We start from the raw sequence: 115,343 nt of genomic DNA, 5'->3' as shown, positions 1-115,343 counted from the left end.
TACGGCGTATTGAACAACCTGAACAGCCTTATCGGCAGTGATCACATTGGGTACCGACGATGTAAATTCAGTATACATCCCGTTAATCAGCGTGGCTTTACCGTTGATGTTTACCATTGTACCGGGCAAGGCCGGCACCACCCTGATGATATCATAAATGCGGCTTTTTAACGGAACGGTCATGTAATTTTTACCCCATACCGCGAGCGGATAAACCTGCTGAAAAAGGTTATCGGAAGAACCTTTTGTTCCCTGGCAACCGATACTTATTTTTGAACTGCCCGAAAAAACCGCTATCTTTTTACAGCTTCCGGACGCTGTAACTATAGAGCGCACCCTTGTACCTGTCAAATCTGTTTCAGAAAGCGCCTGGTAAACCTCCCCTTTTTTTAAATTGAGGTTAAAAGCTACACCGGCCTGTTTACCATCAAGCAAAGTTTGGGATGGGGTAACCTCCACTGTGGTATTATCTTCGGTAGCAATAACCGCGAACGTAGAATAGGAAGGTTTGCCCTCATTATTGCCGCCGCCTCCGTTTCCGCCGCCGGTATTGTTGGAGTTTGATATTTGTTTGTAATTAATAGAAAGGTAATCTTTACCCAGCGTATTAACTGGCAGCAGCAAGGTAGCGCCAGAAACACTCTCGGCGAAAATATGGGCGTAAACAGCGACAGGCTTTAGGGATTTGATGTGGATGGCTTTTAAAAACGTGCCCTGCGAGCCCAGGAAAGCACTTGCCGGAATACTTACAGCGGTAACATCTTTAGCGGTTACCTGAAAAGTACCACTAAAAGAACCATCCGCAACCTCAACTATAGCCGTGGTGTTTACATCTGATGTGATGTAAAGCTGCATCTGGCTGCCTCCGTTTATAGCGCCCGGCGCACCTGCCGCGCCGTTGATATGCGCCATATAAGCGGTATAAAACTCGGTACCCTGGTTGGTTGAACCCTGCGCGCCTGCATAAAAACTAAAACATAACAGCAAGGCGACCGAAAATAACGCCCGCCAAAAAAGAGTTTTGCTCAAAGGTATTTATTGAATATGGTTTTGATAGCCAAACTACCGTGTATAAAAATACAAAAAACCTTTATTGCTGGCACAAAAGCTTTATTAAAATAACCATGTTATTTATTGGCCTGATGTAATTTTAAAACAGGGAAACCAAACCGTATAATCTGGCAATCAGCCCTAAAAAAACTTATCAGGGTTTGGCACCAGGTTCAGGAATTTTTCAAAATTTTCTTCGTAGTGCGATTGATCAAGTTTGTAGTAAAAAGCTCCTTTTTTTGATGAAAGCTTATCTTTTTCGGGCAGTTTCACCAGCAAACCTGTCGAGAGCAACTTGCGGCTAAAGTTGCGGTCGTCAAATTTGGTTTGGTAAACGCCCTCGTACAGGGCCTGTAATTGAGGAATGGTGAACTTTTCGGGCAGCAACTGAAACAGTATGGGGTGCAGTGCAGCCTTATACCTGAGTTGCCGCTTGGCAAGGCGCACCATCTCGTTATGGTCAAAAATCAGGTCGGGCATTTCATCCAGCAAAAACCATTCGGGATGGTATTCTTCGCTTAACTGCGCTTCGTACTGGTGGATGTCAATTAACGCGAAGTAAGCGATGGATAAGGTACGCTCCACAGGATCGCGCCCGGGTTTACCAAATACCTGGAATTGCTCCATGTAAACATTCTTAAGCCCTGTACGCAGTTCAAGTACACGGTTGGCGGCATCTTCAGGCGATTCGGTTGGTTTAATGAAACCACCTATCAGGCTCCATTTATTTTTTTCGGGTTCGAGGCCACGCTGAACCAGCAATAATTTAATGTTAGCCCCGTCAAAGCCGAAGATGATACAATCTGTCGCAACCAAAATGCGCGTTTCGCCGCTGTACTTATGCATAACTTAGGTTAAGTTTATATGCAATGGTAAAAATAATTTAGCAATTATTTAGTGTACTTTGGACAACTATTTTACATGGATACGAATTTTGAAGAATTAAACCGAAATACACTAATCATATCATCTTCTGAAAATTACAACAATTTTAATAGTGCATTGTAAATAATTTCTACACGTTAATTAACGAATTACACCAATTTTTAAAAGAGATTGGTGTAATTCGTTAAAATCCTGTTCAATCAGAAAAGTATTCGTGTTTAATCAGCTCACCCTTTTCCCTTGCAACAGCAAATCCATCGCATCATTAAACGAGCCCGCCCTGATCACCTCGCCCGAGTTTACGAAGAAAATCTCATCCGCATTTTCAATGGTATTCAACCTGTGAGCTATGATTACCCGGGTGGTTGTTTCGGGCAGTTTATCTAAAATATCGCTCAGCAATCGCTCGGTAATGGTATCGATATTGGCGGTGGCTTCATCCAGAATCAGAATCTCGGGGTTACGTAATACAGCGCGCATAAAGGCAATAAGCTGCTTTTGCCCCAGGCTGATACTATCCCCGCCCGATAGTACCTTTGTTTCCAGTCCTTCTTCAAAAATAGCCAGCAAAGTACCGAGGTTGGCATCGCGGATCACCTGTTCCATCTGCTCGTTGGTGTGATCTTTATAAAGCTCGTTCCCATACAAAATATTATCGCGCACGGTGCCTGTAAAAAGGAAGGGTTCCTGCAAAATGAAACCTATTTTCCGGGTACGCTCTTCGGCGGTAAACGTACGGATGTCTTTACCGCCAAGCAATACCATGCCTTTTGTAGGGTCGTACAGGCGGGCTATTAAGGATGCCGTGGTAGTTTTACCGCCACCTGTAGGGCCAACCAGGGCATAAGTTTTACCCTGTTCCAGTTTAAAGCATATATCGTGTAAAATTTCCCTTTTTTCGTCGTAACTAAAATGCACATGCCTGAATTCGAGCAAACCTGCATTGTTTTCGGCAGTGCCTGCAGGCAACACAGCTAAATTGCTCTCGAGCGATAAAATCTGCGAGATCCTGTCCCACCCGGCCATGGCGGTTTGAAAGTTTGCCCATAGCGCGGCCAGTTGCCTTAACGGGTTGTAAAAGTTGGTAACGTAAATAAGGTAAGCCATCAACGCGCCGATGGTAAACGCGTTGGTCCCGGTAGTCACCCTGATGAGATGAATGCCGAAACACAACACTATTAACTGTGCAAAACTGGCAAGTAAGCCATAAACGGGCACAAACACATTGTTGGCCAAACCCGAACCGATAGCCGTTTTGTAGTTATCATTATTGGCTTCCTGGAAACGTTTCCTAAAATAATCACGGCGGTTAAAGGCTATGATCACCTTAAAATTGCCCAGGCTTTCCTGGATCTCCGCGCTCAAACCACCTGTACTTTTCAAATTGGCCGCATTTTTACGCTTTATCCACGGCGACAGTACCAGTGTAAGAAAAAGGATAACCAGTGATGGCGATAAAGCTGCGGCCCCCAATTCAAAATTGATCACCAACAGGAAAATCCCCGCGCCAATCATGGTTGATATATTGCCTATAAACTGCATCAACGATTGGGAGAAAAACTGGTTGAGTTTATCCGTATCGTTATTTACCCTCGATATCAGATCGCCCGCCTTGTTTTGATTAAAAAAGGCTACCGGCAATTGCTGCAACTTGTTGAAGATAGCGTTACGCAGGGTAAACAGCATACGCTGCCCCACCCCTCCCATTAAGGTAGTTTGCTTATAGCTGGTAAACAGCGCGGCGGTGTACATGGCCAGCAAAATAGCGGCGTTGCGCAGTAACCCGTGAAAATCCTTATGCTGTACGTAATTGTCAATTGTATGGCCAATAATAAGCGGCCCAAGTAAATTAAGCGCCGAATTGGTTATGATAATAAAAAACGCGATGATCAGCGTAGGCTTTTCGTGCGCTATGAGTTGCAGCAGTTTTTTAAGGCCCGTCAGCGTTGATGTTTTTTGCTGGGTTTTACTTAGCTGGTTAAGATCGTAATTCATTGTTTCCGTTAGATATCTTTTTTAACTGCGCTTAACTTCAAAAATTAGTGGGTAATACCCTGCTCGTAGTTACTGGTGCTTTGCTGCGAATTAAAAATCTGTACATAATCCGGACTGGTTTTCATCAACTCATCATGCACGCCGCGGGCAACTATTTCGCCCTGCATCAGCAAAACAATCTGGTCGTAATGTTCAACCGAGGCTATCTTTTGCGTTACCGAGATTAACGTAAGGCCCGGATAGTTTTTCTGGATATTGGCCAGGATCTTTTGCTCAGTACTGTTATCAACCCTTGCGGTAAAATCATCCAGCAATAAAACCTTCGGGTTAACAGCAAGCGCCCTTGCCAGCATAATTCGCTGTTTTTGGCCGCCCGAAAGGCTCGAGCCGCGCTCTGAAACAATGGTATTAAGCTTATCGGGCAAACCGTCGATAAAGCTACTTAACTCGGCCGTTTCGATAGCTTTTCGTAATGATTCGTCGGTTACGGTATCACTGAAGGCAATGTTTTCGCGGATGCTCATATTGAAGATGATACTGTCCTGAAAAACAAAACCAACCTGGCGGTGAAAAGCTTCGCTATCATATTCGGCAATGGGTTTTCCATCAAACATAATTTTGCCCGATGTACTGTTGATGAGCCCCGTAAGTAAATAAAGTAACTGTGTTTTACCGGCCGATGTAGGGCCGATGATGGCGATTTTTGATCCCGCAGCCACCTTGAATGATATATTTTTCAGCGCCGATTTTTGACCATAGGTGATGGTTACATCTTCCATTTCCACATCGCCGTGCAAGGTATCTTTAATACTGCCGCCTTCTTTAACATCAGGCGCATCAAGCACCACGCTGATGCGGGTAAACGAAGCGCTGGCCTGCGCTATCAGGTTGCTCATAAAGCCCAGAATAAATATCGGGAATATCAGCAGCGATAAATAGCTGTTAAATGCCGCGAAGCTGCCAAGGCTCATGCTGCCGCTAATTACAAAGTGCCCACCCATTACCAAAATAGTAAGCATGGCCAGGTTTGCGGTAAAAGTAACAATTGGTATAAGCCCCGAAAAAAAACCGAGGATCCGTAAACCATAGTCCCTGGCTTCGGTATTGGCGAGCAGAAATTTATTGTACTCCAGTTGCTGCGAGTTAATCACCCTAATAAGCGCCGAACCGAGGATGCTCTCGTTAATTACTTTATTTAACTGATCAATAACACCGCGGCTTGCTATAAACAATGCGCGAACTTTTTTTAATACATAAGCAAAGGTACCGCCGATAATAGGTATGATAGCAATAACCGCCAGCGCCAGCTTCCAGTTAATGAGCATCAGCATTACACTGCAGCCAATAATAATAAACAAGGAAGATACGATGGATACCAAAGCCTGCGATACGAAAAGCTTGATAGAATCAACATCGGCTGTTAAATTGGTTAACAGCTTGGATGGATTTGCCTGCTCAATAAAAGTGGAACTTTGGCGCGATATTTTTTCTGATAAGCGCCGGCGAAGGTCGCGGGCCACGCGCTCTGACGCGAAGACCTGGATAACGGTTTGCAAACCCGAAAATAAAAAAACCAGCACCGCCGCTATCAAAAACCTCGTCACAATATCGCCCAACACAAAATGATGTGCCGTATAAGCATCAATACCGCCGGCGATAACTTTGGGCAGCCAAAGGTTAATAGCGTTGCCAAAAAGCGCGAATAATAGCAATAGCGCCACAAGCCCCTTATAGGGTACCAGTAAGCTAAATACGCCCGGTGGTTTAGGGCCTGCTTTTTTTGTATGATCGGGTTGCATAATTCTTGTTTTTGGGCTGAGGTTTATATCAACCGACAGCTACATGTTGTGACGACTGGCCAGGCAAAACATTTTTAATGCCGGTTAAAATTATCGAAATTAATTGGATTGATGTTTTTAGAGCGCGCCAAATTAATCAAGATCACCGACAAAAGCTGAAAGTAAATTTAAAAGATAATACCGGCGACATGCCGGTTATTGTTTAACAAACTTCAGCCGTAGCAAACAGGAGCCAGTCGGGGCAACTTGTTACTTGTCTACCTAAATTCATAACCCTATATTGCGTTAAATCCCTAAAAACTATGAGCGCCAACTTTAACCCCGAAGCAAATTACATTTTAGAAGATAACCGCGTAAAACTGCAACCCTTAACAACCGGCGACCTTGCAAACCTCCTCCCCTTCGCCCTTGCCGAACCCGACACCTGGAACTATTCGTTAATCAGCGCCGCGGGCGAAGACGGTATGAAAGCTTATGTTCAGGCGGCGTTGAACGGGCGCGCCGAAGGCAAAGAATATCCTTTTATCATCACTGATAAAAATACAGGCGAGTATGCAGGCTGCACCCGTTTTTACGATATCAACCCTGCTTACCAAAGTTTACAGCTGGGCTACACCTGGTATGGCAAAAAATTCAGGGGTACGGGGCTCAATAAACATTGCAAGTTTTTAATGCTGCAATTTGCTTTTGAACAATTGAATATGCTCCGTGTAGAATTCAGGGCCGATGCGCGGAACCAACGCAGTATTGCGGCGATGAAAAGTATAGGCTGCACGGTTGAAGGGATTTTGAGAAGCAATATGCCGCTTGCCGATGGCACCCGGCGCGACTCGATAGTGTTGAGTATATTAAAAAGCGAATGGGAACAGGACGTTAAAGAAAAATTGAAAAACAGGCTTTAGCCACAATGTCAACCCAAAGTAAAGATGGCATAATACTTGAATAATCTGTAGCCCGTGCTGGTAACAAGCCGGGCTTTTTTGTATCTATACCCTAAAAAACACCCTGTGGACAATATCCTCAACATCACCAACCTCAGTAAAACATACCAAAGCGCCGGGCGAACGCTCACGGTGCTTAACGATATTAATTTTTCGGTTGCGCCCGGTTCAACCAACGCCATTGTTGGCCCCTCGGGCAGCGGCAAAACTACTTTGCTTGGCCTGTGCGCCGGGCTTGACCGCTCAACATCAGGTTCGGTAGAACTAAACGGCATCAACATGAGCAATCTTACCGAAGATCAGCGCGCGCAGGTGCGGAACCAGTACGTCGGTTTCATATTTCAAAACTTCCAGCTGCTGCCAACTTTAACAGCTTTAGAGAACGTAATGGTTCCCCTTGAACTTCGCGGCGAAAAAAACATTAAAGCGAGGGCGCTGGATTTGTTAGACAAGGTGGGTCTTTCAGAACGCGGCCACCACTACCCCCTGCAGCTATCAGGCGGCGAGCAGCAACGCGTATCATTAGCGCGTGCTTTTTCAAACGCGCCTAAAATTTTATTTGCCGATGAGCCAACCGGCAACCTCGATGCGGAAACAAGCGATAAGGTGATCAAACTTATCTTCGACTTGAATAAAGAAGCAGGCACCACACTGATTGTAGTAACGCACGACCTGGAACTGGCGGCAAAAACCCAACGCATCATCCGCATAAAAGGCGGCAAACTGATCTCGGACGATAAAACCGTTAATGCCTAAGCTAATGGATAACAATTTGATCGCCCCCAAACGAAAAACAAACATCCCCTGGCTGTTCCGCATGGCCTGGCGCGATAGCCGCCGTAACAGATCAAGGCTCTTCCTGTTTATATCGGCCATTGTATTTGGTATAGCCGCTCTGGTGGCTATCTATTCGTTTAAGTACAACGTACAAAATGATGTGAACAACCAGGCGGCTACGCTGATTGGCGCCGACCTGGCTATCTCCGGCAATAAACCGGTTGATCATTCACTGATGCGCATGCTCGATTCGCTGGGTAACGACCGCTCCACCGAGCGCAGTTTCGCGTCCATGTTATATTTTCCGCGCACCAAAGGTACCAGGCTGGTTCAGATCCGTGCTTTACAGGGCGGTTTTCCTTACTACGGTACTTTAGAAACCACCCCGGAGGCAGCCGGAACAGCATTTAAGCAAGGCCGCATGGCATTGGTTGATAAAACACTGATGCTGCAATTTAATGCCCGCGTTGGCGATTCGGTGAAAGTAGGTAGCCTTAACTTTAAAATAGCAGGTATTTTAAATAAAGCTCCCGGGCAAAGCGGGGTTATGGCGGGGATAGCCCCGGTGGTTTACATCCCCATGCAGTACCTTGAGCAAACGGGCCTGGTTAAAATAGGCAGCCGCGTAACCTACAGCTTTTACTACAAACTTGATAAAAGCACCAATATGGATAAGCTCACCAAAAAGCTGGACCCCATGCTGGATAAAGCAGGGATGCGCTTTGAAACTATCGAAAGCAAAAAAGAAAACACCGGTCGCGCTTTTGGCGATCTGAGCCGCTTTTTATCGTTGGTGGGCTTTGTGGCTTTATTACTGGGTTGCGTTGGTGTTGCCAGCGCTATTCATATCTACATTAAAGAAAAAATTGCTTCTATTGCTGTTATGCGTTGTTTGGGCGTAAAAGCGTCCGAAGCGTTTTTGATTTACCTGATCCAGATTATTGGTATCGGTATTATCGGCGCGGTTACCGGCGCGGTTTTGGGCACGGCTATCCAGCATTTGCTGCCCGCCGTTTTTGCCGATTGGCTGCCGTTTACCATATCGGTGCAGATTTCGTGGATGGCTATAGGGCAGGGCATTTTACTGGGTGTTATCATTTCAATTTTATTCGCCCTTTTGCCGCTGATCTCGGTGCGTAATATATCGCCGCTCAACACCCTGAGGATGTCGGTTGATGAAAGCGCCCGCAGGCGCGACCCGCTGCGCTGGCTGGTTTACCTGCTGATATTGGGCTTTGTTATCCTGTTCACTTACCTGCAACTGGATAGCTGGGCAGGCAGTTTGTTTTTCACCCTGGGTATCCTCATCGCATTTATGGTCCTCACGGCTACCGCCTGGTTGCTGATGCGCATCACCAAAGCCATTATCAAAGGGTCATGGAGTTACCTGTGGCGGCAGGGGTTTGCCAATTTATACCGGCCCAATAACCAAACTATCATCCTTATGGTATCTATCGGCTTAAGCACCATGTTTATCTGCACCTTGTACTTTGTGCAAACGCTGCTCATTCAGCAGGTAAACCTTTCAACCGGCGGCAACCAGTCAAACATGATCTTGTTTGATATTCAAAGCAGCCAGGAAAAAGGCGTAGTGCGCCTAACCAAACAGCAGGGGCTGCCGGTATTGCAACAGGTGCCGATAGTAACCATGCGCATTGAAGAAATTAACGGAAAAACTGCCGCCGACCTCAATAAGGATAGTACCATCAAAATTCAGCACGGCGTATTTGCATGGGAATACCGGGTAACCTTCCGCGATTCGCTCACCGCATCCGAAAAGCTAATTGATGGCAAATGGATAGGGAAAGCCGATCCGGCTAAAGAGGTGCCCGTTTCGGTAGAAGAAAACCTTTCGCAGCGCGGCAACCTCAAAATTGGGGATAAACTGGTATTTAATGTTCAGGGGGTACGAATGCCCGCCTATGTTGCCAGCATCCGCAAAGTGAACTGGGGCAAGGTGCAAACCAATTTCCAGGTGGTTTTCCCTACCGGGATTTTGGAAGATGCGCCGCAGTTTCATGTTTTGATGACGCACGTACCATCAAACAAAGTATCGGCCGCGTTTCAGCAACTGGTAGTAAAGGCCTACCCCAACGTTTCCATTATCGATTTAGGTTTGATTTTGAGCGTGGTTGACGAGTTGTTGAGCAAAATAAGCTATGTGATACGCTTTATGAGCGCTTTCAGTATTATTACAGGAATTGTTGTTTTGATAGCATCGGTACGCATCAGCAAATACCAGCGCATACAGGAAAGCGTTTTACTGCGCACACTCGGGGCAAGCCGCAAACAAATTTTCACCATAACGGCGTTAGAATATTGGTTTTTAGGAAGCCTTTCGGCCTTAACAGGTATTTTGATAGCCTTTGCGGGCACCTGGTTCCTGGCTAAGTACAGCTTCGGCGTTGCCTATGCGGTTGGCATATTGCCGGCGCTTGTTTTATTTTTGGTGGTAAGCCTGCTTACTGTGGCAATAGGCTTGTTAAACAGCCGCGCGGCGCTGAACAAACCACCGCTCGAGATTTTGAGAACAAACGCATGAGCGCGTTGTATTTATTGAATATGAACAAAATTACACTAACCGGCATCCTGCTTACCACGCTTACCATTGCAGGTTGCGGCAATAGTGGCAAAACCACGAACGAACATACCCAGGCAGCGGCCACCGAAACGGCCCAAACCGATTCGGCCCCGAAAAAAATAGTTTTATTTTTTGGCGATAGCTTAACCGCGGGCTATGGCCTGGACGATCCGGCAAACGACGCCTTTCCGGCAGTGATAAGCCATAAAATTGATTCGTTAAAACTGCCTTACAAAGTAGTGAATGCCGGCCTGAGCGGCGAAACAACAGCCGGAGGCAACGGACGAATTAACTGGCTGCTGAAACAAAAAACAGATGTTTTTATACTGGAGCTTGGCGCTAACGACGGCCTGCGCGGCATACCGGTAAGTGAAACCGCTAAAAACCTACAGGCAATTGTAGATAAGGTAAAGGCGAAATACCCCGATGCCAAACTGGTGTTACTGGGCATGCAGGTGCCACCTAACATGGGGGCCGATTATGCCGGTAAATTTAAAAACGTATTCCCCGAGTTGGCTAAAAAGAATAATATGGCTTTAGTTCCATTCCTGCTGCAGGGTGTTGGCGGTGTGCCGTCACTTAACCAGGGCGATGGCATCCACCCTACCGCACAGGGCGCTAAAATTGTAGCCGACAATGTTTGGGGCGTATTGAAGGATGTTTTGAAATAAGATCAACCGTTCAGGGCCTGGTAAACCATGGCCCTGAATCCGGCTTGTGCCTGGTTGTGCAAAAAAAGGCAGGATGCAGCCGCCCTACCTGGACGAATCCCTGACAATCAACTCGGTAGCTAAAGTAACATGTTGTTTTTTCTGCTCGTCTGCACTATTATTCAACCGCTCCATTAATAGCTTAATTACGTTATCGGCAATCTCGCTGATAGGTTGCGATATGGCGGTTACGGCCGGTGTGTACAATTCAAAAAGCTCGTGGTCATCAAAGGCTATCAGCGCTATATCTTCGGGCACTCGCTTGCCTGCTTTACGGGTAGCTTTCAACCCGCATTTACATAAATGATTGTTACCGAATAAAATGGCATCAACCTCAGGATGCTTTTGAAAAAAACCGAGCATTAATTCAACAATGCTGTCGGCGCTCGCGTAAAAATCAATTTCAGTTACATTGGCTTTAAGCTTGCTTTGGCGCATGGCTTTTTCGTAACCCTCCAACCTTTCAATCATTTGGGTTTGGATAGAGCTGTACGTAATAAAGGCTATATTTTTATGCCCCTTATCAATAAGATATTGTGTGGCGTTATAGGTACTGAATAAGTTATCGACCACCACATAATCGGTAGGTACGTTGGGCAGGTACCTGTCAAAAAGCACAACCGGGAAACCATCCCTGATCAGGTCGTTGATGTCCTCTTCAATGCCGTCGGGCGGGGTGATAATATAACCGTCAACATGCCTGTCGCGAAACATGGCTATCAGTTCCTTCGTTTTTTGGGTGTCGTTATCAGTACTGCTGTAAATAATTTTATACCCGTTTTTGTAAGCCAGGTCCTCTATCTGCCGGGCAATAGCAGCAAAAAAAGGATTGGAGATATCCTGCACCAGCAAACCGATAATATTTGACTTGCCAGTACGTAAACTTTTGGCCAGCGAATTGGGTTTATAACCAACTTCCTTTACATATTCAAGTACGCGTTTCACCAGTTCTTCACTGATGCGCTTTTCCTGGGCGCGACCGTTTAGTATAAATGATACTGTTGTTTTAGAAATGTTTAAACTATTGGCAATGTCAACTATAGATAGCTTTTTCTTCACGAGACGTTTGGTATTTAAACCAAATATATAATATAAATATCAATGCTAAACGGGTTTAGTAGATAAAACACAAGGAAAATGATTTTGAAAAACACCGAAATCAAAAAAAATAAACCTTAACCAGGTTTACATTATCGTTAAAATAAACTGAAAATACACTAACACAAAACGTAATAACGGTACACTTGCCGATAGATGAAGACCGGATAAAAACAAAAAGACCGCCCCTAACAGGCGATCTTTTCAGTTATATATATTCAGGAAGTTAGCCTATTAAAACCTGCTGCCACCCCGGCCGCCCATGTTTTGGGCGAAGCGGTCTCCGCTGTTACCGCGGTCGCGCCCGCCGTTATTTGATGGTTGTCCATTGCCCCAGCCGCCGCGGTTGTCACGGTCGCCGCTATTGGCGGGCGGGTTGTTGCCGGGCTGCTGCCTGTTACCCCAGCCGCCGCCATGGTTATCAGGGCTTACATTACCTGGCTGCGGACCGTTACCCCAGCCACGGTTGTTATGATCGTTGTTATCCCAACCGCCGCGTCTGTTATAATCATACGGGTTTGGCCTGCGGCCCCAATCGCCGCGGTTCCTGTTGTCGCCCCAGCCGCGGTTATCATAATTGCGGTACGCGTACCGGTCGGTGTTCATCCGGTCAAAGCGGTGGCCCCAGTTATTACGGTCGCCGTTCCAGCCACCCCATCTTGAGCGATAAATATCGTGGTGCAGGTAAGGGCGTGGCGCGCGTACTTCATATCTTACAGCGGTACGCCAGTTGTAATAGCGGTATGCCCCTGGCAGGTATGAACAGCTAACCCAGCGGCTGCCGTCGTTATAATAGTAGCATCCGGCACCTACGTTATAGTAAGCTTCAACTTCGGGTAAGTAGTAGTAGTCGTCATTGCAGTTAACCGGAGCATCATACTCGTCATCGTCATAAACCGGCTCCTGAACAACCGGCGGTGGTGGCGGAGGAGGAGTTGGAACGTATACCCTGCGTACAGGGATATTAATACCGAAATGAATAGATACCTGTGCGCTGGCCCGGGTAACAAATAAGCTTCCGGCTGCTATTGCTGATAATATGACTAACTTTTTCATAATTGTAACATTTATGTAGTTAGGACGATTTCTATCGGCAATGGTTTAACGCACGTTTACTTTATATGTTTAAACACCCTAAACACCATGTTTAATTAAGCAAAACGTCTGTTTATTGAAACTTTGTTTGGATTGTCTTCATGCTTTATAACGATAATCGGTAGCTGCCTAACATGTCCTGAACCTTTCCCAAAGGAAAGCAGATCAGGATAAGAAATCAAGTTAACAACAAGTATCGATCAGCTTAAAGGATAATCGACGTAAAAATGCTTCACGCTTATACAGAGGGAACTCAATTTAATTAGCCTAAAAAACATTTTATCACACCGGTACTGCAAACAGATTTTAGTAATACCTGTATATTTACTTAATTTGATAACCATTAATCAGTTACCATGAACAACCGCAACTTATTTCGCTCCGTGCTGCCTTTGGCAGTTGCCGGCAGCATGATGTTATTTAATGCCTGCAAAAGCAACAGCGATTCGAAAAAAGCCGACAGCACAGGCACCGCTTCGGCTCCGGTAACCGAAAATGCCGGTTTAAAAACCCCTGAAGGCTTCAGCGCAAGCATCATTGCCGAAAACCTTGGTGGCACCAGGCATATCGCCGTTACGCCTCAAGGCGATCTGTACGTTAAACTTACCAACGTGAAAGATAACAAAGGCATCCTGATGCTGCATGAAGAAGGCGGTAAGGCAACCGTAAAAAGCAGCTTCGGCGCTTTTAGCGGTACCGGTATAGCAGTTAAAGACGGTTACCTGTATGCATCATCTGATGAAGAGGTTTTCCGCTATAAGCTGAATGATAAAAGCGAGGTGATCAATTCTGAACAACCCGAAAAAATTGTAACAGGTCTGATCAGCCGCCACGAACATGAGGCCAAAGCCATTACATTGGATAATGATGGTAACCTGTATGTAAACATTGGCGCATACTCAAACGCATGCCAGGTTGAAGACCGCAAAAAAGGTTCGCCAGGACAGAAAGGCTGCCCTATTTTAGATTCGGCAGGCGGGATCTGGCAGTTTAAGGCCGCCAAATTAAACCAGCATTACAGCGATGGCGTGCGTTATGCAACCGGCCTGCGCAATGTGGTGGGCATTACCTGGAACCAGCAAAACAACCAGCTCTTTGTAATGCAGCATGGCCGCGACCAGCTGCATGAATTCTATCCGCAGTATTTTACGGCCAAACAATCGGCTATTTTACCTGCCGAGTGTATGTATGCCCTTAAAAAAGGCGACAACTGCGGCTGGCCTTACATGTATTATGACCAGGAGCAACACAAAAAAATGTTAATGCCCGAATATGGGGGCGATGGTAAAAAAGAAGGAGGACAGGGCGCTATTGACCCGGTTGCAGCCTATCCTGGCCACCTTGCACCTAACGGCCTGTTATTTTACACCGGCGATCAGTTCCCGGCCAAATACAAAAACGGCGCGTTTATTGCCTTCCACGGTTCGTGGAACCGTGCACCTGAACCGCAGGCAGGATATTTCGTGGTGTTTCAGCCATTTAAAGATGGCAAGCCTGACGGACAATGGGAGGTTTTTGCCGAAGGCTTTTCCGGCTCGGCTGCCAACACAGCTTCCGGCGCGGCAGAACACCGCCCGTGTGGTTTAGCGCAGGGCACCGATGGCTCCCTTTATGTAACAGATGATGTTAAAGGCTTCATTTACAAAATCAGCTATAAAAAATAGCGGCCTTAAAAAATACTGTCCGTAGCTTGGTCTTTTGCTTCAGCAGGAAGGATTACAGCGGTTTGGATAAGCTGCATGAGCCAACAGCGAAGAGCAATCCCTTATCAGATCAAAATCAGAAAGGGCAGTAAGGAGGTTTACACACTCTCTTACTGCCCTTTCATAGTATTAGGTAAGCAAAGCGTCACTACATAAATATCTCAACATAAAATCAAGCCGAGATAGCATTGATGATATCATACTGGGTGATAATCTCAATCCTGCCCTGCTCATCCTCAACCAGCACAGCGATATTGTCTTTATTGATCATGGCCGAGATCCTGTCTATCGATGTATTCAGATCAACAAACGGAAATGGCGCGGTGGTAATATTTTTTATCGGCTGCGATTTGATGGAAGGGTTTTCGATCAGCGAATCGAGGATATCACTCTCGGTGATCTTGCCTATTACCATGCCTTTTTGCGTAACCGGGATTTGTGAAATATTGAGCGATTTAATGGTGTTAATAGCTTCCAGCACGCTCTTTTCGCAATCAATGGTAATAATCTCCTGAACATCTTTTTTGGCAATGATATCCCGGGCGGTTAGTTTTCCATCTTTCAGGAAACCTCGGTCGCGCAGCCAGTCGTCGTTATACATTTTGCCGAGGTAGCGGGTGCCGTGATCCGGGAAAATAATGACCACTACGTCGCCTTCTTTAAACTTGTCCTTCATTTGCAGCAAGCCGGCCACGGCCGAACCTGTTGAGTTGCCTGAGAAGATCCCTTCCTTGCGGGCAATTTCGCGGGTCATGAGGGCGGCATCTTTGTCGCTTACTTTTTCAAAATGATCTATCAGATTAAAGTCGACATTGGCCGGCAAAAAGTCTTCGCCGATGCCTTCTGTAATGTACGGATAGATCTCGTTTTTATCGAAAATGCCTGTTTCCTTGTACTTTTTAAAAACCGAGCCATAGGTATCAATACCCAAAACCTGGATGGCCGGGTTCTTTTCTTTCAGGTAACGGGCAATGCCTGATATGGTACCACCGGTGCCTACACCGGCAATAAGGTGGGTAATCTTACCTTCGGTTTGCTCCCAAATTTCCGGACCGGTTGATTCGTAATGCGCCTGCGAATTGCTCAGATTATCGTACTGGTTGGGTTTCCATGAATTCGGCACCTCTCTTTCCAGGCGCGATGATACCGAATAATACGAACGCGGATCTTCCGGCTCAACGTTGGTAGGGCAAACAATTACCTCGGCACCAAAGGCACGCAAAGCATCAAATTTCTCTTTAGATTGCTTATCAGTACTGGTGAATATACATTTATAGCCTTTAATCACGGCGGCAATGGCAAGGCCCATCCCCGTATTGCCCGATGTACCTTCAATAATGGTTCCGCCGGGTTTTAGCTTACCGCTTTTTTCGGCATCCTCGATCATTTTAAGGGCCATACGATCTTTAATCGAGTTGCCTGGATTGGTTGTTTCTATTTTGGCTAAAACCGTTGCCGGGATATCTTTAGCTATTTTGTTAAGCTTTACCAACGGCGTGTTGCCTATGGTTTGGAGTATGTTATCGTACCACATAATTCAAATCTCTACTAACCCGGTATATAAAGCAGGGTTACGGCTCAAAAATAAGTTTCTTAAATGATATTTCTTTTATGGAATAGTAAATACATCTGCATCTTATTGAAGTTAGAAGTATTAAGTCAGGAGTTGGGGGTAGCATTTCAACTTAGAACTTGAGACTTAAAGCAAAAAGATTATATTACCATATAAGACAATACCTATGCTATTAAAAATCACAAAAAAACTGCTACCTGTACTGTTTTTATTTTTCGCGTGCGTCGCTTACGCCCAAAAACCTTTAACGCCAGGCAGGCAAAGCAGTTATTATACCTACATATATAAAATAACCAACAATGACGTTTTAAAGTTTTACAGGTATCCCAACAAAAAACCCGACGAAAAAATACTGCAAAACCCTATCGATTCATTTAAAACCGATGACTCTTGGAAAAACACGCTTCCGGCAGGAAACTACATGAAGATTGTGGCAAAGCGAAATAAACTGGAGTATTCGCTTATCGAAAACCGGTCGGCCAATTTGAAAATCCTTGCCAATAATTATGATCTCAGGTTTGTATTGGCAGATAAACAAGGGAACGCAATCAACAACGCCATCGCCCAATTTAATAACGTCCTGATCCCCTATAATGCACAAAACGGGTTGTACATCAGCCATCCTTCAAAAAAAGATTCCATACTTAAAATTGATTACGCGGGCGTTAGCAATTACTACCTCATTAAACAACAGCAGCCTTACCAGCGCTACAACCCATACTATAAAATGAGCTTTGTTAAAGCTACCTGGCGGCGTTTTAAAAATCTGTTCAAAAAGCATAGCAACTATTACCAGCCATCCAAATACGAAGGCTTTATTGTATTTAATAAAGCTATTTACAAACCGCATGATACCGTAAAATTCAAGGCATTTATACTTAACAAATCTCGGCAGCCCATAAAAGCAAAGCAGCTCCTGGTGCGGCTTAAAGAGCGACACGATGATGACGGCAAGATCATCGGCAAGGTAAACAGCTATCGCGACGGGGCTTTTGAATATAGTATCCCGCTGGCTGACAGCCTCGACCTATCGCTGGATGAAGATTATACCATCACGCTCGAAGATCTCTATGCCGAAAAATACAAGCTTGATGATTACAAAGGCGATGACGACCGCGCTTTTTTGAGCAAACGTAAAGTTTACCTGAGCGGCGAATTTAAGTACGAAGAGTATGAACTGAAATCAATAAACTTCACCACCCGGGTTGATAGAAAAGAACATTGGCCCGGCGCCCCTGCAACGCTGTATTTAAAAGCAGTTGACGAAAATAACCTCCCGGTTACCGACGGACGGGTCAGCATCACGCTCAACACAACGCGTACCGGCAACCGCCAGCAAAAATACACCTTTGTGCCTGATTTGCTCTGGAAACATGAGCTGCAGCTTGACCCAGTAGGCGAAACAAAACTGACTATCCCCGATTCAATTTTTCCGAAAGCTGATATTAACTACGCTATCAACGCCGAATTTTTAAACAGTAATAATGAAAGCCGCTCGTCAAGCCAGGATGATATGAATTTCACATACAGACCCTTCCATATTACCGCAAAATTAAACGCGGATACGCTGATTGCTGCCTATTACGTAAACGGAAAGGAAGCTAAAGCGCCAGCTGTTATAAGCGCCCTTGATGCCGGCAATGACACGCTATCCAAAACCAAAATGATGCTGCCCGCCAAAATTATGATCAACCCTTACGCGGTTAGTTACAATATAGAGGCCGACAGCGCCTATGCTGGTCTTGATCTTAAAGAAAACACACCTGATATATCGCTTTCCGGCTACCGCACGGCAGATTCATTGTTTGTTACCGTTAACAATCCACGGCACCTTCATTTCTGGTACTCGGTATTTGGCGGCGATAAACTTATAGATGCCGGTAACGCCGACAGCCTGGTTTATCGCAAGGCTTACCGCGAGCAAAAAATTGTTAACTTCCAGGTACACTACATATGGGCGGGCGAAAGTAAAACCGAAGCCACCGACGTTATTTACAGGGATAAGCTGCTTACCATTAATGTGCGGCAACCTGTAAGTGTTTATCCCGGCCAGCAGGCCAAAACAGATATTGTAGTTACCGACAACAAAGGCAAACCCGTGCCCGGTACAGATTTAACCGCCTGGAGCATGACCAGCAAGTTTGCAGATTATAAAATTCCTTATGTGCCTTACCTGGGCGAAGGGTTTCGCTACCGTAAACAAAAGCAACCTTACAAAACAGAAGAAATACGGAGCAGCGGGTTACTTGAACTTAACTGGAAACGGTGGAGCACCGAGATTGGCCTGGATAGTATCAGCTACTACCGTTTTACCCATCCAGACAAAATATATCAGGTAGAAGAAGCCCCTAAACAGGATACCACCACGCAGGTTGCCCCATTCATTGTAAAAAACGGCGATGTAATACCTGTTCATATCCTTTATATTGATAACCGCCCGGTTTATTTTGACCAAACCCAGCAATTAAAACGCTACAGCTTTGCTGTAACCCCGGGCAAACACGCGTTCAGGTTTCGTACCAGTCACCAGAATATTTGGGTAGACAGCATAATGGTTGAAAAATCGAAAAAGTTGATTTTCAGCCTCAATGCCGATAACGCGCAGTTTACACGTGTTTCGGACACGTTGACCGATTATGAAAGCAGCCTGATTAATCGTTACCTGATTACCGTAGTAAACAATTTTGGGTGGAAAATGGCGCTTTTAAACCAGGGAAATACACTGTACATGATTAATCCCAATCCCAATTACAACTATGCAAATAACGATGTGCTTGTTGGTCCGTTTGCAGACAGCTTTGCCGCACTAAATGTGCAGGGCGAGAAACCAAGATACTTTGAAACAGAATCAGGATACTCATACCTGTTTGCGCCCGGCTTGTTGAAACAAAAAAGCATCCCAACCGCGTTCAACCGGGTTCTGTCATCCTATAAAGGCATTTATGATGATTATACCCAACAGGTACTCACCCAACCCGAAGCCGAAAACATATGGCAGCAGTATCTTGATTTACGGAGATATAGCCAGCAGCTTTTTAACAACCCACAAATTGCAGGTGAAACAGGCAGGTTACAAATAAGTATCAGCCAACCAAAAGGAAAAGCGCTGCTGGTTAAAAACGTGATTGTTTACAAATATGACGATCCTGATTTTATGCTGATTTACCCCGGCAGTACGGTCTATATCGACCGGCTGCAGGCGGGCAAATACAGATTTTTGTTTTTATTAAAGGGCGATACCTATGACATCAAAGAAAATGTAGCCGTAAAAACCGGAGGTATCAATTATTATAATTTTGACGTATCGCCAACGCATGCCAAAGATTCGGTGAGTATTAAAATTGGCGATATTATAGACAACCGCCAATCAGCATACAACAACAACGACGGGGAAATTGTAAACGACGCCCTCAAAATTAAAGAAGCCTTTAACGAAAAATACCTCGACACCGAAATATTTATGGATGGGATGAGCGGCACTGTAACCGCCGTTGGCGACAAACAGCCTTTACCGGGAGTATCTGTAAAGGTAAAAGGATCACCTATTGGTACCACCACAGATATGCGGGGGCATTTTAGCCTGAAAGTACCTAAAAGCGGCAAATTGGTTATCAGCTTTATAGGCTTTGATACACAAGAGTTTAATATTAATCCGGGATCAAACATCAAAGTAGCTTTAAAAGAGAGTTCAAAATCCTTACAGGAGGTTGTGGTTGTAGGATACGGCGGACAACGTAAGTCAGCCATGACGGGATCTGTTAGTAATATCTTAGCAGGCAGAGTTACCGGGCTCCAGGTATCGGATGGTAACGTGGGCGCAGCGGCCCAAATTATGATCAGGGGTTCCAATTCATTGGGTGGCGCTCAGCCGCTAATTGTGGTTGACGGCGAGATTCTAGATAAACTCGGGGATGTAAACAAAGATGATATTGCCGAAATGAGCATTTTGAAGGATGCCGCAGCGACCGCCATCTACGGCTCGCGGGGGGCAAACGGCGTTATCGTGATCCGCACCAAAGGCAAACCGGGATTAACAGGGGCTAAAGCCGACAGCACACAAAGTACTGGCAACCAAACACTACGCAAAAACTTTTCGGATTATGCCTACTGGCAACCTAAGCTTACCACCGATGAACAGGGCAAGGCGAGTTTTACGGTTACCTACCCGGATGACATCACCAACTGGCGTACTTTTATTATCGGCATAAACGGCAACAAACAAACTGGTTTTAACGAAAGCAATATTAAAGCCTATAAACCATTAAGCGCCAACTTCATCGCGCCGCAATTTGCCATAGCCGGCGATGAAATGAACCTGATAGGCAAGGTAATGAACTACAATAACACCCCGGCAAAACTTACCCGCACTTTTAAATATAACGGGCAGCAACTTAAACAGGACGAGATGGAGGTTAAAAATTCCAAAATAGACACGCTTAAAATAACTGCAACTACCCAGCCAGCTGCAACTGCTTCTGCCACTAATTCCTCTGCCGACAGCCTAACCTTTGAATACACCATTAAGCGCGATAACAGCTATTTTGATGGCGAACAACGCAAGATCCCGTTGATGCCGCAAGGTACGATGGAAACTAAAGGCTCATTTGAAGCCCTTGACCGGGATACCACCGTTACTTTAAAATTTGATCCTGGTTTAGGCCCGGTTACCTTTAGGGCCGAAGCCTCGGCGCTACCCGTACTGGCCGAAGAAACCCGTAAACTGCGCGAATACAAATACCTGTGCAACGAACAATTAGCGTCGAAACTTAAAGGCTTAATTATGGAAAGGCACATTAAAAAGTTTTTAGGTGAGGATTTTAAATATGGTAAAAATGTACAGGAAGTAATTAAGAAGCTGAAAGAAAACCGCAAGGCCAACGGCCTGTGGGGCTGGTGGAAAGAGAGTAACGACGAGCTTTGGATAAGCCTGCATGTGGTTGAGGCTCTTTTAGATGCCGGGCAGGAGGGTTACCAGATTGACCTGGACAAGCAAAAACTGGCAGACTATCTTATTTTTGAAATGGAAAGGTACAAAGGGCAGGATAAAATAATGTGCGCCCGCTTGCTGCAAAAACTTGGCGCAAAGGCCGACTACCGGCGTTATATAGGTATCATTGAAACGGAGCAGGCCAAAGCCAAACGTAATCCTGACTATAAACCATCAGGATATGATCAACTACGGACGATGCTGCTGCGCCAGGAAGCTGGTTTAAAGATTAACATGGATAGTTTGCTCGCGGCAGCCAAACACACCATGTTCGGCAATGTGTACTGGGGCGAAAACGCTTACAGATTTTTTGATAACTCCATACAACTTAGTGTGCTTGCGTATCGCATCATCAAAAATGATGGCCATCGTCCGGATTTATTGGCTAAAATCCGCAGCTACTTTCTTGAACAGCGCCGCCTCGGAGAATGGCGCAACACTTACGAATCGGCTTTGATACTCGAAACCATCCTGCCAGACATGCTGATCAACAACAAACAGGTAAAACCGTCGCAAATTACTATTGCCGGGGCGGAAACAAAAACCGTCAGTCAATTCCCTTACTCGGCTACGTTAACTGATAAACAGATCAGCGTTAGCAAAACGGGTGGTTTGCCCGTTTACATAACCGGATACCAGCAGTACAGGAACAGTAAACCCGAAAAGGTAAGTAAAGATTTTACCGTAAATACCTGGTTTGAGCGTGAGGGCAAAACAATAACCACCCTTAAAGGCGGAGAAAAAATACAACTCAAAGCCGAAGTAACAGCCCGCGGTGATGCCGATTTTGTAATGGTAGAAATCCCTATCCCTGCAGGCTGCTCTTACGAGGGCAAAGAGCAAACGTGGACCAACAACGAGGTTCACCGGGAGTATTTTAAAGAGAAGGTGAGTATATTTTGCCGCAAACTAACACAGGGCAAATATACTTTCACCATAAACCTCATCCCCCGTTACAACGGCAAATACACCCTTAACCCGGCTAAAGCCGAAATGATGTATTTCCCGGTATTTTACGGCAGGGAGGGGATGAAGAGTGTGGTCATTGGGTCAGTGGGTCATTAAGTCATTGTTTGGGTGAGTGGTGAGTAGTTGATTGAGTGAGTGGTTTTGCTAACCATTCACCTAATCAACCTAATGAACCATTCACTAAACATCAACCATCCACTAAAATTTAAGATGCTTAACCGTTAACCCGTTATTGATCAATTGCTTTAACGATTCGATACCGATATGCAGGTGGGTTTCAACAAACTGTTCGGTAACTGATGAATCGCTTTCGGCCGTTTTTACACCTTCGGGAATCATTGGCTGATCTGATACCAGCAACAGCGCACCTGTAGGGATCTTATTAGCGAACCCTGTGGTGAAGATCGTAGCGGTTTCCATATCCACTGCCATGGCACGCAGATCTTTGAGGTATTTCTTAAAGTTTTTATCGTGCTCCCAAACACGGCGGTTGGTAGTGTAACAGGTACCTGTCCAATAATCGCGCGAGTAATCGCGGATAGTGGTTGATATAGCCTTTTGCAACGCGAACGCAGGCAGGGCGGGCACCTCGGGCGGTAAGTAATCGTTTGATGTACCTTCACCACGAATGGCGGCAATTGGCAGGATCAGGTCGCCTACATTATTTTTCTTCTTGAGGCCACCGCATTTACCTAAAAATATTACGGCTTTGGGGTGGATAGCGGTAAGCAGATCCATTACCGTAGCAGCTACAGAGCTGCCCATGCCAAAGTTAATGATGGTAATGCCATTAGCCGTTACGCTTTGCATCGGCTTATCAACACCCATAATAGGCGCGTCATCATTCCACTGCGAAAACAGCTGGATGTACTTTGAAAAATTGGTAAGGATAATGTACTCGCCAAAAGCCTCCAACGGCCTGCCGGTGTAACGCGGCAACCAGTTGGCCACAATAGCTTCCTTGGTTTTCAGTCCCGATTTTACGGGAGATTGTACTTCTTTTACTTTAGGGATGTTGTCTCCATCTTTCTTTACATCTAATTCTTCGTTCATAATATAATTCCTTTTTATACAGCAAACCCCGGTATCATAACCAGGGCCGCGTTATTCTTCAATAAAGATAAGTGTTTACTTATATACTTGCTGTTAAGCTACTTTTAACTTTTTCAGGTCAGATTTTTCAAACTTCTCGTGCGCGTACTCCAGGGTTACATGCAGGCGCTTCACATCTTTTTTAGATGGGAACTCGAACATCGCATCAATCATGATAGCCTCGCATATCGAACGTAAGCCCCTTGCGCCAAGTTTAAACTCCATTGCTTTATCAACAATAAAATCAAGCACCTCGGTTTCAAAATCAAGCTTCACACCTTCGTATTCAAACAGTTTTTTGTACTGTTTCAGCAGTGAATTTTTGGGTTCGGTAAGGATGTTGTGCAGCGCGTCGCGATCCAGGGGGTTAAGGTAAGTTAACACCGGCAAACGGCCAATCAACTCCGGGATTAAACCGAACGATTTCAAATCCTGTGGAGTAATGTACTTGTACATGTTTTTAACATCTACCTCGTGGTCATTACCTTTCAGTTTGTAGCCTACGGTTTGTGTACGCAAACGGCTCGCTATCTTTCGCTCAATACCATCAAAGGCCCCACCGCAAATAAACAGGATATTGCTGGTATTTACCGTGATCATTTTTTGATCGGGGTGTTTACGGCCGCCTTGTGGCGGTACGTTAACCATGGTACCCTCCAATATTTTTAATAAGGCCTGCTGTACGCCCTCGCCTGATACGTCGCGGGTAATAGAGGCATTATCACTTTTACGGGCTATCTTATCAACCTCATCAATGTAAACTATGCCTTTTTCGGCAAGGGTTACATCATAATCGGCAGACTGCAGTAAACGGGTAAGGATACTTTCAACGTCCTCCCCTACATAACCGGCTTCGGTCAAAACCGTAGCATCGCAAATGCAAAACGGAACATTCAATACCTTGGCAAGGGTTTTGGCAAGCAAAGTTTTACCGGTACCGGTTTCGCCTACCATAATGATATTCGATTTTTCGATCTCTACCTCGTCCTTATCCACACGCTGGTTTAAGCGCTTGTAGTGATTATAAACCGCTACCGAAAGGATCTTTTTAGCATCATCCTGCCCGATCACATACTGATCAAGGTGGGCCTTCATTTCTGATGGCTTAAGTAAGGCAGGTGCCAAAGGCGACGATTTTACCTTACGCACCTTTAACTCTTCAGCCAATATTTCATTAGCCTGATTCACACACTTATCACAAATATGTGCGTCAAGCCCCGCAATTAACATCAGGGAATCTTGTTTCCCGGCGCCGCAGAACGAACACCTGATCTCCTTGCTGTTTTTATTCATCTGATTCGTTTTCTTACTCAAAGTTAATTAATTGCTATGAAAAAAAAAAGTCTGTATTGTGAGTCCTTAAGTCGGGAAGTCAGAAAGTCCGTAAGTAAAACTTAAATTGCTTTCGGATTTCCAGACTTCCTGACTAAACTCATTCTCTCTTTCGGACTTCCCGACTTGCGGACTTCCGGACTATTTATTTCCCTTTATTACCCCTTAAAATCTCGTCAACCATACCAAACTCTTTGGCTTCTTCGGCAATCATCCAGTAATCGCGATCCGAAGCATCCCAAACTTTTTGGAAAGGCGCACCGCTATGATCAGCAATGATCTGGTACAGCTCTTTTTTAAGTTTAGTGATCTCATGATACGAGATCTCGATATCCGATTGCTGGCCTTGCGCACCACCCGATGGCTGGTGAATCATTACCCTTGCATGCGGTAAAGCAGCCCTTTTTCCTTCGGTACCGGCAACTAACAATACTGCTGCCATTGATGCTGCCATACCTGTACAAATTGTAGCCACATCGTTCGAGATAAACTGCATGGTATCATAAATACCTAAACCTGCATATACCGAACCACCCGGCGAGTTGATATAGATCTGTATATCGCGTTTGGCATCAGCCGACTGTAAGAAAAGCAACTGAGCCTGGATAATGTTTGCGATGCTATCATAAATAGCGTCACCCAAAAAAATGATGCGGTCCATCATTAGCCGCGAAAACACGTCCATCTGGGCTACGTTCAGCTGGCGTTCTTCGATGATGTAAGGAGTCATGGCACTTGGTACAGTTGTGATGCCTGTTGGCAAACTGCTCCGTTCAACGCCAGCAATATATTTATCTACATATAAACTGTTAATACGGTGATGTTTAACAGCGTATTTCCTGAATTCGTTTTTATCGATGTTACTGTTCATGGTTTTTGTTAATTATTCTTGTTAGGAGTGCAGGTATTTAACCCGCGTTAAATATAGTTTTTAGTTGAATACTATTTTTAAAAGATAGTTTTAAATAAGTAATTTTTTTGGTGAGGCGTTGCTGAGTCGGGAAGCCTGTAAGTCGGAAAAGTCCGAAAGTTACATGGCGGTTACATTACGGATTTATTTCTGCTAATTCAGTCGTTCGGAAATATCCTCCTTATCCTCCTTGTGCTCATTTGCAATGAGCGCTTAATATGGTTTCGCATTTGTAATGCGAATTAAGGGCGTTACAAACGCCAACCCAGTTTCGCATTCGTTGCAAACGAGCGCGAGATGTCAATGAGCGCTTAATATGGTTTCGCATTTGCAATACGAGTTAATTGCGTTACAAACGCCAACCCAGTTTCGCACTCGTTGCAAACGAGCGCGAGATGTACAACAACTTCTGTAAAACACCAAAAGCAACCCGATGAGTTGCTTTTGATGAATATACAAACCTCCCGAGGGAGAGAAAAATTACTGCGCTGCAGAAACCATTGCACTGAAATCAGTGTAAAGGATCTCCTGTTTATCTAAAGTGATTACGCTTTTAACGTAATCAAATACTTTAAGGGCTTTTACCTCTTCAAATATTTTGTTAGCGTTGTCTTTGTTTTGCAGGTACTGAACGGTGTACTGGCCCAACTGATCTTCAGGGATAGCAGTTGGGCTATACATCCTGAATTGCTGATCTAAACGGATTTTAGCCAGTTCAAACACATCTTCATATTTAATTTCGATGGTATTATCAACAATGATTTTGTTTTCAATCAACGTCCATTTCAGGTTTTGTGCAAAATCGTTGTAACCACCTTCTAACTCTTCGTCGCTCAATTTTTCGTTAGTAGCTTTTAACCAACGTTTCAGGAACTCATCAGGCAACGCGAAATCAACTTTAGCAATGGCCAGTTTATAAATATCGTCCTGTAATTTACGGTCCGAATCCTGTACCATCATGCTTTCAAGCTCTTCGGTAATTTTAGCCCTGAACTCCTCTTCGGTAGTTACTGTACCTTCACCAAATAATTTGTCAAAGAACTCCTGGTTTAAGTCGCTTTCTTCTAAACGGTTAACGTTTTTTACCGTTAACTGGAACTCGCCTCTCAAATCAGCCGCGTCATCTTCTTCAATTTTCAACAAACCGGCAATTTTAGCTGCATCGCCATCATATGCCTTACGGATATCGAAATTCAAAACATCGCCTTTTTTCAAACCGATCAGCGAAGCTTTGATAGCCTCATCTTTGATCTGATCCAAACGAACCGACGCGGTATTGGTAATCCCACCCTCAAAAACACTACCATCGGCCGAAAGTTGAACCAATTCGGCGTAAAGCACGTCATCATCTGCCGATACGTCAGGATTTGTCATTTTGCCATAGCTGCGGCGAATGTTTTTGATGCGTGAAGCCAGGGTTTCGTCGTCAATTTTGATAACGTATTGGGTTAATTTATCCTGCGATGAAAAGTTGATAACAAACTCAGGTGCTAAGCCTAACTCGTAGCTAAACTCAAAATTATCGGCAAAATCCCAGTTGTATTCTTTGTTATCGTCAACAGCAGGCAATGGCTGACCTAATACGGCCAGTTTTTGCTCGTCGATGTAGTTGTTTAAAGTATCTTGCAACAGGTTATTGATCTCATCAACCAAAATGCTTTTACCGTACATTTTTTTGATGTGCGATGCCGGCACCATACCCGGACGAAAACCAGGAAGTTTCGCTTTTTTAGCGTTTTCTTTTATCGCCTTTTCAACACGTGGCTGATAATCTTCAGGGTTGATGTTAATTTTAACAATCGCATTCAGGTCACTAATTTTTTCCTGTGTAATATTCATCTTTTACCGGGTATTTAATTTAATCGTTTGAAATATAGCCTAAAGCCTAATGCAGGCTATACAAAATTCGAGGCGCAAAAGTATAAATTTATTTTTAATTGTGGTTTGATTTTATATTGTTTTAAAGGAAAACACATCAAAATGATTAGCAGAGCAACTTTAACTAAGCATTTAATAATGAGACAATTACTTTTTTTTCGATGGTTTTTTTGTGTATTTATCTGACTATCAGATGAATAATAAATAAAAAACAGTGCCACTTTCGGACAGACAGGTAACGCTCGACCAAACAAATGGTAAGGTTGGCGAAGAAGACTATTACCCTTTTGGACTGAACGTACACCGCCAGCTAAATGTTGGAAATAAATATCTTTACAATGGCAAAGAGGTACAAAAAGAAATGAACGTATACGATTGTGAATAGTTTTTATCACTAATGAAGAATAAAATAGCAGCAATATTACTTTTAGTGTGTTTGGGGTGTAATTATTCAAATAAGAATGTTACGGCGTCATCAGCAAGTCAAAATGATTCGTCTCAAAGAGTTTATAATAAAGATACTCTCCAAACCAATGTAAAACTAACCCCGACTGCTAAGAAAAATGAGTTGGTCAATGCTGATTATGGAAAATTGACATGCGATAGTTTAATGATTTTATTAATCAAGTCGAGTTCGATAGATAAAAGAACATTAAAATATAGAGTTGGCATTGATAGTATAAAAAGTAAGGTTATCTACTTATCATTCTCGTTCATTGACCCCGAGAATGGTTCAAGCCGCAATGGATATTTTCTAGAGGTAGACTTAAACAAGAAACAAATGATAGGAAGCCCAGATGCAGTATCCTCATTAACATTTGATAATAGAATAATGAATTACCTGATTGATAAAAAATGCTATGATACTGATGCTGATTATGTTACAGCACCGCAGTAAAATATTTCAACTGGCTGGCGCACGCCGTTACGTTTGCTTCGATGATGAGCAAATACCATGCAATGTGATAAACAAAAACTGCCGAATGATTAATTTCATCAGGCAGTCTTTGTTTACTCGTAATCTATATCAAGGATTGTAATATGCCCAATTGGTAGATAGACCACCGCGCAGAATCGTGTCGCCAAAGGCCGTGGCGCTGATGGGTGGTACACTGAACCTTTCTGCAGCCGGGGTTAACAAGCTGATTTATTAGTATGTGTATGATGACCTTGTCCGACTTATAGAAAAAACAATACCGGCAACGGGCGGACTGTTTATTGTTTATGACCCATTGAACCAGCCGGTGCTGATGCAGGCAGGACAACGAAATGGTTTTGTCGCCAATGCAGAATACAGGGCAATTCAGCTTCTTTCAGGTCATCCAGGCTAAGCCTGGCTCCAAGTGAGCGCAAACCCAGCTTTTCTGCCGCATCACTGATACCCAGCAACGAAACGCTTTCACGGTTAATATCGCAAAGCTGCCTCAGTGTTTGTATTTTGATATTACGGCCAAAATATTTGGCAATCATGCGCAAACACGTGGGGCCGCAATCCATTTGATCGGGCTGTTTATAAAAAGGGAATCGCTTCAAAATAAAAAATAGTTTAGGTCACTTGGATACAGTCTTCTTCAGCACTTCATCCAGATAATTAGCTAATGCAGGATTCGACGGGGTCGGGCCATCCATCATTAAAACTTTGAAATCACGATCAATGATTATCGACCGGGGAACAGTCGATATTTTATAGGGTTTCAATGCCGGCAATCCGGAAAAGAGCTGTATGCCCTGAAGTTTGTGTTTCTGTACGCTCTTCTTCCATTCTTCTTTGTTTTGGTCTATGGAAAGTGAAATAAAAACAATATTTGGATTGCCCTTGTACCGGGCCCTCAAACTATCCAATGCAGGGATTTCCTGCAGGCAAGGTACGCACCAGGATGCCCAGAGGTCGATGTAGATTGTTTTACCTTTAAAACCGCTTAACGAAATGTTTTTATCGGTCAGGTCCTTCACCATAAAATCAATGGCGGTATCGCCGTCCCAAAAACCGCTTTTTGAATTGAACGATTCTTTGATCGCGTCCCGGAATTCCGGGTTTTGAACGGAATCAATTTTTACTTTCAATGGTGGAAGTTCACTTTTTTCTTTTGCGGCCTGGATATAGTAAAACAGCTCATAAGCGTACTTCCAGTCAGCAAATTCAGGTACCTTGATACCGGCATCGTTCTGATAACCAAAAATGGTATAGAAGTTGGCTCTGAAAACGTCTAATTTCAACAGGTCAGGATCTGTTAACTGCACTGCATATTTTTGGACATAGGGTTTGGTTAATTCAAAGCAGGCTTTCTGAACTTCCGGTTGATCTGATTTTGGGATTTTGTTTTTGCGGATATAAAATCCGGAGAAATACTTGAGGCTATTGATGATGTCCGCATCGATCCTGGCATCTTCAAGACTTTTAAATTCAGCACTAAGGCCCTGAACTGAATTTAAAAGTTCCCGCCTTTTAACGGCGGAGCGAAGGACGAAATCCAGTGTTCCCTGAATGGTAGCTTTTATACTGTCCCTTTGCATCAGGTAGGAAGCGGCATTCATAAACGGAGCCGATCTCAAATAATTATCGGCGGCGGCACCATCGCCTGAGAATGCTGATTTTTCTGGAGCATTATTATCAATCGTCACTTGAAGTCTATCTCCCGGACTAACGTATAATATATTTCTTCCCAACCTGAAATAACCGGTTTTACCCAGTTTAAAATGCACGGCAAAGTTTCCTAATGTGTCAGGTATAACCTGTGCCCCGAAATCGCCAAGCCGGAGTGTACCAACGTCGGAAAGATCAAAGACCGTGGTCATATTATTGAGATGGAGAAGCTTGCCTGATATAAAGACATCTTTTGGCTTTTGCGCACTGCCTTGCAAGGCCCAAAGCAGCAGCAAAAAAAGCAAACTATTTAGTTTCATGTTCAGTTTTCAAGGTAGCGCCTAAACCAAAGTTTAGGCGCATAGGTAAAAATTCAATTAAAATTCTTGAGTAGGGCTACACGATTTGATCTGTACCGATTTTCCCTCTCTATTGGTACAGCTCGAACTCAGGCAATAAGGGGAATTGGTCGGACATGACTTTAACGGACCGCAAGCATCTTCGCAATCGCCCGGAGGGACAGCATTGGAGAATACGGGCCCATTGACCACCCTATTCAGTGCCTCATAGAACATATGTTTGTGTAAATAAAACTTAATTAGCTTCTTACAATCAATCAATTGAGATGGTCAAAGTGTTACGGAACAATTGATCACTAATTTGCGGAATCAAGTGGTCAAGGCGTCCGAATTCTCCATATATACATGATTAACAATAAGTTCGCCAATAAAAAAAGCCGTATCAGAACGAAAATTCGTACTGACTACGGCTTTGTACCCAGAGCCGGAGTCGAACCGGCACGGTTTCCCACAGGTGTTTGAGACCAGCGCGTCTACCAATTCCGCCATCTGGGCATTTTGTAAGTGTATTCCCTTACAAGCGGGCTGCAAATGTAGATAAACTTTCTTTAATTCGCAACAAATATTTTTGTTTATAGTAAATATCTGCAATCTCTATGCGGCGGCTTTCTTTCGCCGTATCATCCAGTTGTTCGTAGCCATCGGTAAGCTTTGCTAATTCTTCATTCATATCTCCCTCAATGGCAAGGGTTTCGGAAGTGATAGTAGCCAGTTGCTCCGCGTCGTCGGCTTCCATCAGGCGCTCGTTGATATCCATCATCTCCATTAAAAAATCTGCAGGTAATTGTGGTTTTGCACCTTCGGCTACCAAATCATGAAGCTGTAAAATGTATTCGAGGCGCTTTTCCGGGTCGCTAAGGGCAAGGTAAGCTTTGTTATTCAGGGTTGATAATTCCAGTATCTCCCGCTGTTTTTCCTCGCCCTCGTTAGCATAAAAATCCGGATGGTAAAGTTTGCTCAACTTGTAAAACTCTTTTTTAAGTGCAGCCTGGTCAATGTTAAATGATTCCGGAATGCCATAAAATTCAAAATAGTTCATAAGGCAAAGATAGGCATTTAGCTACTCACAATAATCGGCGGGAATTATGGTAATTATAAGATGACCGGAAAACAAGAAAGCCCCTGCCAAAAATCGCAGGAGCCGATTAAAACACCTGAAAAATTTTACTTCATATAATCCTGATCTAAAAACAGGTACCGGGCCCGGTCTGTCTCGGTCTGTTCCTGGCTTTTTACATCGATATTCATAAACTTCACCTTATTGTTATCTGTAATGGCCGACCATTTTGGCAACCCCGGTCCATTAGGATTAGCGTTTTTAATAAAGTTGGCAAAATAGTTCTCCATGGTTTCAGATACTTTGAAATCATCCGGTGTCCAGGCGTAGGTTTTATTACCGGCCAGGTTACCCATGGCGTATTCAATTTCTGATGCGTGGGCTGCGCCAACCGGTGGCGGCATTTTCGGAGCTGTTTTGGCTGCGTCACCCTTTACAACACCACCAGCCAAACCTGGCGTGGCATTCCCCATCGAGGCTACCATTGCAGGACGCACGCGCGAAAACAGGTAACGGTAAACCGGCTTCCCTCCTGTTTGCACCTGTAAATCGGCCCATTTCCAGGTGCTGTATACAATAAACCGGTCGCTGGCCAGGGCAGTTGCCGATTTGATCACATCCTCATCCCCTGCCGCAGGATATAGCTTCAATGCTTCTTCAGCTTTATCGCCGTATAGCGCGGTTAACGTTTTTTTGTAATTGTCGAGTGTGGGCGCATCGGCCCGCATCAGGAACTGAAAAGGAACCTCGGCCGAGTTCCAGCCCACCAATAATGGTATTTTAGCCTGTTCGCCCGACATAAATATCTCAGGCAGTGATTTTGGCAACAAATAATTATCAATAGTTGCCGACATTGGGGGGGTACCAGGCTTGAAAGCGTCATCCAACAACTGTTGAGCAGGTATGGCCCGCAATTCAGCTATAGTTTTAGCATTTTCTTTGGAGGCGAACTTAACGCCGTTTTGTTCACCTTCCGCCAGCGGAATCGGAAAAAGCGTTGGTTTGATAGCCGCGCCGCTCTCACCGATAGCCCCCGCTATCAGGTTTTTAGATAAAGGCGAAGCCATTTGCACCGATACGGAAATTGATCCGGCCGATTCGCCGGCAATGGTAACCCGCTTAGGATCGCCGCCAAAAGCAGCGATATTTTTTTGCACCCAAAGCAAGGCAAGGTGCTGATCAAGGTAACCGTAATTACCCGATGAATGGTTTGGCGACTCTTTAGTTAACTCCGGATGTGAAAAGAACCCAAAAACACCTAAACGGTAATTAACAGTTAAAGCAACAATACCCTTTTTGGCCATGCTTTCGCCGTCATAACGTGATTCGGAGCCATCGCCGGCCATTAAACCGCCGCCATAAAAATAAACCAGCACCGGCAGCTTTTCTTTAGCTGATTTGGCAGGTGTCCAAACGTTCAGGTACAGACAATCCTCGCTCATGCCCGCCGAGCGGAAGCCCATATCTCCAAAAACAGGCTTTTGCATCGGGTTATTTCCAAAATGGTCGGCCTTTAAAGTGCCTTCCCAGTTTTTAGCGGGTTGCGGTTCTTTCCAGCGTAAATCACCAACCGGCGGTTGTGCAAAAGGGATTCCTTTAAAACTGGTTACGTTTGATGCTTCACGGGTGCCCTGCAGCGCGCCATTCTCAACAGTGGTTTTGCCTTCAGATAGCTGGGCCATAACCCTTACCGAGGCAACCTGCGCAAGCAGCAGCATTACTAAAATTGGTTTCTTCATTATCTGATTTAGTTAACTGGTTAATTGATAGATACCTTACTTTTATTGTATCAATATGTTACAATAATAAAATAAATTACCATAGCTATCAATTTTTTTTATTTACTTGTGCTTATAATTTTTCAGGCAGATTTAATGAACCAAGAATTTCACAGGCAGGAGGGGAATATTGAGGGCACTGGCTTTCTGCCCGGCCTCGCCATTGATACCGTTATATTTGGCTTTCACGACGGGCAACTGAAAGTATTGTTACTGGAGTATAAAAACACCGGCCTTTATGCGCTGCCCGGAGGATTTGTTCATGACGATGAAGATGTGAACGAGGCCGCCCGCCGCGTACTTCAAAACCGTACGGCTTTAAACAACATTTACCTGGAGCAGTTTTATGTTTTCGGTGATTATAGCCGGTATGACCCTACCCCACTCAAGGCAATCATGAAAGCCAGGGGTTACAGCCCTCCTGCCAACCACTGGCTGCTGAAGCGCTTTGTTTCGGTGGGTTATTATGCCCTGGTTGATTTTACCAGGGCCATCCCCGCGCCCGACGAAATCTCGGATAGCTGCAACTGGTATAACCTTCATGAACTGCCCGCTTTAATGCAGGATCATCAGCAGATCATCAATAAAGCCCTGGAAACCCTGCAACGCGACCTCGACCGGAAGCTGATCGGTTTTAACCTGATGACCGAGGAGTTTACCATGGGCGATTTGCAATCACTTTACGAAACCATACTCAATAAAAAATTGATCCGCGCCGCGTTTCAGCGCAAAATGCTTGGCCTTGGCATTTTAGAGCGGGTTGCGAAAAAATGGACCGGCGGCGCACACAAAGCCCCCTACCTTTATAAATTTGCCTCCAATAAAACAATGGTTGATAAGAGCTAACCGGTAAGCTGGTTACACCATGTTTTTTACCGGCTGTCTTCAGGTTATAATGTCGCGATTAACCCCTTAAGATGTCTTAACAGCGCCCTTGCAGGTTGTTAAATACAGCATAACTTTACTTTAAACAATCATTCATCAATTTAAAAAGCAGGCATGTTAGTAGTAAATCCTTATTTAAACTTTAACGGTAATACCGAAGAAGCTTTTAACTTTTACAAATCGGTTTTCGGCGGCGAATTTGCCGTAGTAATGCGCTTTAAAGACGGCCCCGAAGCTTCCAAGCTTTCCGAAGAAGATCAAAACAAACTGATGCACATCGCATTGCCGCTCGGGCCCGGGAATATGTTAATGGGTACCGACGCGTTGGAATCTGGTATGGGGTTGGTAACCATGGGCAGCAACTTTTCGCTTACCATCAGCTGCGAATCGAAAGAGGAAGCAGACAGGTACCACGCGGGCTTATCGCAAGATCAGCAAAAGGGCGGCCCTATGCGTGAAGAATTCTGGGGAGATTATTTTGGCTGGGTTACTGATAAATTCGGTGTAAGCTGGATGATCTCCTTCAATCCGAACCGCCCATCATAAATCGGATTTTAAAGAGGGAGAACCCGGACATCACGCCAGAGCGCTCCCTCCTTAATAGTTTTAAAATTCTCCCATTGAGCGGATAATGCCCAGTTCAAGCCCTCTCAGTTCGGCAAGGCCGCGCAGGCGGCCAATGGCTGAGTAGCCCGGATTGGTTTTCTTTTTCAGATCATCAAGCATCTGGTGGCCATGATCGGGACGCATGGGGATATTTAACTTACGCTGTTGCATTACCTTTACAAGTTCCCTGACAACAGCGTACATGTCAACATCTCCTTCCAGGTGGTTATCTTCATAAAAATCACCAAACTCATTGCGGCGGGTGCTGCGCAGGTGGATAAAATTGATCCTGTCGCCAAATTGCTTAACCATGGCGGGCAGGTCGTTATCCGGTCGCACGCCATATGATCCGGTGCAAAAGCACAAGCCGTTGTTTAGCGATGGCACCGCTTCTATCAGCGCGTTGATATGCTCGGCAGTACTTACTACCCTTGGCAAGCCGAGAATGGGGTACGGAGGGTCATCCGGGTGGATAACCATTTTAATGTTATGGGCATCGGCCACGGGTATAACCTCGCTCAGAAAATAAATAAGGTTTTGCCTCAGGCGTTCGGCATCAATGCCGTCATAGGCTTTGAGGGCCTCCCTGAATTTATCCAGCGTAAAGCTTTCTTCACTTCCGGGCAAGCCTGCAATGATGTTGCGCTGTAGCAGTTGCTTCTCATCATCTGCCATTTCATCAAAACGGGCTTTGGCACGGTCAAGCTCTTCCGGGGTATATTCATATTCGGCACCCGGTCTTTGCAGCATAAATACATCAAACGCTATAAAGGCCGCTTTCTCAAAACGGAGGGCTTTTGAACCGTCGCCTAAAGTAAAACTCAAATCGGTGCGGGTCCAGTCAAGCACGGGCATAAAGTTGTAAGTAACCGTGTAAATGCCGCAGGCAGCCAGGTTTTGCAGGCTTTGCTTATAGTTGTCGATATATTGCTGATAATCGCCGGTTTGGGTTTTGATGGCCTCATGTACGGGTACGCTTTCCACCACGTCCCAGGTTAGTCCGGCGGCTTCAATAATTGCCTTACGCCCGTTAATAGCTTCAATATCCCATACCTGGCCGTTGGGCACCTGGTGCAGGGCACTAACAACGCCCGTGCAACCGGCCTGGCGAATATCGGCCAAACTCACCGGATCATCAGGGCCGTACCAGCGCATGGTGTTGATCATACTGTAGTTACTCATTTTTTATATAGAAGGTTTAATAATCCCTAAAAAGCGGCGTGTTCCAATTTTATTTATGGAACACTGCACCAAATACGCATGACTGACAATCAACAAGTTAAGTGTTCTATTCTTTCGATCAATAAACACAAACAATTGACTATCAGACACGAAGAATCCCACAACTCAATTAGCGGAACACCCGTTTTTAAAAATGGAACACTGATAAACTAACGCCGGTAAATACACGCGCGCAGCTATCCCGCGCCAATAATCGTTATATTTTTTTAATCGGCTTATAATTAATGGTAATTTGTTTTGCGGGTTAATTAAAATGCAGCAATTATTTAATTATCATTCTAAAATTATTAAATTTCGACTTCGCATTTATAAAATTCGTAAAACAAGCTACATGAGTTTCGAACCTTTTCTGGCAGTATTTGTAATTACACAATTCAGGAAAAACCTGAAAAACGACGGCCTCCTTGATAAATGGAACCAATACCTTAACATCGGTTATTTTATAGCTATCGGCATCTTCATTATCGATGTGAGCTTTAGCGCTCACAAAGCGGCCACTATTCTTTCACACCTTTATTTTCTTGGCCTCACCATAGCCCCTTATTATATCGACGATCTGAAATCGGGCAAACAGCTCGCCTTCGCTTTAATTCCGTTCGCTATTGTTGGCCTGATCAGTGATGTAATTGAAAAATGGTTCCCCAACTTTTACGACGACCATGAAAACACTATCCAAAGCCTGGTTGTATTTTCGTTGATCTGGGCGTTTTCCTTATGGATGATCAACCGCAAGCAGGCCAAGGCCCTCGAAAACGAACGCCGCCAGCGCTTCGCCGAGCAGGAACAAAACCGGATGATGGCCGCCATGAAGGTAAACCTGGAAAGCGAAGTAAAACAGCGAACCGCCGAACTAACCAAACAAACTGAAGAATTGCAGCAAGCCTTAGCTGAACTGAAAAGCACCCAGGCGCAATTGATCCAATCAGAAAAAATGGCCTCGCTGGGTGAACTTACCGCCGGGATAGCCCACGAAATTCAAAACCCATTAAATTTTGTAAACAACTTCAGCGAGGTGAGTATTGAACTGCTGGAGGAGTTAAAAGATGAAGTATTGGATAAATTACCCGATGACGTGAAGGAAGAAGCCGGTGACATCATCAGCGATATCACCCAGAATTTAAGCAAAATTAACCAGCATGGCAAACGGGCTGATGCCATTGTAAAAGGGATGCTGCAACACTCGCGCACCACAACCGGCAAAAAAGAACCTACTGATATCAATGCCCTCGCCGATGAATACCTGCGCCTGAGCTATCATGGTTTAAGGGCCAAGGATAAATCATTTAACGCGGGCATGAAAACCAGCTTTGATCCGGAACTGGGTAAAATTGAAGCCATACCGCAAGACTTAGGCCGCGTATTATTAAACCTGTTCAACAACTCGTTTTACGCCGTTACCGAAAAAAAGAAATTGCTTGGCGAAGGATATGAGCCAACTGTAACGGTGAATACCAAAAGAGTGGTATCGGCTTCGGGAGCTGATCTGGTGCAGATCATGGTAGAAGATAATGGCACAGGCATCCCGCAAAAAGTATTGGATAAAATCTATCAGCCATTTTTCACCACCAAACCAACCGGCCAGGGTACCGGCCTTGGGTTATCCATGAGTTATGATATCATTACCAAAGGGCACGGCGGCGACCTGAAAGTTGAAACCGCCGAAGGCGAATTTGCAAGGTTCATTATTACTTTGCCTGTGGGTAACCTTCAGTCTGCATAAGCATTTTTTACATTTAAGGCCGGTAAAGCCCTGCAAAAACTTAACTTTGAAGCACTATGAAAATACTTGTTGTTGATGATGAGGCGGATGTTCAGCCCTTGTTTTTACAACGTTTCAGAAAAGAGATAAAAACCGGCGAGGTGGAATTTAACTTCGCGCAATCGGGCGAGGAAGCGCTCCATTTCCTGGAAGAGCACCACTCGCAGGTGATCCTTATTTTATCAGATATTAACATGCCCGGCATGAGCGGGCTGGAGTTGCTGCGCAATATCAGGCAACACTATGAAAAACCGCCGCCGGTGGTGATGATGATAACCGCTTACGGCGATGATGAAAACTACCAGCAATCCATGCAGCTTGGCGCAAACGACTTTTTAACCAAGCCGCTTGATTTTAATAATTTGAAAGACAAACTTAAACACTTAGCGCAATAATGGCCAAAATACTGGTTGTAGATGATGAGCAGGACCTGGAATTACTGATCAGGCAAAAATTCAGGAAAAAGATCCGTGAAGGCGCTTATGAATTTGTTTTTGCCCAAAACGGATTTGAAGCCCTTAAGCAACTCAACGCCCACCCTGATATTGACGTGGTACTGAGCGATATCAACATGCCCGAAATGGACGGCCTTACCCTGCTTACCAAACTGCCCGATGCCAACCCCATTTTAAAAGCGATCATGGTATCGGCCTACAGCGATATGGATAACATACGCACGGCCATGAACCGGGGCGCCTTTGATTTTGTGGTGAAACCGGTAAACTTTGAAGACCTGGATATCACCATCGAAAAAACGCTGCAACACGTTATCGAGCTCAAAAAAACCATGCAGGCCATTAAGGAAAACAACATCCTGCGCATGTATGTAGATGAGAATGTGCTCAAATTCATGACACACAAAGAGTTTGAAAACAGCCTGCTGAGCAATGAAACCATCGATGCTACGGTGCTGTTTATCGACATCTGCGGCTTTACCGCCATTACCGAGCACGTAGCCGCGGATAAAGTAGTAAGCATGATCAACAAATACTTTGATGTAATGGTGCAGGAGATCATAGCCCAAAACGGCCACATCGATAAATTTATGGGCGACGCCGTGATGGCTGTTTTCCGGGGCGAATACCACCTTGACAGGGCTATTGACGCCGCGCTTGCCGTGCGCGATAAAATGCATGGCGCCGATGAAATCCAGGCCGGTGAAAAAACTTTTAAACCTTCTGTTTCGATAGGCATTAATTCGGGCGAGATGATATCCGGCAATATTGGTTCGGCCACCTTAAAGCGATTGGATTATACCGTTATTGGCGACGCCGTAAACCTGGCCCAGCGCCTCCAAACCGTGGCACAGGCCAACCAGATTATTGTAAGCGCCGATGTTTATGAAAAAGCCAAAAGCTCATTCGCCCTTAATAAAATTGGCGAAGTAAGTTTAAAAAACAAAGCCAAGCCTGTGGAGATTTACGAGGTGGTGGCTTGAGTTTTAAGTCCGAAGTCTTTAGTTGAAAGTAGAAAGAATCAATTCATCCCCTCAACTGCCGCGGGTTTGTCATAGCGTAACCCGTGGGGTAAAACAACTGAAATTTATAACTTCAGTGCCAATTTTACCTTGCTATAGGTTTGTTTGAGCACTTAGCATAGAGATGGCAACTGCATTATTCGTGCGTTACAAACGCACACCCATGTTAAGCACTCATCGCAGATGAGCGCAAGGTTAACAACTGCATTATTCGTGCGTTACAAACGCTCACCCATTTTAAGCGCTCATCACAGATGAGCGCAAAGTTAAGTTTATAACTTCAGTCCCAATTTTAAACTTTCAAGCCTGACCACTCTATGCAGTCAGGCTCGAAAAATTAACATTTTTTGATACGGAATTAATTTATCCTCATTCTTGTTGTTAAAATGCGTGCGGATAATATTGATTATCCACGGTACCATCGGCATAAAGTTTCAGGATGGCATACCCGGGCGGCGTTTCCAGGTAATAACCCGGTCCGGCCGATTCGGCGTCGCCTTTACCCCACCAAAAACCGCTCATAGCGCCATTGCAGCAATACAAAACATCATTGTAAACCGTATGATCTGATAAGTGGTTATGCCCGCTAAGGCAGATCCTGACCTTATCCTTGTGTTTATAAAACAGGTCTTTCAGTTTTTTACAATCCGAGTGGCCGCCGCCCACCAGCACCTGCGTGGTACCCAGAATGGGATAATGCGACATCAGCAGGGTCGGCGTACCGGCAGGTAACTTTTCCAGCTCCTGCTGCAACCATGCATATTGTTCGGCATCCAACGAAATATTGCTATTGTTACCGTCCAAAACAATAAAATGCCAGTTCTTTTTGCTGAAGCTGTAGTAACGGTTCGGGATTTTAAGGCGTTTTACCACGTAATCCTTACCAAACATTTCGTCGGTTTTTGCAGGGGCTTTCCACCAGGGGTCGTGGTTGCCGATGCAACTGTGTACTTCATATTCGCCAAGCAATTGCATGCAATCATCCCAGATCCCCCATTGTTCGGTAACCTGGTCACGCACCACATTATCGTAGGATGCATCATTGATGGAGTCGCCGCCGTTTAAAAAGAAATCTGGTTTGTGCTTGCTGATGATCTGCTTTAAACAACTCTTAAATCTTTGCGGGGCATTATCACCCTGCCTGATGTGCACATCGGTAATATGCGCTACGGTTAATACCGGCCTGGCTTTGCCGCCTTTTTCATGGGCAGCAACCGCCGTAGCGGGCATGGCGCCTGTGGCTGCCATACCCGCGGCTATACCTGCTGCGGCCTTTAATAATGCTCTTCTTTTTATTTCCATGGGGGTGTTACCAGCCAAAAATCTGTTTCAGATTAGGGTTCAACACAATTTGCTGCTGCGGGATGGGGCGGTAGTAAAATTTGGGCTCTTCAAAATTCCTTACTACGTTTTCGGTAACAATGTTACCGCCGTTGTTGCCGTTTTTCAGGTAAACGGTCGCGTCGGTGCCAATGTTTCTGGCGCGGTAGTACACCAGTTTTACCCCCAGCGAGTTTTTCTCTTTCTGATCTTCGGCCGGGATAGTGTTGGTACGGTCAATCAAAATGATATCATCCACGCCATCGCCCGTTAAATCATATTTACCCAGGCCTTTAAAGTACATACCTTCGGGGCTTTTTGCAAGTAGTTTACCCACTTTCCAGCGCATCAAATCATCATACCTCATATTTTCAAAGGCAAATTCCACCCTGCGCTCACGCCTGATCTCGAGGATAACACCTGTGTTAGCTGTTACGTTAGGATATTGCAGCTTCAGTACCGGATCGGGATTAGCATTGGCCGCGGCCATGTTAAGGTCAGGCAAACCAGCCCTTCTCCTCAATAAATTAACCGACTGATCTAACTGGCCCTGCGTTAAGGTACCCAGTTCGGCCAGGGCCTCGGCATAAGTTAACAATACCTCGGCATATCGGTATACCGGGAAATCCACGCCATTTAACGTATTATTATCGGTACTGTTTACATATCCTTTTAGCTGGTGGTAACCTGTAAAGTTTTTATTTAAACGCTGGATGTAAGGCGTTGCATCGGGCACCCTTACCCAACCCGGGTAAACCATAGTTTGCACCAGGCGCGGGTCGCGGTTTTTAAATTCTTCCACAAAACCCATCTGCGCGTAATTGGCAAGGTCGGTAAAACGGCTGCCATCCTTCATCAGGTAAGTTTGGATCAGGTCTTTGGCAGGCGCCTGTTCATAATCGCCAAATACGGTTGAGTTAACGTTTTGGCCTTTGCCTTTGGTTAAATCAAAAATATTAGTCAGGATCACTTCGTTGTTGCCGGTAAGATCCTGGCTCGAGAATAACGTTCCGTAATCCTGGTCGGGTTTCCCAGTATTATAAATGCCGAATTTACCGCTGCCCATGATCTCGCCCGCAATTTTCGCGGCAGTTTCCAGGAAGGTATTCGCCGATTCCTTCAAACCAACCTCATCATGATACTTGCGGTAGGTGCCCTCGTACAAAGCGGCACGGGCGTACAGCGTAGCCACTGCCCATTTGCCCGGCGTACCCACAGGTACACTTTCCCTTACATTTTTATAGGCGAAATCAAGGTCGGCCATAATACTGTCTGCAACCAGTTTACGGGGGTCACGACCTTTGTACAGATCCTTGCTCGAAGGCTCTAAAGTACCCGAATACCAGGGCACATCAGAAAAACGTTTAACCTTGTCCAGGTAAAACGCGGCCCGGTAATAGCGGGCCAAACCTGCGTAATGATTTTTGATATTTTGAGTAACCTGCGCTTTTTTGTAATTTTCAAGAAAGTAGTTGATGTCACGCAACCTTCCCCAATCCCATCCGCCCGTAATATTCTGCGAATTGGCGCTTCCAACCATAATATTCTTCACCTCAACAGCGGCGGTGGTAGCTACGTTGTCTGAACTCTGATCGTTAAGGTAAGTTCCCCTATCAGGTTGAGATAACAAACCGTTTACATATAAAGCAAGGTCTTGTTCGTTGTTAAAAAACAGGTTGGGCGAAATGGCGTCTTGCGGAAAACGGTCAAGCCCGCCCTTTTTACAGGCGGCCAGGGTACTTACCGCCGCTATTGCCAATATATATAGATATTTTTTCATTTTTATTAATTTGAAATGGAACGAAACATCAGGTTGTTAAAAATCAAGATTTAAGCCAAGGGCATACCTGCGCTGGTAAGGATACGCCCAGGCGCTAGGACCCTGGTTAACAGCTTCCGGATCAATATATTTTTTAATGGCCGAAAATTCGTACAGATTTTCGCCTGTGGCGTAAAAGCGCAGGCGGCTGATGCCGATTTTTTTAGTCCATTTGGCCGGGATGGTATAACCTACAGATACGTTTTTAATACGCAGGTAAGCGCCGTTAAGCAGGTATTTGGTTTGCGGGATATCCAAACCGCTGCCATAGTTGGCATCGGCCAGCCATGATTGCAATACCGGGTATTCTGAATTGGTATTGGCATCGGCCAAACCTGCAGCGATATAAGAAGCCGAGTGCTTAGCTCTTTGCTCAGGCGAATCGGCAGTACCGCGGTAGTAGTTCAGGTTCCATGGATATACGTTAGCGTAAGGCTGCTGGTACGGGCCCCAGAACAGGTAATGGTGCGGGTAGAAATCCCGTTTCAAAACACCCTGCAGAAATACGGCCAGGTCAATACCGCGCCAATCCATATTGATATTGGCTCCAATGGTATAGTGATCTGCACTATTACCTATTATTTTTAAGTCTTTAGGATTTTTAGAGCTTAAGCCTTTTTCTATTTTACCATTTCCATCCAGATCTTTGTATTTAGGCCAGCCCTCCACGATAGATAAGGCTCCCCAGGGTACTATGGCAGATTCATCAAGCTTGGCTATTTCGTCTTTACTGCGGAACAAACCGTCATTTTCCAGCCCCCATATTTCACCCAAATCCTGCCCTACGCGATAATTAGAAAACAGATACTGGTCGTTTTTAAATTTAGTGATCTTAGCTCTTGAATCGGAAAGAAATATCTTGACATCAAAGCTGAATGGTTTTGAATCAAGCTCAAACCTGTCGCGATATGATACCGATAATTCCCAGCCTTTAGTGCGCAGATCGGCTGCATTTTGCTTCGGTATATCTGTACCTAATACACCAGGAAGTTCCTGCCCCTGGGTCAACATCCCTTTTGTATCACGAATATAGTAGTCAAACGTAAAAGATAACTTATCATTTAACAAACCTATGTCAGTACCAAAATTCCGTGTGGACACCCTTTCCCAGGTATAAGTTTTTGGATCGACATATAATTTTGGCGCACCGGTAATGATCTGATTTTGGCCATTCCCCCCAATCAGGTAACCTGAATTATCGGTAGCTAATGATTGGATGTAACCAAAATCACCTACATTCTGGTTGCCAAGATCGCCATATGATGCCCGCAGTTTAAATGTTGATACCGCAGGTGCCAATGGCTTGAAGAAATCTTCATTACTCGCTATCCAAGCAGCAGAAGCTGATGGAAAAAAGCCCCACCTTTTTGTAATAGGGAAACGTGACGATCCATCATATCGTCCGGTTGCCTCAAGGATATACCTGTTTTTAAAGGTATAGTTAAGCCTTGAGAATACACTGTTGGTTGCATAGGCCGAGTAGCCGCCACTTGCAGTAGCTACACCATTATTAAGGGATATATAAGGTAATGAAGATGAGATCAATCCGCTTTTACCTGCGTATATTGTAGAATAGCTGTAATCTTCACTATTGAAACCAACCATGGCGCTGAAAAAATGATCGCCCAGTGTTTTTTTATAGGTGGTATAAATGTTAAAAGCATTGTTAAATAAATAACCATTGTTTTCATTTACAGATCCTGGCCCGCCTTCTTCGCGGATATCATTTGGCCCGTAGCCTATTTTATATATTTTGGTATCTGCGTGCGATTTCCATAATTCCCTTTTAAATGAAGCATCAGCATTAAACTGCAAATCGCCGTTTAAAAATAAAGCGGTGGCACTGGTAATGTTCTGAAAACCGAACATATTTTGCAGGCTATTACCGCCATCGGTAAGTTTGGCAGCCAACCTGCCCGCCGATGTATTTGCCCAGCTACCGTCCGGGTTGGTTGCCACATCGGTAGGCTTCAGGTAATACAAATCGGTAATATTTGAGTTTGGCAGCGCGCGTTTGGTTTGGTAGATATTGAGGTTGTTATCTATCTTAAGCCATGATGTAGGCGAAAAACCTACTTTTGAGCGCAAACCGTAACGGCTCCAGTAATCATCGGTTAACTTATTCAACCCGTTATCCTTAGTATAATCGGCAGAGAGGTAATAGGTAAGCGGTTTGTTGTTTACTGTAGCCCCTCCCGAAAAGGTTAACGTATGGCTTTTTGACCAACTGGCATCGTTAAAAAAGTACTTATACCAGTCGTTACTACCCATGTATTCCCATTTTTTGGTTGGGTCGGTCGGGTTAATGCGGGTATCGGCGATTGATGGGTTATCCGATCTTTCTTTAGCCCAGCGGTAATACTCGTCGCTATAGTTTACGTAATCCCATGGGGTATTATCGGTAGAGGTTTCCAGCACCCTCGAAAATATGTAAGGGTCGGTTACCGGTTTGGGCAACAGCGTTGGCTTTGACCATGAAGTATAAGTGTTATAACTGATGGTGTTATGGCCGGCAACGCCCTGTTTGGTGGTTACCAGGATAACGCCAAAGGCTGCCCTGGCGCCATAAATTGCAGCCGATGCGGCGTCGCGCAAAACGGTGAATGAGGTAATGTCTGATGGGGTAAGCCTCAGCAAATCGTCGTTACTGGTGGCCGGAATACCATCAATAACGATTAATGGCGAACCGCCATTGATAGAAGTGTAGCCCCTGATATTGATGGTAGGTACTGTGCCCGGCGCACCACCCGGATAAGTGATATTTAAACCCGGGCTCAGGCCCTGCAAGCCCTGGATCACGTTAGCCAGCGGCCTTGATTCCAGTTGTTTTCCCGAAATCTGGTCGATAGCCCCGGCAATATTGATCTTTTTCTTGGTACCGAAACCAACCACCACAACTTCGTTCAGGTTGGCAAAATCGTCCGACAGGGATACGTCGATCTTTGTTCGCCCGTTCAGCGGGGTTTCTACGGGTTTGTACCCCATAAATGAAAAAACCAACACGGCGTCTGGTTTCAAATCACTAAGTGTATACGCGCCATTCACATTCGTGGCAATGCGCACGTTTGTACCCTTAACATTAATGTTTACGCCGGGCAGCGTTTCTTTTGTTTTTGCATCAGATACAACACCGCTCACGGTGATTCCCTGTGCAAAGCCACCGGCCGAAATAAACAGGAGCAGGAAGATCCAAAGTAGCTTTTTTTTCATTTGATTGATAGTAAATTTTTAATAGGACGGGTGTTACTTTAACCGCCGACTAAATTCCCTATCGCATATTAACACGAGGTTAAACAAGGATTAATAAATTGATTGAACGATCATTCAATTTATTAATTAATTCAGCATGCAGATTTCTTTTTATTACTATTGCATCAAAATCGCTACAAATACAATGGGTCGCAAAAGTCTTAAGGAAACAAGACAACAGGAGATAATCAGTATATTTTATGAGGTGGCCAAAAAAGAAGGCTACGAAAACACATCGATAGCTAAAATAGCTAAGGTAATGGAGATCAACCCGAGCCTCATTTTACATTATTTTGAAACCAAGGAAGACCTTACCTACGCGCTCATTGATCATATCCTTGAAAGTTATTTATCCATATACACCATTACGGATAAAGAGCAGGCTACCTTAGAAAACCTAAAGCGTACGGTTGATATGTTGTTTTCGAAAGAGTGGAACCTGCTTTTTGACGACGGGCTTTTTTATACTTTTTATGCACTGGCTTTCAGGGAAGAAAAGATTAAAGCAAAATATAAACTCATTCTTGATTCGTTGCGGCAGAGACTGGCCGCTATTATAGCGCAGTGCAACGAAAAAGAACTAACGACAGTCGAATCCCCGCAAACAGCCGCCGATTTTATTTTTGTGCTTGTAGACGGCGCTTATTTTTACCTCTCGTTAGAAAACAACGTTCAGTGTTACACCGAAAGGCTAAACTACTACAAACAAATGGCGTACGATTATTTAAAACTACCTCAATCACCTGGATCGTAACCGGCGGCCCAGCGCGTAAATACCGATAAACATCCATAAGAAGTTTGCCGCAGCGTTTGGGAAATCGTTAGAGTTGAGCGCCGTAGCAGCCAGGCAAAGGCCGCCTAAAATATTGAGCAGCTGAAATAACCTTGACTCGGCCTTTAGTATTTTGAGGCTTAACAAAAGGTAGCCGAGGGTGCAAAAAACCACACCCGCCCAACCGGTAACGATAAAAAAATTGTTCGACATAATCCAAACCGGAAATATTGCCGAAAAATAAACAAATTCTGTTTACCCGTAAGGGACCTGAGCCAACAGCAAAGGTGAGACCCATCTAAATCCTATACCCCAAAAATGGGTATAAATAACTAAGAAAATTTTAATGTAAACGAAAAAGTAATTTTTCCATTCGGGAAGCCCGTGATATCCTTGTTCAAAGGATGGACGGGCAATTAACTTTGCGGCTTAAATACCAAAAGCTGCAAATCCCGCACGTTTATCATTTGGGTTGCCACGGTTTGGGGAATCCCTGCAACCCTAACCGGGAATTAATTCCTCGTTTAATAAAGCACCCTTCAATTAACTTTTTGTTAATAATTGCCTATTTATACAACTATTTTCCTGTAAAACACGTAAAAACCGGCATTAAGCCAGTTATCAAGGCATTTCGCCGTTTGGGGAATGCTTATTGCATATATCTTAACAGTAAACAAAGCAAATCAGCGCGGCGGCTTCATCATTAAGCAGCATAGAGCAGGCTAACAAATAACACTAATCATTAATTTATTTTATGATGATTTTAAAATTGAATATAAAGAACCGGATGTTATTTTATTTGATATCCAACAAAACACAACAACAATCATAAGCAAACCCTTCCCAAAGTCAAACCCCAATCAAGATGAAAAGAACGTTACTTATTGTTGATGATGACCTGAGCATATTGAAACTGCTCAACTTCATCCTCTCAAAAGATTATGATATCATCGTTAAGAATAACGGTATTGAAGCATTTAGCTGGCTGGAAGACGGCCATATGCCGGAACTGATCATGTCAGACTTGCAAATGCCTTATTTTGACGGACAATCATTTGTGAAAAATGTGAAGATCAGCGGCTTTTACCGCGACATCCCCGTAATCCTGCTTTCGGCGGCGCACGACCTTGACGAACAGGTAAGCAAAATGCCTTTTAAAGTAGATGCTTACATTCACAAGCCCTTTAAACCAGAACAATTAAAATCAGCCATTAATCAAGTATTAAAAGTTTATGAATCATCAAACAGCTAACTGGAACGAAAGCTCGGGTTCAAATATCAGGGTAGCTTATGCCGGTACTGAATTTAAGGGTGTAATTGAAGCGGGGCTAAATGAAGGGTTTAAAATAGAGTACAACAGCACCATTGATCAGCTTAATGAATACCTGGGCGAACAATCAATCTTATCTGTGCCCGATATTATGCTGGTAGAGGTGGATGCTGCCGGCCAATGGATAAAACTGGTTGAAGACGTTAAAAAAAGCTTCCTGCTTAACGGCCTGATCATCGTTTTGCTTTCATCTCAAAACGATAAAACCTTGAAGCAAAAAGCCATCAAACTAAAGGTGCATGATTTTTACAGCGAACCATTCGAGATCAGCGACTTACGTGAGCGGCTTAATTTCCTGGTTAGATTCAAGCTTATCAAACCTAAGTTGCTCGAGCTGTCTAAAGTGGTTGACACTACCTATAAAATGCCGGTGGGCAAGCGCCTTATCGACCTGGTGATTTCGGGCGGGATGCTGTTTTTCCTTTCGCCGGTAATGCTTGTTATCGCAATCCTGATCAAGCTTGACTCGAAGGGGCCAGTATTTTATAAAAGTAAACGCGTAGGTACAGGGTATAAGGTATTTGATTTTTACAAGTTCAGATCCATGCGTACCGATGCCGACCAGTTGCTGGCCAAACTTTCGGCCGAAAATAACCAGTACGCAGCCGAAGGCGGTGAAAAACAAGCCGCGTTCGTGAAAATTAAGAATGATCCCCGCATTACCAAACTGGGTAATTTTCTACGTAATTCAAGCCTCGACGAGCTGCCCCAGTTATATAACATTTTACGCGGCGACATGTCGGTTGTAGGCAACAGGCCCTTGCCTATATACGAAGCGGAGATGCTGACTTCTAACGAGTGGTCGATGCGCTTTTTGGGCCCGGCCGGCTTAACAGGCCTGTGGCAGATCAGCAAACGGGGTAAAGAAGACATGTCTGAACGCGAAAGGAAAAAATTAGATAATTTTTATGCTCAAAAATATTCTGTTTGGTTAGATTTAAAGATTATTGTGGGTACTGTACCCGCTTTATTCCAAAAAGAGAAAGTATAAACTTATATATACCGTGAAACTAAAACTTATTTGTTTATTTATAACCATCGCCGTAGTTACCAATCGTTTACAAGCGCAGGAAACATCTTTTATAAAAGATATCAATTACCCCTATCTTGAAAAACTGATAGCTACCGCGAAAAAGAACTACCCGGAGGTTAAAGCCCGCCAAAGCCAGGTTGCCGCGGCCAAGGGCTTTTACAACGCCACCGCGTTCTCCTGGCTCGATGGTTTAACCGCATCTTATATTTACAGCCCGCAAACGTCTATCAATATTTCGCAGCCAACCATTTTTAAAGGCTACCAGATTGCCATTTCGTTAAATATAGGGCAGCTGTTTTCGCGCCCCGGTACGGTAAAACAGGCTAAAGAAAACTATAAAGTGGCCCAATTTCAGCAGGCAGAATATATGCTAAGCCTTGAAGCGCAGGTAAAACGCTTTTATTTTGCATACCTTGAAGCCCAGGCCGAACTAAGGTTAAGGGCTAACGCGGTAATTGATGCCGAGAGCGCTGTTAAACAATTAAAATATGCCTTTCAAAAAGGCGAAACAACTTTTCAGATCTACAACGAACAACTTAACAGTTTATATAACCAAAACTCTTTTAAAGTACAGGCCGAATTAGCGACATTTACCGCCAAGACAAATCTTGAAGAATTATTGGGTATTAAACTGGAAGATGTTAAGTAACACATGGAGATAGGTAACTTTTTTAATCTGCTAAAAAAACACAGAAATATCATCATCATCGTTCCGTTGGTGTTTGTTATTGTCTCGTTCTTTCTTGTCAAAAACCTGCCCGATGTTTACGAGTCGCATGCCCAGATAGCTACCGGGATCATTGATGCGTCGCGCCACCTGCTGGATAAAGATGCCACCGCCAATGTGCAGGAGCAACAGGTAGACCGCGAGTTCAGCAACCTGATCGCGATCATGAAGCTGAAAAAGCTCATCGACCAGGTTTCATATTCACTAATGATCCATGACCTGGGCAGCAGTACGCCTTTCCGTAAGCCAAGTAAAGAGCTGCTTGAATTGCGCCCCTATGAGCGCGACGCGGCTTTAAACATCTTAAAAAATAAGTTTGCCAGGCTGCAGCCCCTTTCGGTTTATGATAAAACTGAAAATTCGATAATAGGGTTACTGCGTTCGATGAAATACGACGAGCGCAATATCATGAAAGACCTCGTGATAGCGCGAGATGAGAGTAGCGACTTCATCTCTGTTAGCTACGACTCGGAAAACCCGCAGCTTTCGGCATTTTTGGTGAATACGCTTTGTAAACAGTTTATTGATTATTATACCCAAAGCGTAAAGCAAAACGAATCGAACGCGGTAAACTTCCTGTCGAACTTACTGGAAGCCAAACGGAAAGCCCTGAGCGAAAAAACAGGCGAGCTGCAGCAATACAAAATTGAGAACGGGGTGCTTAACCTCGATGAGCAATCGAAGGCGATTTTTGGCCAGATTATGGTTTATAACGATAAAAAGTTACAGGCCGATAAAGATGCCATATCCTACCAGGGCGCTATCGACGCGATAGACAGGAAGTTTTCGCCCCAGGACCGCAAATATGTGGAAGCCTTAACCAATAAATACAACCAGGCCATTATTGCCACCCAGGAGCAATTACACATCCTGGAAGATCAGTATGTACGCAGCGGGTTTAACAACAAATACAAGGTTGAACTTGATTCGTTACAAGACCAGCTGGCGAGCCAGATCAACCTCTCGTCGGATAAATATATCACCAATCCGCTGGTGGCTAAAGATGACCAGATTAAGCAGAAATTAACCCTTGAGGTTGCGCGCGACCTTGCAAAATACAGTGTAAAATCAATCAACGGCGAGCTCGCCAATTTAAATGCCAAATTTGCCCGCCTCGTGCCTTTTGACGCCAAGGTTAAAACCTATGATTTTGACATTGACATAGCCGGGAAAGAGTACCTTGATGTATTAAACAAGTACAACGAAACCAACCTACGCTCAAATTTTTCGATAAAACTGATCCAGGTTGAAATTGCCACACCGGATGTTGCCCAGCCATCAAAAAAAATGCTGCTCATTATACTGAGTTTTGTGGGCAGCTTGTTTGCCTGTATATTCTGGCTGTTTATTTTGTTTTATATTGATGACACCATCAAAACCCCGACCGAACTGGTTACTAAAACCCAGTTGCCGTTGCTGGGCTACCTCAACAAAATTCAGGGAGAAACACTTGACCTCAGGAAACTTTGGGATATTGAACACCGGGATAAAATGAAAACCTTTAAAGAGCTGCTGCGCTCCATCAGGTTTGAAATTGAACAGGAATTAAACGGTAACAAAGTTTTAGCCATAACCAGCATTGAGCCCGCAGAAGGCAAAACGCTTTTAGCCATCAGCCTTGCTTACTCCTACTCGATGATTAATAAAAAAGTGTTGCTTATTGACGGCAACTTTAATCATCCAACCATAAGCAACACCGCCCAGCCACATGTTTATGTGGAGGATTTTTTCAAGAGCTCATCCCAGCAGCAGGATGTGAGCAGCGTTACCGCTACCGTATTGGGAAACCGCGGGGGCGATGTAACCCTGCTTGAAATTGGCGATGAAGCCTTTGTTAAAAACCGCTTTGACGATCTGCGCAGCAAATACGATATAATTATCATTGACACCGCACCGCTAACTGCGCTCAATAAATCAAAAGAATGGATGTTGTTCAGCAACAAAACCATTGCCGTATTTGAAGCCAATAAAAAGCTTACCAGCATACAAAAACAGCACGTTGCCTATTTAAAAGGCCTCGAAAACAAGTTTGCAGGCTGGGTACTGAATAAAACGGATTACAACAATCAGCAAAAATAAAGCCGCCGCGGTGTTAGAAGCGTGTACAGCGCTGCTCAAATTAAATATTTTTTAAAATGAGATTTGACCCTCCTGAAATAGAAAAGGACCCTTATGAGGATTTAACGCCGCTACAAAAAAAAACGCGGAAGGCCGCCATCTGGTTCGCCTTTATCGGGGTATATGTCTGGGCCATAAAAATCCTGTTCCTGTAATCTATATTAGTTGTTATCTGCTTTATGCTAAACAAACCAACAGGCAATACCAAAATTAAATCCGGTTTCTGGAAGGATTTGCTGGTGCAAAAATTTTCGCACCCCTTGGCCCTGCTTATTTTGTTGATTACCTGCCTGGCTGTAAGCTTTCTCACCTATAAATTGCAATTTATAGGTTTTGGTGCCGTTATGGTTTTAACCATAGGGCTGCCTATTGTATTTGCCATTACAGTTTACCCCGAGTTTGGAATATTCGCGCTAATTATAGCCGCGTTTTTTATCAGTTATGTATCAGAATTTCTTCCGGACCAGGTTCCTATAGGTACGCTGATGGATGTTACCACTTACCTGCTCATCCTCGGTTTCTTTATCAAACAGCGCACAGAGCGAAACTGGACTTATTTCAAAAATCCGGTTAGTTATATGATACTGGCCTGGCTGGCTTTCAATCTGCTTGAATTTGTAAACCCCTCTGCCGATTCGCGCCTGGCCTGGGTTTATACCGTACGTACAGTAGGCTTTATTATGCTGATGTACTTTGTTTTTGTGTACCAGATCCGCACCATTAAATTCATCAAAACGCTTTTAAAGCTGTGGCTTTTTTTAGATGTGCTGGCCGGCATCTCGGCTTTTCAGCAGGAAAATTTCGGGTTCCTGCCTTTCGAGCACCGATACCTTTACTCCGACCCGCTGCGGGTAAGCCTGCTGTTTATTAACGGGCACATGCGCAAGTTCGGCATCTTTTCAGATCCCGTTACGTTTTCATACAACATGGTGATCGGTAGCCTGCTGTGCATCGTACTCATTATGGGTAACCTTCCGCAAAAAAAGAAAATTATACTCGGTTGCACCGCGGCATTCTTTTTATACGTAATGCTTTATTCGGGCACCAGGGCGGCTTATGTATTAATTCCGGGGGCGCTTTCCATGCTGGCCGTGATCAATTTTAATAAAAAGGTGCTTACTTTTACCCTCATCGCAGGGGCAATGCTGGCCGTATTGATTGTAATGCCCACCTCAAACCCGCTCATTAAACGTTTCCAGACGGCTTTTAACCCGTCGGACGATCCATCCTATAATGTTCGGGCCGAAAACCAGAAAAAGATCAAACCGTTCATCCTTTCGCACCCTATCGGGGGCGGTCTTGGTTCGGTAGGTATCTGGGGGAGGCGTTTTTCGCCCAATTCCATGTTGGCTAAGTTTCCGCCGGATAGCGGTTATGTACGCGTAGCTGTTGAGATGGGCTGGCTTGGCCTGATCCTGTTTTGCACCTTATTTTTCATTGTGCTGAAAACGGGCATCAATTTTTACTTCAGCGTAAAAAACCCCGAACTTAAAAATTATTGCCTGGCCATGCTGTTAGTACTTTTTGCCTTTAATATCGGCAACTTTCCGCAGCAGGCACTCGTTCAATACCCTTCAAACATCCTGTTTTACCTGGCAATATCAATACTGGTGGTTTGCAAACGGATTGACAACCAGGAGCAGGAACAACTTAAACAGTTAAACAAAACCCAAGCGGTATAATTATAAGCCAATGTCCATAGTATCGTCCATCAAATCAAACCCGAAGCTTAAAAAACTGGTGCACTGGATGCTGATCCCGAGCGGACAATCGCGGCCGCGGCTTTGGGTAAGGCTTATCCTGAACCGTTTTTTTCATCACCGCGGCAAAGGCAGCGTGGTGCGGTTTTACTCGCGCATGGATCTGTTTCCTTTCAATAAGTTTTCGCTGGGCGCCAAAAGTATCATAGAAGATTTTGCCGTGATCAACAACGGCGTAGGCGACGTATTTATTGGCGAAGGCACCGGCATTGGTATAGGCAACGTAGTAATCGGACCGGTTAAAATAGGCAATTTCAGTATGACGGCCCAGCACGTGGTAATATCGGGCTTAAACCACGGCTACCAGGATGTTACTATCTCGCCCCGGCACCAGAAAGTAACTACCAAACAAATCACCATTGATGATAATGTATGGATTGGCGCCAATTGCACGGTAACCGCCGGGGTAACTATCGGTAAACACTCGGTAATAGGCGCGGGCAGTGTGGTTACCCGCGACATCCCCCCCTATTCGGTAGCGGTTGGTAATCCGGCCAAAGTAATTAAGCAATACAATTTTACAACGCAAACCTGGGAAAAAGCGTAAAAGCATTTACATGAGTTTATTTAAAAAGTTAATAAACAAGCACACGCTTTCATTAGCTACCAACGCGGTGCTGCCCGTGCTGGGCATGGTGATCCTTTCGTTACTGGCTCACCGCTTAAGCAAGCAGGCCTTTGGTAACTATGTATTTTTCCTGATTATTTTTACCCTGGCCGATACTTTCCGTACGGGTTTTTTGCAAACATCGCTCATCAAGTTTTACTCAGGCTCAACCTCCGGGCGCATGCGCGAAATTTCGGGCTCTACCTGGTACCTGGGCTTTATAATTACCACGGCATTTGCCCTGGTTAACTTCATCATTTATTTAATTTATCCCGGAACCGATCCCGATATAATGGTTACCTTAAAATGGTTCAGCCTTATTTATTACTGTACACTCCCATCGGCGGTAAGCTTATGGATACTGCAGGCCGAAGAGCGGTTTGACAAGATGTTTATTTTACAGCTGATGAACCAGGGCGGTTTCCTGGTACTGGTGGTGATGATGGCATTGATAGGGAAGTCGGATTTTAATACCACTATTTACTCCTACTTTGCCGCCAACCTGCTTAGCAGTACCATATGCATCATCATAGGCTGGGCAAAGGTTAAAACCATCGCCTCGAAAAGCTGGGACACTATTAAAGAAATGGCCCATTTTGGCAAATACAGTGTGGGTACATCCATCAGCTCGTATTTGCTGCGCAGCTCGGATACGCTTATCGTAAAACCGATGTTCAGTCCTGACCTGCTGGCGGTTTATTATATCCCGCAGCGGTTAATGGAGATTTTTGAGATTCCCTTACGAGCCTTTATATCAACCGCGCTCCCGGCCATGTCGGCAGCTGTACAGCGTGATGACAAAAAGCATGTTGCCTACATCATGAAGAAGTACGCGGGTATGCTTACCATGGCGCTCACCCCTATCGCTGTTATCTGTTTTGCCGCCGCGGATATCATCATCGGGATCATATTCGGATCGAAATACTATCATTCGGATGCCGGTAATATCTTTCGCATTTTTATGTGTTATGTGATGTTGCTACCTATTGACAGGTTTTTTGGTATTACGCTGGATATGATAGGCAAGCCGCAGCTCAATATGATCAAAGTATTTTTAATGCTAACGGTTAATGTTATCGGCGATTTTACCGGCATTTTCATCTTTCACAGCTTGTACGCGGTGGCTGTAGCCTCTATATTCACCTTTTTCTCGGGGGCTATATTTGGCTACTGGGCGCTTAAAAAACATCTTCAATTTAAAATATCCGACATTTTTGTTTTAGGCTATATCGAACTTAAAGAATTGATCGGTATGGTGATGCAAAAAATTAAAGGGAAACAGATAACCGAATAACATACTACCTATGGAGCTTAAGAACAGGCATATCGTCATATTTTCGCAGATGCAGTTTGATAGCCGGCTCGAATCTACAAACTACACCATGGCCAAACATCTGGCTAAGGACAACTACGTTTATTATGTTGACAGGCCTTATACCTGGAAGGATTATGTTCAGTTTAAGGATACCCCCGGTTACCAGGCCCGTAAACCGCATTTTTTCTCGTCGGCAGATAGTTTTATCCAAACGGATATCCCTAATTTGAAGATCATTATTTCGCCGCCTGTACCTTCCATCAATTCGCTGCCGGAAGGTAAGATTTACCGCCTGGCCTTGAAAGTTAACGAATGGATAGTAGCCAACCGGCTTAACAAGGTGATCAAAAACCTGGGGATAACCGATTATATTTTCATCAACTCCTACGCTTTTTATTACCCCACCATGCACCGGTTGCTTAAGCTGCAGCCTTTGTTAAAAGTATATCACTGCGTTGACCCTTTAATTGAAGAATATCAAACCCGCCACGGATTAATATCCGAAGACCTGTTGGTGAAGGATATGGATATGGTGATCTGCACCAGTAAGGAATTAACCAATATAAAAGCGAAGCTTAACCCTGTTTGCTACTTTGTACCCAACGCGGCCAACATCAGCCATAGTCAAAAAGCGCTTGATCCGCAGCTTCCTGTTGCTGAGATCCTGGCAGATGTAGCCAAACCCATTATAGGTTACTTTGGCAATATTGAACGGAGGATTGACTACGACCTGCTTACTGATCTGTTAAAACAAAACCCGGATAAAAACTTTGTTTTTGTTGGGCCCGTAGATATAGATTATGAAAACAACCCCGCTTTTAACGCGCCTAATATCTTCAAAAAGGGATCAGTTCCATATAATGATTTGCCTGCTGTACTAAAAGGGTTTGACGTAGCCATTATTCCTTTTAAAAAAGATGATGTGAGCAGCTCGATATTTCCGCTTAAGCTGTTTGAATACCTGGGCTCGGGCAGGCCGGTTGTGATAACCGATTTTAATGCCGACCTGGAAGAGTTTACCGGGGATACGGTGCATATTTGCAAAAACGCCGGCGAGTTTACAGCCGCCATTAACCTATCGTTAAATGATACGCCCTGGCTACAACAAAAAAGATTAAATGTAGCAGCACAAAATACCTGGGAACACCGTATAAAAGAAATAAAAGACCTGCTGGCAACAAATTTGAATAATAAGCATAAAGGTTAATTTGCAAACAAAGCCGCCTTTGTACTAATAATTAACAAAACAGGGATTTTATCATCATAAAACATGGAAATCATTAAACTTATTGCATCGGTAGTGGCAATTGTACTTTTTATATACCTTGGCGTATATAGTCTGTACCTGTTTGTGTTCTCGGTATTGGGGAAATTAATTCCCATAAAGCAACCGCTAACGGCAACCAAACTCAGTAATTTCATTGTTTACATCTGCGCTTATAAAGAAGATGAAATTATTTTAAACTCGGCTGCCGCAGCCCTTACCATCAATTATCCGAAAGATAAATTCCATGTTTGCGTAATTGCCGATTCGCTTAAGCCCGAAACCATTGCCAAACTGAAGCAGATGCCCTTGCAGGTGGTAGAGGTTGTTTTTGAAACCAGTACCAAATCAAAAGCGTTAAATAAAGCCATTGAAAATACAGCGCCGGGCTTTGATGCTGCTGTTGTTTTTGATATTGATAATGTTGCCGCGCCCGATTATTTAAACGAGATCAACAATTACCTGCAGGCCGGCCACCGTGTGGTGCAGGGCCATCGCATCGCGAAAAACTCCAATACACAGGTTGCTGTACTGGATGCGGTTAGCGAAGAGGTTAACAACCATATTTTCCGGAAATCGCAGCAGGTATTTAATTTTTCGGCTGCTATTATAGGCTCGGGCATGGCGTTGGAGTATCAACTATTTGTTGATGTAATGAGCAGGATTGACGCGGTTGGCGGTTTTGATAAGGAGATGGGCCTGCTGCTTACGCGCAAAAAAATCCATGTTAACTATGCCGAAAAAGCATATATATACGATGAAAAAGTAAGCAACCCAGCCGTGTTTGAGAAACAGCGCAAACGCTGGCTTTCCGCCCAGTTTAACCTGCTTAAAAAATACGGGGCCACCGCCCCTGCCCAGCTGCTGCGCGGCAATTTTGATTATGTGAACGAAATTTACCAGATGGCCATCCTGCCCCGCGTATTGATGCTTGGTCTGATGCCCGTAATGTTGTTTATTTCGATACTTACGCCGGGCATAGGGCCCGACTGGCATTTATGGCTTTACGCCACCTTAGCCTGCTATATTGGTATTATAGTTGCCATACCGGCATCGTTTTATAACAGAAAACTTTTGGAAGCGATGCTGAAGCTGCCACGTATTTTTTTCACCATGTTCCTGCTGTTGTTTAAATTAAAGGGCGCCAACCAAAAGTTTATCCACACGCCGCATGATCACGCCCCGCAAGATGTAGTTCCGCAAAACATAAAAGACCAGGCAAGCGCGCAATAAAAATTAACGGTAACAAAACTGAACAATCAAACCAGCTTAATAGCTAACAAAAGATACTTATGGATGCTCCTTTAAACACCGATGCAATAAACGCTTTAAATAATACAGCTGTAGCATATCCAAAAGAGAAAGCGCTGATCCACCTAACAGCGGAGGCCGCCGGGCAGTACCCGGATAAGATTGCCCTTAAATTTCATGAAAGGGTATTTACCTACCGGGCTTTAAACGACGCGGCAAACAAGCTTGCCGGTTACCTGGTTGACCAGGGGTTGAAACGGGGCGATGTTGCAGGCGTGGCGCTCGACCGCTCGCCCGAAATGGTGATCTCGTTATTAGCCGTTATGAAAACAGGCGCGGCTTATGTACCGCTCGATCCGGACTACCCGAAAGACAGGATCGAGTTTATGCTGGAAGATTCGGCTGCAAAGATTTTAATCACATCCGAAAAATATCACAATCACTTTGCGGCAAATGCCACAGAGGTTTTGATTGAGGCAGCGCTAGAAAAATTTCCCGCCTACCCTGCTGTCGAGCCTCAAAGCGGTGTTAAAGGCGAAGATCTGGCGTATATCCTTTACACATCCGGCTCAACCGGAAAGCCTAAAGGTGTGCAGATCCGCCATTTCAGTCTCATCAACTTTTTGTTAAGCTGCAGGGATTCAAGGCCCGGCTTAACACCTGCCGATAAAGTGCTCGCGGTTACTACCATATCATTTGATATCGCGGGCCTCGACCTGTATTTACCGCTGATAACCGGGGCCGAACTGTTGCTTGCCGATTCGGCAACGGCCAAAGACGGCCGCGCCTTGCTTGACCTTGTAAAAGCCGAGCAGGTAACCGTAATGCAGGCAACGCCTTTTACCTGGCGCATGATGCTGGCATCGGGCTGGGACTGTAAAATTGATTTGAAGGTTTATTGCGGCGGTGAAGCTTTCCCCAAAGATCTGGCAACCCAACTATTACCTAAAACCAGCGAGATCTGGAACCTGTACGGCCCAACCGAAACCACCATATACTCCACCATTAAACAAATTACCAGCGATGAGGATATTACCGTTGGTACCCCTGTGGCCAACACGCAGATTTATATTGTTGATGAGCAATTGAATAATTTAACCGATGGTTCGATAGGCGAAATTTTTATAGGTGGCGATGGCGTAGCCGTTGGTTACCTGAACCGCGAAGAACTATCGGCGGAAAAGTTTGTAAAAGATATTTTCTCATCCGACGAAAACGCCCGCATGTACCGCACCGGCGACCTGGGTAAGATCAGGCACGATGGCGAAATTGTTTGCCTTGGCCGTATCGACCACCAGGTTAAAGTACGCGGTTACCGTATTGAACTGGAAGAGATTGAACAAAACCTGCTAAAACAGGATAATGTGAAACAGGCAGTAGTCATAGCCCGCGAAGATACACCCGGCATGCCGCGCCTGGTTGCCTATGTGATTACACCCGAGGCCAAAGAAGGCATCGAACTTAAAAACCAGTTTGACGCTTGGCAAAGGGGCTTGCTGGAAGTATTACCTGAGTACATGGTGCCGGATGATTTTGTGGTAATGGAAGCTATCCCGATCACGCCAAACGGTAAAATAGACCGCAAAGCTTTACCAAAACCGGATTATAACATTATATACCGCGAAGGTGAATTTGTTGAGCCGGTTACTGATAACGAAAAACTGGTAGCCCGCATCTGGCAGCAAAATATGGGGATCGAAAAGATCAGCATCCTTGATAACTTCTTCGAGCTTGGAGGCCGATCATTAGTTGCCGTGAAAATTATGGCGGCTATTGAGCAGGAAACTGGCAAACGCCTGCCATTGGCCACCTTGTTTGAACATGCCACCATCCAGAAGCTGGCCAAAAGGCTGGAAGGTGACGAGGTAATCAGTTGGGAATCATTAGTACCGATAAAGCCTACCGGCAGCAAAATGCCGCTTTACATTGTACACGGCGCCGGGCTGAACGTGTTGCTGTTTAACGCGCTTGCCATGAATATGGATGCTGAGCAGCCGGTTTACGGCTTACAGGCCCGTGGCCTTAACGGTATTGACGAGCCGCTTGATGTGATGGAGGAAATTGCCGCGAACTATATTGCCGAAATTGTAGCGAAAAACCCGGACGGACCTTATGCGCTTGCAGGTTATTCATTAGGCGGTATCATCGCTTACGAAATGGCTAACCAACTGATAGCGGCAGGCAAGGAAGTGAAAATGGTAGCTATGTTTGATACTTACGCCGAACGGTCAAACGTAAACGACAGCGCTGCTAAAAAAGCGATAGATAAGGCGGTATTGGGTACCAAAAAGTTTCTGCACAGCTTTGTATTGCTGGCCGAAGACCCGAAACGTACTATCGAATACAAAGGCCTGATGCTTAAACGCCAGCTAATAAAAACCTACTGGAAGCTGTTTAAAAAAGGCGAAAAGCGGGAAGGTTTTTTTGCCTACGACAATGAAATTGACGAAGCCAGCGAAAAGGCATTACGCAACTATGTATTAAAACCGCTGGATATCAAGCTTGATTTGTTCCGTGCCAAAAAACGCACTTTTTACATGGAAGATTTTGAATTTTTAGGCTGGATACCTTTCGCTAAACGGGGCGTTAACGTTCATGAAATTCCGGGCGAGCACAATACCATTTTCGCGCCGCCAAACGATAAAGAATTTGCGGAAGTTTTGCAGAAATGCCTTGATCGCGCAGCCGCGAATTAATTATCTTATAATTAACAAAACTAACAGGCCTGTTAAAGCTTTAAGCTATATTAGCTTAAAGCGGCTATGTTAACTATGGAGAAAACTACCGAAAAAGCTACAACGCCGCAAGGTAAGGCAAAGGTTTACTTCGCCAATTTAAATGGCGTAAGGGCTATTGCAGCGCTAATGGTAGTGATCTCCCATATTGAGTTACATAAGGTTGATTACCAGATAGCGCGCATCCCTCATATCAACATCCTTAATTTCGGTAAAACGGGGGTAACTGTTTTCTTTTCGTTAAGCGGTTTCCTGATCACTTATTTGCTCCTTGAAGAAAGGCGTAACTTTTCGGCAGTAAATTTCAAGGATTTTTATATCCGGCGCATACTCAGGATCTGGCCGTTGTATTTCCTGTTGGTTTTTGTTGGTTTTTTTGTGTATCCGCGCCAGGGCTCGCCTACCGCGCTATGGCTTTCGATATGCTTTTTACCCAACCTGGCCTTTTGCCTTCAAATGCTGCCCGATATCTTTAATCCAATCTGGTCGATAGGTACCGAAGAGCAGTTTTACATTTTTCATCCTCATTTTTTCAGGATAAAAAACACAAAAAACATACTTTATGCCTTCGTCGCCTTCATTTTGTTAATATGGTCGATACAGGTGAGCATGCATTTTCTCGCACATACCGACGTGATCTGGAGGCTTTTTAGCAGCTTTTTTTATTACGCGCGGTTTGATAACATGATGATCGGCGCCGCGGTAGCCGTGTTATATCACAACACCCTGCACCCTACGTTTAAATTTAAAGCCCAGTCATTATTCAACTTGATATTTAAACCCCATATCCAGGTAATACTGTATATATTGTTCGCCATATATACCTATGCTTATCTCCGGTATGATATCGGCCATGGCGATGTACCGCTGGCTATCCTGTCGTCATTAATCATCGTTAACCTTTGCCAGGCTGAAACCAGTATTTTTACCATCAGGAACAAAAAGCTTGACTATGTGGGGCAGATATCATACGGCATTTATTTACTGCATAAGTACCCTTTGTTTTTGATATTATACCTGGTACATACCTATATGCCCCAAAGTAACCTGTTGATACAAAACCTGGTGATTTATACGGCAACTATTACCTGCGCCATCGGGGTGGCGTCTATCTCCTATTTCGGGTATGAGAAACCCTTCCTTAACTTAAAAAAGCGCTTTCAAAAAATAACGCAGTAGCGCGCCGCGTTAGTTGCCCAACTGTATTATGGAGGTGAAATTATTGGCGCCGGTACCCGGCTTGTATTCATATTTAAAAACATCGCTGGCCCGGGTTATAATCATGAGGCCGTAATGCTCATTAAGGCCGTTTATTACTTCCCTGTCAACATATTGCAGGTTTACATCTTCGGTATAAAACTCAAGCTTGTTGCTGTTTTTTAACCGCCCCTTCAGCGTACCAAAATCGTCGCCGTATACAGCTATCTCGCTTTTAGCCGGGGTTCCGGCAGGCAGCGGCCATTTTAGCAGGTCGTGTGTGGTTTTAATTTGCAGGGGATTTCCTTTATCCAGTTTTTTGAGGTAGAGCTTGTTGTTTTTTAACGAAACTTCTATTTGCGTAACGTGATCATTATGATGTTTAAGCGAATTGGTGAGCAGTTCAATGAGGATGGTCCTGATCCTGAAACTTACATCATCGTCAATCAAATGCTTTGCTATATTTTTAATATAGTCGGTAATTTGAAGGGTTAACGGATAGATCCCTTCCGTCTCGTTATTAAAAATAAACTTTTTCAAGGTAGTAAATTAGTTTATGCCCCGTTTAACGCCTGCTGTGCCGATGTATAAATTTTGAACACCTTATCTAATCGTACAAGTTGAAAAAGCGATTTGATATCTTTATTTAAACCAACCACCGCAATATCCGCGCCCTTGTTCATAGCATGTTTGAGTGCCGATACCAAAGCGCCTAAAAAAGAACTGTCAACATATATAACGTGCTCAAAATTTATGATAATATATTGGTTACCATTATCAATTAAAGTTAACAATTCTGTTTTAAACTCGTCGGCCAAAGCCATATTTCCTTCTTTTATTTGTACAGTGGCCACCAGAGCATTGTTAAGCGGGCTTGTTTGTAATATCATTGGTTATTTTTTTTGAATAAATATTAAACTGCAATCGTCAATTTGTTCCCGGGCTATTTCATTCAAAAACCCGTTCTCCTTCATATCAGTAAATGAATCTGCCTTGCCCAGGTGCCGGGTCAATTCGTTCTCAAACCCTTTTAAGTCTGTTTTTTTACCGCGTTCGGTTTGCTTGTCTATCATACCGTCGGTTACCATTAACAGCTGGTCGCCGGGCTGCAAGGTAAAAACCTGCTCGTCAAAACCACCATCCTTGCTCACCCCTAACAGCAACCCTGCCGAGCTTATTTTATGCAGCATGCCCTCGGCCTTGTTGTAGTACAACAGCGGCAAATCGCCTGCCCCGGTATAGCTTATCTTATCGGCATTGATCATAATCAGCGAGAGTGTTGACAGCAAACCGCTCACCACCGGATCATGGTAAATTACGGAGTTGATTTTCTGCATGATACTTTTGGTAGACAGGTCCCCTTCCGAAACGCACAACCTTACCGCCGCCCGGATGTAGCTGAGGTAGCCGAAAGAAAAAAACCAGGCCCCCCATTTTTTACCCATCACATCGCCCAGGATGATGAAGGTGTATTGGTCATCAATAGTGATCAGGTCGATAAAATCGCCGCCTGGATAATTTTGATAAGACCGGTGCCAGAAATGAATATCAAACCCGTTAACAGCCGGCGCATCCTGCGGAATGGAGTATAAATTGAGCGCCGTGGCCACGGTACTTAATTCCTGAATGGTGCGTTCATGCCGCTCGCGGATACTGTTTAAAAAGTTGTTGATCTTTGAAATCACCAGGGCTATTGGCGTATCCTTAATAATATAATCAATCACTTCCATATCCATCCCCTCCCGCATCCGGTCGTGATCGGCTATAGAGGTTAAAAACATAAACGGTATATTCCGGTACTCCGCAATGGCCATTAAGCTTTGCCTGAAAGCGAAACCGTCAATATCGGGCATCTGGTAATCTGACAGGATCAGGTCGGGGATTTCATTTTTCAGGTGCGCCATAGCCTCGGGTACATTACCCGCCTTAAGGCAGTGAAAGCCGTCTTTTTCCAAAGCCTGCCCGATTATTTTCAAAACAAGCGGACTATCATCAACCAATAATATCTTTCTTGATTTCGGCATAAAATATCAGGATCAGGAACCGGCTTTTCTCAGTACGGCGTTTAAAAACAAATATACGCCCGTTAACAATATCAGTACAGATATTACATCCATTAAGGTTATACCATCATTATCAGTAAAATAAAATATGGTAAACATTTCAAAGTAGGGCGGCGCGGGCATAATGATCATCCCCAGGCCTAACACCACCATGGTTACCGAAATTGCTATCAACACCGCCCGCTTAGCCTTTTCCTGGGCCCGGTATTTTTTTGATTGCCTGCTATCTACCGGGTGCCTGGTTAGCAAAAGCTCAAGGTTGGTAACCATGTCAAGCCTGTCAAGGTTATTGTCAAGTTCTTTAAAGGCCTCAAAATTTTGATGGGTGTCTATTGCATCGATAGCGCTATTTATTTTAATTTGCGCCGCTTTAACATGCTCTTTATCAAAACCGCCGTTTTTAAACAGCAATATCAGCTCATCCACCTTAGCATCAAGCAATGCGTTTTCACTATTTATTTGTCTACTCCCCACAGTAATTAATTGATGTATTATGATTAACTTTTGCTGATATTAGTCGTAAAAAGCCATTATTGATAACAATCCGAATATAGATGAAAAAAGTTTCTGTAGTTACCGTAAATTTTAACCAGCCCGCCGTTACGGAAGAACTGTTATCATCTATAGCAAAAACAAACACCTACGCCAACCTTGAGATAATTGTTGTTGACAATGCCAGCAAATCCAACCCCATACCCGAATGGATAACAAGATACCCGGGTATGATCTTTATACGATCAGAAGTTAACCTTGGTTTCGCCGGAGGTAATAACCTCGGTTTGCAGTCGGCTACGGGCGATTATATCTTTATGGTGAACAACGATACCGAATTTACCGCGGGTTTGGTGGAAACGCTGGTGAACGTACTGGACAATAATGCAGCAGTAGGGATGATCTCGCCCAAGATCAACTACTTTAGCGATAAGCTGTTGATTCAGTACGCGGGTTATACGCCCATGAATTACTATACCGCCCGCAACAGCTGCATCGGCCTCAGGCAAAAAGATGAAGGCCAGTTTGACCATATTACGGCGCCCACAGCCTACTGCCATGGGGCGGCCATGATGATCAGGAAAGAAGCCATTGACAAGGCCGGTATGATGAACGAAAACTTTTTTTTATATTATGAAGAGGTTGACTGGTGCGAGCACATAATCCGTGCGGGGTTTAAGGCCTGGGTTTGCACGGAGGCTTTGATCTACCATAAAGAATCGGTTTCGGTAGGTAAAAAAAGTAAACTGAAAGAATATTTTATGAACCGCAACCGCATCCTGTTTATCCGCAGGAACGCGCCCCTGTTTAAAAAAGTATTCTTTTACTTTTACTTTCTGTTGCTGGTAGTGCCCCGCAACATCATAGGTTACGTTAAACAAAAACAATACGATTTTATCCCGATGCTTTTAAAGGCCGTTTGGTGGAATTTCACCCACTCCAAAAACAGCAGCGACCTCGGGTACCCTATTAAAACCATAGCATGAAAGTAATTTTATTGATAAGCCTTTTTATTGTTTTTTACACGTTTGCCGGGTACGGTATTTTTCTGTACGCCCTCATTAAAATAAAACGTGCCGTGAAGGGCCGCAAGCCCCCCGTTGCCGAAGATGCCGATTTGCTGCCTTCATGCACATTGATAGTTGCCGCCTACAATGAGGAGTATTTTATGGAGCAGAAAATACAGAATACCCTTACGCTTAATTATCCCGCGGGCAAATTAAAACTGCTTTTTGTTACGGATGGTTCATCAGATAAAACGCCGGAGATCATTGCACGATACCCGCAAATCCAATTGCTACACAAACCGGAACGGGCCGGAAAAATAGCTGCAGTTCACCGCGCAATGGATTATGTGGATACCGACGCCGTGGTTTTTACCGATGCCAACACTTTTTTAAATAAAGACGCGCTTATTAAAATCTGCCGCCATTACACTGATCCTACTGTTGGCGCTGTAGCAGGCGAAAAACGTGTTCATATTGACGAAAACGCCGATGCCAGCGCTGCCGGTGAGGGTTTTTACTGGAAGTACGAATCGGCCTTGAAAAAATGGGACTCGGAATTATACTCGGTAGTTGGCGCTGCCGGGGAGCTTTTCAGCGTGCGCCGCTCATTGTACCAGCCCGTTGAACCCGACACTGTGTTAGATGACTTCATGATCTCGATGCTGATAGCCGCCAAAGGTTACCGCATCGTTTACGAACCGGAAGCGTACGCCACCGAAACCGCCTCTGAAAATGTTTCGGAAGAGCTGAAGCGGAAAATCAGGATCGCGGCGGGAGGTATACAATCTATTTTAAGGCTCAAAAAACTGTTCAATCCCTTCCCTTACCCCACCCTCTCCTTTCAATATATCAGCCACCGCGTATTGCGATGGACCATCACCCCTTTCCTGCTCATCCTTTCTTTAATACTTACAGTTGTACTTGCCCTGAAACCCGACGAAACGGCGATGCAGGCACTTCTGTTGGCACAGGTATTGTTTTACCTGCTGGCATTGCTTGGCCTGATTATGGAAAAACGGCAATTACGCATTAAAGTACTTTTTATACCTTATTACTTTTGCGTAATGAATTATGCGGTATTAGCCGGCATCATCCGTTATTTCGGCAAAAAGCAAAGCGCGGTTTGGGAAAAAGTGCAGCGTAAGCAATAAAGTGTTGATAATAAGTTAAAATTGCTAATTACCTTTCAAATTTATTGCTCAACGAATCAATAATCACGGGGAATGAATGAGGAAATATTGAAAAATCATTCATCTTCAATTGCTTTTTGAATTACCTGCAAACTAATTTAAAATGCTTTTCAGACCGCATACTGCGGTCAAACCTTATTGTTTAATGAATATTGAGCCGGGAACCATCATCAGTAACGGGGAATCTGCTACCCGATTTGTGTACGACTTATTTGAAAGCCAGTGGAAGAAATTCCCCGATGCGGTTGCCGTTGTGCACAACGGCCGACAGCTAACCTATAACCAGCTTTATCAAAAGGCGGATAACCTTGCTTCCGCTATCCTAACTTTTTATTTCACGGAAAAAATCATAGGCGTTAGCGCTACACGCGATATAGAAACCATCATCAGTGTATTGGCTATCCTTAAAGCAGGCAAAGGCTATCTTCCGCTTGATCCGGATTATCCAACAGATCGTTTGGAAACCATTATCAATGACGCGGAAATTAAAGTTTGTTTAGCCCCTTCAGATAAACAGCAATTATTCAACGGCTTACCCGTTGTCATACTACCGTCTGACGTGATTCACCACGTTGATGCCGTGCCGGTTTCTGCGGAAAGTTTGACCGATATTGCCTATGTGCTTTACACATCCGGCTCAACCGGCACACCCAAAGGCGTAGCTATGGGCAATGCCGCATTGGTTAACCTGCTGCTATGGCAACAGGAAAATTCAATATCGGCTCCGGGTATTAACACCCTGCAATTCGCGCCGCTAACGTTTGATGTTTCTTTCCAGGAAATTTTTGCCACTTTGGGTACAGGCGGCACCTTGTTTTTGGTTGATGAAGAGTTGCGTATCGACCCGGTTAAACTGTTACAGTTTATTGATACCCAAAAGATCAACCGGATCTTTTTACCGTTTGTTGTACTGCAATATTTAACCGAGGCTGCAACAGCTAATAACCTTTTCCCTGCATCGCTGAAAGAAGTGATTACCGCCGGCGAGCAGTTAAAAATTACGCCCCAGGTAGCAGGCTTTTTCAAAGCTTTACCCGGCGCCGTGTTGTTTAACCAATATGGCCCTACAGAAACACACGTTATTACCCAGTTAAAACTGGAAGGCAACGCATCCTTGTGGCCTGGTTTACCATCAATAGGCAAGGCGATCAGCAATACGGCTATCATTTTACTCGACGAGGATTTGAAAATTGTTGCGGATGGTGAAACAGGCGAGCTTTGCGTATCGGGCATATGCCTGGCAAACGGCTATCTCCATAAACCGGAGCTCACCGCCGAAAAATTCATCAACCATACCGCTAACGGAAAAACTGTCCGCCTTTACCGTACCGGCGACCTGGCCCGTTACCTTCCCGACGGTAATATCGAATATCTTGGCCGAAGGGATACGCAGGTAAAAATCCGCGGCAACCGGGTGGAGACAGGCGAAATTGAAGTACTGATCAGTCAGCTTGATTACATTAAACAAGCTGTTGTTACTGCCCCCGAAGATGCTGCCGGACAAAAACGTTTGGTGGCCTATATGGTATCAGCCAACAGCGAAGAAAACACGGAGGCCCTCCGTAAAAAGCTCGGGGAACACCTCCCCGATTACATGCTGCCTTCGGCTTATGTTTGGTTAAAGGACCTGCCCAAAACCACCAGCGGCAAGGTTGACAGGAAAGCGCTGCCCAAACCTGATATTAAACGCCCTGAGTTAGATGTGCTTTACAAGGCACCATCAACCCCTACCGAAAAAAAAATAGCGACAGTTTTGATCGACCTGTTACAGTTTGATAAGGTTGGTATCCATGATAACTTTTTTCAATTGGGCGGCAATTCATTACTGGCATTGAAAACCGTTGCCCTGTTAAAACAACGCTTTGGCTATGATGTGCCTGTTACCAAACTATACCAATACCCAACCATCGAGGGGATGGCAAATTTGATAAGCCGGGCCGATAAACAAATGTTTTCCCCGGTTAAGAAAACCAAAAACACGGGCGATAGTGATATTGCCATTATTGGCATGGCCGGCCGTTTTCCCGGTGCCGATACTATTGAACAATTTTGGCAACTGCTTGCCGAAGGCCGCGAAGGCACCAGCTTTTTTAGCGACGAAGAACTGTATAAATACGTACCGCTTAACGAAAAAAGCAACCCGGCTTATGTAAAAGCCCGTGGCATTATTAACGATGCCGACAAGTTTGACGCGCACTTTTTTGGCTTTACACCCCGTATGGCAGAGTTAATGGATCCGCAGCAACGGGTGTTTTTAGAAATTGCCTGGGAGGTTCTGGAAAAAACCGGCCACCTGCCGCAAAAATATCATGGCACGGCAGGCGTTTTTGCAGGCTGCGGCTACAATACCTATTATACCAACAACGTACTTACCAACCCGGCACTTATTGAAACCACCGGCCATTTCCAGGTGCGTACGCTTAATGAAAAAGACTATATAGCCACCCGCACGGCTTACCAGCTTAACCTTAAAGGCCCTGCCGTGGCGGTTTATGCTGCCTGCTCCACTTCATTGCTGGCTATTACACAGGCAGTAAACAGCATCAGGAGCGGGCAATGCGATGTGGCGCTGGCCGGCGCGGCTTCAATAACCTCGCCCTTAAAAAGCGGCCATGTTTATGAAGAGGGCTCCATCATGAGCATGGATGGGCATTGCCGTCCGTTTGATGCCGCGGCCTCGGGTACGGTATTTAGCGATGGCGCGGGTGTAGTTTTATTAAAAAGCTTAGCAGATGCCAAACGAGATGGGGATAATATCTACGCTGTAATTAAAGGCATTGGCATCAATAATGATGGGGCAGAAAAAGGCAGTTTTGGCGGGCCCAACGCGCAAGGCCAGGCAGGGGCAATTGCAATGGCCATAGCCGATGCGGGTATCGATCCGTCAACCATCAATTATATAGAAGCCCACGGTACGGCCACCCCTATCGGCGACCCTATTGAGATTGAAGGGCTTAACATGGCATTCGGCCCGCAGCAAAAAAAGCAATATTGCGCTATCGGCTCGGTTAAAAGCAATTTTGGCCACCTTACGGCAGCCTCGGGTGTTGCCGGATTGATTAAAACGGTATTGGGAATGCAGCATGGCAAAATCCCTGCTTCCTTGTTTTTTGAGCAGATCAACCCTAATATCAACATCGCCGACAGCCCATTTTTTATAAACGCACAACTAAGCAACTGGAATGCCGAAACCAGGCGGGCCGGGATCAGCTCATTTGGCGTGGGGGGCACCAATGTGCATATTATTGTTGATGAATATAAAAACCCGGCGCCGACGCAACCAGGTACCGATAAGCCTTTCAAACTGGTTAGCTGGTCGGCAAAAACGGAGAGCAGTTTAAATGCTTACGCAAAAAAAATGGCCGCCTTTCTTAGCGATGATCAAAACATCAATCTTAATGATGTTGCCTATACCCTGCACACCACCAGGCCCGGCTTTAGCTACAGGCGTTTCGCGATAGCGTCTGATCCGGAAGCGCTGCTCGCAAAATTAAACGCGCCGGAAACTGATCTATCCGCCACAAAAAAATTAAGCGCTGTACCTGCCGAAGTGGTATTTATGTTCCCCGGCCAGGGATCGCAATATATTGATATGGGTCGCGACCTGTATGAGCAGGAACCTGCTTTTGCAGATGCCGTAAACGAGTGTATGGCACTTTTGCAGCATACCATACATGCTGATTTACTTGACAGCATTTTTTCGGAAGCTACAAACAGTCAATCCGCAGAAAAAATAAACAATACTTTATATACCCAGCCTGCACTGTTTGTGCTGGAGTACGCCGCGGCTAAATTATGGATGAGCAAAGGCATCCGGCCATCGGTGTTGATAGGGCATAGCATCGGCGAGTTTGTGGCGGCGCACCTTGCTGGTGTTTTCAGTCTCCGGGATGCTTTGCACCTCATTTCGGAGCGCGCCCGTTTAGTGAACAGCGCTGCTCCCGGCCAAATGCTTTCGGTGCGGATGGAGGAAGATCAGTTAAGCGCCATTTTGCCCGCAACACTTTCTGTAGCAGCAGTGAACAGCAGCAAATTATGTGTGGTTGCCGGGCCGGAAAATGAAGTTAGCGCTTTTGCCCGGTTACTTGCAGAACAAGGCATCCCCGCAAGGCTGCTGCTTACCAGCCACGCATTCCATTCATTAATGATGGATGATGTGATTGAGCCTTTTAAAGCCATAGTAAAAACTGTAAAATTAAACCCGCCGGTAAAACCGCTGGTATCAACAGTAACCGGCACCTGGTTAAGCGGTGCAGAAGCCACCAACCCCGATTATTGGGCACAGCACCTGCGTAAAACCGTACGCTTCGCGGCAGCTTTAGATACTGTTTTGGAAGACGAAAACCGCTTACTGCTTGAATGCGGGCCGGGTAATATATTGGCCACACTTGCGCGCCAGCATACGGCAGGTAAAATGATATCGGTTATCAGCGGTTTTGAAAAAAACGGAACACTGTCCGAGTATTATAGCCTGTTAAAAGCTGTCGGCCAGCTTTGGCTTAACGGGATCGAAGCCGATTGGGAAGCGATGTATACCGGCCAAAACCGCAAGAGGATCGATATACCAACCTATGCTTTCGATCGTAAACGGTATTGGCTTGAGCCTGCTGTAACTTCAAATACGGTTCCCGAAACCTTAACACAACAACCAACCCAAACTATTACAACCACGCAAATTATACCGATGAGGAAGGATATTTTAATTGATAAGCTGAAGGAAGTTTTTGAAGATGCCGCCGGTATTGAAATTGATATGGCTGCCACCAGCCTTAGCTTTATCGAGATCGGATTTGATTCGTTGTCGCTAACCCAGATTGCAACCAATCTGAAAAAAACATTTAACGTACCCATTACCTTCAGGAAGTTATTTGAAGAATATAACAGTATTGAATTACTGGCCGCTTACCTTGACGCGCAATTACCTGCCGATGCTTTTAAGCCCGCGCCTCCCCCCGCTGCAAATGCGGCGTACCAACAGCAAAATCCGGCACCTGCAGCAGCAGCCCATCCCTTTCCTGCGCAGCCTGCGCAACAGTTTCTGGGCGGACAAAACAGTAATGATGTCGCTATCTGCCTTATATCACAGCAATTACAGTTACTGGCCAGCCAGTTAACGCTGATACAGGGAAATAATGCTGTTGCAGCCCCAGCCCCGGTTCAGCAAACTTACAACGCCCCTGCTCCTGCAGCTATACCGGCTAAGCCTTCGCTATTATCATTGGCGGCTGATTTTACGCCGGAAGAACAGGTTGAATTAAAAAAACCATTCGGCGCCACAGCCCGGATTGAAAAACAGGTACAGGGTTTAAATGATAGGCAACAGGCTTTTTTAAAAAACCTGACCGAAAAATACAATGCCAAAACCAAGGGCAGCAAGGCCCAAACCCAAATAGACAGGCCCTATATGGCCGACCCGCGGGTAGTAAGCGGCTTTCGCCCTTTAACCAAAGAGGTGGTTTATCCTTTAATTGTGAACAGATCAAAAGGAAGCAGGGTTTGGGATATTGACGGCAATGAGTATATAGACGCCCTGAACGGTTTTGGCTCCAACTTTTTAGGCTATCAAAACGAGGTACTCAAACAAGCCGTGCTTGACCAGGTTGAAAAAGGCTACGAGATTGGCCCCCAGCACGAACTTGCCGGCGAGGTGGCAAAGCTCATTTGCGAGTTTACCGGTTTTAACCGCGCCGCGTTATGCAATACAGGCTCGGAAGCGGTACTGGGTGCGATGCGGATTGCCCGTACGGTAACCGGCAGGTCAATTATTGTAGCCTTCAACGGATCGTACCACGGCATTAACGACGAGGTTATTGTTCGCGGCACTAAAAAACTAAAAACCGTGCCGGCGGCTCCGGGCATTATGCCGGAGGCGGTACAGAACATGCTGATCCTGGATTACGGCACGGAAGAATCGCTCAGGATCATTGCCGAACGCGCCCATGAAATAGCGGCGGTGCTGGTTGAGCCCGTTCAAAGCCGCAGGCCCGATTTCCAACCTGTGGAGTTTTTAAAACGCGTACGCGAAATTACCCGGCAGGCGGAAACGGTATTGATATTTGATGAGGTGATTACGGGCTTCAGGATGCACCCCGGCGGCGCGCAGGCCCTGTTTGGCATTAAAGCCGACCTTGGCACTTACGGAAAGGTAATTGGCGGCGGTATGCCAATCGGCGCTATTGCCGGTATCAGCAAGTATATGGACGCGCTTGATGGCGGCAGCTGGCAATATGGCGACGACTCGTCGCCCGAGGCTGGTGTAACCTACTTTGCAGGCACCTTTGTACGCCATCCTTTGGCTTTAGCCACCGCCAAAGCCTCCTTACTTTATATGAAAGAAAAAGGCCCGGCTTTACAGGAAGGCTTAAACCATATGACCTTACGCCTTGCGGATGCCCTGAACGGCATTTGTGAAAAAGAAGGTTTACCATTGCATGTGCCATCATTTGGTTCGCTCTGGAAAATAAAGTTTGATTATGAATTGGCTTACGGCGAGTTACTGTTCACCTTAATGCGCCTGAAAGGCATTCACATCTGGGACCTGTTCCCCTGCTTTGTTACCGCCGCGCATACCGACGAAGACATTGATCAGATTATCAGCAAGTTTAGCGAAAGCATTTACGAACTGATTGAAGCCGGCATTATGCCTACAAACAAACCCGAAGCCATTGCGGTAGTGGCTGTAAAAAACGGCCTGCCCGCCGAACCACCGGTAAGCGGCGCTAAGCTTGGCCGCGATGAAGCCGGTAATCCAGGCTGGTTTATTAGTGATACCAAAAACCCAGGCAAATATTTACAGGTAAAGATCAGCAACAATTAATTTTGGCCACCACGACTACCATATACGATACGATCCCGGTTGAATTCGACCCCTTCGCGGGGCCGGAGCTCCAGGCTATAGCCCCATCAACCGAGCCGCAGCTGGAGATCTGGACCTCATGCCTGATTGGCGGCGATGAGGCTAACTGTGCTTACAACGAATCGTTTTCATTGCAGCTTAGCGGCCTGCTTAACCAGGAAGCCATGCTATTGGCGCTGCAGGAAATCACCAACATGCACCAGGCGCTGCGTATGGCTTTTAGCGCCGATGGTAAATCCATCTGCGTATATAAAGAACTACCGCCCGATTTCAGTTTTGCCGATGTAGCCTCGTATACTGAAGCCCAAAAGCAGGCCTTTATTCATGAGCAAAATAAACAAAACGCTTGTACGCCTTTTGATTTGGTAAACGGACCGCTGTTTAAAGTACAGCTCGTTAAACTTGCCGAAACCGAACACCGCTTAACTTTTATAGCGCACCATATTGTTTGCGATGGCTGGTCGATAGGGATCATGATGCAGGATCTGAGCAAGCTATACTCTGCTTATGTGAAAGGCGAAGAGGCCCGGTTACCCGAAGCGCCATCATTTATTGATTATGCCAACCAACAGGCCTTTTGGGCTGGCAGCACTGAATTTAAAGCGACAGAACAATATTGGCTTAACGAGTTTAAAGGCAGTAATTACGTAATGGATTTGCCTGCCGACTTACCAAGGCCGACAACACGTACCTATAAAAGCCACCGGCTCGACCTGCAACTCGACAGGCAGCTGGTAAGCCAGGTAAAACAATTGGGCAAAAGCAACGGCAGCAGTTTTGTAACCACATTGCTGGCGGCATTTGAAGTATTTTTACAACGCTCAACCGGCCAATCCGAGATCATATTAGGGCTTCCTGCAGCAGGGCAACCGGCTACGGGTAATTATCGTTTAGTAGGGCACTGCGTTAACCTGCTGCCACTACGCAGTTCGCCTGAGGCCGTGCAATCATTCAGAAGCTATTTAAAACAGCGCACCGGCGCCATTTTAGATGCCTATGATCACCAGTTATACACATTTGGCGAATTATTAAAGAAACTTGCCATCCCCCGCGACGCGTCGCGCGTGCCCCTGGTACCGGTGATGTTTAATATTGATATGGGGATGGATGATGACGTGGCCTTTTACGGATTAAAGCACCACCTAAGCAGTAACCCGCGTGAGTACGAGAGCTTCGAGATTTTTGTAAACATCTCCGGCAGGGATGATGCCTTAGTGCTCGAATGGTCTTACAACACACAGTTGTTCAGCGGCAAATGCATCCGCCATCTGATGGATGAGTTTGAGTTTTTATTGGCCGAACTTGTAAAAAACCCGGACATGCTGATAGGTGATATTCCTACGGCCAACCGCGCCGCCCTGCTTAAACAGTTACAGGACTGGAACGATACCGCGGTTGCTTATCCGGCAGACAAAGCCTTACATCAATTAATAAACTGGCAAAACGATGCTGTAGCTGTAAAATTTGCAGATCAAACCCTTACCTACCGGCAATTACATGAAAGCAGTAACCGCCTGGCGGCTTTGCTTATTGATAAAGGCGTAAACAAAGGCGACAAAGTAGCCTTCGCGATGGACCGCTCGGCCGAACTGCTTGTGGTGATCCTGGGTATCATGAAAGCCGGTGGCGTTTATATCCCGCTCGATCCGCAATTCCCGCTTGGCAGGATCAATTATATGCTGAACGATTCAAAGGCTGTGGTATTGCTGTCGTCGGCTAAGTATAAAGGGCATTATGATACTGAAGCTGTTGAATTAGTAGTAGAAGATGAATGGCCAAACCTGTCCCGTTACCCGGCAACGGAACCGGATGTTCAGATTACGGGGAACGACCTGGTTTATCTCCTATACACCTCCGGCTCTACCGGGATGCCTAAAGGGGTACAGATCAGTCAGCACAGCCTGGTAAACTTCCTGCTCAGCATGCAAAAACGGCCCGGCATGACTGCCGCCGATAAATTGCTCGCGGTTACTACCATAAGCTTTGATATTGCCGGGCTCGAAATGTTCCTTCCGCTGCTTAGCGGCGCGCAGGTTGTTATTGCCGATACCAACACTGCCAAAGACGGCCGGGCCTTGCTGGATCTGATTCGCGATGAAAAAATTACAACCTTGCAAGCCACCCCCTACACGTGGCGCATGATGCTTGAAGCCGGTTGGAACCAAACCATGCCCATAAAAGCGATTTGCGGCGGCGAGGCCCTGCCAAAAGAACTCGCGGAAGGTATCCTGGGCAAAGCATCGTCCTTATGGAATGTTTACGGACCAACGGAAACCACCATCTGGTCAACCATCAAACAAATCAAAGCTGGCGATGCGGCTATAACTATCGGCAGACCGATTGCTAATACCTCAATCTATATTTTAGATCAAAACCTTAATCCGGTAGATCCAGGCACTGTTGGAGAGATTTTTATTGGTGGACAAGGCCTGGCTGCAGGCTATTTAAACCAGCCTGAACTCACTGCCGAAAAATTTATTCCCCATCCGTTTTCTGACGACACTGAAGATAAGCTATACCGCACCGGCGATTTAGGCAGATTTATGGAAGATGGTGAGATCGAGTGCCTTGGCCGGGCCGACGCCCAGGTCAAGATTCGCGGTTACCGTATCGAAACGGGAGAAATTGAATACCACCTCACTCGTCAACCCGATATAAAACAGGCGGTAGTTGTGGCGCAGCCGGATAAAAACGGGACTAATAAACTGGTGGCGTATATCACCACTAACCATGATTATCCTGCCGCGGATGAGGTTGTTCGTCATAAAAACTGGCGTTCAGCGCTCAAAAACACTTTGCCCGATTATATGGTGCCCGATGATTTCGTCGTAACCCCGGCAATCCCGCTCACGCCTAATGGCAAGGTAGATAAAAAGGCGCTAATTCAAACACCCGTTAATATTGCAGCCCAGGTGCAGGTGTACGCGGCCCCACGTACCAACGTGGAAAAATTAGTGGCCGACATCTGGGCAGAATTCCTGGAGATTGAAAAGGTGGGCATATATGATAACTTTTTTGAGTTGGGCGGCCACTCGCTGATAGCGGTACAGGTAATGGCCCGGATTGAAAAAGTTACAGGTAAACGTTTGCCGCTTGCCGCGCTGTTTGAAAATTCCACCGTCGAGAAACTCTCGTTAATGCTGGAAATGGATGGCAGGTCTATCGTTTGGGATTCTTTAGTACCTATCAAGCCCAACGGCAGCAAAATGCCGTTATATATTGTTCATGGCGCAGGCCTTAACGTATTGTTATTTAATGCCCTTGCTATTAACATGGATCCTGATCAGCCGGTTTACGGCTTACAGGCCAAGGGCCTTAACGGTGTTGACGAGCCGTTGAGTGAAATCAAAGACATCGCGGCGCACTACATCAGCGCCATTCAGGCTCAAAACCCTAACGGGCCTTACGCGTTGGCGGGCTATTCGTTCGGCGGTATCATAGCCTGGGAAATGGCCATACAACTCGAGGCGCAGGGTAAGCAGGTAAAAATGCTGGCCATGTTTGATACTTATGCCTACCGGTCGCCATTTTTTGATCCATGGCTTACCATGCAAACCAAGCGGGCCATGTTCTTTTTGCGCAAGCTTAAGTACAGCCTGTTTACACGCGAAGGGCTGTCGCAGAGCCTTACTGAAAAACGTAAGAATATCAAACGGCACGCTACCCGCATGATCTGGAAACTGACCAAAGAGGAACAGCAGGAAGGTTTCTTTGGCTATTCGAACAAGATAGATGAAATGAATATATTAGCCGAGCGCCGTTACCGGTTAACACCCCAAAATTTCACCATCGAACTGTTCAGAGCCGACACGCATACTTTTTATATGGATGATTTTGAATTTTTGGGATGGAAACCTTACGCCTTAAAGGGTATAAACGTACACCCGATACCGGGCGAACACAATTCCATATTTAAAGCGCCTAACGATAAAATTTTTGCCCGTATTTTGCAGCAATGCTTAAATGAGGCGGCAAAAAAAGTAGTATGGGTAATATAACTGTAGATATCAGGTATAAAGAGGTTGTTAACTGGCACCCCCGCGCGGCTTGCTCCTTTAACCTCCCGGGCTATACAGACCTGTGGCGGATTAATATTGGGGCTAACATTTCCTTCATTCCCCGCCTGGTTAACCTCCTCGAACCGGAAGAAGTAAAACGTGCCGGGAGATATTATCAGGAAAAGGACAGGCAGCGATTTGTTATTACCCGGGCTGCCTTACGCATTATTTTAAGTGGATATACCAACCAGGCCCCGGCAGGGATCCGCTTCGGCACCGGCCCTAATAAAAAACCATTTTTAACAAATCCGGATGCAGGGATCAGCTATAACACCTCCCATTCAGATCAATGGGCATTAATCGCTGTTTCGAAAAATGTGGTTGGCGTTGATACTGAAAAGATAGATCCCTCATTTGCGTACGCCGACATCCTGCCCGATCATTTCAGCGAAGCAGAAATAAGCTTTATTGAACAGCAACAACCACATTATAGGTTTTGCATGTTATGGACACGGAAGGAAGCTATCACCAAACTTACCGGCCAGGGGTTGGATGAACGATTAAAAAACATCCCCTCGCTAAATGGTAGAAACCTTGTAGCAGGTAATATCATCAATTCATTTAACGATATCACTTTAACGAGTTTTGAACTCGATAACAGCAACCTGGCAACAGTAGCTTACGAAACCGGTAACGATGCTGAACTTAGATTTTGGGATATGGATTTTACTTCGATTTAAAAATACCGTATTTGGCAATACAGTAAAAAGCCCTTACGCCATCCTTCCACCCTATCTTTTTGCCTTCCTCGTAGGTACGGCCGTAATAAGAAATCCCCACTTCGTAAATCCTGATCTTCGGAACGCGTGAAATTTTTTGAGTAACCTCCGGTTCAAATCCAAAACGTTTTTCCCTCAGTTTAATGGATTGTATCAGCTTGGTATTAAACAATTTATAGCATGTTTCCATATCTGTAAGGTTAAGGTTGGAAAACATGTTTGATGCAAAAGTTAGCCACCTGTTGCCAATGGTGTGCCAAAAGAAAAGGATGCGGTGCGGGTTGCTGCCCATAAAGCGTGAGCCATACACCACATCGGCAAAGCCGTTGATTACGGGTTTCAGTAAATCGTTGTATTCGGCCGGGTCATATTCCAGATCGGCATCCTGGATAATAAGGTATTCGCCTGTTGCTTTGGCGATGCCGGTGTGCAGGGCGGCGCCTTTACCTTTATTTACTTCGTGTTTAAAGTATTGTATGTTCAGGTCGGGGTTTGAAGCGCTGTATTGGTAAACGGCGCCTTCGGTATCATCTTTTGAGCAATCGTTTACAATGATCACCTCTTTTTCAATATCATTAATAAGGCTCACCGCTTTAATTTTATCTAAAATTAAGTGGATGGTGCGCGCCTCGTTATAAGCCGGGATAATAATTGATAATTTTTGTATCGTCATTTATCGTAATATTGCTTAAGGAGATATTTGCTGCAATTATAGCTGTTAAACCTTAACCTGCTTAATATTTTTATATTTAAAAATGCAATTTGTATTAAAACAAATAAAAACGCTGCTCAAAAAACCCAAAGTGGTTATCACTTTTTCTGTTTTGTTTGTTTTAACCCTGGTATTCTGGTTTTGTTTGCCAAAGCCTTTATTTAACAGTCCTACTTCATACGTTATTGATGATGAACAGGGCGAATTGTTGGGCGCATCCATAGCCGCCGACGGGCAATGGCGTTTTCCCTATAATCCTGATGTACCCGAGAAATTTAAGCAGTGTATCATCACTTTTGAGGATAAACGCTTTGAACATCACCCCGGTTTTGACCCCATAGCTTTTAGCAGGGCCATTAAACAAAACCTGTATTCAAAAAAAGTAACCAGCGGCGGCAGTACTATTACCATGCAGGTAATCCGTTTGGCTACCAAACACAACCGCAACATCTGGAATAAGCTTAAAGAAATCTTCATGGCCATGCGCCTGGAGCTGAGTTACAGCAAAAACGAAATTTTAGCCTTGTATGCCGGTAACGCCCCTTTCGGCACCAATGTTATAGGATTGGATGCCGCGTCGTGGCGTTACTTTGGCCGCAGCCCGGATAAACTATCCTGGGGTGAAATGGCGGCGATGGCGGTATTGCCCAATTCGCCCTCGTTGGTACATCCCGGTCGCAACAGGAACATCCTGCTTAAAAAACGGAATTCGCTTTTAGATAAAATGCAAAAGGCAGGCATCATTGACAGTACCACCGCCGCCCTCGCCAGGTTGGAACCCGTGCCCGATAAACCGGTTCCCTTGCCGCAACTCGCGCCTCACCTGCTGCAACGTTTCAAGGCAGATCACCAGGCTAAACCCGAGGGAGATACCCGGCTCACCACCAGCATCAAATCATCCCTGCAACAACAGGTAAATGATATTTTGGAACAACACCATCAACTGTTAAAAGGCAACGACATCAATAACATAGCAGCCATAGTGCTTGACGTTGAAACCGGCGCCACGCTGGCATATGCCGGTAACATAGCGCACCGGGAAGACCCGCAAATGGAAAGTGATGTAGATGTGATAGATGCGCCCCGCAGCCCCGGCAGTACGCTTAAACCTTTGCTGTACGCGGCCATGCTGCATGATGGCCTGATATTACCCAACAGTTTATTACCCGATGTGCCTACCATGATTGCAGGCTATCACCCCGAAAACTTTGATTTAGGTTACGATGGCGCCGTTCCGGCATCGAGGGCCTTGTCGCGCTCTTTGAATGTACCTGCTGTTAAAATGCTGCAGCAATATAAGTATGAACGCTTTTACGATTTTTTGCATAAGGCGGGTATCAGCACCTTAACCAAACCTGCAGATCATTACGGTTTATCGTTAATATTGGGCGGCGGGGAAAATACCCTGTGGGAACTGAGCGGGGCTTATGCCGATATGGCTCGCGTACTTAACCACTATCATCAATACAAGGGGCAATATGATCCGGCTGATTTTCACAGCCCGGTATACAGCAAACAGAAAGCCGTTAAGCCGATGCTCCACACATCCGGTTTGCTTGACGCGGCATCAATTTACTATACCTTCCAGGCGATGGAGGAAGTTATGCGCCCCGGCGAAGAAATGTTGTGGCAGCAATTCAGCTCGTCGCAGCGGGTTGCCTGGAAAACCGGCACCAGCTTCGGTTTCAGGGACGGTTGGGCTATTGGCGTTACACCCCGGTATGTGGTGGGCGTTTGGGTGGGCAATACCGATGGCGAAGGCAGGCCGGGATTAACCGGCATTAACACGGCGGCCCCTGCCCTTTTTGAAATTTTCAGGCTGCTGCCCGTATCGCGCGACTGGTTTGATATGCCAGCCGGCGAAATGGTAAAAATAAACGTATGCAGGCAAAGCGGCTACCGTGCCGGGCAATACTGCCAGGATGTGGATGAACAATACGTTCCCAAAAGCGGTTTGAAAGCGCCGGTATGCCCTTATCACCAATTGGTACATCTCTCGGCAGATGCCCACTGGCAGGTGAACAGCAATTGCGAATTGCCGGATCATATGCTTAATAAAAGCTGGTTTGTGCTGCCGCCTTCCATGGAGTATTATTATAAGGCCCGTAATTATCAGTATCATGTTTTACCGCCTTTCAGGGCAGATTGCGCGCAGGCCGAAAACGGGAACGTTATGGAGGTTATCTACCCAAAAAATGGCGCTAAGATTTATGTTCCCCTCGAAGCAGATGGTACAAGGGGCCGCATGATCTGCAACGCCGCCCACCGGCAACCGGGTGTAAAGATTTTCTGGCACCTGGATGATCAGTATGTTGGCGAAACCAAAGATTTTCACCAGATGGCTTTGAATCCGCCTCCGGGCAAACATGACCTTACCTTGGTTGACGGCAATGGCAACACCGTTAGTATCGGGTTTGAAATATTGAGTAAATAGTTATTATCTTGCTTCCAAAAAACTTATACCCGGATGCTTGAACAGTACGATCTGCATAATATACTGATAATAGATATTGAAACCGTACCGCAATACAGCAGCCACGATCAACTGCCCGAAAACCTGCAGAAGCTTTGGGAACTAAAAACCCAGTACCAGCGTAAAGATGAACCTGCCGACACTTATTATGAGCGCGCAGGCATCTGGGCCGAGTTCGGGAAGATCGTATGTATTTCGGCTGCTATTTTTACAGCAGGGAAAAGCACCGGGCTTAGGGTAAAGTCTTTCGCATCGCACGATGAAAAGGAACTGCTTACCAAGTTTTGCAACCTGCTTTTCAGTCAGCCAGCCAATTTGATCTTATGCGCGCACAACGGTAAGGAGTTTGATTTTCCGTACATCTGCAGGCGCCTTTTGATCAACGGGATGCCTTTTCCGCCGCAATTACAGATAGCGGGCAAAAAGCCCTGGGAGATCATTCACCTGGACACCATGGAACTTTGGAAATTCGGCGATCATAAGCACTATACATCCTTAAGCCTGCTTGCGGCCATTTTTGATATACCTACGCCTAAAGATGACATAGACGGCAGCGACGTAGGCCGGGTTTACTGGCAGGATAACCAACTGGAACGTATTTGCGCTTACTGCCAAAAGGATGTGATAGCCACCGCCCAATTGCTAAGGCGCTACCGCGGGGAAGAGTTAATAACAGATGACTGTATCACGATAGTCGGCAGCAATGGCTGAAATAAACAAGCTGCATTCATTTTTTTCCGGGATAACCTCATTCGTCATCGCAGGTTAACCGCGGCAAGGCAAACAATTTAGGGGCAGCACAAATTTAAATTTATCCCGATGGCACTCATGAATAGCCGGTTATTCATGAAATACCGCCTGCAATTGCCACACTTTAAATTTCTGTATCTTTGATGCAAATACTACACTATGTCTAAACGAAAAAAGAATAATACATCTATACACCAGGTATTTACCCAATTGGTGCTCGATATATTCGAACAAAACGGCAATACGCCGCTCAACTATAAGCAGGTAGCTGCAAAATTGAATATCCGCGATCAGGAAGCCCGCGAGGTGATCCTCGAGGTGCTGAAGGAGGAAGTGAGGAAATCGGTATTAAAAGAAATCGCTCCGGGCAAGTTCCAGCTCATCGAGCTTAAAACCTTTATAGAAGGTATTGTTGATTTAACAGCCGATGGCTCCGCATTCATCGTTACCGACGATGAATTTGAAAGCGACATCTTCATTGCCCCGCGCAAACTGCGCACCGCCCTTAACGGCGACCGGGTAAAGGTTTATGTTTATGCCAAAAGCCGAGGCAAAAACAAGGAAGGCGAAGTTATTGAAATCATTAAACGCGCTAAAATGGAGTTTACCGGCGTGGTTAAACTATCTGAGCGTTACGCGTTCTTCATCCCCGATGACCGCAAGATGATGCATGATATTTTTATCCCGATGGCCGAACTTAACGGGGCCAAAAACGGCATCAAAGCGGTTGCAGAGATTACCGACTGGCCTGCCGAAGCTAAAAACCCTATTGGCAGGATCAAATATATTTTGGGCGCCCAGGGCGAGAATGATACCGAAATGAATGCCATCCTTGCCGAGTATGGTTTCCCCCTATCCTTCCCTACAGAAGTTGAGCACGAAGCGGAAGAAATTCCGGATGTGATCACGCCAGAAGAGATTGCCAAACGCCGCGACTTCCGGGATATCACCACTTTCACCATCGACCCGTTTGATGCCAAGGACTTTGACGATGCCCTTTCATACCGGGTGCTGGAAAACGGCAACTACGAGGTTGGCGTACACATTGCCGACGTTTCGCACTATATCATACCCGATTCGGCTTTAGATAAGGAAGCACTGGACAGGGCCACTTCCGTTTACCTGGTAGACCGGGTGATACCGATGCTGCCCGAAAGGCTCTCGAACGGACTTTGCTCCCTTCGCCCTAAGGAAGAAAAACTATGTTTTTCGGCGGTATTTGAAATGGATGAGGAGGCTAATATCATTACCGAATGGTACGGTAAAACCATCATCTTCTCCGACAGGCGCTTCACCTACGAAGAAGTGCAGGAGGTGATTGAAACCACCCAGGGCGATTTTAAAGACGAGATCCTGAAACTGAATGCCCTCGCTCATAAGCTGCGCGCACGTAAGTTTAAAAACGGCGCCATCAGCTTTGAAACTACCGAAGTTAAATTTAAGCTTGACGAAAACGGCAAACCTTTAGGCGTTTATGTAAAGGAACGCAAGGATGCCCATAAACTGATTGAAGATTTTATGCTGCTGGCTAACCGTAAAGTAGCCGAAAGGGTAAGTAAAATGGGCAAAGGCAAACATAAATATACCTTTGTTTACCGCGTTCACGATTCGCCCAAGCCCGACGCGCTGGCCAACTTCGCGCAGTTTGCGGCCAGGTTTGGTTATAAGATCAATACCAAATCAGACAAGGAAACTGCCAGATCGCTTAACTTTTTAATGGAGGATGTGGAAGGTAAAAAAGAGCAAAACGTGTTAACACACCTCGCCATCCGATCAATGGCTAAAGCCTTGTACACTACCAAAAGCAGCAGCCATTACGGCCTCGCCTTTGATCATTATACGCACTTTACCTCGCCCATACGCCGTTACCCCGATGTGATGGTACACCGCCTGTTGTTTCACTATTTAAACGGTGGGCAATCTGCTAATGCCGAGGCTTATGAAAAGTTATGCGCCCACAGTTCGGCCATGGAAAAAAAAGCTGCCGACGCCGAACGTTCTTCGGTAAAATACAAACAAGCTGAGTATCTTCGCGACCAGGTTGGCAACACCTTTACAGGCATTATTTCGGGCGTTACTGAGTGGGGCATGTATGTAGAAATTATCGAAAATAAATGCGAGGGCATGATCCGCCTGCGCGATATCTCTGATGATTTTTATACTTTGGACGAGAAAAATTACGCCATCATCGGTCAGCGTAAAAAGAAAATTTACCAGCTGGGCGATGAGGTAAAAATTAAAGTAAAACAGGTTGACCTGACTAAAAAACAGATAGATTTTTCACTGGTACAGGATTGAGGTTTGGTGAATGGTAAAAGGTTAATTGAGTGAGTAGTTTATTGGGGTTAAACTTTGAAAACTGCTCGCTCAATCAACTCAATCAACCACTCTCTAAACCACAACCACTCACTTAAAAAATGAAACAACTTACAGAGTTACAGTTACTGATCAATGACGCGGTTGGTAAGTTAAGTTACCCGGCCTACCCGGCAGATTTGTATGAACCGATAAGCTATATCCTTTCCATAGGCGGCAAACGGATGCGCCCGGCACTGCTGTTACTGGCCTGCGATCTTTTTGGCGGCGATGTTAATAAAGCCGTTGAGCCAGCCTTAGCCATTGAAGTATTTCACAACTTCACGCTGATGCATGATGACATTATGGATAAAGCCCCGCTGCGCCGCGGTAAAGCTACAGTGCATGAAAAATGGAATACCAACGTTGCCATCCTATCCGGCGACGCGATGATGGTAGAAGCCAACCGCCTGATGATGATGGTTGACGACCGGATACTGCGCGCCGTGCTTAACGTTTTTAACGATACCGCCACGGGCGTTTGCGAAGGCCAGCAAATTGATATGAGCTTTGAAGAGCGTAATGATGTAAGCATTGCCGAATACCTGGATATGATCAGGCTAAAAACGGCTGTATTGCTTGGGGGCACTATGAAAATAGGTTCGATAATTGGCGGCGCTTCGGATGCCGATGCCGAACTCATCAACGCGTTTGGGGTTAACCTGGGCATAGCCTTCCAGTTACAGGACGACATCCTGGATGTTTACGGCGATCCGGAAAAATTTGGCAAACAGGTTGGCGGCGATATCATCTCCAACAAAAAAACCTATCTTTTAATAAAAGCGCTTGAGTTGGCTAAAGGCGAAACCAAAACCGAACTTAACAATTGGATCAGCCCCGGGCAATTTGAAAACGTTGAAAAAGTTACAGCGGTTACCGCAATTTATGATGTACTGGATGTAAGGCAGTATTCGGAGCAAGCCATGCGTTCGTTTGCTGATAAGGCTTTCGCGGCCCTCGAAGCGATAAGCCTGCCCGAAGATCATAAACAATACCTCCGCGATTTTGCCGACAGCTTGTTGGTAAGGGAGAATTAATTGTATTGTATTGTTATGCAAAGTGATCGAGGGCCATATCAAATAAAGTTTATACGAAGCCACGGCACCCAGGCTTTAGGCGCATTAGCTCCTGTTTTTAATTAAAAAACTCCGTTTACGTTTTAAAAGCACTTTTTTTAAATGAGAATAATCACAACAACCGCGTTATTTCTCTTCGTTGCCAGTGGATTATTAAGGGCCCAAACCCTCACCTCCGGCGGAAAGCTTAAACCCGAACAAGCCATTATGGATGTGCGGCACTACACTATTTCGCTTGCGGTTGATCCTGCACAAAAAACCATTGATGGTTTTACCACCATCGATGTCATCATGCAGAAACCAACTAAAGTTTTACTTTTTGATCTGCTCGATTCATTAAACGTGAGCAAAGTACTGGTAAACGGAAAAGCTGAAAAGTTTGATTATAAAAACAACCTCATCACCATCAACACGGCTAAAGAACTTGCGGCAGGCAAAAACAGCGTGAAAGTAATTTACGGAGGAAAACCACACGTGGCCCGCCGCCCGCCATGGGATGACGGCTTTATCTGGACACGCGACTCGACCGGGCACCAGTGGATGGCCATTACCGCCGAAGGTACAGGCGGCAAATTGTATTTCCCTTGTAAAGACCATCCTTCGGATGAGCCTGATGAAGGTGCAGACCTGATCATTACCGTTCCTAAAGACCTGGTAGTAGCCGGTCCGGGGTTATTGAAAGAGGTAAGCAAAAAAGGAGCAACAGCCACCTATCACTGGCAAACTAAATATCCCATCAACAACTACAGCATCCTGTTTAACGCGGGCGACTATACCGTGGTGAGCAGGCCCTATACCACCGTAGCCGGGCATAAAGTACCGGTACAGTTTTATGTACTAAAAGAACATGCAGCCAGGGCCGAACATCACCTGGATATTTTCATCAAAACCATTAAAGAACAGGAAAAATATTTTGGCGAATACCCCTGGGCGAAAGAAAAGATAGGCATTGCAGAAACCCCGCACCTGGGCATGGAGCACCAAACCATGAATGCCTATGGCGCGAAATTCAGGTACAGCAAAGTTGGCGGCGAAGATTACGACGGGCTGATGCACCACGAGTTTGGTCACGAATGGTGGGGAAATAAGGTAACCGCCAAAGACTGGGGCGATTACTGGATCCACGAAGGCATCTGCACCTATGGCGACGCGCTTTACATCCGCGAATTTGAAGGCGAAAAAGCTTATATCAAATTCTTTCAAAACTCAGCCTTATCATTCGGCAATAAGATCCCGATTGTAATAGGTAAAGATATTGACGAAGAATCGGCCTATAATGGCGATATATATGGCAAAGGCGCTTTTTTTATGCATACGCTGAGGTACGTTATGGGCGATAGCACCTTCTTCCCTACCCTTAAAGGTTTTGTTACCGATCCGCGTTATACGTACAGCAATCTGGCGAGTACCGAGGATGTAATCGATTATTTCAGCAAGGCGTCAGGCCGTGATTTGAAGCCCTTGTTTGACCTTTACATTTACTCTGTTAATAAACTTGAAGTACATATCAAGGCGCAACGCGGCGATAAATACCAGGTTCAGTTGCTTAATATAGATATGCCTTTGCCGGTTGATATTACGGCCGATGGCGTTACCAAAAAATACACCGTGGATAAAAAAGGAATTACCATCAGCAGCAAAACAATGCCGCTAATTGATCCGGATACATATTATCTAAAAAAACTGATCATCGAATAAGCTAAAACAACAACGGCCCCCTAAATAAATAAAACGGAGCCGTTGTAATAACCAGATATTTACGGGTTACTCCGTAACTACATAAGTGTAAACCTGTGTTTGTTTCATCTTTAACCTTACGCGTTTCAGGCAATCTTCAATATCCTTCCTGTCGTCCTTTTCGGTTACTTCCATAAAAGCGTCCTGATAAGCGGTTAACGCTTTATCCCAGTTTTTCTGTTTTTCATGAAACAGGCCCGTTAACTGGTAAACGCGGGCTTTATCTACCCCCGGAACCATCAGAGCTTGCGCGGATATAGCCTCCACGTGTTTCTCCATATTCAAAAAAACAACTAAATCAAGATAATGCGTGTAGTTATCCGGAAATGAAGGCTCAAGCTCCATACAGGTTTTGAAATGGTAGCCGGCAGTTTGATAATCCTGGATCTTGTAATAGTTGATCATTCCGAGTTGATAATGCGCCCTGGCGTAAAAGGGTTCATCGGCAATGATCTGGTTTAATATATTAAGCCCCTTAGGTGCCTCGCCGAACGAAAGCTCGTCGACAGCCTGAAGGTACTTTTCTTCAATAGAATAATAATTATCCATATAAAAATTCATCTAAGCCCGTAAAAATTACGACTTGAGGTTAACTAATAAATGTGGTAGATGTAAAAATCGGCTGGATGCTCCGGGAGCGCTACACCGGTGTTGAGAAGAGATTTACAGATGCAAAACCCTTCTGCTGCGGCACCATGGGCCACATTATTTTTGTGCAGATTGATTTATGAGATAGCATCGTTTTATGTTTTAACTATACAAACGTATGGTTAATTATTGAAAAAAGCAAGAAATGGCTTGAGCGGACACGGAAATCGCTTTTAACATTTTTGTAAACCTTCCCCAATGTGATGACCTTGAGATGCAATGAGATTCATCGTATAAAAGGACCCAATTTGTCATGTTGAACGTAGTGAAACATCTTATTCGCCCTGTAAGTCGGCGACTTTGCAGGTAGCTATTGCTATCGATAGAAGATTTATAAGCTGTCTACGCCAATGATTTTTGTAACGGGTTAAAGCGATTTCCCTCCGCTTTGCCGACGGATAATCGCGAATTTGAGATCCAGGCTATGATGCGCTGAACCGGAATTAAAGTATTCAGGAAGCTAAAGCATGTCGGGTATACCCCCGAAATCCCTTAATCGTTTAATCCCGGTTCACGCGAAATAGTTAAATGGTAAATCTGAAATTGAAATCCAGGTTCGGATATTAAGCTGCAATACTTTGTTTAACAGCTTCAATCAGAAAGTTATTTTTCAGCTCTTTTTCAGAGATCATCACACTGAAATCGTCGAATTTAACGCCTTGCTCCAGGGGATAAAGCACGTAACCGCGTTTCAGGGCGTCGTACGCGCCAAGTTCAAAAATTTCGTCGTGATTTTTACCTTTTATTTTTGCGCCGCTTACTAACTGGTAAGCGTCGAAGATGGATTCAAAGTTATTGTTTTTCATGGTACCGATGTGTATACAAACACTTTGCCAATTTTCAGGCAAACCAGTCAAACAAATCATTTTGCTTTAATAAAGCTTTCTTCTCCCCGTTTAAATCATTGATAATTAACCCTTCCGACATTTGTATTATTCGTGTGCCGTAGGTAAAAGCGTCCTTTAAATTATGCGTAATGAGTACAGCAGTCAACTTAAAATCGCGTATCAGCGAATCGGCAGTACGCATCACCACATCAGCCGAACGCGGGTCGAGCGCGGCAGTAGGCTCGTCTAACAACAAAACCTTACAACTATCCATCACGCTCATCAGCAGGGTAAGCGCCTGGCGTTGCCCACCGGAGAGTGTTCCCATCGGCTGCTCTATCTTATCCTCAAGCCCCATACCCAGAGTGGCTATTTTTTCCCTTACCTGTTTTTTGAAAGCATCATTAACGCCTATGGCTAAGCCTTTAGGCCTGGTGCGTAGGGCTGCCAGCCTGAAATTATCTAAAATACTCAGGTCGGGCGCTGTACCGCTTAGCGGATTTTGAAAAACACGGGCAATCCATTCGCTGCGCTTATAATCGGGCAGAGTGGTTACCTCTCTCCCGTTAATACTGATGGTGCCTTCGCCGGGCAAAATTGTGCCTGCAATTAAATTGAGTAAAGTAGTTTTACCCGAACCGTTTGATCCGACGATCACCAGAAACTCCTCATCGGCAATATCCAGGCTGATGCCGTTAACCGCCGTTATCTGGTTGGCCTTACCCTTATTAAAGATCTTATGTACGTTGCTGATTGTTATCATGACGATTTTAATAAAGATAAGCGTGGTAAGCTGACAATGAGCAACACAAAACCGGCCGTAACCATTTTAAGTAATTTAGGATCGACCCCTGCCGATAGGGTGAGCGCCAATACCAACTGAAAAATAACCGCTCCGGTTAATACGAGCACCAGGCTCAGCCATACCGAGGTTATTTTAAACCAATTGATGAGGGTTTCGGCAATGATAACCGAACCTAAGCCAACTATTACAACACCTATCCCCATGCTGATATCTGCAAAGCCCTGGAACTGCGCTACAAGGTAACCGCTCAACGCGGTAAGCGCGTTGGCAAGCGCAAGGCCCGTTATCTTCATCCTGTCGGTATTTACGCCCAGCGCCCTGATCATGCTTTCGCTGTTGCCAGTGGCCCGCATGGCTATGCCGAAATCGGTTTTAAGCAGGTAGCCTATCATTAAGGTGATTACCGCTATAAAAACAGCAAGGATCCAAAACGTATTTTGATTTGGGTCGCCTGCAATACTGATTAGGGTGAACAACGATGTCAAATTGATAAGCGGCACATTTGACCGCCCTAAAATGGATAAGTTTACCGAATACAGCGCCGTCATGACGAGAATCCCCGCCAGCAACGCGTTTATTTTTAGTTTGGTATGGATAATGCCTGTTAACGCCCCGGCCGCGGCCCCCGCCAAAATCACCGCGGGTAAAATAATATAGGTTGGCTGATGATTGGTGATTAGCACCGCCGTTACCACACCGCCTAAAGTATAGCTGCCATCCGTAGTAATATCCGGGATGTTAAAGATTTTCATGGATATGTAAATCCCCAGCGCTATGGCCGAAAAGCAAAGGCCTTGCAATAAAGCGGTCAGGTAAAAATCCATTTATTTTACTGGCTCAAAGTTTTCAGGGACGATGATATTGTATTTTTTAGCGGCTTCGGGATTGTAAACACGTTTCCTCACTTTTACCATTTCAGGTTTAATACCGTCGGTTTTATGGGTTTTAAGATATTTGGCGGCTTGTTCGCCTGCCTGGTAACCCCATTGGTAAATATCGGCGCCAAATGCAGCTACCGCGCCGCGTTTTACCAAACCCGCCTCGCTGGTAAAAATGGGAACATTTTTTTGGTTACAGTTTTTCAGGATAGTTTCGAACGAGGCGAAAACGGTATTATCAGGATTGGCAAAAAAAGCGTCGATATTTTTGCCAAGCAGTGATTGTGTAACCAACTGCGCGTCGGCCGAGGTATTGAGCGGCAGGGCGATCACCTCTACGTTAAGCCGGGCAGCAAGTGATTTGATCCTGTCTAACGCGTCGGCCGATTGCGGTTCTGATTGATTGTAAATCATCCCGATCACCAGTTTGGCTCCTTTAGGCTTCAGTAACCTGGGGATGATGGTAAAGGACGTATCGATATAGTTCAGATCTTCCAGCGCGCCAAACAGGTTTGCGGGGCCATTTCCTTTGGCATCAAGCACCTTCATCCGCTCGGGCGTTGGCGATACCATGGCAAAAACCGGGATGGTTTTGGTTTTTTGAAGCGCGGTAACCGTTGAGAGCGTGGTACAGGTAGCCAGCAGATCAACATTATCTGATACAAAATGGTTTACAATCTGGGTTAAGGTTGGGATATCGCCCTGCGCGTTACTGTATTCAATTTGCACTGATTTTTTCTCCTCGCTGAAGCCATTCTTTTTCAAAGCATCGGTAAAACCTGTGCGGGCCTGGGCTATGGTGGCATCCTCAAAAGCATCAACAAAACCAACCACCGGCACCTGCATGCTTTTGGTTTTTGGCTTACACGATGCGATAGCAACTATGATAAAAGCGGCAAAAATGTATTTAATGAACTTCATGTTACTAAATTAATTGATTGGCGTTAAAGCTGAAAGTACAATAGCAAAAGCAGCGAATTGTTTTACAAAAGGATTGCATGTTTATCCAACCGCAAAACAGCCGCTCCGCATAGCCAAGGCCAGACAACCTGATCCGCACTGTTCCAGCGATGAGTTAACTACAATAGCTCCTGCAAATCGGCAAAGCTGCTGATGGTTGCTACCATACCCTCGGGCACAACACCGAAACCATAATTAGCGAAAATAAACGGGACACCGGCTGTTTTGGCAGCGGTATAATCGCCCATGGTATCGCCCACGTAAACGGGCGCCTTCAATTCATGATCATTCACTACGTCTTTAATATTATCGGCTTTGGGGTTGCCTTTGGTGCCGAAGCATTGGTGGCCCAGGAAATGCGCATCTAACCCGCTCAGATCTAAAAACAGTTCGATATAGCCGTTTTGACAATTACTCACGATATACAACTTATATTTTGAGCCCAGGTATTCGAGCGTTTCCTTAAGACCAGGATACAACTCCCCTCCTTTTTTGTAGAGGATCTCCAGCTCGCTTGTAGCGCAAAGGGCTTTTACTTCCTGGCGTTGCTCTGCGTTAAGTGCGGGGAACAGCTTATCAAAAATAGCATCATAGGTCATGCCGGTGATGGAACGCACACGTTCCTGCGTCATAGGTTCATCAATATAATCTACTTTGTTAATAGCGGTTTGCCATGCAAGGGCCACAGTGGCGGTGCTATCCCAAAGCGTACCATCCAGGTCAAAAATTATGCTGTCGTATTTGTTTTTAAGAGAATTATCCATATCGCGGGCAAAAGTAAAGGTTTATCGGGCGATATGGCTACGTTGGAGAAAGTTATTTTGAAATGGGTGTTGCTAAGCGCAAACATTTTTTTAAAGAATTTGCAACATTTTAATATAATTGTTTGTATATTTAAATATTCGCCTCCTACTAATTAAAAAATGCGTAAAACTACGCATAAAATACGGTGAAATCCCTGATTCTATTTACTACGGCATTGGTTACTTTTGAACTATAGATTGTTGCTGTTATGCAGCAACAGTTTTAAAACATATACGCCTTGCTTATGAAATTATTTTACCACTTTCTTGTGCTGGTTGCAGCTTCCCTTGTGATGGTAGCCTGCGCTTCCATGTTTGCTTCAACACCCGAAGAAATATCAGGGCAATCAACCCAAACTGGCGGCAATAATTTAAATAACCGTACAGTAATTCCGGCCGTTTCAAATACGCAGCTGATTTTTTCAGACCTTGATCATTACGATTTTTCAAACAGATACGATCGCGAAAGCCGGAACACGGAAAGCGGGAAAAATAAACTGCATGAAAACCTGCGTACAGCAGCGGATTACACAAGATTCAGCATAAAAAATAAATAGTTTAGTTTAATAGTTAATCAGTTAGTTAGGAACAGTTGTAAACAGCCGGTAAAGTAAAATATATCGGCTGTTTTTTTTCGGGGTCAGTATTTAGGGAAGTTTCCAAACATGGCAAAGAAAACCAGCGCCGGTACCGCTATCAATAAATAAACCCGGTATAGCTGCCTGTCGTCCGCGTTACCCATTACAAATACATTATATAAATCCTTTTTTAGCATTTCAATTTTTTCTTTCATGACTGTTGGCTTTAAGTTGTTTATCAGCAAGCTGCATCTATTAAAGAAACAGTTGGCGCGCTGCTTTTATACAACTATGACCGCGGGCGCAAAGCAAGGTTTAACTAAAAACCCCATAATTGTTCATTTAAAGACTGCCATGACAATCCCCAAAAGCCAAATCTCACTCAGCTTTATCTTCGCTCATTTCGGGATGATAATACAAACCCGGTGTAAGCCAGTGCAATAGCATTACTCTTGAATAACGGTAGTTAAAAGGCGACAACAATACCGCTACACTCAAAATTACAGTAACATACAACCAGGGGTTGCTGCTGCCGGTTAAAACACTGATGGCAACGGCAAGCGTAACCATTTCGGCAACATTAAGCGCGTAGCTTGCAAACATAGCTACATAAAAATAACCCGGCTCGCGCTCGTATACCAGCCCGCAGTGCGAACAGGTTTTATGCATTTCCTGCCCTTTAAATTCGTACATACCGGTAATAAAAAGGTCGCCGCGCCTGCAGCGTGGGCATTTGGCTTGCGCAAAGGCCTGCCATGCGCTTAATTTATGTTGGTTGGTTTTCATAACATCACGATTTATTGTTTAAGGTTTTCTTTCTGAACTCTTCGGGAGTGATCCCTTCTGATTTTTTAAAAAATTTGGTAAAGTAGGAGTTGTCGTTAAAGTTGAGGGTAAAGGCAATTTCGCTGATACTCAGTTTAGGGTTGGTTAACAAGCGCTTAGCCTCCAGCAAAGTACGGTTCCGGATCACTTCGCCGGCCGCCAGCCCCAGTACGTCCTTACAAACGGCGTTTAAATGATTAGGAGTGATGTAAAGCATTTCCGCGTAATCCTTAGGCAGTTTCACATCGATGTAATGCTGCTCAATCATTTTCTGAAAATTACGGATCAGCGTGTGGTTATAACCTTGTTTGCCCCGGCTTTCATCTTTACCCTGTATGCGGCCCAGCAAAATAAACACCTGCAGCATAAGCAATTTAACCATATCGCTTCCTAAAGCGCGCTGATGATCAACCTCGGCAACAATGTTTTCAAACAGGGTAACAATGGCCGGTAAATGATCGGCAGGGATATTGATTACGCCGTCCCCAGGATTGGTGCTGCTCAGGAAACTGAAATTATCAAGATAACCTGAGCGCAGCAAAAACGACTGGATGAACGAACCCGAGAAGTTAATAATATATCCATCGGTAAAACCCTCAAAATTCCAGGAATGAACCTGTCCCGGAACCATAAAATAAATCTGGCCGGCATTAACCTCAAATTTTTCAAAATCAATGGTATGCGAGCCCCCGCCTGCGGTAAACAACACCAGGTGAAAAAAAGAATGCCTGTGCGGGAAGAATAGGTTTTTATGAGCTTCCAGGTAATTTGCAAAGCGGCTTATTAGGATTTCATCCTGCCTGATATCATCTGCCAGCGTGCAAATATCGATAGTTGGAATGCTTTGGATCATATACCAAAGTTACAAACAATACCACCCCGGCAATGGTACTATTTGGATTTCAAATGGTATTAATCAAGGATAATTAATTTTCGGAATGCGTAACAGGTGTCCATTTCTGGATAATATGTTCCACACGTTCAAAGGTAAAGGGTTTACTTACAAAATCCCTCATGCCGGCAAGAGCGCATTCGCGCTCATTTTCACTTAACACATTGGCCGTCATAGCTATTATTGGCGGTGCAGCCTCGCCAAGCTTACTGATAATGTTTCGGGCTGCCTCGAGCCCATCCATAACCGGCATTTGGATATCCATAAAAATCAGGTCGTAACGTTGTTTTTCAACCATCTCAACGGCAGCCATACCGTTATCCGCGATGTCAATATCGTAGCCAACCTTTTTGAAAATTTTACGGGCTATCAGCTGGTTCATCTTGTTGTCTTCGGCCAGTAAAATCCTTAAAGGCCTGTAGGTAAATTCTGTTTTATCTGCCGCAGGCGCAACCTGATGCCCGGCAGCCGAAAACGTTACCTGCAAAGGCAGCACAAAACTGAAAACTGAACCCTCCGCTTCCTTACTTTCTACCCAAATTTTACCGTGCATCAGTTCAACCAGCTTTTTACAGATGGATAAACCCAGGCCGGTGCCGCCGTATTTGCGCAAAGCAGAAGTATTAACCTGTGTAAATGGCTTAAATAACTGGTTTAACGCTTCTTCGCTGATACCTATACCATCATCTTTAACACTAAAAGTTATGTGCTGGGTATTGCCGGTAATCTTTGACCCGGTTACAGTAAGCTTAACGGCGCCCTCATCTGTAAATTTAATAGCGTTACCTATCAGGTTCACCAGGATCTGCTGCAATCGGCCATTGTCAACAATTACATAACCGGCAACATCATCATCAACATGATAGCTTAGGTTTAAAGTTTTGTTTGATGAGGTAATAGCGGGTTCGGTAATTTCGATAACTGTTTTGATACAGGCGCGCAAATCGGTAGCTACAGGCAGCAATACCAGCTTATCGGCCTCAATTTTAGAGATATCCAATATATCGCTGATGATATTAATAAGCAGGTTGCTGCTTGATTGGAGGGTTTGAAGCAATTCAAGCTGGTCGGGCTGCAAATCGGTGCGCGACAATAACTGGGCCGTACCTATAATACCATTGAGCGGCGTACGGATTTCATGGCTCATATTGGCCAGGAAATTTGATTTGGCAAAGGTGGCTGCCTCGGCCTGGTCGCGCGAGGCGGAAAGCTCGATTTGTGAAGCCTCCAGTTCGGTGCTCTTGCGGATCAGCGCGCTTTTATCTGATTCGTGGCTCTTTTTAATAAAACCTATCAGCACGCCCACAATCAGTATATTTACTACTGCCGAAGTGATGATGTCTTTTTCCCGTTCGCCCTGGCTGTAAGGTTGTACCAATTGAGGAAAGTGCTTTTCAACGTAGTAACACCCTAAAAATATAGCAATAAGCAGCCCGATAAAAATAAAATGATACCGCTTTTTTACCAGCAGCGTAATCAATAAAATTAAAAACACCCCCGACTGTGTAGTGGAACCGTTAATGCCCCCATTATAAAACCAACCGGGAATTACCGCGCACAAGCCAAAGCATATATAAATTACGGCAACGTTCTCCTTATATTTAACAAACCTGCTACGGTAAAAAGCCCAGCCCGACATCAAAGCCACAAAAAGCTGAACCAGCACCAGTTTATAGCTCATTCCCAGAAAAGCATTAACCGACATGGAAACCAAGGTATTCAGGGAGATGAACAAGGAGATGGCATTAAATAGCTTATTCTCCAGCGACAAATCAGGCTTACCGTAGCCAATAATTTGTTTCAGTTTTTGCATTTACAATAAAAAGTTGATTACAGGAGCCTTTTATACCGTTAAAAGACGGATTCGGTTTAGTAAATAAAGTGTTTTTTTAACAAATTAACACAACTAAAGCGTTTAAAACCTGCAAAAACACCCTGCGATTGTTTAATAATTAAATCAAAAATTTTATATAATTATTAAGCAACAAAAACAGCATGCCCCGTTGATAAGCATGCTGTTAAAAAATGTGATGATTAGGAATAGCGTTAATAGGCGCTTGCGGCATTTAACGCGTTGATGATTTCATTACTTAACGTTAAGCTGGCCGCCCTGGCCAACTCATTTAACTGTTTGATGCTGGTAGCGCTAACAATAGGTGCGGTTATTCCCGGCCTTGCAATTAACCAGGCTAAAGCAATTGCCGATTGGCTTACGTTGTATTGAGCCGCCGCTTCGTCTAACGCGTTCAGGATCCTGAAACCGCGCTCATTCAGGTATTTTTTCACCATGCCGGCACGGCTGCTGCCCTGCAAATCGGCCTCAGAACGGTATTTACCGCTTAAAAAACCGCTGGCTAACGAAAAATAAGGGATAACGCCGATGTTCTTCTCTTTGATAAAAGGTTCGTAGGTGGTTTCATATTTTTCCCTGTCAAAAAGGTTATACTCCGGCTGGAGGGTTTGATAGGAGATGATACCCTTTTCAACACTCACTTTTAAAGATTCGTGCAAACGCTCTACAGACATGTTTGATGTACCTATGGCGCGGACTTTACCATCCTTCACCAACTGATCATAGGCAAGCAAGGTTTCTTCCACCGGCGTTGATGGGTCATCATAGTGAGTTTGGTAAAGATCGATGTAATCCGTCTGCAGCCTTTTTAAAGAGTCCTCCGCCGCTTTAATGATATAGTCTTTCCTGAGGCCCTTTTTGGTCGGTTCCATCTCCGAGCCTACTTTGGTGGCAATAATTACGTCGTTGCGCTTGCCGCTTTGTTTAAGCCATTTACCAATTTCGGTTTCCGATTCGCCACCCTTGTTGCCCTGAACCCAACGTGAATAAACGTCGGCAGTATCAACGGTATTAAAACCGGCATCCAAAAACGCGTCGAGTAAAATGGCAGTATCGTTGCCTTTAACAGTCCACCCAAAAACATTGCCGCCAAAAACCAGTGGCCCGGTCAGCAATTCGGATTTCCCTAATTCACGTTTTTCCATAACATATTATTTTATGTAAAAAGATGAATTGCGCGGCAATTGTTTGTCAGTCCAATGAAATAACCTTCGGCTTATTTGTAATAAAACTGAATTAAAAACGACAATGCATCGCTTAAAACTAAGTACATTTGCCGCTTGTTAACTGAATATAATGGCTAAAGTTTCTATCAACCTGGCAACAGGCTCATTGCAAAAAGAAGAGATCATTGTAGGGATCGACCTTGGTACAACCAATTCGCTTGTGGCATTTATCAACCCGGATAAAAATCCGCAGGTAATCAATGATACGGGTAAAGGTGTGTTGGTGCCATCGGTAGTGCATTTTGGGCCAACAGGCGATGTACTGGTGGGCGACGAAGCCAAGGCGTTTTTACTAACCGATCCGCAGAATACCATTTTTTCGGTGAAGCGCCTTTTGGGCCGCAGTTATCATGATATTGAAAATTACAAAGACTTTTTTAGCTATAAAGTTATTGACGATGATACTGAAAGCCTTGTAAAAATTAAGGTTGGCGATAAATTCTACACCCCTATCGAACTTTCGGCACTGATATTAAAAGAGTTAAAGGCCCGAGCCGAACATGCCCTTAAAACCCCGGTTAACCGCGCGGTAATTACCGTACCGGCTTACTTTAACGATTCGCAACGTCAGGCCACCCGCGATGCAGGCAAACTTGCGGGCCTGGATGTTTTACGTATTGTTAACGAGCCTACCGCGGCAAGTTTGGCCTACGGCATAGGCCTCAACCCCGAAGAAACCAAAACCATAGCCGTTTATGACCTGGGCGGAGGTACCTTTGATGTTTCCATCCTTCAGATCCAGAATGGCATATTTGAAGTATTATCGACCAATGGCGATACATTTTTAGGCGGCGATGATTTTGACCGTATCATTGTTGATTACTGGATAGAGAAAAACCAGTTGAACAAGGCTGAAATATTAGCCAATACAGAGCTTGCCCAGCAACTGCGCTTAAAAGCCGAGGAAGCCAAAAAAGCTTTCGCGCACCAAAGCCTTGTAAATGACAAAATTGGCGATATCTGGTGCACGCTTGACCGTACCACTTTTGAAGCATTGATATTACCCAAGGTACAGCAAACCATCACCAGTTGCCAAAACGCGCTTAACGACGCCAAGCTATCTATCAACCAGATTGATGAAGTGGTGATGGTTGGCGGCTCAACCCGTACCGCGCTTGTTAAACGTATGGTTGCCGAATTTTTTGGTCGCCCGGTACATGATGATGTAAACCCGGATGAAGTGGTTGCATTAGGCGCAGCTATACAGGCCGATATTCTGGCCGGCAACCGCAAGGATATTTTATTGCTGGATGTAACCCCCCTATCGTTAGGCATTGAAACCATGGGCGGCCTTATGGATGTGATCATCCCCCGCAACTCCAAAGTACCAACCAAAGGCGGCAGGCAATATACTACCTCTATCGATGGGCAGGTAAATATGAAAATAGCGGTGTACCAGGGCGAACGCGACCTTATTAAAGAAAACCGTAAACTGGCCGAATTTGATTTAAAAGGCATCCCGGCCATGCCGGCAGGGTTCCCGAAGGTGGATATCAACTTTTTGTTGAATGCCGACGGCATCCTGACCATACAAGCTATTGAATTGCGCTCGGGCGTTAAACAGCAGGTGGAGGTAAAACCAACGTATGGTATTACCGATGAGCAGGTTGAACAAATGCTGATGGACAGTATTACCCATGCAAAAGACGATGTAAGCCAGCGTATGCTGATTGAGGCGCGTACCGAAGGCGAACAGATGGTTTACACTGTTGAACGCTTTATGCAGAAACACGCCGCCTATTTATCGGTTGCAGAAATAAGCGATACCACCAGGCTGGTGAGCAAGCTAAAAGAGGCTTTAACCAGCGGCGATAAAGACCTGATACTGAAAAGCATTGATGAAGTGAACGAATTTACCCGCCCATTTGCCGAACGCCTGATGGACCAGGCTATTGCCACCGCTATGAAGGGCAAGAGCATTGAATAGGCACAGATATTGCTGATAACCTGCAAAAATTCACAGACATTTGAAAAAGACAATATCTACCTTAGCCCTGCTATTGCTTATAGCCCTTACTACCAACGCCTGCGCCGCAGGCCGCGAACACTTTAAAGATACTACCCCGAAAGCCACGCTGGATACTTTAAAGTACGACTCGCTGATGAAAAAACTGGCCAATGGCGATAAAAGCGGCAGGTGGCCGGTAAAAACCAAAGAGTATCCCCTGCCGGGCGCTATTTTGCCCTTTAACCGCGTTGTTGCCTATTATGGCAACCTTTACTCCAAAAACATGGGTGTACTGGGCCAGTACCCGCGCAAAACGATGTTGAATAAGCTGAAGGAAGAGGTTAAAAACTGGGAGCAGGCCGATACCTCAACCAGCGTAGTACCAGCCCTGCATTACATTTGCGTAACTGCCCAGGCCGATGCCGGCCGCAATGGCCTGCATAACCTGCGGATGCCTTTCAGCCAGATAGATACGGTGATCAGCTGGGCTAAAAGTATTAACGCCATTGTATTTTTAGATATACAGGTTGGCTTCAGTACCGTGCAAACCGAGTTGCCTTTATTGGAAAAATACATGAAGATGCCCAATGTTCACCTGGGTATCGACCCCGAATTTTCGATGAAGGAAGGCAGCGTTCCCGGCAAGCGCATTGGTACTTTTGATGCCGACGACATTAATTACGTTACCGGGTACCTGGCCAAACTGGTAAAAAAGAATAATCTGCCACCTAAAATATTTGTAGTGCACCGTTTTACCAAACGCATGGTTACCAACTATAAAAACATCAAGTTGAGGCCTGAAGTACAAGTGGTAATGGATATGGATGGCTGGGGCCCTCCAGAACTTAAGAAAGGTACTTATAAATACTTTATTTCGGATGAACCGGTGCAGTTTACAGGTTTCAAGTTGTTTTATAAAAACGACATCAAGAACAAACCAAACAGGATGCTAACGCCGAAAGAGGTTTTGAATTTGAAGCCAGCGCCCATATACATACAATATCAGTAAAACAACATTGCTTAATTTAAACCGGTTTACATATATTTGGCACATCTAAACTTTACATATGAAACCGGTTTTTAATTTTTTATCCTTACTTCTCTTCATTATCATTTCTTACACCGCTACGGCACAAAACATGGTAGCGGTAAACCGAATGTTTGCCAACCAAAACATGCAATTTAATATGCAAATGCAGATGAACCGGTCGATGATGTGGGGACATTGGGGAAAAGCAGAAATCTACAATCCTAAACACACTTTCACGGTAACGATGCTTGATGGCACAACCAAAGAAGTTAGCTCGAAAATTTATGCGGATACCACCGCCCACAAAAGTTACCTGCTATTTGTAGATAAAACGCTGGCGAAGAAAGATTCGAACAGGAATCAGAAAATCTATCCACAACAAACCAAAGCAATTTCCCGCGTACTATCGCCTTATGAGTATGCGGAAGCGCCATCAAATAATTTTAAAGGTATCGCGAAAGACAGCTGCTGGATGTTTAAAGTTGTAAAAGGGAAAATAAGTGCCTATTCGCTGTTAAGCGAAGAGGATGATAATATGGATTTTAATCCATCAACACTGGTTGGCTTGCAGTTAGATAAAGGAGATATTGTTAAATTTAACGAAGACAATTTAAAAGTCATGGTGGGCAATGACACGGATGCATTGGAAAAAATCCGGAAAAAAGATTATTTAAAGGCTATAAAAATATATAACAGGAACGCTGAAAAAACCGCAAAAAACGTGCTACCACAACGATAATAAAGTTAGATAGTCAAAATTTAATCTGACAGTTACTATTATTTATTTCCCTTACTGTCGTCTCACAACACCGTACGTGCCGTTCGGCATACGGCAGTTTGTCAGAATTGTAATAATGGTAGCTGTTTCTCAACAGAACGGTCTCTATTTGTTATCTTAGCTTTTAACCAGGTTCCTCTTGTCTTTTACTCTCGACTTCCAGCCAACCCTCAAACAAGCAGTTCTCTTACGAGGTTCGGCCGTTACTGCATTAAGCCCGATTTCATAAGCCTTCGGTTTTATTCCAACATTCAGCCCTTTCCAATTCTGGTACTATGGCCTTTGCTGACTTCTGCTAAACAAGCTTAGCATCACTGCAAGCTCTTGCTCCTTCGGGATGCCCGTCTCCATCCGTCAACCGTTTAGCAGATCTCCCCGGGCGAGAACGCAAATTTTCTCTCCATATACTTATCGGATTTATAGCCACGACTTTCGGACAGTTTAGGGCTCTGATTTGTGTTGTAAGCTCACCCTGACGTGACTGCCTGATCCGCTTCCTGTTCGTCAGGCCAGAGATTTACCCTCGGCTTCCCTCAGATTCGCAGTCGCCCACGACACCCTTGCCTTTAGTTAACGCTTCCTACCATCAAGGCGCATTCGGGGCTCTCACCCTATAGTAGTGCGCCCATGCCGGGCGCACAACTAAAAGTCTCCCCTCCCGGGGGAGATTTAGAGGGGGCTTTCATCCTCTCATAAACGGATTGAAATTTCTCGTACCTATTTCCATCCCCGCCGCCCGGCATACGGTTTTATCGCCAAACTTGAAATTGATCTGATCCATAGCCTGGTAAAGTTTAATACGCTCTTCGTTATCTTCAAACAGGTTAATCTGGTAGCTTCCTGTACACAGATCGCTTAACCTTACACCTATTAACCTGACGGGCCTGTGCTGATCCCAGGCTTTTTTAAGGAGGTTTTTAACACCAGGTATCAGAATATGCTCAGCCGCGGTAAGCGCTATTTTTTGTTGTTGGGTATGCGTTTCGAAATTACCATAACGAAGCTTGATGGCTAAACAGGAAGACAGCTTATTTTCGCGGCGAAGTTTGGATGACAACTCTTCAGTCATCGATACCAGCGTGGTTTCGAGCGTACGATGATCAGACACGTTAGTATGAAAAGTATGTTCGGTACTGATAGATTTCCGGTCGGAATGGGGCACAATTTCGCTATGATCAATACCATTGGCCTTTTCCCAGAGCGCATGCCCGTACTTGCCTAAAATCGCTTCAAGGAAACGAACATCTACCTTTTGCAGGTGCCCTATTTTTTCAATGCCGTATTGATACAGCTTGTTCCGGGTACTTTCGCCCAGGCCGGGAATTTTACCAATATTTAAGGGAGCCAGGAATTTAACCTCATCGCCATGTTTCACAAACATTTGCCCGTTGGGCTTGGCCTGGTTGGTGGCCATTTTGGCCACGGTTTTGCCGGATGCCATGCCGAAAGAAATAGGCAGACCTGTTTCTTTGATGACCTTCTGCCTCAGCCTGGTTGCCTCCTGGTAACAATCAAAAAAGCGGTCCATACCGGTGTAATCGATATAAAACTCATCTACAGACGTTTTCTGATACAAAGGCACGGTATCATGAATGATCTGGGTAACCTCGCGCGAAGCTTCTCCATAACGCCCGTGCGAACCACGGATCAGGATAGCATGCGGGCAAAGTTTAAGCGCCTGTTTGGTGGGCATTGCCGAGTGTATGCCGAAGGCCCGTGCCTCATAGCTGCAGGAAGCCACTACTCCCCTGTCGGCCGAGCCGCCGATGATCACCGGTTTACCGATCAATTCGGGATGAAACTTCCGTTCTACCGAAACGAAAAACGAATCGAGGTCGATATGAACGATATAGCGTTTGGCTTCCACGAAACAAATATGAAAATAAATTTGATTTATTACTAATTATTTTAGCATTTTTGAACTAAATAAATTAGCTAACAGATGAATATGTACGAAGATTACCTGATGCTGCTCTCGCCGCCCGAACCTGTGAAGCATGAGATAGCGCGCTATAAAAAGGCGTCGGCAAGGCTGATCGGTCAATTTAAAAGCATGGATTCGCCCGCGCATATATCTGTTCAGCACCTCGAAAGGCAAAAGCCGTTTATGTCTGGCAAAAACATGGAACTGATTGAGCAGGCAGTTAACACCATGCCCCCGGTACTGCTGCACCTTGACGGCTTCGCGCATTTTGCGCACTTACACAGCCGGATGACCATCTATGGTACTATCCGGTCAACCCAGGCATCAGACGATTGGTTTGGCACACTGAAAAAGAAGCTCAGGATCAAAAAGAATATCATACCGCATATCACCGTTGTACGCGATGTTGCCAAAGCGGATTTTGATAAGCTCTGGTCGCATTTCAGGCATAAAAAACTGGTTGAACCATTCTGGATCAAAGAACTGACCATTTTAAAGCGCGATTCGCTGAACAGCCTGGCCAAATGGGATAAGTTTAAAGTTTTTGAGTTTAAAAATATTCCTGGTACCGGCTATACGCGCGATGAGGTAGCGCTGCTTAAAGCCGGAGATCCGGATCAGGTTAACCTTTTCAATTAAAATTTTAAGATCATGGACCACGCATTTTATCATTTCATCTTACCGGTGCCCGATCATGTAAACTTCATGATCCTGAAATTAAAGAACGAAGCCAAACGCCTTATCGGCAACTATACAAGTATGCAGGCCAGGGGGCATATTACCATCAATAACTATCCACGCAAGCCGTTTGAGGCCGATGTGCAGGGATTTTCATTTTTGAGCAGGCGGCTTAACCTATTGCCTTCCGTTGTTTTTGAGATAGATGGTTTTGATTGCTTTAATGAGGGCAATAATTATAACAAGACTATCTATGCTAAAATCAAATTAAGTGAACAGAACAGGTACTGGTTAAAACTTTTGAAAGATATAGTCGGCGAAAGCAGCACCGTCCCGCATATTACCATTGCAAGAAACCTAACACCCGGGCAATTTAACCGCCTTTGGCCGCATTTTCAGAAAAGGGAAATGAAGGTAAAATTTGTTGTAAGCAGGCTCACCATTTTACAAAACCTGTTGAATGAACACGACCATCATGCTAAAATTTACCGCGAATTTGATTTTCGGGGTGATGAAAAAGCGTTGGTTGGATATGCAAACGCCGGATTAAACAGGCAATTTAAAAATTATTCCTCTATAAATCAACAGGTAAGCCTTTTTTAACATTTTCTTAATGAGAAACGCCACCTTTTTCTATATTTGCGCCGGGGTAAGTCTTTTACGGCCAGCTCCTCTTGAACTCCCCCAGGGTGGGAACGCAGCAAGGGTAGAGAGTTGAGCGGCGCGATAAAAGTAGCTTACCCTTTTTTATTTTCTTATTTTTGCCACGCGGCAAACGCGCCCCGAACCGGTACAGGTTCATCATTTCTTTCATTTCTTAATTTGCATACAAATGCTCGATATACTCATTATTGGTGGCGGCCCTATTGGTTTAGCTTGCGGACTCGCCGCTCAAAAGGCCGGTTTAAGTTTTTTGATTATTGAAAAAGGTACATTGGTAAACTCGCTCTACAACTACCCTTCTACCATGACATTTTTTTCTACTTCAGAAAAACTTGAAATTGGCGGCGTACCCTTTGTTACCACGCATACTAAACCCAACCGCGCCGATGCGCTTGAATACTATCGCAGAGTAGCACTATCCAACAATCTGCCTATCCACCTTTTTGAAGAAGTTACCGAAGTAAAACCGGTAGATGGGTTTTACACCATCACCACCAAAAAATCAACCTACCAGGCAAAAAAAGTGATCCTTTCAACCGGCTTTTATGATATCGCGGTTAACCTGGATATACCGGGCGAAGATCTGCCTAAAGTAAAGCATTACTACCAGGATCCGCATTATTACACTTTACAAAAAGTGGTTGTTGTAGGTTCAAGCAACTCGGCTATTGATGTGGCGCTTGAAACTTACCGGAAAGGGGCCGAGGTTACGTTAGTAATCCGCGATAGCGAAATAAGCCAAAGGGTTAAGTACTGGGTAAGGCCTGATATTATCAACCGCATTAAAGAGGGCAGTATTAAAGCCTATTTCAATTCCAACCTCGAAGCCATCCGCGAAAGTGAAGTTGATATCAAAACACCCGAAGGCATGATCACCATACCTAACGATTTTGTAATGGCGATGACCGGCTATAAGCCCAATTTTGAGTTTTTGAAAAAGCTGGGAATTGTCCTCTCTGAGGATAAATTTATCCCTCAATACAATCCCGAAACCATGGAAACAAACATGCCCGGTTTATACCTTGCCGGCGTGGTTTGCGGCGGCCTTGATACCCACCTTTGGTTCATCGAAAACTCGCGCGTACATGCCGAGATGATCATCGCTGATATTATGGCTGGGAAGTAAGTGGTTGACTGAGTTGATCGGGCAAACGGATCACTTTGATAAACAACCGATTATCTGCAAAAACTAACTACTCAACTGATCAACTCAATCAAGCATTCACCACCCCATAAATAATGACATTTTTTTCTTGTATAAATAAAATTTTATAACCTACTTTGCAGCGAAATTAAAAACACAGTAATTCAACAAAAAATGAATATACCAAGCTTAAATAAGCCCGCCCTGAGAGCAAGTTTTGCTCCGGTTGCTGCTGCCTTGGGTTTAGCTGTTTTTTTAACCTCCCCTCTTCTCCGACGAAGGACCTACATGCCACGGGCTTGAATTAATTTTCATCCTGCTCCGCACCAAAAGAGTTTTTTAAACTTTTTTTAAAAACAACGCTCCAATTTATTTATTTAAGGCTGTTAAAGCCCATTTATTTAACGGTAATTACCTATCTAAATGACCATACAAGATTTTGATATCCAGGTTGCTACAGCACAGCATGTAGATTATGCCACCATGATCTGCGACGAAATGGCCGAATCGGCCAAGGCACGTGGAACCGGTATCGCCACACGCTCGCCCGAATATGTTGCCAATAAAATGCTGGAAGGCAAAGCGGTTATAGCATTGCATAAAGACGGCACCTGGGCCGGTTTCTGCTATATTGAAACCTGGAGCCACGGCGACTTTGTTGCCAACTCGGGCCTGATCGTTAATCCACAGTTTCGTAAAGCCGGTTTAGCAAAAGCCATTAAACACCGTATTTTCCAATTATCGCGCACCAAATACCCCGAAGCTAAAATATTTGGCTTAACAACCGGCCTGGCGGTAATGAAAATCAACTCGGAACTTGGCTACGAACCCGTTACTTATTCAGAACTAACCCAGGACGAGAACTTTTGGGCAGGCTGCAAAAGCTGTGTAAACTTTGACATCCTCACCAGCAAAAACCGCAAAAACTGCATGTGCACCGCCATGTTGTTTGATCCGGCAGAAAAGCAAAAGGAGTACGAAGAAAAAATGCAGCGCATTACGCATAAGGCAACTTTGCTGGAACGTATAGAGAACGCGATCAAAAAACGTATTAAACACGACGCTTAATTGAAGGTAAAAGGTTAAAGGCGAAAGGTTAAAGGTAGCTGCATCATCATGAGAGATTACAAAAAGCTTGATGTTTGGAAAAAGGCGCATTTGCTCACAAAGCACATTTATGCCGATATACTACCAATAATGCCTCGCGAAGAGCAATTTGCCCTGACCAACCAATTACGAAGATCAACATATTCAATTCCCTTAAACATTGTTGAGGGTTGCGGCAAAAATACAGACAAGGACTTTACTCATTACCTGGATAATGCACTTGGCTCGGCACACGAAGTAGAATATACTTGTTATTTGATTTATGACCTCGGATTTATTTCCAAAGAAATTTACGATAACACCAATGCCCTGATTAACGAAGTGAAAGCCATGTTAATAGGGTTCATTAAATTTTTAAGAAACGATAATTAACATAAAACATCAAGGCGAAACCTTTCAGCTTTAACCTTTCGCCTTTAACCTTAAAAAATGAAAAAAGTAGTATTAGCTTATAGCGGAGGTTTGGATACCTCATTTTGCTGTATTTATTTAACCCAGGATCTTGGTTACGAGGTTCACTCGGTTATTGTAAATACCGGCGGTTTTAGCGAGGAAGAGTTAAAGGGCGTTGAAGAACGTGCCTACAAAATGGGCGTTACTTCGCACCACGTGGTTGACGAGACCGCGAACTTTTACAATACCTGCGTACGCTTTTTAATTTATGGTAACGTGTTAAAAAACAACACCTACCCGCTATCGGTAAGTGCTGAGCGCGTAAGCCAGGCAACCGCTATTGCTAACTACGCCAAAGAAATTGGCGCCGAGTTAGTTGCACACGGCAGTACCGGCGCCGGTAACGACCAGGTACGTTTTGACATGATCTTCAATATCCTGGTACCCGATATCAAGATCATCACCCCTATCCGCGATTTAAAACTGAGCCGCGAAGAAGAGATCGAATACCTGAAGAAACACGGTGTTGATATGAACTTCGAAAAAGCTAAATACTCTATCAATAAAGGCATCTGGGGCACTTCGGTAGGTGGTAAGGAAACCCTTACCTCAAACCTTGGCTTACCTGAAGAAGCCTGGCCAACCCAGGTTACCGAAACGGAAGTTAAAGATCTGGAGCTTGTTTTTGAAAAAGGCGAGTTGGTTGCCATCAATGGCGAAAAATATGATCATCCAACCAAAGCCATTCAGGCTTTACAGGCTATCGCGCAACCCTATGGCGTTGGACGTGATATCCATGTAGGTGATACTATCATCGGTATTAAAGGCAGGGTAGGATTTGAAGCCGCCGCGCCGATGATCATTATCAAAGCGCACCATACCCTGGAGAAACATGTATTAACCAAATGGCAGCTTTCATGGAAAGACCAGTTATCGTCTTTCTACGGCAACTGGCTGCACGAAGGCCAGTTCCATGATCCTATCATGCGCAACATCGAAGCTTTCCTCAGCGATACGCAGAAAAATGTTACCGGTAAAGTGTTTGTTCAACTGCACCCTTATCGCTTCCAGGTGGTTGGTATCGAATCTGAGTTTGACCTGATGTCGAACAAATTTGGCAGCTACGGCGAGATGAACAACGCCTGGAGCGGCGAAGACGTTAAAGGTTTCTCGAAAATATTCGGTAACCAGGTAATGATCTATCATAAGGTTAATGCCCCCCAGCCCACTGAAGGGGGAGCAACATCTCAATAATATAAAATGATTAATCCAACCAACCCATCCGGCATTCAGGCTCCCCCTTTAGGGGGCGGGGGGGCGGTCGTTTTTTCAAAAAGCGATTGCTTAAAGCACTATAACTGGGGCGACGACTGCCATGGGTGGACTTTTATTGATACGGAAGCCTTATCTGTTAAACAGGAGTTAATGCCTCCCGATACAGCCGAGCAATTGCATTATCATGAAAAAGCCACACAGGTATTTTTTATTTTAAGGGGACAGGCTACTTTTTTCATAGACGGAGAGGTAACGGTATTAAAGCCGGAACAGGGTATCGAGATACGTCCCGGTCAGCAGCATTTTATCAGCAATAACGACCGCACCGACCTTGAGTTTATTTTATATTCATATCCATCAACAAATAATGATCGGATAACCCACTAAGCCCCTAAAGGGATAGCCCCCTACCCCCCTAAAGGGGGAATAATTAATACTTTATTATGAATAATACAATGAGCAACGAAGTAGAATTAAATAGTGCCACTAATCAAACTCCCCCTTCAGGGGGTCGGGGGGCCATACGTGCAGGTATAGTTGGCGGCGCGGGTTACACCGGCGGTGAAATGCTCCGTATCCTGATCAACCATCCTGATGTTGATATAGCTTTTGTACACAGCAACAGCAACGCGGGCAACTACGTTTATGAAGTACATACCGACCTGTTTGGCGATACCGATTTAAAATTTGCTGCTGAGTTATCTAACGATATTGACGTACTTTTTCTGTGCGTTGGGCATGGCGATGCTAAAAAGTTCCTGGAAGCAAACGCTATTCCCGATTCTGTGAAGATCATCGACCTGAGCCAGGATTTCAGGCTGTCGCAAAATTCAACATTAAACGGCAAGGCCTTTGTATATGGTTTACCCGAGTTGAACCGTGAGGCAATTAAAACAGCCGCTAACATTGCTAATCCGGGTTGCTTTGCTACTTGTTTGCAATTAGGCTTGCTTCCGCTGGCTTCAAACGGATTGTTGGATAACGAGGTACATGTTACGGCTACTACGGGTTCAACCGGTGCCGGTCAGAGTTTATCGGCTACTTCACACTTTACCTGGAGAAACGATAACCTTTCGGTTTACAAAGCATTCAGTCATCAGCATTTAAATGAAATTGGCCAATCGTTAAGGCAACTACAACCGGGCTTTGATAAAGCGATAAACTTTATCCCATACCGTGGTGATTTTACCCGTGGCATCATAGCCTCTATTTATACCGAGAGCGATTTAACTGAAGAAGAAGCATTAGCGCTTTACAAAGCATATTACGAAGGCCATCCGTTTACGCATGTAACCAACCGTAATATCGATTTAAAGCAAATTGTAAACACCAACAAATGCTTTATCCAGGTAAAGAAACACGATAACAAAATATTTATTATCAGCATTATGGATAACTTACTTAAAGGCGCGTCCGGCCAGGCTGTACAGAACATGAACCTATTGTTCGGCCTTGACGAGCGCACAGGCTTACGACTTAAGGCGATCGGCTTCTAACGGAGCCGAAAGCCTAATGCAGAAAGCTTAAAGCTATTGGCAATGAGAGACTATAAAAAATATTTAGTTTGGGTAAAAGCGCATGAGCTCAACATGTTCGTTTACAAAAATGTACTTCCTAAATTTCCTAAGAGCGAACAATTTGATCTGATGAGTCAAACTAAAAGGGCATCATATTCAAGCCCGCTCAACATAGTTGAAGGATGTGGAAGAAACACAGAACGCGATTTCGCCCATTTCTTAGACCAGGCTTTAGGGTCAGCACATGAGTTAGAATATTGCTTACTGATGTGTAAGGACTTGTCTTATGTTGATCAAGTCCTTTATCTGGAAACAGATAAATTAATTAATGAAGTTAAGGCTATGCTAATAAGCCTAATTAAAACACTAAGAAAATAATAGCTTTCGGCCTTAAGCCTTTAGCTTTAAGCTTAAATAATATGAAATTATTCGACGTTTATCCAATAAACAATATAAACATTACACGGGGCAATGGCAGCCTTGTGTATGATGCTCAAGGAACTGAATATCTTGACCTCTACGGCGGTCATGCCGTTATCTCCATTGGCCATACCAATCCGCATTATGTAAAGCGTTTGGAAGATCAGTTGCACCAGATCGGCTTCTACTCCAATTCTATCGAGATCCCAATTCAAAAAGAACTGGCTCAAAAGTTAGGTAAAGTATCGGGCAAGGATGATTACCAGTTGTTTTTGTGCAACTCTGGCGCCGAAGCCAATGAGAATGCCCTGAAACTCGCTTCTTTTTATAACGGAAAGAAAAAGGTTATCGCTTTCAAAAAGTCGTTCCACGGCCGTACCTCGTTAGCTGTTGCCGCTACCGACAACCCTAAAATTGTGGCCCCGGTTAACGAAACAGATAATGTGATCTTTTTGCCTTGGGCCGATGAAGCCGCTTTAGAGCAGGCTTTTAAAGACAATGAGGTTTCTTCGGTAATTATTGAAGGCATACAGGGTGTTGGCGGCATCCAGGTTGCTCCTGAAGCCTTCCTGCAAAAAATCCGTTCGCTATGCGACGAATACAATGCCGTATTTATTGCCGATTCGGTACAATGCGGTTATGGCCGTACAGGTAAATTTTTCTCGCATGATTTTGCAGGCATTAACGCCGATATTTATAGCATGGCTAAAGGTATGGGCAATGGCTTCCCTGTTGGCGGTATCATTATTTCGCCTAAAATACAGCCTGCCTACGGCATGTTAGGCACCACCTTTGGCGGTAACCACCTGGCTTGCGCCGCAGGTTTAGCCGTGCTTGAAGTAATGGAACAGGACAACCTGATGCAAAACGCAGCCGAAATTGGCAGTTACCTCATTGCCGAGTTGAAAAAACTTGAGCAGGTGAAAGAAGTTCGTGGCCGTGGCTTGATGATCGGTATCGAATTGCCCGAAGAACTGGCACATGCCCGTAAAGAATTGCTGAATAAGCACCATATCTTCACCGGCGAAGCCAAACCAAACGTGATCAGGCTTTTACCTGCATTAAACTTAACTAAAGCCAATGCCGACAGGTTCCTGGAAGCTTTTGTATCAGTTTTAAATCAATAAAGAGCCCCCTCTAAATGTCCCCCTTTGGGGGACATTTGAAAATAAATAGCAGAACAACTCACCCCGTAATTGTAAAAGTTCATGAAACTATTCTCTTCCGTTAATGATGTGGCCGATGTTAACGCGCTTGTAAAAGAGGCGCTGGCACTTAAACAGGATCCTTTTGCCCACCAGCAATTGGGTAAAAATAAAACGCTGGCCCTGGTATTTTTAAACCCAAGCCTGCGTACCCGCATGAGCACCCAAAAGGCAGCCATTAACCTGGGCATGAATGTAATGGTGCTTAACATTGATAAAGAAGGCTGGGCACTTGAACTGCGCGACGGCGTAATTATGGATGGTACCACCGTTGAGCACATCCGCGAAGCTGCGGGCGTTATGGGCCAGTATGCCGATATTATTGGCGTGCGCTCGTTCCCGGGCCTGCGTAACCGCGAAGAGGATTATAGCGAGATGATCTTTAACAAGTTTGTTGAGTTTTGCAAAGTGCCGGTTGTGAGTCTGGAATCAGCTACCCGCCACCCGCTGCAAAGCTTAGCCGATTTGGTTACCATTGAAGAGCTCAAAACAAGCGCCCACCCTAAAGTAGTTTTAACCTGGGCCCCGCATATCAAACCATTGCCACAAGCGGTTCCAAATTCATTTTCGGAGTGGATGTGTAAAGCGGATGTTGATTTTACCATTGTTCAACCCAAAGGCTACGAGCTTTGTGCCGGTTTTACACAAGGCGCAAACATCACTTATAACCAGGATGAAGCTTTGGCAGGCGCGGACTTTGTTTACGTAAAAAACTGGTCGGCTTATGAACCTTACGGCAATATACTGGGTAAAAACGAAGAATGGATGCTTACCAATAAAAAGCTGGAATTAACCAACAATGCCAAAGTAATGCACTGCCTGCCGGTTCGCCGTAACCTGGAACTGTCTGACGAGATCCTCGACGGGCCAAACTCGGTTGTGGTTCATGAAGCCGGTAACCGTGTATGGGCGGCGCAGGCTGTGTTAAAACAGATGCTGGAAAGTTTGTAATCTTTCATATTCAGCGGGAACCGGGATTTATCAGTCCTGGTTCTTGTCTCTTGTCCTCTTAACGCTCTTTTCCCATGTACACGCCTAAACATTTTCAGTTAACTGATGAGCAGGAAGCTATCAGCTTTATGCAGCGATACAGCTTCGCTACTCTGGTTACAGCTACCGATGATGTACCTTTTGCCACGCACCTCCCCTTTTTGGTAATAAAACGCGATCGGCAGATCATCCTCGCATCACACTTTGCCAGGGCAAACCCGCAGGCAACGGAGATTATCGGGAAAGATGTGCTGGTGATATTTACCGAGCCTCATGCTTACATCTCCCCTAAGCATTACGAAAAGGAAACCAACGTACCCACCTGGAATTATATAGCCGTACATGCGTATGGCAAAGCAACGATACTGCCTGAAGGTGAGCAAACCGCGGAGTTATTAGCCCGAATGATCAGCAATTACGAAGCGGAGTATTTAAGCCAATGGAACGGCTTGCCCGATGAATATAAACAACGGATGATGAAAGGCATTGTGGCTTTCGAGATTGTAGTGAACGATTTGCAGGGAAAACAAAAGCTTAGTCAAAACCGCAGCGAAATTGAGCGCAAGAATATCATTACTACCTTGAGCAAAAGCGATGATACTACCGAAGCGGAAATAGCTAAGTACATGGAGAGACTTAAATAAAATCTACTGCAGATCGTTTCGCTAACGCGGGTTCAGCGCAGCGTAACTTCGATCTAAACTTTTTCAAGCTTTTAGCTTGACCATACAAACGTTTCAAGCACTCTTCTTATAAAAATGCTGAATACTCGTACGGTCAACCTTTTGCTCAGCATGCCACAACTCATAATTATTTTGAAGATTAACCCAAAATTGCGGTGTATTGCCAAATGCCACAGATAACTTGATGGCAAGCTCCGGACTGATTCCTGTATGACCGTTAACAATAGCCGAGAGGTTAGCACGGGCCATTCCCAGGCCTTTAGCTACTTCGGTAATGGTTAAGTCCCGTTCCTCAATAAACATTTCCTTTAAAATGAAACCGGGATGATTGGGTGGTAATTTGCGTTTCAACATAATGCTTTCCTTTTAATGATAGTCGATATAATCAACGTCGTGAATATTTCCATCCTCAAACCGGAAGATGATACAGTAATTGGCAGTTATCGGCCACAGGATGCGAAAACTTTATTTCCCCTTCAACTTCCCCACCAAAGCCTTGGTATGCTCATTAGGCACCAGCAAATAAGCCCGCTCCGCCCATTTCGCTGCATCCTTTTGCGCGGCATCATCCCCCGGCAATAACTCCCTGAAAGCGTCTGCAACCTCATACAAAAGCGTAGCCACATTGCCCGAATATTGCCTGGCAGCCAAAAGTTTTTCTTCGGCAAAGCCCGGTATTTTGGTACTGTCCTGCTGTCCGCTTAAAAACGGGGCCATTACTTTATCAAACAGCTCCTTATCTTTTTGGCGGGCCAGGGTGGTATCAACCGCCATCTGTTTCACCGCTAAACGGTAGCCTGCTTTTTTTAGCCCATCGGCAAGTTGCAGTTTACGCGAGTGATAAAGCGCGGCATGGTCGGCAGTTAACTGGGCAGCTTCGGTTAGTAATGGGTGAAGTTTTTCTTCAATAGTCATGGCCTGCAGGGCTGTTTGCCGGTCGCCGGCTTTGGCAGCATCGCCCCAGGCAAAGTACAAGGTATTTTCAAACAGGCTGTTGGCGACCTGTTTTTGTTCGGCGTTATCAAACACCTGCAGGTTACCCGCAATCAACGGCACCGCTGCCGACCATGTTCGCCCGCAATTATTCAGCAAAAACCGAAGCTCCGCGGCGTTCAGGTCTTGCTTTTTCAGGGTAGCTACGTAGGCGTTCAGTATTTTGGCATTATCCAGCTGTACGGCCGTTCGTGCTTCCAGGTAGGTATGAAAAAATGGTCTGCTCCGTTCGCCGACGGCAAACCTGGCATCTAAAGCCGCCAACCTTAACGATGTGCTATCGTTACCCAAGGCTGCTTTTGCCGCCGCTATAAATTCGGCGGCAGGCATATAGTCGGTACGTTTGCTGCGCAATACGCCCTTCTGGTCAAGGTAAAGCCATGTGGGATAGGCACTTACGCCAAAAGCTTTGGCAATGCCGGGACCCTCCCCTTTTTCGGCATTAAGGCGGTAGCAGATAAAATTATCGTTGTAAAACTTACCCACTTCGGGCAGGGGGAAAACCTCCTTCTCCATCCGTTTGCAGGGGCCGCACCAATCGGTGTATACATCTACAAAAATGGGTTGTTTTTTGGCCTGGGCAGCAGCCAGCAGTTGTTTCCAGCTTCCGCCTAAAAAGCGGATGCCGGTTTGCTGCTGCGCTTGTGCAGGGCGCAGCAGGCTTAGTAATAAGCAGAAACAAAGTATTTGTGGTTTCATATCATAAAGCTACAACTTTATGATAAAGGCAGGCAGCATTAAATCTGCTACAGGGTAAATTTAGCCGGAGAAATTTTGGCTGAACCCATGCAAATTCCTTAATGAGGGATTATCGCTAAAACCCCAAAAAGAATTATGCTATCATGCAGATTTAGCCGCAAACTTTTGGCCGAGGGTGGTAGCTGCGTGTGTTTCGGCATTATAAGTGGTATAAGTAAATGTGATAACATCGCCGTCATTAATCCAGGTATTGTCGATACCGGTATCAGAAGATATGCCGTTAACGATGAAATCCCAGAAGAAGTAGGGCTCATAAGTAGATACGAACGAATCGTAGGTGCCGTTAATCATATCTACCAGGTAACCCAACTGGCTTCCGTAGTACTGTAAAAGGAAAGTAAAGCTTTTTTGTGCAGATAGGGCGTTGTATGCAGCTTCGATGGCGGCTTGGCCGTTCATATTAGCCTGCCATGGAACTTGTACCGACGGGCCTCC

At 44.9% G+C, this 115,343-nt stretch carries 92 protein-coding genes, 1 tRNA gene and 1 other RNA gene (2 of these 94 only partly in view); 53 read left to right on the top strand and 41 right to left on the bottom strand.

Annotation, left to right across the window (positions count from 1 at the left end):
- From LX99_RS06335 to LX99_RS06320, 4 genes are all read right to left on the bottom strand, one after another.
- A protein-coding gene (locus LX99_RS06335) for a PKD domain-containing protein (protein ID WP_146203071.1) crosses the window boundary here: on the bottom strand, positions 1-1,029 show its start. 2,523 nt of this gene lie to the left of the window's left edge; 1,029 of the gene's 3,552 nt are visible here — the first part of the coding sequence; its start codon is at positions 1,027-1,029; its stop codon lies beyond the left edge, outside the window.
- A 162-nt stretch (positions 1,030-1,191) separates the two neighbouring features.
- Entirely contained in the window at positions 1,192-1,896 is a 705-nt protein-coding gene (locus tag LX99_RS06330; protein ID WP_022830611.1) for an NUDIX hydrolase, read from the bottom strand.
- A 261-nt stretch (positions 1,897-2,157) separates the two neighbouring features.
- The gene (locus LX99_RS06325) at positions 2,158-3,930 is read right to left on the bottom strand and encodes an ABC transporter ATP-binding protein (RefSeq protein WP_109607102.1); all 1,773 of its coding nucleotides are present in this window, start codon (positions 3,928-3,930) and stop codon (positions 2,158-2,160) included.
- Positions 3,931-3,974: 44 nt separating this feature from the next.
- Entirely contained in the window at positions 3,975-5,729 is a 1,755-nt protein-coding gene (locus LX99_RS06320; protein ID WP_109607101.1) for an ABC transporter ATP-binding protein, read from the bottom strand.
- Positions 5,730-6,031: 302 nt separating this feature from the next.
- On the opposite strand from LX99_RS06320, the gene LX99_RS06315 reads away from it, so the two are divergent.
- The 4 genes from LX99_RS06315 to LX99_RS06300 all read left to right on the top strand — a co-directional run bounded on the left by LX99_RS06315 (position 6,032) and on the right by LX99_RS06300 (position 10,699).
- Positions 6,032-6,631: a GNAT family N-acetyltransferase gene (locus LX99_RS06315; RefSeq protein WP_109607100.1), complete on the top strand. Its 600-nt coding sequence runs from the start codon at positions 6,032-6,034 to the stop codon at positions 6,629-6,631.
- A 105-nt stretch (positions 6,632-6,736) separates the two neighbouring features.
- On the top strand, positions 6,737-7,426 hold the full coding sequence (locus LX99_RS06310) for an ABC transporter ATP-binding protein (RefSeq protein ID WP_109607099.1): 690 nt from the start codon (positions 6,737-6,739) through the stop codon (positions 7,424-7,426).
- A gap of 4 nt (positions 7,427-7,430) precedes the next feature.
- The gene (locus LX99_RS06305; RefSeq protein WP_109607098.1) at positions 7,431-9,989 is read left to right on the top strand and encodes an ABC transporter permease; all 2,559 of its coding nucleotides are present in this window, start codon (positions 7,431-7,433) and stop codon (positions 9,987-9,989) included.
- Positions 9,990-10,009: 20 nt separating this feature from the next.
- Complete coding sequence (locus LX99_RS06300) at positions 10,010-10,699, top strand: arylesterase (protein WP_109607581.1); 690 nt, start codon at positions 10,010-10,012, stop codon at positions 10,697-10,699.
- A gap of 84 nt (positions 10,700-10,783) precedes the next feature.
- Here the strand turns inward: LX99_RS06300 and LX99_RS06295 are convergent, their stop codons facing one another.
- Both LX99_RS06295 and LX99_RS06290 read right to left on the bottom strand, forming a co-directional pair.
- On the bottom strand, positions 10,784-11,797 hold the full coding sequence (locus LX99_RS06295; protein ID WP_109607097.1) for a LacI family DNA-binding transcriptional regulator: 1,014 nt from the start codon (positions 11,795-11,797) through the stop codon (positions 10,784-10,786).
- Between the two features lie 273 nt (positions 11,798-12,070).
- Positions 12,071-12,892 (bottom strand): hypothetical protein, encoded by an 822-nt coding sequence (locus tag LX99_RS06290; protein ID WP_109607096.1) that lies wholly within the window; start codon positions 12,890-12,892, stop codon positions 12,071-12,073.
- Positions 12,893-13,287: 395 nt separating this feature from the next.
- Between LX99_RS06290 and LX99_RS06285 the strand changes: the two genes are divergently transcribed.
- Positions 13,288-14,595, top strand: a complete 1,308-nt coding sequence (locus LX99_RS06285) for a PQQ-dependent sugar dehydrogenase (RefSeq protein ID WP_245927860.1) — start codon at positions 13,288-13,290, stop codon at positions 14,593-14,595.
- A gap of 211 nt (positions 14,596-14,806) precedes the next feature.
- On the opposite strand, the gene LX99_RS06280 is transcribed toward LX99_RS06285, so the two are convergent.
- Entirely contained in the window at positions 14,807-16,168 is a 1,362-nt protein-coding gene (locus tag LX99_RS06280) for a pyridoxal-phosphate dependent enzyme (RefSeq protein ID WP_109607095.1), read from the bottom strand.
- 205 nt (positions 16,169-16,373) lie between these two features.
- Between LX99_RS06280 and LX99_RS06275 the strand changes: the two genes are divergently transcribed.
- Positions 16,374-22,259: a carboxypeptidase-like regulatory domain-containing protein gene (locus tag LX99_RS06275; RefSeq protein ID WP_109607094.1), complete on the top strand. Its 5,886-nt coding sequence runs from the start codon at positions 16,374-16,376 to the stop codon at positions 22,257-22,259.
- A gap of 102 nt (positions 22,260-22,361) precedes the next feature.
- Here LX99_RS06275 and LX99_RS06270 read toward each other — a convergent pair whose 3' ends face one another.
- From LX99_RS06270 to tig, 4 genes are all read right to left on the bottom strand, one after another.
- Positions 22,362-23,216: an AMP nucleosidase gene (locus LX99_RS06270; RefSeq protein WP_211318964.1), complete on the bottom strand. Its 855-nt coding sequence runs from the start codon at positions 23,214-23,216 to the stop codon at positions 22,362-22,364.
- Between the two features lie 93 nt (positions 23,217-23,309).
- Positions 23,310-24,548, bottom strand: coding sequence for an ATP-dependent Clp protease ATP-binding subunit ClpX (clpX, locus tag LX99_RS06265; RefSeq protein ID WP_109607093.1), 1,239 nt, complete (start codon positions 24,546-24,548; stop codon positions 23,310-23,312).
- Positions 24,549-24,732: 184 nt separating this feature from the next.
- Positions 24,733-25,458 carry an ATP-dependent Clp endopeptidase proteolytic subunit ClpP gene (clpP, locus tag LX99_RS06260; protein ID WP_022833501.1) on the bottom strand — a complete coding sequence of 242 codons (726 nt, stop codon included), beginning with the start codon at positions 25,456-25,458 and terminating at the stop codon, positions 24,733-24,735.
- Positions 25,459-25,977: 519 nt separating this feature from the next.
- Positions 25,978-27,336, bottom strand: a complete 1,359-nt coding sequence (gene tig, locus LX99_RS06255) for a trigger factor (RefSeq protein WP_109607092.1) — start codon at positions 27,334-27,336, stop codon at positions 25,978-25,980.
- 253 nt (positions 27,337-27,589) lie between these two features.
- Here tig and LX99_RS25580 point away from each other — a divergent pair, with 253 nt between their 5' ends.
- Together LX99_RS25580 and LX99_RS06250 are read left to right on the top strand one after the other, a co-directional pair.
- The gene (locus LX99_RS25580; protein ID WP_170122647.1) at positions 27,590-27,760 is read left to right on the top strand and encodes a hypothetical protein; all 171 of its coding nucleotides are present in this window, start codon (positions 27,590-27,592) and stop codon (positions 27,758-27,760) included.
- A gap of 12 nt (positions 27,761-27,772) precedes the next feature.
- The gene (locus LX99_RS06250; RefSeq protein WP_109607091.1) at positions 27,773-28,273 is read left to right on the top strand and encodes a hypothetical protein; all 501 of its coding nucleotides are present in this window, start codon (positions 27,773-27,775) and stop codon (positions 28,271-28,273) included.
- Positions 28,274-28,590: 317 nt separating this feature from the next.
- On the opposite strand, the gene LX99_RS06245 is transcribed toward LX99_RS06250, so the two are convergent.
- The 5 genes from LX99_RS06245 to LX99_RS06225 form a co-directional block, all read right to left on the bottom strand.
- Positions 28,591-28,908: a cysteine peptidase family C39 domain-containing protein gene (locus tag LX99_RS06245; protein WP_109607090.1), complete on the bottom strand. Its 318-nt coding sequence runs from the start codon at positions 28,906-28,908 to the stop codon at positions 28,591-28,593.
- Positions 28,909-28,926: 18 nt separating this feature from the next.
- A complete protein-coding gene (locus tag LX99_RS06240) occupies positions 28,927-30,255 on the bottom strand; it encodes a TlpA family protein disulfide reductase (protein ID WP_170122646.1) in 1,329 nt (442 codons plus the stop codon).
- Positions 30,256-30,733: 478 nt separating this feature from the next.
- A tRNA-Leu gene (locus LX99_RS06235) sits at positions 30,734-30,813 on the bottom strand.
- A gap of 19 nt (positions 30,814-30,832) precedes the next feature.
- Entirely contained in the window at positions 30,833-31,357 is a 525-nt protein-coding gene (gene hscB, locus LX99_RS06230) for a Fe-S protein assembly co-chaperone HscB (protein ID WP_109607088.1), read from the bottom strand.
- A 125-nt stretch (positions 31,358-31,482) separates the two neighbouring features.
- Entirely contained in the window at positions 31,483-33,114 is a 1,632-nt protein-coding gene (locus tag LX99_RS06225) for a carboxylesterase/lipase family protein (RefSeq protein ID WP_109607087.1), read from the bottom strand.
- Between the two features lie 135 nt (positions 33,115-33,249).
- Between LX99_RS06225 and LX99_RS06220 the strand changes: the two genes are divergently transcribed.
- Entirely contained in the window at positions 33,250-33,999 is a 750-nt protein-coding gene (locus tag LX99_RS06220; protein ID WP_109607086.1) for an NUDIX hydrolase, read from the top strand.
- A 153-nt stretch (positions 34,000-34,152) separates the two neighbouring features.
- Entirely contained in the window at positions 34,153-34,584 is a 432-nt protein-coding gene (locus LX99_RS06215) for a VOC family protein (RefSeq protein ID WP_022831681.1), read from the top strand.
- A 60-nt stretch (positions 34,585-34,644) separates the two neighbouring features.
- Here the strand turns inward: LX99_RS06215 and uxuA are convergent, their stop codons facing one another.
- Positions 34,645-35,826: a mannonate dehydratase gene (gene uxuA / locus LX99_RS06210; RefSeq protein WP_109607085.1), complete on the bottom strand. Its 1,182-nt coding sequence runs from the start codon at positions 35,824-35,826 to the stop codon at positions 34,645-34,647.
- A gap of 391 nt (positions 35,827-36,217) precedes the next feature.
- On the opposite strand from uxuA, the gene LX99_RS06205 reads away from it, so the two are divergent.
- Genes LX99_RS06205 through LX99_RS06195 form a run of 3 tightly spaced genes read left to right on the top strand, consistent with a single transcriptional unit; the run spans position 36,218 to position 39,083 of the window.
- A complete protein-coding gene (locus LX99_RS06205) occupies positions 36,218-37,606 on the top strand; it encodes a sensor histidine kinase (protein ID WP_109607084.1) in 1,389 nt (462 codons plus the stop codon).
- A gap of 56 nt (positions 37,607-37,662) precedes the next feature.
- Positions 37,663-38,040 (top strand): response regulator, encoded by a 378-nt coding sequence (locus LX99_RS06200; protein ID WP_022831683.1) that lies wholly within the window; start codon positions 37,663-37,665, stop codon positions 38,038-38,040.
- Positions 38,040-39,083, top strand: a complete 1,044-nt coding sequence (locus tag LX99_RS06195; protein ID WP_211318963.1) for an adenylate/guanylate cyclase domain-containing protein — start codon at positions 38,040-38,042, stop codon at positions 39,081-39,083. Before LX99_RS06200 ends, LX99_RS06195 begins: the two co-directional genes overlap by 1 nt.
- A 420-nt stretch (positions 39,084-39,503) precedes the next feature.
- On the opposite strand, the gene LX99_RS06190 is transcribed toward LX99_RS06195, so the two are convergent.
- Genes LX99_RS06190 through LX99_RS06180 form a run of 3 tightly spaced genes read right to left on the bottom strand, consistent with a single transcriptional unit; the run spans position 39,504 to position 45,471 of the window.
- On the bottom strand, positions 39,504-40,424 hold the full coding sequence (locus LX99_RS06190; RefSeq protein ID WP_109607082.1) for a metallophosphoesterase family protein: 921 nt from the start codon (positions 40,422-40,424) through the stop codon (positions 39,504-39,506).
- A 7-nt stretch (positions 40,425-40,431) separates the two neighbouring features.
- Positions 40,432-42,222 (bottom strand): RagB/SusD family nutrient uptake outer membrane protein, encoded by a 1,791-nt coding sequence (locus tag LX99_RS06185; RefSeq protein ID WP_109607081.1) that lies wholly within the window; start codon positions 42,220-42,222, stop codon positions 40,432-40,434.
- A gap of 36 nt (positions 42,223-42,258) precedes the next feature.
- Complete coding sequence (locus tag LX99_RS06180) at positions 42,259-45,471, bottom strand: SusC/RagA family TonB-linked outer membrane protein (protein ID WP_109607080.1); 3,213 nt, start codon at positions 45,469-45,471, stop codon at positions 42,259-42,261.
- Between the two features lie 184 nt (positions 45,472-45,655).
- On the opposite strand from LX99_RS06180, the gene LX99_RS06175 reads away from it, so the two are divergent.
- The gene (locus LX99_RS06175; protein WP_109607578.1) at positions 45,656-46,264 is read left to right on the top strand and encodes a TetR family transcriptional regulator; all 609 of its coding nucleotides are present in this window, start codon (positions 45,656-45,658) and stop codon (positions 46,262-46,264) included.
- On the opposite strand, the gene LX99_RS06170 is transcribed toward LX99_RS06175, so the two are convergent.
- Positions 46,250-46,495, bottom strand: a complete 246-nt coding sequence (locus LX99_RS06170) for a CBU_0592 family membrane protein (protein ID WP_109607079.1) — start codon at positions 46,493-46,495, stop codon at positions 46,250-46,252. The two genes, LX99_RS06175 and LX99_RS06170, sit on opposite strands and share 15 nt — an antisense overlap.
- 652 nt (positions 46,496-47,147) lie before the next feature.
- Between LX99_RS06170 and LX99_RS06160 the strand changes: the two genes are divergently transcribed.
- From LX99_RS06160 to LX99_RS06110, 12 genes are all read left to right on the top strand, one after another.
- Complete coding sequence (locus LX99_RS06160) at positions 47,148-47,534, top strand: response regulator (RefSeq protein WP_109607077.1); 387 nt, start codon at positions 47,148-47,150, stop codon at positions 47,532-47,534.
- Entirely contained in the window at positions 47,515-48,603 is a 1,089-nt protein-coding gene (locus LX99_RS06155) for a sugar transferase (protein ID WP_022829469.1), read from the top strand. Before LX99_RS06160 ends, LX99_RS06155 begins: the two co-directional genes overlap by 20 nt.
- Before the next feature lie 13 nt (positions 48,604-48,616).
- Complete coding sequence (locus LX99_RS06150) at positions 48,617-49,294, top strand: TolC family protein (RefSeq protein WP_170122645.1); 678 nt, start codon at positions 48,617-48,619, stop codon at positions 49,292-49,294.
- Positions 49,295-49,297: 3 nt separating this feature from the next.
- Entirely contained in the window at positions 49,298-51,451 is a 2,154-nt protein-coding gene (locus LX99_RS06145) for an exopolysaccharide transport family protein (protein ID WP_109607075.1), read from the top strand.
- A gap of 56 nt (positions 51,452-51,507) precedes the next feature.
- The gene (locus LX99_RS25575; protein ID WP_022829472.1) at positions 51,508-51,645 is read left to right on the top strand and encodes a hypothetical protein; all 138 of its coding nucleotides are present in this window, start codon (positions 51,508-51,510) and stop codon (positions 51,643-51,645) included.
- Positions 51,646-51,669: 24 nt separating this feature from the next.
- On the top strand, positions 51,670-53,172 hold the full coding sequence (locus LX99_RS06140) for an O-antigen ligase family protein (RefSeq protein ID WP_109607074.1): 1,503 nt from the start codon (positions 51,670-51,672) through the stop codon (positions 53,170-53,172).
- A gap of 10 nt (positions 53,173-53,182) precedes the next feature.
- Entirely contained in the window at positions 53,183-53,797 is a 615-nt protein-coding gene (locus tag LX99_RS26240; protein ID WP_022829474.1) for an acyltransferase, read from the top strand.
- 10 nt (positions 53,798-53,807) lie between these two features.
- The gene (locus LX99_RS06130) at positions 53,808-55,151 is read left to right on the top strand and encodes an oligosaccharide flippase family protein (protein ID WP_109607073.1); all 1,344 of its coding nucleotides are present in this window, start codon (positions 53,808-53,810) and stop codon (positions 55,149-55,151) included.
- Positions 55,152-55,161: 10 nt separating this feature from the next.
- On the top strand, positions 55,162-56,379 hold the full coding sequence (locus tag LX99_RS06125; protein ID WP_109607072.1) for a glycosyltransferase: 1,218 nt from the start codon (positions 55,162-55,164) through the stop codon (positions 56,377-56,379).
- Between the two features lie 63 nt (positions 56,380-56,442).
- Positions 56,443-57,669: a glycosyltransferase gene (locus LX99_RS06120; protein ID WP_109607071.1), complete on the top strand. Its 1,227-nt coding sequence runs from the start codon at positions 56,443-56,445 to the stop codon at positions 57,667-57,669.
- Between the two features lie 59 nt (positions 57,670-57,728).
- Positions 57,729-60,383, top strand: a complete 2,655-nt coding sequence (locus LX99_RS06115; RefSeq protein ID WP_109607070.1) for a non-ribosomal peptide synthetase — start codon at positions 57,729-57,731, stop codon at positions 60,381-60,383.
- A gap of 75 nt (positions 60,384-60,458) precedes the next feature.
- On the top strand, positions 60,459-61,601 hold the full coding sequence (locus tag LX99_RS06110) for an acyltransferase family protein (protein ID WP_170122644.1): 1,143 nt from the start codon (positions 60,459-60,461) through the stop codon (positions 61,599-61,601).
- A gap of 9 nt (positions 61,602-61,610) precedes the next feature.
- On the opposite strand, the gene LX99_RS06105 is transcribed toward LX99_RS06110, so the two are convergent.
- Genes LX99_RS06105 through LX99_RS06090 form a run of 4 tightly spaced genes read right to left on the bottom strand, consistent with a single transcriptional unit; the run spans position 61,611 to position 64,156 of the window.
- Positions 61,611-62,159 (bottom strand): hypothetical protein, encoded by a 549-nt coding sequence (locus LX99_RS06105; RefSeq protein ID WP_109607068.1) that lies wholly within the window; start codon positions 62,157-62,159, stop codon positions 61,611-61,613.
- Between the two features lie 14 nt (positions 62,160-62,173).
- The gene (locus LX99_RS06100; protein WP_109607067.1) at positions 62,174-62,509 is read right to left on the bottom strand and encodes an STAS domain-containing protein; all 336 of its coding nucleotides are present in this window, start codon (positions 62,507-62,509) and stop codon (positions 62,174-62,176) included.
- Positions 62,510-62,512: 3 nt separating this feature from the next.
- Positions 62,513-63,643, bottom strand: coding sequence for a fused response regulator/phosphatase (locus tag LX99_RS06095; protein ID WP_109607066.1), 1,131 nt, complete (start codon positions 63,641-63,643; stop codon positions 62,513-62,515).
- A gap of 12 nt (positions 63,644-63,655) precedes the next feature.
- Complete coding sequence (locus LX99_RS06090; protein ID WP_146203070.1) at positions 63,656-64,156, bottom strand: hypothetical protein; 501 nt, start codon at positions 64,154-64,156, stop codon at positions 63,656-63,658.
- Between the two features lie 80 nt (positions 64,157-64,236).
- Here LX99_RS06090 and LX99_RS06085 point away from each other — a divergent pair, with 80 nt between their 5' ends.
- From LX99_RS06085 to LX99_RS06065, 5 genes are all read left to right on the top strand, one after another.
- Complete coding sequence (locus LX99_RS06085) at positions 64,237-65,160, top strand: glycosyltransferase family 2 protein (protein WP_109607064.1); 924 nt, start codon at positions 64,237-64,239, stop codon at positions 65,158-65,160.
- The gene (locus tag LX99_RS06080; protein WP_109607063.1) at positions 65,157-66,332 is read left to right on the top strand and encodes a glycosyltransferase family 2 protein; all 1,176 of its coding nucleotides are present in this window, start codon (positions 65,157-65,159) and stop codon (positions 66,330-66,332) included. Before LX99_RS06085 ends, LX99_RS06080 begins: the two co-directional genes overlap by 4 nt.
- A 184-nt stretch (positions 66,333-66,516) precedes the next feature.
- Entirely contained in the window at positions 66,517-73,188 is a 6,672-nt protein-coding gene (locus tag LX99_RS06075) for a polyketide synthase (RefSeq protein WP_109607062.1), read from the top strand.
- 2 nt (positions 73,189-73,190) lie between these two features.
- On the top strand, positions 73,191-77,225 hold the full coding sequence (locus LX99_RS06070; protein WP_109607061.1) for a non-ribosomal peptide synthetase: 4,035 nt from the start codon (positions 73,191-73,193) through the stop codon (positions 77,223-77,225).
- Positions 77,213-77,965 carry a 4'-phosphopantetheinyl transferase family protein gene (locus LX99_RS06065; protein ID WP_109607060.1) on the top strand — a complete coding sequence of 251 codons (753 nt, stop codon included), beginning with the start codon at positions 77,213-77,215 and terminating at the stop codon, positions 77,963-77,965. Before LX99_RS06070 ends, LX99_RS06065 begins: the two co-directional genes overlap by 13 nt.
- Here LX99_RS06065 and LX99_RS06060 read toward each other — a convergent pair.
- Entirely contained in the window at positions 77,952-78,677 is a 726-nt protein-coding gene (locus LX99_RS06060) for a glycosyltransferase family 2 protein (RefSeq protein WP_109607059.1), read from the bottom strand. The genes LX99_RS06065 and LX99_RS06060 overlap by 14 nt on opposite strands.
- Before the next feature lie 82 nt (positions 78,678-78,759).
- Between LX99_RS06060 and pbpC the strand changes: the two genes are divergently transcribed.
- The 5 genes from pbpC (at position 78,760) to LX99_RS06035 (ending at position 87,068) form a co-directional block, all read left to right on the top strand.
- Positions 78,760-81,150: a penicillin-binding protein 1C gene (pbpC, locus tag LX99_RS06055; protein ID WP_109607058.1), complete on the top strand. Its 2,391-nt coding sequence runs from the start codon at positions 78,760-78,762 to the stop codon at positions 81,148-81,150.
- A 33-nt stretch (positions 81,151-81,183) separates the two neighbouring features.
- A complete protein-coding gene (locus tag LX99_RS06050; protein WP_109607057.1) occupies positions 81,184-81,900 on the top strand; it encodes a 3'-5' exonuclease in 717 nt (238 codons plus the stop codon).
- Between the two features lie 198 nt (positions 81,901-82,098).
- Positions 82,099-84,237: a ribonuclease R gene (rnr, locus tag LX99_RS06045; protein WP_109607056.1), complete on the top strand. Its 2,139-nt coding sequence runs from the start codon at positions 82,099-82,101 to the stop codon at positions 84,235-84,237.
- Positions 84,238-84,356: 119 nt separating this feature from the next.
- Positions 84,357-85,331 (top strand): polyprenyl synthetase family protein, encoded by a 975-nt coding sequence (locus tag LX99_RS06040; RefSeq protein WP_109607055.1) that lies wholly within the window; start codon positions 84,357-84,359, stop codon positions 85,329-85,331.
- Between the two features lie 141 nt (positions 85,332-85,472).
- Positions 85,473-87,068 carry a M1 family metallopeptidase gene (locus tag LX99_RS06035; RefSeq protein WP_109607054.1) on the top strand — a complete coding sequence of 532 codons (1,596 nt, stop codon included), beginning with the start codon at positions 85,473-85,475 and terminating at the stop codon, positions 87,066-87,068.
- Between the two features lie 66 nt (positions 87,069-87,134).
- Here the strand turns inward: LX99_RS06035 and LX99_RS06030 are convergent, their stop codons facing one another.
- From LX99_RS06030 to LX99_RS06005, 6 genes are all read right to left on the bottom strand, one after another.
- Positions 87,135-87,656, bottom strand: coding sequence for a tetratricopeptide repeat protein (locus LX99_RS06030; RefSeq protein ID WP_146203069.1), 522 nt, complete (start codon positions 87,654-87,656; stop codon positions 87,135-87,137).
- A gap of 662 nt (positions 87,657-88,318) precedes the next feature.
- Positions 88,319-88,561, bottom strand: a complete 243-nt coding sequence (locus LX99_RS06025; RefSeq protein ID WP_022829697.1) for a hypothetical protein — start codon at positions 88,559-88,561, stop codon at positions 88,319-88,321.
- Between the two features lie 34 nt (positions 88,562-88,595).
- Complete coding sequence (locus tag LX99_RS06020) at positions 88,596-89,345, bottom strand: ABC transporter ATP-binding protein (protein WP_109607052.1); 750 nt, start codon at positions 89,343-89,345, stop codon at positions 88,596-88,598.
- Positions 89,342-90,211 (bottom strand): ABC transporter permease, encoded by an 870-nt coding sequence (locus tag LX99_RS06015; protein ID WP_109607051.1) that lies wholly within the window; start codon positions 90,209-90,211, stop codon positions 89,342-89,344. The genes LX99_RS06020 and LX99_RS06015 overlap by 4 nt, the downstream gene beginning before the upstream one ends.
- Positions 90,212-91,186: an ABC transporter substrate-binding protein gene (locus LX99_RS06010; RefSeq protein ID WP_245927859.1), complete on the bottom strand. Its 975-nt coding sequence runs from the start codon at positions 91,184-91,186 to the stop codon at positions 90,212-90,214.
- Between the two features lie 158 nt (positions 91,187-91,344).
- Positions 91,345-91,989 (bottom strand): HAD family hydrolase, encoded by a 645-nt coding sequence (locus tag LX99_RS06005; RefSeq protein WP_109607050.1) that lies wholly within the window; start codon positions 91,987-91,989, stop codon positions 91,345-91,347.
- A gap of 284 nt (positions 91,990-92,273) precedes the next feature.
- On the opposite strand from LX99_RS06005, the gene LX99_RS06000 reads away from it, so the two are divergent.
- Entirely contained in the window at positions 92,274-92,585 is a 312-nt protein-coding gene (locus LX99_RS06000) for a hypothetical protein (RefSeq protein WP_109607049.1), read from the top strand.
- 83 nt (positions 92,586-92,668) lie between these two features.
- On the opposite strand, the gene LX99_RS25570 is transcribed toward LX99_RS06000, so the two are convergent.
- The 5 genes from LX99_RS25570 to LX99_RS05980 all read right to left on the bottom strand — a co-directional run bounded on the left by LX99_RS25570 (position 92,669) and on the right by LX99_RS05980 (position 97,320).
- Complete coding sequence (locus LX99_RS25570) at positions 92,669-92,821, bottom strand: hypothetical protein (protein ID WP_170122643.1); 153 nt, start codon at positions 92,819-92,821, stop codon at positions 92,669-92,671.
- Between the two features lie 163 nt (positions 92,822-92,984).
- The gene (locus LX99_RS05995) at positions 92,985-93,392 is read right to left on the bottom strand and encodes a DUF983 domain-containing protein (RefSeq protein ID WP_109607048.1); all 408 of its coding nucleotides are present in this window, start codon (positions 93,390-93,392) and stop codon (positions 92,985-92,987) included.
- 4 nt (positions 93,393-93,396) lie between these two features.
- Positions 93,397-94,284: an AraC family transcriptional regulator gene (locus tag LX99_RS05990; protein ID WP_109607047.1), complete on the bottom strand. Its 888-nt coding sequence runs from the start codon at positions 94,282-94,284 to the stop codon at positions 93,397-93,399.
- A gap of 73 nt (positions 94,285-94,357) precedes the next feature.
- Positions 94,358-96,136, bottom strand: a complete 1,779-nt coding sequence (locus LX99_RS05985; RefSeq protein WP_109607046.1) for an ATP-binding protein — start codon at positions 96,134-96,136, stop codon at positions 94,358-94,360.
- Between the two features lie 233 nt (positions 96,137-96,369).
- Positions 96,370-97,320: an aldo/keto reductase gene (locus LX99_RS05980; protein WP_109607045.1), complete on the bottom strand. Its 951-nt coding sequence runs from the start codon at positions 97,318-97,320 to the stop codon at positions 96,370-96,372.
- Positions 97,321-97,471: 151 nt separating this feature from the next.
- Between LX99_RS05980 and hscA the strand changes: the two genes are divergently transcribed.
- Genes hscA through LX99_RS05965 form a run of 3 tightly spaced genes read left to right on the top strand, consistent with a single transcriptional unit; the run spans position 97,472 to position 101,118 of the window.
- Entirely contained in the window at positions 97,472-99,328 is a 1,857-nt protein-coding gene (gene hscA / locus LX99_RS05975) for a Fe-S protein assembly chaperone HscA (protein ID WP_109607044.1), read from the top strand.
- A gap of 40 nt (positions 99,329-99,368) precedes the next feature.
- Positions 99,369-100,358, top strand: a complete 990-nt coding sequence (locus LX99_RS05970) for a hypothetical protein (protein WP_245927858.1) — start codon at positions 99,369-99,371, stop codon at positions 100,356-100,358.
- Positions 100,359-100,416: 58 nt separating this feature from the next.
- Entirely contained in the window at positions 100,417-101,118 is a 702-nt protein-coding gene (locus LX99_RS05965) for a hypothetical protein (protein WP_109607043.1), read from the top strand.
- Between the two features lie 721 nt (positions 101,119-101,839).
- On the opposite strand, the gene dinB is transcribed toward LX99_RS05965, so the two are convergent.
- Positions 101,840-103,024, bottom strand: coding sequence for a DNA polymerase IV (dinB, locus tag LX99_RS05960; protein WP_022830303.1), 1,185 nt, complete (start codon positions 103,022-103,024; stop codon positions 101,840-101,842).
- A gap of 75 nt (positions 103,025-103,099) precedes the next feature.
- Here dinB and LX99_RS05955 point away from each other — a divergent pair, with 75 nt between their 5' ends.
- From LX99_RS05955 to LX99_RS05895, 13 genes are all read left to right on the top strand, one after another.
- Positions 103,100-103,720 (top strand): 2'-5' RNA ligase family protein, encoded by a 621-nt coding sequence (locus LX99_RS05955; protein WP_109607042.1) that lies wholly within the window; start codon positions 103,100-103,102, stop codon positions 103,718-103,720.
- Between the two features lie 12 nt (positions 103,721-103,732).
- Positions 103,733-104,362 (top strand): 2'-5' RNA ligase family protein, encoded by a 630-nt coding sequence (locus tag LX99_RS05950; protein ID WP_109607041.1) that lies wholly within the window; start codon positions 103,733-103,735, stop codon positions 104,360-104,362.
- 44 nt (positions 104,363-104,406) lie between these two features.
- An RNA gene (ffs, locus tag LX99_RS05945) (signal recognition particle sRNA small type) lies at positions 104,407-104,505 on the top strand.
- A gap of 86 nt (positions 104,506-104,591) precedes the next feature.
- On the top strand, positions 104,592-105,548 hold the full coding sequence (locus tag LX99_RS05940) for a YpdA family putative bacillithiol disulfide reductase (RefSeq protein ID WP_109607040.1): 957 nt from the start codon (positions 104,592-104,594) through the stop codon (positions 105,546-105,548).
- A gap of 441 nt (positions 105,549-105,989) precedes the next feature.
- On the top strand, positions 105,990-106,634 hold the full coding sequence (locus LX99_RS05935; protein ID WP_109607039.1) for an N-acetyltransferase: 645 nt from the start codon (positions 105,990-105,992) through the stop codon (positions 106,632-106,634).
- A gap of 48 nt (positions 106,635-106,682) precedes the next feature.
- Positions 106,683-107,045 carry a four helix bundle protein gene (locus LX99_RS05930; RefSeq protein ID WP_109607038.1) on the top strand — a complete coding sequence of 121 codons (363 nt, stop codon included), beginning with the start codon at positions 106,683-106,685 and terminating at the stop codon, positions 107,043-107,045.
- A 57-nt stretch (positions 107,046-107,102) separates the two neighbouring features.
- A complete protein-coding gene (gene argG, locus LX99_RS05925) occupies positions 107,103-108,320 on the top strand; it encodes an argininosuccinate synthase (RefSeq protein WP_109607037.1) in 1,218 nt (405 codons plus the stop codon).
- A 6-nt stretch (positions 108,321-108,326) separates the two neighbouring features.
- Positions 108,327-108,728, top strand: coding sequence for a cupin domain-containing protein (locus LX99_RS05920; protein WP_022830310.1), 402 nt, complete (start codon positions 108,327-108,329; stop codon positions 108,726-108,728).
- 68 nt (positions 108,729-108,796) lie between these two features.
- Positions 108,797-109,837: an N-acetyl-gamma-glutamyl-phosphate reductase gene (argC, locus tag LX99_RS05915; protein ID WP_109607036.1), complete on the top strand. Its 1,041-nt coding sequence runs from the start codon at positions 108,797-108,799 to the stop codon at positions 109,835-109,837.
- Positions 109,838-109,879: 42 nt separating this feature from the next.
- The gene (locus LX99_RS05910; protein ID WP_109607035.1) at positions 109,880-110,236 is read left to right on the top strand and encodes a four helix bundle protein; all 357 of its coding nucleotides are present in this window, start codon (positions 109,880-109,882) and stop codon (positions 110,234-110,236) included.
- 41 nt (positions 110,237-110,277) lie between these two features.
- A complete protein-coding gene (locus tag LX99_RS05905) occupies positions 110,278-111,405 on the top strand; it encodes an aspartate aminotransferase family protein (protein ID WP_109607034.1) in 1,128 nt (375 codons plus the stop codon).
- 81 nt (positions 111,406-111,486) lie between these two features.
- The gene (locus LX99_RS05900; RefSeq protein WP_109607033.1) at positions 111,487-112,434 is read left to right on the top strand and encodes an N-acetylornithine carbamoyltransferase; all 948 of its coding nucleotides are present in this window, start codon (positions 111,487-111,489) and stop codon (positions 112,432-112,434) included.
- Positions 112,435-112,508: 74 nt separating this feature from the next.
- Positions 112,509-113,117 carry an FMN-binding negative transcriptional regulator gene (locus LX99_RS05895; protein WP_109607032.1) on the top strand — a complete coding sequence of 203 codons (609 nt, stop codon included), beginning with the start codon at positions 112,509-112,511 and terminating at the stop codon, positions 113,115-113,117.
- Positions 113,118-113,210: 93 nt separating this feature from the next.
- Here the strand turns inward: LX99_RS05895 and LX99_RS05890 are convergent, their stop codons facing one another.
- The 3 genes from LX99_RS05890 to LX99_RS05880 form a co-directional block, all read right to left on the bottom strand.
- Positions 113,211-113,510 carry a HigA family addiction module antitoxin gene (locus tag LX99_RS05890; RefSeq protein WP_109607031.1) on the bottom strand — a complete coding sequence of 100 codons (300 nt, stop codon included), beginning with the start codon at positions 113,508-113,510 and terminating at the stop codon, positions 113,211-113,213.
- Between the two features lie 111 nt (positions 113,511-113,621).
- Complete coding sequence (locus tag LX99_RS05885) at positions 113,622-114,848, bottom strand: thioredoxin family protein (RefSeq protein ID WP_109607030.1); 1,227 nt, start codon at positions 114,846-114,848, stop codon at positions 113,622-113,624.
- Positions 114,849-114,989: 141 nt separating this feature from the next.
- On the bottom strand, positions 114,990-115,343 hold the 3' portion of the coding sequence (locus tag LX99_RS05880; RefSeq protein ID WP_109607029.1) for a DUF4430 domain-containing protein. 21 nt of this gene lie beyond the right edge of the window; 354 of the gene's 375 nt are visible here — the last part of the coding sequence; its start codon lies beyond the right edge, outside the window; it ends in the stop codon at positions 114,990-114,992.

The sequence above is a fragment of the Mucilaginibacter oryzae genome, from assembly GCF_003148845.1.
Classification (GTDB): Bacteria; Bacteroidota; Bacteroidia; order Sphingobacteriales; family Sphingobacteriaceae; genus Mucilaginibacter; species Mucilaginibacter oryzae.
This window is presented reverse-complemented; position numbering and strand designations above follow the sequence as displayed.

Excerpts from the sequence above, each read along its gene's own strand:
- LX99_RS06330 (WP_022830611.1), bottom strand. The coding sequence starts at position 1,896 with ATGCATAAGTACAGCGGCGAAACGCGCATTTTGGTTGCGACAGATTGT.
- LX99_RS06325 (WP_109607102.1), bottom strand. The coding sequence starts at position 3,930 with ATGAATTACGATCTTAACCAGCTAAGTAAAACCCAGCAAAAAACATCA.
- LX99_RS06320 (WP_109607101.1), bottom strand. The coding sequence starts at position 5,729 with ATGCAACCCGATCATACAAAAAAAGCAGGCCCTAAACCACCGGGCGTA.
- LX99_RS06315 (WP_109607100.1), top strand. The coding sequence starts at position 6,032 with ATGAGCGCCAACTTTAACCCCGAAGCAAATTACATTTTAGAAGATAAC.
- LX99_RS06305 (WP_109607098.1), top strand. The coding sequence starts at position 7,431 with ATGGATAACAATTTGATCGCCCCCAAACGAAAAACAAACATCCCCTGG.
- LX99_RS06300 (WP_109607581.1), top strand. The coding sequence starts at position 10,010 with ATGAACAAAATTACACTAACCGGCATCCTGCTTACCACGCTTACCATT.
- LX99_RS06290 (WP_109607096.1), bottom strand. The coding sequence starts at position 12,892 with ATGAAAAAGTTAGTCATATTATCAGCAATAGCAGCCGGAAGCTTATTT.
- LX99_RS06285 (WP_245927860.1), top strand. The coding sequence starts at position 13,288 with ATGAACAACCGCAACTTATTTCGCTCCGTGCTGCCTTTGGCAGTTGCC.
- LX99_RS06280 (WP_109607095.1), bottom strand. The coding sequence starts at position 16,168 with ATGTGGTACGATAACATACTCCAAACCATAGGCAACACGCCGTTGGTA.
- LX99_RS06275 (WP_109607094.1), top strand. The coding sequence starts at position 16,374 with ATGCTATTAAAAATCACAAAAAAACTGCTACCTGTACTGTTTTTATTT.
- LX99_RS06270 (WP_211318964.1), bottom strand. The coding sequence starts at position 23,216 with ATGAACGAAGAATTAGATGTAAAGAAAGATGGAGACAACATCCCTAAA.
- clpX (WP_109607093.1), bottom strand. The coding sequence starts at position 24,548 with ATGAATAAAAACAGCAAGGAGATCAGGTGTTCGTTCTGCGGCGCCGGG.
- clpP (WP_022833501.1), bottom strand. The coding sequence starts at position 25,458 with ATGAACAGTAACATCGATAAAAACGAATTCAGGAAATACGCTGTTAAA.
- tig (WP_109607092.1), bottom strand. The coding sequence starts at position 27,336 with ATGAATATTACACAGGAAAAAATTAGTGACCTGAATGCGATTGTTAAA.
- LX99_RS06250 (WP_109607091.1), top strand. The coding sequence starts at position 27,773 with ATGAAGAATAAAATAGCAGCAATATTACTTTTAGTGTGTTTGGGGTGT.
- hscB (WP_109607088.1), bottom strand. The coding sequence starts at position 31,357 with ATGAACTATTTTGAATTTTATGGCATTCCGGAATCATTTAACATTGAC.
- LX99_RS06225 (WP_109607087.1), bottom strand. The coding sequence starts at position 33,114 with ATGAAGAAACCAATTTTAGTAATGCTGCTGCTTGCGCAGGTTGCCTCG.
- LX99_RS06220 (WP_109607086.1), top strand. The coding sequence starts at position 33,250 with ATGAACCAAGAATTTCACAGGCAGGAGGGGAATATTGAGGGCACTGGC.
- LX99_RS06215 (WP_022831681.1), top strand. The coding sequence starts at position 34,153 with ATGTTAGTAGTAAATCCTTATTTAAACTTTAACGGTAATACCGAAGAA.
- uxuA (WP_109607085.1), bottom strand. The coding sequence starts at position 35,826 with ATGAGTAACTACAGTATGATCAACACCATGCGCTGGTACGGCCCTGAT.
- LX99_RS06205 (WP_109607084.1), top strand. The coding sequence starts at position 36,218 with ATGAGTTTCGAACCTTTTCTGGCAGTATTTGTAATTACACAATTCAGG.
- LX99_RS06200 (WP_022831683.1), top strand. The coding sequence starts at position 37,663 with ATGAAAATACTTGTTGTTGATGATGAGGCGGATGTTCAGCCCTTGTTT.
- LX99_RS06195 (WP_211318963.1), top strand. The coding sequence starts at position 38,040 with ATGGCCAAAATACTGGTTGTAGATGATGAGCAGGACCTGGAATTACTG.
- LX99_RS06190 (WP_109607082.1), bottom strand. The coding sequence starts at position 40,424 with ATGGAAATAAAAAGAAGAGCATTATTAAAGGCCGCAGCAGGTATAGCC.
- LX99_RS06185 (WP_109607081.1), bottom strand. The coding sequence starts at position 42,222 with ATGAAAAAATATCTATATATATTGGCAATAGCGGCGGTAAGTACCCTG.
- LX99_RS06180 (WP_109607080.1), bottom strand. The coding sequence starts at position 45,471 with ATGAAAAAAAAGCTACTTTGGATCTTCCTGCTCCTGTTTATTTCGGCC.
- LX99_RS06175 (WP_109607578.1), top strand. The coding sequence starts at position 45,656 with ATGGGTCGCAAAAGTCTTAAGGAAACAAGACAACAGGAGATAATCAGT.
- LX99_RS06170 (WP_109607079.1), bottom strand. The coding sequence starts at position 46,495 with ATGTCGAACAATTTTTTTATCGTTACCGGTTGGGCGGGTGTGGTTTTT.
- LX99_RS06160 (WP_109607077.1), top strand. The coding sequence starts at position 47,148 with ATGAAAAGAACGTTACTTATTGTTGATGATGACCTGAGCATATTGAAA.
- LX99_RS06155 (WP_022829469.1), top strand. The coding sequence starts at position 47,515 with ATGAATCATCAAACAGCTAACTGGAACGAAAGCTCGGGTTCAAATATC.
- LX99_RS06145 (WP_109607075.1), top strand. The coding sequence starts at position 49,298 with ATGGAGATAGGTAACTTTTTTAATCTGCTAAAAAAACACAGAAATATC.
- LX99_RS25575 (WP_022829472.1), top strand. The coding sequence starts at position 51,508 with ATGAGATTTGACCCTCCTGAAATAGAAAAGGACCCTTATGAGGATTTA.
- LX99_RS06140 (WP_109607074.1), top strand. The coding sequence starts at position 51,670 with ATGCTAAACAAACCAACAGGCAATACCAAAATTAAATCCGGTTTCTGG.
- LX99_RS26240 (WP_022829474.1), top strand. The coding sequence starts at position 53,183 with ATGTCCATAGTATCGTCCATCAAATCAAACCCGAAGCTTAAAAAACTG.
- LX99_RS06130 (WP_109607073.1), top strand. The coding sequence starts at position 53,808 with ATGAGTTTATTTAAAAAGTTAATAAACAAGCACACGCTTTCATTAGCT.
- LX99_RS06125 (WP_109607072.1), top strand. The coding sequence starts at position 55,162 with ATGGAGCTTAAGAACAGGCATATCGTCATATTTTCGCAGATGCAGTTT.
- LX99_RS06120 (WP_109607071.1), top strand. The coding sequence starts at position 56,443 with ATGGAAATCATTAAACTTATTGCATCGGTAGTGGCAATTGTACTTTTT.
- LX99_RS06115 (WP_109607070.1), top strand. The coding sequence starts at position 57,729 with ATGGATGCTCCTTTAAACACCGATGCAATAAACGCTTTAAATAATACA.
- LX99_RS06110 (WP_170122644.1), top strand. The coding sequence starts at position 60,459 with ATGGAGAAAACTACCGAAAAAGCTACAACGCCGCAAGGTAAGGCAAAG.
- LX99_RS06100 (WP_109607067.1), bottom strand. The coding sequence starts at position 62,509 with ATGATATTACAAACAAGCCCGCTTAACAATGCTCTGGTGGCCACTGTA.
- LX99_RS06095 (WP_109607066.1), bottom strand. The coding sequence starts at position 63,643 with ATGCCGAAATCAAGAAAGATATTATTGGTTGATGATAGTCCGCTTGTT.
- LX99_RS06085 (WP_109607064.1), top strand. The coding sequence starts at position 64,237 with ATGAAAAAAGTTTCTGTAGTTACCGTAAATTTTAACCAGCCCGCCGTT.
- LX99_RS06080 (WP_109607063.1), top strand. The coding sequence starts at position 65,157 with ATGAAAGTAATTTTATTGATAAGCCTTTTTATTGTTTTTTACACGTTT.
- LX99_RS06075 (WP_109607062.1), top strand. The coding sequence starts at position 66,517 with ATGAATATTGAGCCGGGAACCATCATCAGTAACGGGGAATCTGCTACC.
- LX99_RS06065 (WP_109607060.1), top strand. The coding sequence starts at position 77,213 with ATGGGTAATATAACTGTAGATATCAGGTATAAAGAGGTTGTTAACTGG.
- LX99_RS06060 (WP_109607059.1), bottom strand. The coding sequence starts at position 78,677 with ATGACGATACAAAAATTATCAATTATTATCCCGGCTTATAACGAGGCG.
- pbpC (WP_109607058.1), top strand. The coding sequence starts at position 78,760 with ATGCAATTTGTATTAAAACAAATAAAAACGCTGCTCAAAAAACCCAAA.
- LX99_RS06050 (WP_109607057.1), top strand. The coding sequence starts at position 81,184 with ATGCTTGAACAGTACGATCTGCATAATATACTGATAATAGATATTGAA.
- rnr (WP_109607056.1), top strand. The coding sequence starts at position 82,099 with ATGTCTAAACGAAAAAAGAATAATACATCTATACACCAGGTATTTACC.
- LX99_RS06040 (WP_109607055.1), top strand. The coding sequence starts at position 84,357 with ATGAAACAACTTACAGAGTTACAGTTACTGATCAATGACGCGGTTGGT.
- LX99_RS06035 (WP_109607054.1), top strand. The coding sequence starts at position 85,473 with ATGAGAATAATCACAACAACCGCGTTATTTCTCTTCGTTGCCAGTGGA.
- LX99_RS06030 (WP_146203069.1), bottom strand. The coding sequence starts at position 87,656 with ATGGATAATTATTATTCTATTGAAGAAAAGTACCTTCAGGCTGTCGAC.
- LX99_RS06025 (WP_022829697.1), bottom strand. The coding sequence starts at position 88,561 with ATGAAAAACAATAACTTTGAATCCATCTTCGACGCTTACCAGTTAGTA.
- LX99_RS06020 (WP_109607052.1), bottom strand. The coding sequence starts at position 89,345 with ATGATAACAATCAGCAACGTACATAAGATCTTTAATAAGGGTAAGGCC.
- LX99_RS06015 (WP_109607051.1), bottom strand. The coding sequence starts at position 90,211 with ATGGATTTTTACCTGACCGCTTTATTGCAAGGCCTTTGCTTTTCGGCC.
- LX99_RS06010 (WP_245927859.1), bottom strand. The coding sequence starts at position 91,186 with ATGAAGTTCATTAAATACATTTTTGCCGCTTTTATCATAGTTGCTATC.
- LX99_RS06005 (WP_109607050.1), bottom strand. The coding sequence starts at position 91,989 with ATGGATAATTCTCTTAAAAACAAATACGACAGCATAATTTTTGACCTG.
- LX99_RS06000 (WP_109607049.1), top strand. The coding sequence starts at position 92,274 with ATGAAATTATTTTACCACTTTCTTGTGCTGGTTGCAGCTTCCCTTGTG.
- LX99_RS25570 (WP_170122643.1), bottom strand. The coding sequence starts at position 92,821 with ATGAAAGAAAAAATTGAAATGCTAAAAAAGGATTTATATAATGTATTT.
- LX99_RS05995 (WP_109607048.1), bottom strand. The coding sequence starts at position 93,392 with ATGAAAACCAACCAACATAAATTAAGCGCATGGCAGGCCTTTGCGCAA.
- LX99_RS05990 (WP_109607047.1), bottom strand. The coding sequence starts at position 94,284 with ATGATCCAAAGCATTCCAACTATCGATATTTGCACGCTGGCAGATGAT.
- LX99_RS05985 (WP_109607046.1), bottom strand. The coding sequence starts at position 96,136 with ATGCAAAAACTGAAACAAATTATTGGCTACGGTAAGCCTGATTTGTCG.
- LX99_RS05980 (WP_109607045.1), bottom strand. The coding sequence starts at position 97,320 with ATGGAAAAACGTGAATTAGGGAAATCCGAATTGCTGACCGGGCCACTG.
- hscA (WP_109607044.1), top strand. The coding sequence starts at position 97,472 with ATGGCTAAAGTTTCTATCAACCTGGCAACAGGCTCATTGCAAAAAGAA.
- LX99_RS05965 (WP_109607043.1), top strand. The coding sequence starts at position 100,417 with ATGAAACCGGTTTTTAATTTTTTATCCTTACTTCTCTTCATTATCATT.
- LX99_RS05955 (WP_109607042.1), top strand. The coding sequence starts at position 103,100 with ATGAATATGTACGAAGATTACCTGATGCTGCTCTCGCCGCCCGAACCT.
- LX99_RS05950 (WP_109607041.1), top strand. The coding sequence starts at position 103,733 with ATGGACCACGCATTTTATCATTTCATCTTACCGGTGCCCGATCATGTA.
- LX99_RS05940 (WP_109607040.1), top strand. The coding sequence starts at position 104,592 with ATGCTCGATATACTCATTATTGGTGGCGGCCCTATTGGTTTAGCTTGC.
- LX99_RS05935 (WP_109607039.1), top strand. The coding sequence starts at position 105,990 with ATGACCATACAAGATTTTGATATCCAGGTTGCTACAGCACAGCATGTA.
- LX99_RS05930 (WP_109607038.1), top strand. The coding sequence starts at position 106,683 with ATGAGAGATTACAAAAAGCTTGATGTTTGGAAAAAGGCGCATTTGCTC.
- argG (WP_109607037.1), top strand. The coding sequence starts at position 107,103 with ATGAAAAAAGTAGTATTAGCTTATAGCGGAGGTTTGGATACCTCATTT.
- LX99_RS05920 (WP_022830310.1), top strand. The coding sequence starts at position 108,327 with ATGATTAATCCAACCAACCCATCCGGCATTCAGGCTCCCCCTTTAGGG.
- argC (WP_109607036.1), top strand. The coding sequence starts at position 108,797 with ATGAGCAACGAAGTAGAATTAAATAGTGCCACTAATCAAACTCCCCCT.
- LX99_RS05910 (WP_109607035.1), top strand. The coding sequence starts at position 109,880 with ATGAGAGACTATAAAAAATATTTAGTTTGGGTAAAAGCGCATGAGCTC.
- LX99_RS05905 (WP_109607034.1), top strand. The coding sequence starts at position 110,278 with ATGAAATTATTCGACGTTTATCCAATAAACAATATAAACATTACACGG.
- LX99_RS05900 (WP_109607033.1), top strand. The coding sequence starts at position 111,487 with ATGAAACTATTCTCTTCCGTTAATGATGTGGCCGATGTTAACGCGCTT.
- LX99_RS05895 (WP_109607032.1), top strand. The coding sequence starts at position 112,509 with ATGTACACGCCTAAACATTTTCAGTTAACTGATGAGCAGGAAGCTATC.
- LX99_RS05890 (WP_109607031.1), bottom strand. The coding sequence starts at position 113,510 with ATGTTGAAACGCAAATTACCACCCAATCATCCCGGTTTCATTTTAAAG.
- LX99_RS05885 (WP_109607030.1), bottom strand. The coding sequence starts at position 114,848 with ATGAAACCACAAATACTTTGTTTCTGCTTATTACTAAGCCTGCTGCGC.